Below are 86,686 nucleotides of genomic sequence, written 5' to 3' on the forward strand. Positions count from 1 at the left end.
ACGGTTCATTACGGTGACAAGAACCAAACTCCGCCATACGCAGAGGCAAGTCACGGTAAGATTTCAGACCTTGGTTAAAGATCTGTACGTGACCTGGGCAGTTCATTGGTTTGATGGCGTATTCACGGTTTTCTGACGACGTGGTAAACATCGCATCGGCGTATTTATCCCAGTGACCTGAACGCTCCCAAAGCACGCGATCCATCATCAACGGACCTTTCACTTCTTGGTAGTCGTACTCTGTCAGTTTTTCACGAACAAACACTTCCAAATCACGGAAAATAGACCAACCATTGTGGTGCCAGAACACCATACCCGGTGCTTCTTGCTGCATGTGGAACAAGTCCAGCTGCTTACCGATTTTACGGTGGTCACGCTTGGCGGCTTCTTCTAAGCGTGTAAGATGCGCTTTCAGCGCTTTCTTGTCGTGGAAAGCCGTACCATAAATACGCTGCAACATTTTGTTGTCGCTGTTACCACGCCAGTAAGCACCCGCCACATTCAGTAGCGTAAAGTGCTGACAAAAACCCATATGTGGTACGTGAGGACCACGACACATATCGATGTATTCTTCATGATGGTAAAGGCCTGGACGGTCATCGCGTGCGACGTTCTCATCCAAGATTTCCATCTTGTAAGTTTCACCACGTGATTCAAACGCATCACGTGCTTCCTGCCAACTGACTTTCTTCTTAATGACTGGGTACTTGGTTTTCGCCAGTTCTTTCATGCGCTTTTCGATCTTTTCAAGATCTTCTTGCGTCAATGACTCTTCTAAGTCGATGTCGTAGTAGAAGCCACTATCGATGGTCGGACCGATCGCCATCTTCGCGTTCGGATAAAGCTGCTTAATCGCGTGACCTAACAAGTGCGCACATGAGTGGCGCACTATTTCAAGACCATCCACTTCATCTTTTACTGTGATGATTTCAAGGCTTGCATCCGCTTCGATGAGATCACAAGCATCGACACGTTGACCATCAACACGACCCGCAATAGTAGCTTTCGCCAGACCAGGGCCGATAGATTGCGCGACATCAAGAGTAGAAACAGGGTTGTCAAATTGACGCTGACTGCCGTCAGGAAGAGTAATAATAGGCATTTAACTGTCCTTTACAGTGGTGTTGCACACCAAGCAACACTTGCAATTCATACGTATCTTTCACGGCCGGGATAATGGCCGTCAAAGGCGAGAATTCAGCTCCTTTTATATGCAAATACGGATGCACAACTCAGGAGCGAACGAGCATTCTAACGTAACTGACTCAAATAACAATCAATGTCACAAAAAAGTGATGATTTGGCTTATTGATTGAGCTGGTAACGCACCTCAGTAATAAGATCACTGGCGAGCAAACCAACCTGCCCTTCGCGCCGTGCTAACTCATCCGCCGCAAGACTGTGAAGATAGACGCCAAGCTTTGCCGCGTTGCTGAGTGATAATCCTTGAGCCAATAACGCCGCGATAATTCCGGTCAATACGTCGCCCATACCACCACTCGCCATGCCCGGGTTGCCCGCAAGACACACAGAGGTCACCTCGCCATCATAAATGAGTGTCCCAGCTCCTTTGAGAACGACGGTGCCGCCGTATCGTTGTTGCAAAGCCTTGATTGCGGTAAAGCGATCCACTTCCACCTCTGCCACCGAGCAAGCCAGTAATCTAGCCGCTTCGCCGGGATGTGGGGTAATGACACGCCGTTCATCGTAGTTGGGTTGATTGGCAAGTAGATTTAAACCGTCGGCGTCGACGACTTTAACTTGTTCATATTGCGCGGCATGATCATACAATGCGTGAGACCAAGCGTCTTGACCCAAGCCAGGTCCAATAGCCAACACTTTTTGCCCTGCAAAACGGCGACTGATCATGGCTAAGTTTTCTCGCCATCCTTCACTCATCACTTCAGGACATGCGACTTGAAGCGCGGTGACATTCTGTGGGTGGCACAGAACGCGAACAAGACCAGCACCGCTTCGCGCCGCAGCCTGAGCGCACAGACGAATCGCACCGCCATAGCCTTGGTTGCCGCCCACACACAGCAATCGCCCGTGATCGCCTTTATGTGCTAAAGCATGCCGCTTTGGCTTAAGTGCTTGCATCTCAGATTCTGACAACCGCTCCGTGTTACTGCGGACCAGGGACGAAAAGGACTCATCTACCCCCAAACCATCGAAGTGGAGTTGACCCATCACGGCCCTCGCCTCCCCTGTCACCAGTCCGCGCTTAATACCAATAAAGGTTAAAGTGTGGTCGGCCGCTATGCATGGTGACTTGCCCTTAATTCCTAGTCGAGTGCCAGAGTCGGCGCATAGCCCAGACGGCACATCGGCACTGATGACTGGACAGGGAGTGTGAGAGAGACTCTCAGCGACCGTGTCGATAATGGCTTGCGTCGGCTGACGAACCGACCCTTTTAATCCGGTGCCAAGTAATGCATCGACAATCAGCGCTGAGCGCAAAAGATCCCGCTTGAGCAGTTCGGCATGATGCTCAGTTTTAAAATAACGGATCTCGCCTCCCGAGCGCACAAAGGCGAACTTCGCGGTCTCAGCGTCTCCTTGCAGTTTAGATTCATCGCCACTTAGCCACAGAGTAACGTCATACCCCGCTTGACGAGCAAGACGAGCGACCACAAATCCATCACCGCCATTATTGCCCGTTCCACACAATATCGTGATCGACTTGTCTTCAGGGTATAAGCGCTGAATAAGCGTCAAAATCGCGTGTCCTGCGCGCTCCATCAATTGATAAAGCGTGATATTGGCTCGCTTGGCAGCCAGCACTTCACCTTGTTTGACTTGATCGGCAGTGTAAAGCCACCGTGGTAGGGTTGTGGAATCCATAGGTCACTCACTGGCTAGAATCGTGCTCTCACTGTCGCACAATCCCAGCCTAGATCGCGACCTTATCGATCACTTTTTTGAGACAAGGGCTTCCGCCGTGGCGTCTTGAATCGAGAGAAACAGCGAGCGAATCTCACCGGTTGGCGTGCGCATTGGGTTTAGGGTGATATTCTGATACATGAAATCGGCTTGTTGCGTCACCGGACGCACGTTACGACACTTAAATAAATAAGGACGTTGCTGCCACGTAATAAAGCTGCGACAGCCTAAGTCGTAGACCGGCTTGGTTTTGAGTTTAAACCAGTCTTGAGGGATCTCAGGGAACAGCTCAAACAAAGACTTGCCGATCGCATCATGAGATTGCACGCCGCTGTGATGGGTCATAAAGCCATTCCACACTTGGACCTTATGCTCACGGTCGATGACGATTAAGCCCAAATCGACGTTTTGTACCATATCCACCATCCAGTGGAATTGCTCAAATTCAGCAGGAAGATTCAACATCAAAAGTCCTCCATCAAGTACGCCAGCTTATTGTCGAGTAGTGGCAGAGATTCATCGACAAACATAAACAGTAAATCACAACGAATCGATGTACCGTCGATGTTATAACTCACCTCAAAGGTCATGGTTTTGCTAAAAGATCCCGTCGTTGACTCAATAACGGAGTCAATCGAAATATGCTGCCCGAGTAACACCGGAGAGCTTTGGAAAAAGCGAACTTCAGCTTGTTGGCCCAAACCATTTAAAAACGACCCAACGAGGATGTTAGAGACGTCCATTAGGAGTTCGAGTTCTTCCAACTCCTCACTGTCCGCAGGCACTTTCATCAGTTTTTTCAAATCGGAGACACTGGAGTCACTGAGCAAGACCAGCGCTTCTCCGGCAATCCCCTCGCCACTGAAACCTTGACACACGCCGGAGACTTGGTCATTTTCCGCCAAGTCTCTGAGCGCCATGTGCAGCTCGCTCACTTCAAAAATATTGACGTTCGGCAGCGGCAAATGGACAAACACATCAAAGTGGCGCGCAAGCGCATCTGCGGCGCGACCAATCGACACGTTCGCCACTTCCATGTAGATGTCACGGCGGCGAAGAACCGGCAATTCCAGAGACACGGGAGTCACGATTTGTGGCTTGGCCTGAGGTTCCACCAGATCGCGTAGAACCGCTTTCAACGCGTCTTGATTGATAGGTTTTTGGATGAAGGCTTTCGCCCCCAAAGACATCACACGCTCTTTCGCTTTGGGCTGAATGTCCCCTGACACAACCACAACCGGAATGTCTATGTTGCGTTTTTGGATCTCATCTAAGGTGCCAAACCCGTCCAGCTCAGGCATGGTCAAATCGAGGAACATCAGTTTGAATGAGTTCTCTTCAAGCTGTTTTAATGCATCGAGGCCATGAACCGCAAAACTGATGTCGGCATTCAGCGAAGCAGGAAGTGAACGCGCCATTTGTTTGCGGGCTAAAGCAGAATCATCACAAATAAGAACAGGTAAAGACATTCATGCACCTACTGCTAGTTATTGGTTTAATACTTTCAGTGTAACAGATAGTTAGCAAAGCGAGCATTATGAAACACTAATATAGAGAGAATTCCTATGTCTCATCAGAGGATTGTTTGTCAATCAATGCTTCGCAGCTATCAAACTAATCGGAGACTACCGTTTCTAACTCGCAACAATAATAGTCGTAGAAACGATTCTACACGAGCGTCACTTCGCGTTTAACATACTAAAAAAGAAAAACCGCGCCCTGTCTTCACAGGGCGCGGTTTAAGATTTTTTCCGATTTGATGATTAAGCGGTCATGCTGACAAGGGATTTACCCATCAACCACTCGAGCTCTTTTGCACTCTCATCACCAAACTGAGTTTCTACGGTTTTGTATAGACGCTCAATTCCATTTGACGCAAATTCAGGGGCGTTGTGCGACGTCACCACATGGTGGAATAGCAGTCGTAAAATCGCTTTAAATTCTGGATTATCTAGCGCCGTTAACCAGCTGGCCGAAAACTCATTTAATGAGTGATCAAAATCCAAGTGTTCAACAAACATTTTGAAAATACGGCCATCCAAAGCGGCGGTAAAATCGGTTTTTTTCGGGAAGTGATGACTGATCCCAGTTCGCGACACGCCGGTTTGTTGGCTCAATGTGGTGTATGACATTTTGTCATATCCGAGGCGTAACAGTTGGTCTACGACGGCATCCATTATTTTCTGAATGGTGATTTCAGTATCTTCTTTACTACGCTTAGGCATGTTTAGGCTCTTCTCTTTGTATATCCATCTAAATCAAAGTGAATCAAACATGACACCTCTACGAGTTAGCTTTACGGTGCATAACACCCTGGCAATGAAAAGCGCGCGAGCGCATTTCGTGTCGTGGCTAATGCAGAGCAACGCAAAATCTAACGATCTGGCGTAAGCTAAGTTTTCACAAAAGGCCATAGGGCATTTTTATGAAATGCAAAGACATCATTACTTCTGTATATAATAAGACCGCCGATAATCTTATAAATCCCCCCGACTGACAACCGAGAGCGCACATTCGGCGTGAGTAATTATCATTAATTTTCTCAATTAATTGACAAAGATCACACTGATAATAGGATTCATTCACAATCAATCAAGCGCCCCACTGACATCTTACAGCGTAGCACAGTAAATGGTATGTCATGCTGCATCATGGGTTTTTGTGTGGATTCACTTCAAATAAACCGATAAAATGACCACAAACTTTGTAAGAGGATAGTGACTATGAGCACTGAACAAGAACAAGTATGCGAAGCGTGTGGCTGTGCAGGCGAAATGGGCTTCATCATCAAAGAAGGTGACGATGTTGCACAAGTGACCATCTTCGCTGAGAACAAAACGTTGCTTGAAGCTGAGTTGGCCAAATATCTTGAACTGGCGAAACAAGTGTCTGAGAACGTGGAGTATCAAGTATCTCCTATCGCCGATGACGCAAAAGAGCTGACCGCACACTTCAAATTTGAAGTGAGCGCTGAAAAACTGATTTTTGAACTCAAAACACGTTCACTGGCGCGCTAATCACACGTATAGAGTGTGTTGATGTGTTAAAAGCGGGGTCCATCCCCGTTTTTTATTGGCTTAAAATTGACCCTAAGCCCGCTCTCTCTGATACTAAACACACGTCTGTTCATCGTGAGTGTTCATGAAGTATCTCGTTAAACTTGTTGCGCTTTGGCTCAGTGCCGCCTCCAGTATCGCTGTCGGGGAGCCACTCGACACCTACCGTATTTTGAATCATCTTGATAATTACGGAAACTTGGATCTGCGCAACAAGCCCTACACCTCTTTGCCTGATGGCCTAGTGATCAAGGGCAATCTCAATATTGCCAAAACTCAAATGACACAAATTCCGAAAGGGATAGAGATTGAAGGCAGTTTGGATGCTTCAAACAGCGAGCTGAAAAAAATCGCCCCTGGGGTCAAAATACGCGGCTATGCCAACCTCCTCGGGTCACAAGTGACTCGTTGGCCTCCCGGTATTCAGGTGGGTGGTTTTCTCAATTTTACTGACACGCCTCTAGCAAGCTTGCCACCTAGATTTCGCGTTAAAGGCGATTTGAGTGTGATGCGCACACCACTGACCGAGCTGCCGGAAGGACTGACGGTTGATGGGAACCTCTATATTGGCGGCTCCGCCATCACCACCTTTCCAGACACCATGACTGTCAATGGCAATATCTTCCTTGGTGGAAATCGCATTAGCCGTTGGCCGACCAATCTGACCCTCGGCGGTGCGGTCGCTCCCTAGAGTGAGCACTAACCGACCGAAAAAAGGGCACAGTATTCAAACTACTGTGCCCTTATTAATTGAACCGCGAATACCGCTTACTGGTTTTTCACCGGATTGGCATAGCTAGCGATCAGGTGGCGCTGCGCGCCCTCTGGTAACGCTTGCAATTTGTCGGCTAAGCGCTGCTTAACCCCGTCTTCGACACTTTCATCGCCAGAGGCCAGCAAGTTAATTGGGAATAACTTGTAGTGACGGTGAATTTGCTCGTCGATAGTACTCGCCAACTCATCAGGACTATCACAACCCGATTGAATTACGTCGCCAAATGCCACATGGACGCGGCCTTTGTAGCCCACAATACCCTGAATGATACTTTCGATATCTTCAAACTCACCTTTTTGATAAACACCTTGAGTCTCTTTTTGATGCAGTTCCAGAGCCTTAGCACTATCACAGGGATCATATTCGTAAGAAATCGAGACCGGGACAATATTGAGTGAGCGGATGTAGTCCGCAAAATCGATTTTCTGTTTACGTCCTTCGACATGAAACATCTTTAAAATCGCAGGATCAGTAAAATCATTCCCATCTTTCGCTCGGCCCTCTTTTTGTGCAATCCAAATCGAGTGACCAGTGTCGAGAGAGTGTTTAATATACGCAGACAAGGTGCCCAACGCTTTCATCATCTCACGCGGACCTTTGGCTGAACGTTTAACAATAAAGCTCTTATTGAGCTTCATCAGCTCCGTTGCGCACGGTTTTTTCAACAAATTGTCGCCAATCGCAATGCGCACAGTTTTGTGATTATTCACGTGCAAACCATAGTTAACCAACGCCGGGTCCATGGCAATGTCACGGTGGTTAGAGACAAACAAATAGGCTTGATTAGGATCTAGCTGGTCTAAGCCGCTGTAGGTGACGCCGTCTGTTGTCGTGTTAAGTGTACGCTCAAGGTAGGATTTCACTTCCAACTGAATGGTTTCAACAGAGTTGAGCTTAGACCATTTCATTTTTAGCGCGATTTTCACCAATGGCGACATCAGCGCACTAAACCAGCGTCCACGGTGTGAGAAGCGATGTTTTATGATGGCGCTGATAAACTCTTCATCATTAATTAAGCGTTCAATCGCAGCAGGAATTTCGTCGTCGTTGTAAGGGCGGATGTCTACAAATGGGTCTGTGGTTGTGGTCATGGTCTACTACATCAAATTTAAAGCTGGCTTATTCTACGCGGAGTTTATGCGCTTAGCAGCTATCGTTGTCGCACAATTAGTAAGGTCAGACCAGAACGTCGGCCCGTTTTTGCGCAAACCGTCACCACTTGAGGCCGAAAAGCGTGATTTGATTGTGTAGGTCACCGGCAAGATTGGCATTTCAATTAGAAAACGGTACTCTTGTCGCCCCATAAAGAGTGAGTTTTTCCATGCATTACGCCATTTCCTATCAAGCGCAATCCCACGAGTATCTGACGACAACACCACGTCGTCACACCATCAAGCACGGTTTGCTGCGCGTCACTCAAGGATTCGTCTTTATCCGCTTGGGCAAAAAAGAGTACGTCGTCGAGCCTGGCGATACCTTTTGGCTGCCATTTGATACCCTAGCGGCCGTCACCTATACGCCGAACACTCAACTGGATCGCATCGAGGTATCGATACGCACCCAACTGCCACTCGTAAGGCAAGCGGGCTACATCCAGCCCACCCCTCTGCTAACCGCGCTGCTTGATCGCTTAAGCACGGTTGATGACAGACAAAAACAGCTTCCGCTACTGACGGTCGTCCGTGATGAATTGCCCTCGATTACGCCTAAGCTGAGCGAATCCACATTCACTAAACAGCTCAATCAGTGGTTAAGCGACAAAACCCTGCGAGCGCAAAGCCCGTTGCCAAGTGAAGTGCAACTTTTACTCAGAGTACGTGAAGCGCGTAAACAGATGCTGTCAGGTCAAGCGCGCAGCCAGGTAATCAAACGATGGTTTGATGGTAACGACGCCCTGTTCGACAATCTGGAACAAGCACTGGTTGGCTAGGTGATGCACGCCTAGCCAACCCGTCTATTTCAAACTCCCCGACTAAACATCTTTGGACCTACGGAGTTTCATTGGAGTGGTGTACCAACATCATGGCGCTTTTAGGGGCCACAGTCAGCGCGTTTTCTGAACCAAACACTGTCTTTCCTGTCAGCACATCCCTCATCGCCATTCCCTCTTTTCGCTCTATGGTTTGACTGCGTGTCGATTTGTTGACCACCACAAGGCCATTATTGCCACGAGCAAACACCAAGAGATCGTCACCGGCTTCAATGATGCGCATCGGCTTGCCATGCATTTGATTGTGAAAGGCAATGGCGGCGCACATTTTTTTATCCTTCCAAGAGGATTGCCAGCGAGGCTGCCCCGTACTGTCTTGAATGCCACTGGTATCGAGATCGGTATAGATCAGCGGTACACCGCCATCTCGGCCCAAAATGTAGCAGTAAGCCAACCACTCCAACGTCTCATCCATCACCAAATTGGCAAAGACATCATTATTGGGAATGTCATGGGTAATGGCGAACGTAATCGCTCGACTTTCCGATAGCGCTTGGCCAAAGCAATAAGGATCCACCAAGCTTTTCAAGCTTCCTTTCGGCTGTAGCGCGTCATACAGTGTTTGAAACAGGGGAAAGTCGTAGGCTCCGAGATCGGTTTGAGCAAGAAAGGGCTCTAAGAAGAGATCATACTCTGGCTTGGTCGCACCGCCACTGGTGATGATCTCACCAAAAATATGCACGTCGTGACAAATCTCATCCGTCCACACTTTTTGCAGATGCTCCAGCGTCATGTGTTTTGCGGCATCAATGCGAAACCCTTTGACCCCGAGTGCCTTTAGGGCTTTGAGGTATTGCTGCTGCATGCTCACCACATGCGCGTTATCACGCAGAGTAGGCAGCCCCGGATCGCTTGGCCCGCCAGTAATTCGGCCATTTTGCACTTGCCATTTGTCCTGCCAATCCGAGATGCCGAACGCTTCGACAAAGTCATCGTGATCGAACAGTGGCTCACTCAAATCACCAAACAAACGTTGGCGCTCGTAATACGCCTTGTCCTTCTGGTAGGTCTCTATGTCCGCAGCACTGGGGTAGTGTAAATCATCACGTAACGAGGATTCATTCGCCATATGGTTAAACACGACGTCCGCGTAGACCTCCACCTTGTGCGCTTTCAGCGTGGCAATCATCGCGGTAAATTGCTCGGTGTTACCCAATTGATTGTCTATCACTCGATAATCTTGCGGTTGATACCGCTGCCACCACTGTGTGCCTTGTTCGCGCTTAAGCGATTTCATCGGTGGCGACACCAACACGGATTTATAGCCCGCGTTAGCAATATCTGTTGCTCTCGCTTTGACCATCTCATAAGGCCAATCGAAAGCATGCAAAATGACGTCGGTTGCATTCGAGATTAACATCACGATTTCCTTTACCTTTTTGTCAAACGGCTACGTCGGTAGCCCGATTGTCTGCCATTTTACCAAAGCGAGATCCGCTTGCGATTCCCCCTTTATCCGCTTCTTGCCGTAGTAGGTGCGAGGCGTAGAGAGGTGTTGTTCGATGGTAAATGGGCGTCAACTCACATAAGCTTGCTCAATAATCGTCAGCCTGATTGATTCATTGACTAAGCCACATCGTCGTGAGAAGCGACGGATAAGGGTGCAGATATACAATGAGTATAGTCCGAATTGATATGGTTTCCGATGTGGTGTGTCTATGGTGCATTATCGGCTATCAGTGTTTACGAGCCGCACTAAATTCCAGCAGCCGCCCATCAATGATTGCCTCTTGCGCAAGCTATCACTATGCTGTGTGCCCATCACCAATGACAAGGGGTCACCAATGAATCAAACACACGCTTACCCTATCGGAACACGCGGGCAGAAATGGATGGACACAGAGCGAGCGGCTTGGCGAGCGAGCGTGACAAAACAGCGCGATTATCAGCAGCAAGTCGTGAGTAAGATTGAAGCACTTCGTGGTCAATTCGACGTTGAACAATACGGCTCACTTGACTACGACGAGCAGCATTACGCACTTTACTGCATCAGAAGCCGCCAATGGGACGCAAGTAAAAAAGTGGTGTTGATCACTGGCGGCGTACACGGTTATGAGACCAGTGGTGTCCACGGTGCGCTGGCGTTTGCCGCAGAAAAAATGGTCCATTACAGCCAATATTTCAATGTGATCGTCGCGCCGTGTGTCAGCCCTTGGGGCTATGAAACCATCAATCGCTGGAACCCCAGTGCCATTGACCCCAATCGCTCTTTTTACGCCAACTCCCCTGCCAAAGAATCCGCGCAATTGATGAGGCTAGTTGAAAGCATCAACGAAGAAATCTTGGTGCACATCGACCTGCATGAAACCACCGATACCGATGAAAGTGAGTTTCGCCCGGCACTGGCCGCTCGTGATGGCCTTGAGTACATAGAAGGCATGATTCCCGACGGATTTTACACTGTTGGCGATAGCGACAATCCGCAATTAGACTTTCAAGCCGCCGTGATTAACGCGGTGAGCGAAGTCACGCACATCGCCCCAGCGGACGAAAAAGGCGAAATCATTGGATCTCCTGTCGTAAGCCACGGCGTCATTCTCTATCCAATGAAAAAACTTGGCCTATGTGGTGGTGTCAGTACCTGCTTGTACGGCACCACAACTGAAGTGTATCCAGACAGCGCAAGCGTGACCGACGAGGAGTGCAATGCGGCTCAAGTTGCGGCGATTGTCGGTGGACTTGAGTACGTGCTCGGCCAGAATCAGTAACCGAAAAGCGTCATACCACAGACAATAGAACACAGGTAAAAGAAGAGGCAGCCAACAGGCTGCCTCTTTAATCGATGTGAGTGATTATTTGTCTAACGACAACCCCACCTGACTGATTTTACTTTTGAATTCTTCGATGCTGTCTGCTTGATAAGTAGGACTGCCGTTAAAGTAACGTGGCTTTTCTGGCTTCATTGCCTCTTTTAGCGCTTTCTCTTGCTCAAGGTCATCATGATAAACCGTCACGCGGTGCGGGATGTCCTGCTTAAACGTAGCCATCATTGTCTCCTTTTTGACGTTGCTGTTGTGTCTTCTTACTTAAGCGTAGACGCGATGCCAGGCAAGGCCTGCCCCTTAATTTCGATTTGTGAGCATCACTACAAAAAATGAGCACATCGCTGTGCTCATTTTCATTCTTTCATTACCACTAAATCACTTACTGATAAGCGGGCAGCTCAGACTTCAAGCCTTTCAATAAGCTGACACACATCACCAGCAGCACCAGCGTGAAAGGAAGACCGGTCGCGACCACGCCCGACTGCAAGGCTTGCAGGGCCTCTTTGCCTCCGACCCAAAGCATCACCGCCGCGATCGAACCCTCAATACACGCCCAGAAAATGCGCTGAGGGACAGGTGCATCAATTTTACCCCCCGCCGTAATGCTGTCGATCACCAAAGAGCCCGAGTCCGACGACGTCACAAAGAACACCAAGATTAAGGCAATAGACAGTACAGAAATAATGGAGCTGTAAGGCAACTGTTCATAGACATGGAACAGCGTCAGTGAAATATCCGTTAAGCCATTGGTGCCCAGCTCTCCGACTTTATTGACCACTTGATCCAGTGCAATACCACCGAACACCGCCATCCAGATCAGCGTCACCACAGTTGGAATCACGATCACGGCAAAAATAAATTCACGAACGGTACGACCTTTCGAAACTCGAGCGATAAACATCCCTACAAACGGTGACCAAGATACCCACCATGCCCAGTAGAAGACTGTCCAACCATGCATCCAGTCGATGTCTTCACGGCCATGAGGGTTACTCAGCGGCAAGATGTTTTGTACGTAGGCAACCGTGGAGTCCCAGATTGAAGTGGTCGCGACATCAAAACTGACGAATAGCACAAACACCAACAGTGCAAACGCGACAATCATGTTGACGTTTGACAACACTTTCACGCCGCCATCGATACCACGAATGACAGAAATGACCGCAATAAAGGTTACGAAAGCGATAACCGCCATCTGTAAGCCGGTGCCACCATCAAGACCAAACACATGGTTAATCCCACTGGTCGCCTGCTGTGCCCCTAGACCCAGAGACGTTGCCAAGCCAAACAGCGTCGACAACACCGCAAGAATATCGACCACGTGACCTAACCAACCCCACGCTCTGTCACCAAAAATGGGATAAAACGCGGCGCGCAGCGACAAAGGTAGCCCCTTGTTATAGGCAAAAAACGCCAGAGAAAGCGCGACGATCGCATAAATCGCCCAGCCATGAATACCCCAGTGGAACAGCGTCGCCCCCATCGCCAGGGACTTCGCCTGATCGGAATACGGTTCAGCGTTTAACGGCATGCCCCACCAATCGGTGAAGTAGGCCGTAGGCTCAGCTACACTCCAAAAAAGAAGGCCGATACCCATGCCCGCGGCAAACAGCATAGAAAGCCAAGAGACAGTGGAATACTCTTTCTTCGCATCGATACCACCGATGCGAATTTTACCTAGGGGCGAGAAGAGGAGCGCTATCGCAAACACGACAAAGAAGTTTGTCGCCCACATGAAAAAGACATCAAAATCGGCAATGATACCGTTACGTAAACCATTTAGTGCGTCGCGCGCTGTTGCTGGTTCAACCACCAACAAAGAGACCAAACAGAGGATGACGAGTCCTGCGCTGATACCAAAAACGGGGTTGTGGATATCAAACCCCCACTTTTGAACGTTGTCTTGACCAACTTGATAATCCGTCGTGTCGATACTGTATTTTTTAAATTCATTATCCATAAATTAGTTTTTAGCTCGCGCAGTATTTGTTTTGGTTCAACAGCACAAAGCGCAAAGCCGTCTCCTGATAATTTGAACACTAATTATAACTTACCGAAAGAAATTGTATCATTTACTAAAAAAACGAGCAATGATCACATAAAACCTATCAATTCCGGCTCAATATATGCATGTTTTATTTAGACAGCGAATCATTTTTCTCCATCAAACTTAGCCCTCATTCAGTGTGGATATGTGACAAAACAATATGTCTCACAAATACACTCGCGCGCAATATATAGTGAGCTCACAGAAAAACATAGCAAGATCACAAAAAAACAGATCTACGCCCCTCATATTTTTACTTTGGATGAGGGATGGCCCAATTGACTGTTCTACACTTTGCCTTCATCCGATCAACATTCCATACCACAATTCGTGAAGCATGAACAAAATTACCCTTTACCAAGTCTTTACTCGCCTTTTTGGCAATATCTGTACCGCCAACGTTCCTTGGGGAACTCGCGAACAAAATGGTGTTGGCAAATTCAGCGATTTGACGCCTCGCGCACTAGAGGCCATTCGAGATCTCGGCATCTCCCATGTTTGGTATACCGGTGTGCCGCACCATGCGCGGGTCACCGACGATTCGCAATGTGGAATACGCAGTGATCATCCCAGTATCGTCAAGGGCAGAGCAGGGTCGCCCTATGCCGTGAAGGACTATTACAGCGTCAATCCCGACCTTGCTGACAATCCGGAACACAGAAATCAAGAGTTTGAGGCGCTGATTGCGCGCACTCATAAAGCGGGGCTTAAAGTGATCATCGACATAGTCCCGAACCATGTCGCGCGGGTTTACCAAGGACACAATAACCCACCTGGCGTGCGCGACTTTGGCGCCGACGATGACACCTCAGTAATCTATCATCGTGACAATAATTTCTATTACTTGCCCGGCGAACACTTCTCAGTGCCTGACGAATTGGCGACGAATCCCCCGCTCGGGGGAGAGGCTCATCCCGCATTAGAAGAAGCGTACGTTGAGTACCCAGCCAAATGGACCGGCAACGGTTCACGCTTGGCTCAGCCCAACGCCGACGACTGGTATGAAACGGTAAAAATCAATTATGGGGTAAGGCCCGACGGTAGCCACGATTTTGCCTCTCTGCCTGCGCACTATCGCCATTTAGATTGCGGCGAACACCTGCATTTTTGGCAATCGCAAAATGTGCCGGACTCTTGGACGAAATTTCGTGATATCGCGCTTTACTGGCTAGACAAAGGCGTCGACGGGTTTCGATTTGATATGGCCGAGATGGTACCGGTCGAGTTTTGGAGCTACCTCAACGCACACATTAAGCACACCAACTCCGACGCGATAGTGATTGCCGAGGTATACCAACCCGATCGTTATCGTGATTACATCCAACTGGGCAAGATGGACTACCTCTACGACAAGGTGGATCTGTATGATCACCTGATTAAGGTCACCCAAGGATGCGCTTCCACCAGCAAGATAGGCCGCATTGAATACCAACTGCGCGATATTGAGCATCATATGCTCAAATTTATGGAGAACCATGACGAGCAACGTCTCGCTTCACCCGCGTGTTGCGCTTCGGGTGAAAACGCCATACCGGCCATGTTAGTCTCGGCGTGCCTATCGAGCGCGCCGACCATGATCTATTTCGGCCAAGAAGTTGCAGAACCCGGCGCTGAAATGGCCGGCTATGGCCAGCCGTCTCGAACCTCTATTTTTGACTACATTGGTATCCCTCATCACCAACGCTGGATGAATAACGGCCAGTTTGATGGCGGCCAACTCACCGAGCAAGAACGCACACTGCGTCACTTCTACCAAAGGCTGCTTAACTTAACGTTAAACAGCCCTGCGCTGTGTGGCGACTACCATGATCTCTATGCCGACAACCACCAAGCCTTTGGTGATGGCGAAGATTACCTGTACGCCTTCGCGCGCTCTTGCTCGACGCAAACCTTGATCATCGCCACTAATTTTAGCCAAACGCAGTCTCATGAGGTGACGTTAACGTTAAACGAAGCGCTCATCGCCCAATGGCAACTCACTGAGGGGACCTACGTCTTGACCAACTGCCTGAGCGGCGACACACACCAACTGCAGGTCAAAAATGGGATTGGCCAAGCCACTCTGAATTTTACGCCACTGTGCGCTTTTTACTTGGAACTAGGGGAAACACTATGACGCTGCCATATCTTTTTCATGGCCAATCTCGCGATTGGGTCACGCTAGATGAGACCAAACCTATCCTCACCCTGCGTTTAGCGACGGAAAAAGGCATTCACTTTGATAAGGTTCTCGTGCGCCATGAACCCGACAACGAAGAGTATTTGGTGGCCATGACCCGCGTCGACGAGACGCCCTATTTGGATATCTGGTCGGCCAGTTTCCCACTCAATCAAGATCGCGCCATCACGCACTATGTCTTCAAGCTGCTGAGCAACCAGCGTCAGTACTGGCTCGATGGCCGGCAAGTGAGCACCCGCATGCCGGGTAAAGAGACGCACTTTAAGTACAATCGCGAACATCAGCCACCTAAGTGGGTCAGCCAACAAGTGTTTTACCAAATTTTCCCTGACCGCTTTTGCAACGGCAAGCCAGAGTTAAGCGTGAAAGAGGGCGAGTATCTGGTGTCTCGTGGTACTAAGCCAGTCATCCGTAAACGCTGGGGCGAACCCGTCGATTTGGAGGGCAATGGCGGCTGCGAATTTTATGGCGGCGATCTCTACGGCGTTGAAAGTAAACTCGATTACTTACAATCACTGGGTGTGACGGCGCTCTACCTCAATCCGATTTTTACCGCACCCAGCAACCATAAGTATGACACCGCGGATTATCGCAACGTCGACGACCACCTTGGCAGCAACGCCCATTTTGCTCAATTATGTGAGCAATTACGCGCGCGAAACATGCGCATCATGTTGGACGCCGTCTTCAATCATACCTCCACCGAGCACCCGTGGTTTAACTTGCAAGGCTGGCATGACACCCTAGGCGCGTATCAATCGGTGAACTCACCTTACCGTGATTACTACTTGTTTAAAGATGAGGGCCAAGATTACATCGGTTGGAAGGGCATACAATCCCTGCCTGTGCTCAATTTTGACAACCCAGAGGTAAGAGAATACCTCTATCAAGGGGACGATGCGGTGATCAAGCATTGGCTAAAACCGCCCTACTCCATTGATGCTTGGCGATTTGATGTGATTCATATGCTGGGCGAAGGGGAAGGGGCAAAGAACAACGCGCACTACGTCAAAGCTTTTCGTGACGCTGCCAAGCAAGTCAACCCGGATTGCTACGTACTGGGCGAGCACTTCTTTGAAGCGACTCAATGGCTGCAAGGCGATCAAGAAGATGGCGCAATGAACTACTATGGGTTTGCACATCCACTCAGAGCACTGCTGACAGGTTTAGACATCGCGTTTGATCCAATCGACATCAATGTGAGCGAGTTTTTGGATTGGCAAGCCGAGGCGAGAGCGAAACTGCCGTGGGCCAATCAATTAGCGCAGTTGAATCAGCTCGACAGCCACGATACTGCGCGCTTTGTTGAGCTAGTTAAAGAGGAACCCGAAAAATACGCCTTGGCTGCCACGCTGCTATTTAGCTATGTCGGCGTACCCTGCGTCTATTACGGCAGTGAATTGGCACTCGAAGGCAGTCATGACCCCGATAATCGCCGCTGCATGCCGTGGGATAAGGTGGATGCCAACCCCACTCTGGCTCTGTTTCAGGCATTGATCGCCGTGCGCAAACAACACCCAGCGCTGCAATACGGTGATTACGTCCCTCTGGTACACGACGGCAACAGCTTTGTGTTTGCGCGTACCCTAAGCGATGAAGTGATTGTTGCCGCCTTTAACGTCAGCAACCAAAACCAAATCGTCTCTATTCCACTGTGGAAGCTCACCAAACCGGTGTTTGTGTTGACCGACTTACTCGACAAACACGCCCTCCCCGTCGAAGGAGAATCTATGCAGATTACCCTACCAGCGATGGGCGCTCGGCTGCTTGGTGGCTAAACTGTAATTCAACCAGGCGCTGATAGAGCTCGCATGACTCGAGCAGCGCCGCATGGCTGCCTTGGTCAACTAACCGGCCCCCGTCGAGTACAGCAATACTGTCCGCGTGTTGAATGGTCGATAGACGATGCGCAATGATCAACGTCGTGCGACCTTGCATCAGTTGCTCAAGCGCCTGCTGAACGTGATGTTCACTTTCACTGTCGAGTGCACTGGTGGCCTCATCGAGCAGTAATATCGCGGGATCTTTCAGAATCGCTCGCGCAATCGCAATGCGCTGCCTTTGACCACCGGACAAACGCACACCGCGCTCGCCGAGAAAACTGTGGTAACCGTCAGGCAGCGCCATAATGAACTCGTGCGCATGGGCTTTTTTCGCCGCCAGCATCACCTCTTCATCACTCGCGTCTGGACGACCATAACGAATATTGTGCATCACATCTTGGCTAAACAGGGTCGGCTGTTGAGGAACCAGCGCCATATACTCGCGCAGTTGACTCGGTTCAAACTGCTTCACATCACGCCCTGCGATGCGCACCTGACCAGATTGCGGGTCATAAAAGCGTTGTAGCAGTTCAAATAGCGTGGTTTTTCCTGCGCCTGACGGACCAACAAGCGCCAGCACTTGACCATCTGCGACCTTAAGCGAGAGGTTATCGATTGCCGCCACATCTGGCCGCGATGGGTAGTGAAACGTCACCTGATCCAGTTGCACGCTCGCTCCTTGGATTGGGCTGTCGCTCATGGCCTCACTCGGCCCGACAATATCACTTTGCACTTGAAGAATGTCGACCAAACGCTCTGTTGCCCCCGCCGCGCGTTGCAGCTCGCCCATGACCTCAGACAATGTGCCTAACGAGGAAGCGACCATAATGGCGTAGAACACGAACGCGCCCAAATCGCCAGCCGACATGGTGCCATGAATCACATCTCTTCCGCCGACCCAAAGCATCCCTGCAATCGCAGTAAAGACGATCACAATCACTCCGGAAATCAATATGGCGCGCTGCTTCACTCGCTGACGGCCAACGTCGTAGGCCTTTTCAACTTCAGTGGCAAAGGCCGCACGCTCAAACGCCTCACGGGAATAACTTTGCACCGTTTTAATCTGTTCGACCGCTTCGCCGGCGTAACTGCCGACATCCGCCATTGAGTCTTGGCTACGTCGTGATAAAGCGCGAACTTTACGGCCATAAAAAAGAATCGGGACCAACACAAACGGCACGGACGCCAGCACCACCAAAGTTAATTTCACATTGGTGGCAAACAGCATCACTATCGCGCCTAAACACATGAGTGCGCTGCGCATCGCCATGGAGAAAGAGGATCCAATGATACTTTGCAACAAGGTGGTATCGGTGGTGAGGCGTGACATGATCTCGCCACTGCTGTTGGTTTCAAAGTAACTGGGATGCAAAGAAATCACATGATTAAACACCGCGAGGCGTATATCCGCACTGACGCGTTCCCCCACCGATGAGACCAGATAAAAGCGAAAGAAGGTGCCCACCGCAATCATGATGGTGACCGCCACGATATAGAGAATCGCTTGCTCAAGCTCCGCCAATGACTGCTGTGAAAAGCCATTGTCGATAAGCATGCGTACCCCTTGACCCACCGAAAGCGTCAACGAGGCAGTCACCACCAACGCAATCAACGCGCCGATGACCTGCCAGCGATAAGGACGCACAAAAGCCAGTAACTCGAATAAAATCGCTAAGCTTTTACGTGATTGGGCACTTGGTGTTGCCGAAGATGTCTGATTTTGCTGATTGGTGGATGCTCGTCCCATCAAATGGTCTCTTTTTCCGTCGTGATGACGCTAGGCTATTGAACAGCTTCGAGACTACCACCTCACACACTAGCATGCACCCATTGGCTTTATCAATAAAAGAGGAATGAACGCATCGACACCGCGCCCAGTTCAATGCCACCTGTGATAGAGAAAAGCCGATCTTGTTCATCCGACGCTCCCGCAACCGTTAGCGCAGGCACATAGTGCTCAAGCGTTGGATTCGCTTGATAAAGCAGAGAACCCAGCTCACGCGTATCCGCCAAGGATGAAAAGCGTCGCGTTTGCAGCGCCTGACCGACTTTATCATCGAACTCTAGCGCCCAATCATGAACATGACCGTCTAAATCCAGAGCGCGTAGGTTGTGCACCACGTTGCCAGAGCCGAGAATTAAGACGCCACTGTGGCGAAGTTCACGCAATGTTTTACCGAGATTGAGATGCCAGTCGAGCGGCTTCGTAACATCAATCGACATCTGGAACACAGGAACGTTGGCCTCTGGGTAAAGAGATTTCAGCAGCGCCCACGCGCCGTGATCAAGCCCCCACGTCTCATCTTCATGGGCGTTGATGTGGTCAAGCAACTGCACCACTTCTCGCGCGAGCCTTGGCGCCCCGAGGGCCGGATATTGCTCTTCATACAGGGCATTGGGAAAGCCGTAAAAATCATGAATGGTGCGAGGCTGCGCAGAAACATCGACCAGGGTCGAGCCTTGGCTCATCCAATGAGCAGACAGCACCAAGATCGCTTGAGGGGTGGGTAAACTGGCACCCAGTTCCATCCACGAACGACTGTAGCGGTTGTCTTCAATGATATTCATCGGTGAGCCATGACCCAGGAAGATCACTGGCATGCGTTCGGATGCGCTCAATGAGCGTTTTAGTTGTTGATAAGTCACGTTGGTCATTGTTGTGCCTCATAGTATTCGCTGGAGATGCTCCCTTGTAAGTAGGAGCGGATGAACTCAGTATGCGCAAAATAAATAATGAACACTATGTAGATTATGTGGAATAATTATCTATATTTTGTTCGTAATTTCGATTGATCTTAGGAGGATACCCGTGGATAAAATGGATGGACTTAGAGCCTTTGTCGCCACCGCGCAAACGGGATCGTTTACCGCAGCGGCGCAAAGGCTTGGCATCTCTAACCGACTCACCTCCAAATATGTGGCTCAATTGGAAGCGCAGGTCGGCGCCCGCCTGTTGCAACGCACGACACGCAATGTCAGTGTCACCAGTGCGGGGTTGCGCCTACTCGAGCAAGCGCCACGTCTTCTCGCCGAATTTGACGAACTGTTCGAGCAAGTCGGTCGCAGTCATCAACAACTCTCTGGGCCACTCAAAATCTCCGCCCCCATCACCTTTGGTGAACTCTACCTGCAAGATCTACTGCGCCGCTTTGCCTTGCTTCATCCAGAGATTGAACTCGACCTGCGCTTAACCGATGATTTCGTTGATCTAGCGATGGAGGGATTTGATCTTGCTTTTCGCATCGGCCTGCCCGACAACGCTTCCGTTCGTGGCCGTAAGTTAGGCATTATTCACAGCCAGTTAGTGGCCTCTGCGGAGTATTTGGCCGCCCACGGCACGCCGATTAGCATCGACGATTTAGCGCAACATCGGTTGATTATTGACACCAATCGGCAAGGTTACCAACGTTGGACATTTACGCGAGAGGGCGTCCAGAGTGACTTCAAACCGCGCAGCCAACTTAAAGTCAACAGTGCGCGCGTGGCACAAGAGTGGGCAGAGCAAGGGATGGGTATCGCTTTGTGCCCCGATTTTGTCACTCACGCTGGCATCAAAAGTGGGCGTTTGGTTCGGGTACTGGACGATTACGACCTCGGCACACGTTCGATGTACGCCATCTATCTAGCCGGGCATGAAATTCCACGTAAAGTCCGCGCGCTGATCGATTTTGCCCATCAAGAACTGTCATCCACAATCTAACCTATCTACCCAGCAAGGCTTGGCGTATGATGCGAGGCTATTGCGAATAATAATGAGAAGTCAGCTCAAGCTCCCCTTGAGCCATTTACTGCTATGAACGTCAATACGCCAACCTACCTTATCCCCGTTGGGGTTCGATTTATGCTCTTGTCTGCACTGGGCTTTGCTCTGATGTCGGCAAGCGTCAAGTACGTCAGTGAGCACGGTATTCCTGTGTTTGAGATTGTTGCATCGAGGGCATTGGTGTCACTCATCATCAGCTATCTGGATGTGAAGCGTAAGCGCCTCTCGGTATGGGGACACAATCGTAAATTGCTCCTCGTTCGCGGCGCCGTGGGCACCTTCGCGTTGATGTGTGTCTACTATTCGGTCACCACGCTTCCCCTTGCGGAAGCGACCATCTTGCAATACGTACACCCGGTGTTCACCGCGCTGCTTGGCGTGCTGTTTTTAAAGGAGCGCATTCAAAGCGCCACCGTAGTGTGCATCGCTCTCTGTTTAACCGGGCTTGCCGTGATGATGCAACCCAACTTCAGTGACAGTGTTCACCATGAACTGCCTCCACTTAGTGTGATGCTCGCGCTCGGCGGCGCGTTTGGCAGTTCGATTGCTTACGTCATCGTTCGTAAATTGAGCCAAACCGAAGACAGCTCAGTGATCATTTTCTATTTCCCATTGGTCGCCCTACCTACCTCTTTACTACTGATGGGCGATAACGTCGTTTGGCCAAGCTTGCCAATCCTGTGCATGTTGGTCCTGGTGGGCATTTTCACCCAAATTGGCCAATACGGTTTGACGAAAGCAATGCAAACCCAAGAAGCAGGCAAAGCCTCGGCGTACTCTTACGTGCAAATCGTCTTTTCTACCCTAATTGGTGTTTGGGTCTTTAATGAAGTGCCATCGCTATGGACCTACCTAGGCGGCACATTGATCATTACCGGCGCTTTGATCAATGTGTTTGGACGGAAAATGCTGCCACCTCTTCGTAAAAGAAATGGGGCAACACGGGCGAAATAGCCGATTCATCGAGGCGAACCTTAAGGTCAACGGTGACAGCGCCGTTGACCCAGCGCCCCACATCACGCGCTCGGCGCGTGACACTCGGGTTCTGCTTTGTGACTCATCATTTCAAACACCACCAGCAACAAGGCGGCAGTGATGGCCCCCGCCAAACAGAGATATAACGCGCTGTAATAGTTATACAGCTCGGCGACCACACCCACCGCGAGGCTCGAAACAAGGGTACTGATGTTCAGCATGTTGGAAAACAGCGTCGATGCGGTTCCGAGGCGATCCTTCATCATGTCTTGCAATGCCACCATACCTAAGGTCGCGCATATACCAATAAAGAAACCATTCAGCAATTGAGCAAACAGCATCACGCTAAATTGGGTTTCTACGAGCATCACCAAATAGAACAGCGCACCAGAGACAACCGCGGTCGTCATCACCCTTGTCGTACCAAATTTGTCCGCCATACGGCCGGCGGCCAGCATCACCGGAATCTCAAAGGCGGCCGCAGCCCCAAACAATAGCCCAAGCCAAGTGGCATCGACCACTAGTTCTTGAGAGAGGTAAAGCGGAATACTGATGATGTAGAGGTTATTCGCTGAAAAAGCGCACACCACGATCACGCAGTACAACAGCACACGTTTACCCAGAGGTTTATTGACGCGACTTGCTGAGCGCTCCTCTTGCGTCACCACATTCGAGGGGATCTGCTTGACGACCACCCAAATACCCAAGGCCACGATCACAGCCGAGACCGCAAACGAGGCGCTAAAGCCAAACTGAGCTTTGAGCATAAACGCTGCGGGTGGGCCGAACACCCACGCAATCGCTAGTCCTGCTCGCATAGTCGCAACAAAACGCGTGCTGTTGTCGACATGACGGTCACCATACTCACGCCCAAGAGCGAACAATTGACCAAACGAAGCGCCACTGACGCTGCCGAACAGTGTGACCACAGCAACCGCCAACCAGTAGTTACGAATCACAGTAAAGCTCGCCACGGTAATGAGGTAGCTGCTTAACGAGACGACTAAAATGGTTTTGCGATTCCAATGGCTGTCTGATCGTTTGGCGATCGCCGACGAGACCCATACCGAACTGCTGACCGCCACCACCATGTAGAGGCTCAACATCAATGGTGAAGCACCCAGTTCTTGCACAATGAAGAGACTCGATAATGGATAGAAAAACGCGCCGCACAAGCCGGTGACAAAAGTGGTAAATATAAAATAGAGTGCGGTTTTATCCCGGTACATGGCGGACTCCCCATCCAGACACATTGAGAACGAACACAGCGAATACGCCGCAAGCAATGTCCGTCAGTCTACGCCAATCCCCCGCCGATAATGGTAGTATTCGAGCCAGGTTTGATACTATTCCTTCAACTTTATACTACTCTTTGACAGAAAAGCGTCATGTAGCTAGGCTAGTGTCCAACCAAGGAGAACATTGTGAAGCCATTTAAAGAGCATGTACTGACAACCCCTAGCTTTGACTGGCTGGTGCGTGAATTTCGTTGCCGAGAGCACAACGATCAGTACGCCTGCTCATGGCACTATCACAGTGAGTATGAGTTGGTGCTCTATCTCGATCCGTACTCAGTGTTTCAGGGTAACTATTACGCCGGTGATGCGATTGGCGAGATTGTGGATCATACTCTGCTGCTTTATGGGCCTGGACTGCCCCACATGCTCGCAGGCAAAAGTGTTGCCTCAGAGAACAGTGAGCAACACACGGTGATCATTTGGTTCTCACAGCACTGGGTGGATCAACTGCAACACTTAGTGCCCGAAGGGAGACACCTCTCTCGCTTGCTGAGCCAAGCTTCGCACGGGCTGCATTTTAGCCCTGAGATTGCCCAGAAAGTGGCCAATATCATGGAAGGGTGTATCCATCTGCCGCGCCATCACCAAGTGGTCAAAGTCATTGACGTGCTGCTCACGCTTGCCGACGATCTTAAGGCGACCAAACTCTGCACTTCACCATATCGCATTCAGCCTTTGTCCTCCCAGCACGACACGGATCGCCGCATTGAACTGGCCACGCATTACATTGAGCAACACTACGCACAAAGCATCACAATGGCCGCGTTGTGTCAAACACTGCACATAAGTGAAAGCTCCGCCTATCGATTGTTTGAAAAACACTATGGGGTAAGTTTCTCTGAGCATCTCAAGCAGTATCGCGTGGGCAAAGCCTGCGAGCTGCTAGCCAGTACTCGTCTGCCGATCGCCCTTGTTGCAGAGCGTACCGGCTTTAAAAACCTCTCCAACTTTAACCGTCAATTCAAAGGGGTTAAGGCGATGACGCCGAGCGAATTTCGCCAACAGTTTATCTCTCCCTTAACGGTAAAATCCTCTCCCTAGCATGTTGTTGGCCTTAACCGCAGACGAAAAAGTATGAACACTCTCTCCTCCTTTTGCCTGCAACACGACACCTCTAACCGTCTCAGGGCTTAGAAGAGACACAACACAAACTTTCGTTCATAGCGGAGCCTCTCACCCTGTTCTATCTAATCAAGTACCTATGGATAGAAGAGGCTTACCCGATGTCCTTTCCCTTGACGAAATTCTCCCTAACAACCTTGACCCTACCCTGCTTAAGCGCATTGCTCTTGTCCAACACGACATTCGCGCAAGAAGAGGCGGCTAGACCGTTAACTGTGGGCGATGTGATCGCACGACCCGGCGTACTGACACCGAAAGGAAAACTCACTTTTGACGCCTCACTCAGTTACACGCAAAACTCATCCAATAAAGTCTCTGTGGTTGGGTATACCGTGTTACCGACGCTGATTGTTGGACGTATCGAGGTGAGTGATTCAGACAGAACCACCATTACCGCAGGGATGAGTGCGCGTTATGGACTCACCAACACAACAGAGTTGGAACTGCGCTTACCGTTTGTGTATCGAAACGATCAAATCTCTACCCGCCCAATCCAAGACGGTGCGCAAGACAACACGGTCAATATCACGCTAGATGGAGGGGGATTAGGCGATGTGGAGTTAGCGCTGCGCCATCAATTCAATGTTGACTCAACGCCTTACTGGATTGGCGGCCTAAGCGTCAAATCAGACAGCGGAAAGTCGCCCTATGACATCGAGATCGACGACACCACCAATACCTACAAAGAGGTCCCAACCGGATCCGGTTTTTGGAGCATTGAGCCCAGCCTTTCGATGATCTATCCGACCGACCCTGCCGTCCTCTTTACCAGTTTCAGCTACATTTACAATTTTGAAGATGACGTCAATGTAGGGGACAGCAGCAGTGCCGTAAAATTGGGTGATACCCTTTCATTAGGCGCGGGGATTGGCTTTTCAGTCAATCCTGATCTGTCGTTTTCGCTCGGCTTGAGCCACAAAACGATATTGAAAAGCACACTGGATGGCGAAGAGGCGGACGATGCAAAACTACTGCAACTGGATTCGATCAACTTTGGTGTCAACTACGCGTTTTCAAAGACATCGTCATTGAACGTCAACGCTCAGGCAGGCTTAACCGAAGACACCCCCGACTTCCAACTGACAGTGAGGGTGCCGTTCAGTTTCTAATATCCTCCGATCAATAAGGCATCTTGAAGCTTGGTGCGACTGCGAATCTGTTGCACTAAGCCGCTGACTTGAGCGTCAATATTGACAATCGTATCCACCCCCAGCACGCTGTGATCGAGTGTATTTTGAATCACATTAGTGATGCTTGCTGAGGTGATCGACGCCGATGTACTGTTGGTCACATCCAGTGAATTGACTAACGCTGCTGGGTTGACACTCACATCTCCTGCAATCTGATTGCCTTCGCCTACTTGAACAACATTCACCACATCGGTGACAGGCACCGCAGTCGTTGTAGTCGACGAGTCCGTTGGATTGGCTTGCCGGACTTTATAGTTCGCCGACTGCTTGAGCAGTTGACCGTTTTCAAACACCAAGTTGGCGATTTGCGTATTAAAGACCGATTGTCCATTAACACTGCTTCGTACACTCAAGCCTATATTGATGACGTAGTCTCTGTTGATTTGAAACCCTCCTCGATACAGAGCCAATCTCGATTGACTCATGGGTGTCAGTTGAACTTGCTGTATATCAATGGCATCAGCAAACACGGACATCGACGCCATGCTGGCTAATACTCCTATTACCACCTTTACCGTTTTCATAATGTCGCCCTAAAGGCTAGTATTCCCCGGCCTCTGGTAACGTGATCGAAAATACCCCGAGAGATTCTCGAGATACCCCTGTGCTTAATGGTGCGCTATGATAAACCGCGAAGTGATCATCGGTAATAAACGAGGCCCTCCCCACTTCCGCTTTATTGCGAATCAGCAGGACAACACCTTGATAGTACTGTTCAAACTCTTCAAAGCTCATCATCATGGTGCCACGAGAAGGATCGCCTAAGATCACAGAATGTTGGTTCATTCCCTTTATGACCACAAAGTGAAGATAACCGTCAAAGTTCACTAAGGTCACCCCAGGGACACCTACCTGTTTCATTTTCTCCAAACTGATCTGAAATCCATCTGCGCGCAGCCCTTGAGCGTCAAGATACTGCTTCATATCCAGCAACGAAAAGCCTTGTTGCTCAATGAGGGCTTGATCCCCATTTGAGAACATCACTTCAAATATCTCTTGTTCGGCGGAAGGGGTTTGGTAGTGGTAAGTCAGAAGGGAAGCCAGCGCCGCAGAGCCACAACTAAAATCGTATTGTTGACGATGCACGTCACCAAACTGCAACTCCTTGTAGCTTTTTACGGGCACGCTGTACATTCCGCGCTGGGGGAGAAAATTGAGAGCTTGAGCAGAAGAACAGAGCATCGCTCCTACCCAAGCTAAAATTACGCACCAAAGTTTCATGGTCATTTCAGTGTTAAATTGACAACTGTTGAGTTTTGTATCAACACATTATTGCCAGTGTTTTGGACCACGCTCGTGATACCTGAGCTGTGCATGAGCGCACTACTCGCGATCACGTTGTTCCCCGTGACACTGTTTGTCACCGCATTTCCTGCGTTGATACCATTTATCTCTGACGACGCAGTCACACTCTCGATGTCGATGTGATATTGGCCTCCACGGGAGCTGTCGAGTTGCTGCTCCGACAGCCCCGGTTGTTCCAATATCAACTCATCGGCATAAGCAGATAGCGTGCCCAACGTCATCAGGACGAATAGAGCTGTACGCATCGCTTTGCTCCTAGAGTGCGAACTTAATCGGTAAACACAGACGCGTTAGTGGATACAGACTGTTGGATCAATGAGTTTGAACCCGCATTCTGCGCCACAGTCACGATACCCGCTGCACTGCCAAAGCCATCCATACGATTGATGTTGTCTACGCTCACACGGCCTTTGTTTCCACCGGCACCGTAAACGACAGATACACCCGATACGCTACCGCCCAGTGTTGAGCTGGCCACAACCGTGTCGGAGTCGAGATCAATCTCATAGGTATTAGTGTAGGTATTGGCACTGTTGTTCCAAGTATTACTGTTATCACTGCCATCGTTGTAGCTGCCATTAGTACTGGAATTGGTGTTACCACTGGCGACCGTTGCAGTATTACCACTATCGTCAACACTGTTGTCGATATCAGTATTCGCCTCGGTATACGTAGCAGTGTTACCACTGTCGTCAACACTGTTATCCGTCATGGTGTTACCACTCGCTAAATTCGCCGTATTTCCACTATTGGCCACACTGTTGTCAGTATCGGTGTTCGCTTCGGTATACGTCGCTGTGTTACCACTATCGTCAACGCTGTTGTCCGTCATGGTGTTGCCGCTGGCTAAATTCGCCGTATTCCCACTGTTGGCCACACTGTTGTCGGTATCATTGTCATACACCGTTTGCGTTTGCGTCACGGTGTTGGCACTGTCGTCCCAGTTGTTACTTGAATCTGTATTGTGACTTAGAAAGTCGTCACTGTTATTGTTATCGGCCCACGCAATACCACTCACAAATAGCGCTGACATCGCGACAGCAATACCGGTTTTTTGAAGATTCATAATGTGCACTCCATTAAGTTGACTGATTGTTCCTCGCCCTAAGGCAAGCTCAGTATAGGGGGTGCGCAATTTGGAATTGTCTCACCGCTAAGACTGTCTAAAGCCAGACACCAGCAATTTAGGGAACACTTATCACTGCTTGTTTTTTTAATCTTTAAAAACAATATCTTATCAGACACTGCTGACTGAAGTATGAAAGAAGATGACTATTTTGGAGGGAAAAAGTATGACGTGTTTACGGCTAATTTCAGTCTTGCACGCTCATACAGTCATGATGAAAGATAAAGTCAGAGCAAAGTTAACCTACTGATTTAAAATCACAAAACAACGTCCCTACTAAGCGCTTAGTTTATATACCGCCGATCATGTTGAAACTAAAGGTCACCGTCCTAATCCGCTTCTAGTCTCTCTTTATGATTTTACGCAGTCATACTGGGCGCTGGCGTATACTTACCCCTATTGAAAGGACGATGTTTAGAGGCTTTCGACGTTCATTTTGTTGCCAGGATGGGAAACCCATGGATACCTATACACTGATGCTCCTGACGCAAAAAAATTTGCAAAGTAGCTTAATTCAACAACAGCTCTCAACCATTAAGAATGTCAGCGTTGAGAGTTGCGCGCCAGAGCAATTGGTCGAGCTTTCCGGTAAGCGCAAAGTGGATCTGGTCGTGGTGGATTACGCCTACTTAGACGATATGTTACGCGAAGACGCCCTGCCCGACTTCGAGCTGCTCGGATTTGGTTTGCTCGTTCATAATGTACCGGAAGAGGCACAAAATTTTACCTTTGTGCGTTGGAAGTTTTTGCGCGGCCTACTCCTTCAATCCGCTTCGGTCGACCACTTAACACAGAGTGTAAAATACATTTTGTCCGGTGGATTGTGGCTGCCCAGAAAATGCCTAGAACGCACCGTGCTCCACTATCGAGATCCGGACACCGTCCAACACGACTACTACGCCAACTTGACCTGCCGAGAGAAGCAGATTCTAGATTTAATCTATCATGGCAAATCTAACCAGCAGATCGCCAACCAACTCTATCTCGCTGAAAGTACGGTCAAAAGCCACATCTACAAACTGTATAAAAAGCTGCATGTACACAAGCGAAAAGAGGCGGCGCAGGTCGTCCGAGCGGTCCAAAACGCCACGGGGCTTTAATTCAATGTGTGTGATTGAGCTTGGAACTTAATCATTTTGCTTGATCGTTTTGAAAGAATCGCTCCAGATTCACGCCCACCGTCATACCGCCGATAAATCGCCCTGTTTGGCTGTCGCGGATAGGAACACTGATTTGGGTTTGAAACAGATTGGTCGAAGGATCGTACTGAATGTCGTCAATAAACATGTCGATGCCGTTCAAGAGCCTCAAATACTTGGGCTCATCGCCTTGCCACAAGTCTGATGTCACCACACTTTGCCCTACGTTATAGCCTTGAGCATCAAAAATCATGATCTCAGAGAAGATCTCTTGGCTCTGTTGCTGAACTTGAATCAGATGTTGTGAGAGCGTATTGCCCATTAAGGCATCAAAATTGTTTTTCATTTGCCTGTGTTGAGGATCTTTATTCGCTACCGCGACGGCATCACTGACCAACACGCTTTTCGCCAAAGGCACAATATCTTGCGTGGCGAACTGCTTAAGCACTTGCTCCTCCTTATCACTCAACGAGTAGGATACGCTCGAACAGACAGGAATATAGCTGTTGAACCTTGCCATGAAGCCTTCATTTTCGTTTACGAACTCATTATTAAAGTAAATACCCAATGCAGAGAATTTCAAAAACTGCGAGTTAAGCTGCGACACTCGGTCCATCGGGTAAGAGCCGGAGGCAATTTCACTGTTGAACGCATTCAGGTCAATGGCGATCACCTCGATGCGATTTTTCAGTAGCAGGTTGATCAACTGTGCCGAATCTTTGGCGCGGATGATGGGGGTGTACATGGTTTGGCCTGATAACCAAGCATCTTGAGCACTGCCATGCACTACGCCGAGTTTGTCAAAATTGACGGTGTCACCGCTGTAGACCCAATACCACTTTTCCAGTACTAAAGGGTGCGTCAAGGTCGCATTACCAGAGAGCTCTGAGTTGTAGGTTGAAGAGAAAAAGCCATCCACGCCGCCGGTTTTCAACGACTGACTGGCGCGCTTCCACGGTGAAAGTTGGATACGGTAATCCATGTCCATATTTTCTAAGATGCACTTGACCGTATCCACCACAGTGCCATGTAGCTCGCCATTATCAAAGCTTTGATAAGGTCTAGAAATTTCCGTATAAAGCTCAACAGGATTGGCCCATGTCTTTACCCAAGGCATCAAAAGAATCCACCACACTGCGACTAAACGCGCCATCATCACTCTCCTTGCTTAAGGGTTATCTCACCACAAACTGATTGACGTCACGGCTCAGCCCGCTCGATAGCTCCATGACATTTTGCGCGACTTGATGGATACGCTCCGACAAGGCTTTGCTGCTCTGATTCTGATCATTGAGGCTGACAAGGTTAGTGTTGATCTCTTCAGAGGTGGTGCTTTGCTCCTCCGTCGCGGCGGCAATTTGGGTCGCCATGTCACTGACATCAATGGTGGCTTGATGAATCTCGGTAAAGAGCGTTTGAATTTTCTCCGCCGCTTCGACTGAGCTGCGTACTTTATCATTCCCCACGCGAATCGATGACACGGCGTTTTGCACACCCACCTGCAAGGAGTCGATCATCTTCTGAATCTCCTCAGTAGATTGTTGGGTTTTGCTTGCCAATGAGCGAACTTCATCCGCTACCACGGCAAAGCCGCGTCCTTGCTCACCCGCTCGTGCTGCTTCGATGGCTGCGTTAAGCGCCAGCAGATTAGTCTGCTCTGCGATGTTACGAATCACATCCAATACTGAGACGATGTTTTGCGATTCGGTCGACAGGTTTTCGATAACATTATTGGCATCGGTAATCGCATCAGACAACTCATGCGTGCCACGTACCGACCCCTCAATCAAGGCTTGACCATCTTGCGTCACTTTCGCGGTCGATTCCGACATTCTTGCCGCTTTGTCCGAATACTCAGCTACCTCTTTTACGGAGACGCTGAACTGATTAACAGCGGTGGCGATCATATCGATACCACGACTGATCTCTTCGTTCACCACCTGCGCCTGTGAGTAGCTCTGGTTGAGTTCATCAGCCGTCTGATTAAGATTATTGGTGTTATCGTAAATACCAATAATGATGCCCTGCAGTTTGCTGACAAAGGTATCAAAGGTACCGGCCAGCAGCCCAAGTTCGTCTTTGCGTTTAGAGTCAATACGTTGTGTGAGATCCCCATCACCTTGCGAGATTTCACCCACACGTGAAGTCAATTGGCGCATACCGTCGACCAATAGTTTGGGGACAAAGAATGTCAGTACAGACGAGAGCACACCGACGAAAATGACGAAAAGAAGAAGATTGCGGTGATTCACATCCATGCGTGCATTGAGCACATCGACGGTTTGCTTTGCTTGTGCATCAAGCGCTTCACCGGCGACGTCATAGAAATCTCTTAACGTGGAAAAGTGCGCGCTGTTATCACCACTGAGCAATTCGGAAGCCCGTTGTATCTCCCCTTTGTCACGCAGCGCAATCACTTCAAGAGAGGAGCTTTTCCAGAGGTCAAAGGCTTGCTGATAGCCTTTAAGCTTCGCCAATATTGCCTGCTCCTCTTGCATATAACCGAGATAGTTGTTCATTCTATCCAGTGCTTGCTGTGCGTTTTCTTCAAAATCAGCAAGATCATCCTCAGTGCCATTGGCCGTGATGTAACTCATTTGCGCCACTCTGGCTTGGTATAAATCTCGGTCAGCGTTGAGGATATCGGACAGCGCAGGCATATAAGTTTGACCAAACAAACCTAGGCCATTATTGAGTGCGGAGGAAATGGTACTAAAGGTGACAAACACCACCACCAGTGAGACCACCAGCAAACCCAGTGCTGAAGATAGTTTTAAACGGATACTTTTTGACATGGCTGAGAGCATACTCCCTCCTAAGCTCGAATGAGTAGATAGCTACTCATTTGAAGTTAGTTCAGAATGTGACCCCCCTCAACCTAAGTGATAGGAAATAACGGGCAAACAACCCACAAGTTGTACCAGTTGCGTCAAGGCTACTTAGTTATTGAGACGCATACTCAATTGAGCGGCCACCTGCGCCAGTTCTTGACGGGTTTGCTCGATGTCTTCGATGTGATGATGAACAGTGCGCGAATTTAAGGTCATGTAAGGTACTGTCATCACTGCCATCAGTTCGCCTAAAGCACCAAAAATTGGATAGCTGATGTTGGTAACGCCAGAAATTTGCGGACTGGCGCCAACGAAGTAGCCGTCTCGCTGTGTTTTCTCGATGTTCGCTAACGCGTGTTCAATTTCAGCGGACGTCGCATCGGTTTGCGCAAGGATTTTGTCGCGCTGAGCTTGCTCGGTAAAACTGAGCAGCACGATGCCCGAGCCCGATGAGCAGATATCTAACGTTGCCCCTAAGCGTAAGCCAAAGCCCATTTTATAAGGGCTTTCCTGCACACTGATCACCACGAGCTCACCATGCTTGTATTGGCTTAAGTGGCAAGATTGGTTCACCTTCAAACACAGATCTTCCATCATAGGCACCGCACGCTTGAGCATCTGCGCAATGGGAGGATGTTGGTTGGACAGCACAAACATTCTTAAGCTGAGCGAATAGGCCGATTGTTCAGCGTCGAGCTCAATGTACTGCCGCTCCACTAGCACCGACAACATACGAAAAATTTCACTGACGCTGCGATCGAGTTTTTCCGCAATTTGCTTTTTACTCAGCGCCACCGGAGACGCGGCAAGAAGCTCCAAAATGTCGAGCCCTTTCTCAAGTGCGGGCGCGCGATATTCAGTTTTTTTAACGTTGCTCATGATCAATAGAGGCTGCCATAGAGAAGTCTCAGTATGACAGCCAATCTAGGTCCTTTAAAGTAGGTTAACGCCTTGATTAACGGATCAATCCCATCCACTGAGGAATCGTCAAGGAAATCGCAGGAATGTAGGTGACGAGCATCAACACACCAAAGATCATCACAAAGAATGGCAACAAGGTGCGAATCACGCTATCAATGCTGATGCCACTGACCTTACAACCGGTAAACAGAATCGGCCCTACCGGCGGCGTAATGGTGCCAAGCGATAAGTTAAACACCAACAAGATACCAAATTGCACCGGATCCATACCCAGAGAAGTACAGATAGGTAGGAAAATCGGTGTGAAGATAAGCACCGCAGGCGTCGGATCCATGAAGGTGCCGACAAACAGCAACACCAAGTTAATGATCAGCAAGATCATAAATGGGTTGTCAGTCAATGAGAGCAGCGAGTCTGCAATCATGCCGGGGATCTGGGTAAACGCCATGACCCAAGACATGATCGACGAGGTCGCCAACATGAAAATCACAATCGCTGACATTTTCGCCGTACTGAGGAAAATCTGCGGCAACTCACTGAATTTCAACGAACGATAGCACGACGTCAAAAAGAGTGAATAGACCACGGCAATCGCCGACGCTTCTGTTGCGGTAAATACGCCGCCAAGAATACCGCCAATCACCACCAGAACCAAGGTTAAGCTTGGCACCGCTTGAATCGTGACGGAGAAACACTCTTTCAACGTCATGGTGTGTTTGGCGATATAGCCACGGCGTTTTGCCATAAAGCCGGCGATGATCATTACGCTCAAGCCCCACAAAATACCGGGCACGTAACCACCGACAAACAGCGCCGAGACCGATACGCTACCGGCAACCGTCGCGTAGACAATCAAGGTGTTGCTGGGTGGAATCAACATTCCCGTCGGCGCGGAAGCAATATTCACCGCGGTACTAAAGGCTGGGTCGTAGCCCTCTTTTTTCTGAATCGGCGACATGATGCCACCAACCGCCGCCGCGGATGCCACGCCAGAGCCACTGATTGAACCAAACAGCATGTTGGAGACCACATTGGTCTGCGCCAGTGAACCAGGAAAGAAGCCACTGATGATTTTAGAAAAGTTAATTAGCCGTATTGCTATGCCACCATTGTTCATGATGTTACCGGCCAAAATGAAAAACGGAATCGCGAGCAACGCGAAGGAATCAAGCCCGACGAACATACGCTGCGCTGAGGTCGTCATTGCCCCTTGAAACGGAAGAATGACCGTCATCGCGGCAAAAGAGGCCGCGCCGACACTGATGGCAATCGGCGCACCGATAATCAGCAAGACGATCGCCCCAACAAACATCACCAGTGAGGCGGTAAGAGCCATATCCATATTACACCTCGCTTGAAGCTTTGCTGTGTTTGAGAGCTTTGAATTGATGGATTAGATTCAATTCGTTATAGAGGAAATAAAAGAGAATCAATCCTCCAGAAATCGGGATGGCCGCGTAGATGACACCCATCGGGATTTGCAGTGCCGAATCTAACTGCCACATTTGGCGTACTGCACTGTTGTAACCACCGATGATCATGATCGCGTAGGCAAAGCTGACCGTTACCAACTCGATGAACATCTCCACCAACACGCGCACTTTGTCATTGAATTTGTCACGGATAAAGGTGATGGCCATATGCTCACGTAGGCCAAAGACGTACGCACTGCCAAATAAAATCAGCCAAATGAAGAGATAGCGCGACAGCACTTCACTCACCGCACTTGGGCTATTGAATAGATAGCGTGAGGCAACCTGATAGGTGACCAAGGCGGTCATGGTGCCCACAATCAGAATCAAAAACAGTGACAGTACTTTGTCCACCCACTGTTTTAAGGTTGTCACGGCTGACAACAAGGTTTGAAATACGGTTTTTTGCATAATGAAGATCCGACAAGGAGCCAGCACCGCGCTGGCTCCTTGCTCTTGAACTTATTTTAAAGCGGCGATTTTTTCGAACAGCTTCTTCTGAGCAGGAGACTCAGTGAGCGCCTGCTGAAGCGGTTGACAGCTCTCTTGGAATGGCGTGATATCGACTTCATTGAAGGTCGCTCCGTGCGATTTCGCGGTCTCCATTGCCGTGCTGATACGATCATTCCAAAGCTTAAACTGCGCTGGCGTGCTCTCTTTCGCTAGACGGCGCAGTGTCGCTTGGTCTTCTTTCGACATCGTATCCACAAAGTAGCTGCTCACCACAACCAGATCGGGCACCATCAAATGACGGGTTGATGAGAAGTAAGGTGCCACTTCATACTGCTTAAGATCCGCATAAGTGATCTCGTTGTTTTCAGCGCCATCCAATACGCCTTGTTGAATCGCGGTGTACACTTCACCTTGACTCATAGGTACGCCCGTACCGCCCATGCACGACAGCATCTTAATCATGGTTTCAGACTGCATTACACGAATCTTGTTGCCTTTCATGTCCGAGACGTTTTCAACCGGCGCATTCTTGGTGTACATGCTGCGAGCGCCTGCGGTGTACGCCGTCAAGACTTCAAAACCAAAGCGTTTGGTGGACGCAAACAACTCATCCAACTCGCCCGACGTAAATACCGCCTCTTGGTGCGCTGGACCAGAGTAGACATACGGCATACCAATCACACGGTAGGTCGCGTCGTAGTTTTCAATCAGTGGGTTGGCGACAACCGCCATTTGAATCGCGCCATTTTGCACCAACTCAAGTGCGGCACGTTGGTCGCCAAGCAGTTCATTTGGATAAATAGACAGTTTGTAACGGCCGTCCGTTTGCTCGTTGAGTTTTTTGCCAAACTCTTGCAATGCGATGTATTGCGGATGATTGTCTGACTGGTTAAACGCCGCTTTGATTTCAGTTGCCGCTTGAGCCATAGAAACGGTGCCTAGGCCAACGCTGACCAAAGCAGATAGAGCCGTCATTTTCAGTACTTTTTTCATCACAGTAGTCCTTGTCAATGTGTAGGGTAATGTCGTTATTGGTTGTTATCGGATGGCGGTCATGTCCACGAAATCCATGTCATCAAAGGTCTGGTTTTCGCCCAACATGCCCCAGACAAAACTGTAGTTGCTGGTCCCACAACCTGAGTGAATTGACCAACTCGGAGATAGCACTAACTGTTTGTCACGTACGACGATGTGTCGTGTTTCTTGCGGCTCTCCCATGAAATGGAAAACCACTTGATTCGGTTGAACGTTGAAATAGAGGTAAGCCTCCATACGGCGTTCGTGAGTGTGCGCAGGCATAGTGTTCCATACACTGCCCGGTGCAAGATGCGTCACGCCCATGCACAGTTGGCAGGTCGGCAGCACATCTGGGTGCAAGTATTGATTGATCACTCGCAGGTTAGCGGTGTCGTTTGAGCCAAGCTCGACCACTTTCGCTTGTTCACGGGTGATCAAACGCGATGGGTAGCCATGATGCGCAGGCGCACTTAAGCAGTAAAGATACGGTTTGTGCGCACTCTCTTCAGAGTGGAAACGGATATTGCGTACCCCTTTGCCTAGGTAAAGGGCATCGAGCGGCTCAAGTCGGTAGATCTCTTCCGAGGTGTGGACTTCAATCGCCCCTTCTCCCAAGTTGACCATGCCCAGTTCGCGGCGCTGCAAGAAATAGTCGGTGCCGAATACGCCATTATCGATGTACTCATCCAAAGAAAGTGGTTGAGTCGTAGGGCACACACCCAGTGCGACCACACGATCGATATGGCTGTAAAGCAAGGTAATCGAGTCTTCAGCAAACAACTGTTCATTTAAGAATTCTGCGCGTAAGCGATCCGTATCGTAGTGCTTCGCATCGAGCGGATTGCTGTTGTAATTGGTAAACATCATTCTCTCCTTTGTGTTGGCAGTAAGTGTATCTTTAATTCATATATGATCAATATCGTTCAAATATAATCAAAAACGAATTGAGATCTTCACCCGCTACCTAACCTCTAAAGGGAAATTTTGTGTGATGTTGGCCATCATTTTTTGCCAAAAACACGCTAAAAATTAGACATTGAAACAATTTATCTCATTTTTATGAACCATTGTTTTAATATCAATCATTTATCATTCAAGACCGAACTTAGGCGCAATGCGCAGCCCAAAAGAGACAAGCGGATCGCACTGGGCAGCGGTTGTCGTTATACTACTTTGGTTGAGAATGATGCAGCTTGGAGAGAAGGGTTTTGAAGGGGTTACCACAGCGTACGCTGACGATTGCAGCGCTTTGTTTTATTACGAGTGTATGGGGAAGCCCTGAGAGCCTCGCCGCCGACTCTGATGCCTTTAGTCAACCCCGAGTGGATTTGATCCAAGTCGATAAATCAAAACGACGTATGTACCTACTGTCTAACAACGAAGTGGTTCGAGAGTTTCGCATCGCCCTGGGTAAAGCGCCCAAAGGACACAAAACACAAGAGGGTGATCAAAAAACGCCCGAAGGACGCTACTACTTGGATTTCGTTATGGAAGATTCTGAGTTCTACCGTTCCATCCACATCAGTTATCCGAACCAAGCGGATCTCGAATACGCCAGTGCGTTGAATGTGTCGCCGGGCGGAGACATTAAAATTCACGGTTTGAGAAATGGCGAGCAAAGGCCCGCCAACTATGTGCAGAGTTTCGATTGGACGAATGGATGCATCGCTCTCAGCAACCCTGAAATGGATGAATTACTCAGCCTAGTGGAAACGGGAACCCCAATCGACATCCACTGGTGAGCCGCTAAGAGTTGACCTCTTCCAGTGTCGGCGTTTTGCGCTTTTCTCGAGTCACCCACCAGCAAATCAACGAGCCAATGGTGACCATCGCCACTCCTTGAAGAAAACTGTGAGTGATCGCCACCCCCAGCAACCATGACGAGATAACGGTCGCGATGATGGGAGTAAAGTACGACAAGGTCGCCAGAAACACCATGTTGCCGCCAATAATCGCGTAATTCCACAGCGCATACCCCGCCCCCATCGTTACGCCGGCAAGTAACAAAATCGCGCCAGATTCCATCGTCAACACCTCACTCAAAGGCAGAGCGCTGTTCTCTGTGAACAGTGCCGCTTTGATCCATAAGGTGATCGCCGTGAGAATAAAAAACAACGTGATGGCGTTTTGGCCTCGCGCCAGGGTTTTGGTTAGGTTGCAATATAGTGCCCATAAAAAGGCTCCGATGAAGGCCATCGAATACGTCGCTGGGTTCGTGGCGACATTGGCTGCAATTTGGCTGACAGAAAGACCCGCATCGCCGGTGATACTCCACGCCACGCCAACAAACGCGAGTGCAATACTTGGGTACACCAGCCAACTGGCCCGTTTCGGGCTCAACAGCAGAGCCATCAGTACAGTGAGTGCTGGCCAAAGATAGTTTATCACCAACATTTCAATCGCTTGCATGCGCGAGTTGGCCATGCCCAGCGCTAAAGCGAGACAAATCTCATAAGCGACAAACAGCCCTCCGCCAATGAGCACATACCGCCAAGAGTACTGGCGCCACTTTGGCCGCCCCATCACCAGCAGCAAAAACAACGACGCCACGCTGTACATCGCCGCGGCCCCCGCCACCGGGCCAAAGGACTCCGCGACTAAGCGGGCTAATCCCGTCACGCTGCTCCAAAGAAGAATGGCCGCAATACCGGCCATTGTGTATCGATCGACGGACACGATTTAGACGATTTCCCAACTGTGGGTCATTTCAACGCCCTCACCGAGCATCAAGCAGACTGAGCAATATTTTGTCAGTGAATCGGCCGCCACTTGCGCCACGACTTGGGGATCAAGCGCCTCTCCAGACACCTCAAAATGGATATTCACTTTGGTAAAAATACGTGGCGCGCTGTCACGGCGCTCAGTGGTCAGCTTGGCGACACAAGTGCTCACCGCTTGGTTGGCTTGTTTGAGGCCATCGACCACGTCAACCGAGCTACATCCCCCCGCTGCCATCAACACCATCTCCATTGGGCTTGGCGCGCTCGCTCCCCCATTGCCATCCATCACGACAGAGTGGCCCGATTGGGAATGACCTAAAAACTTGAACTCATCGATCCACTTAACTTCTGCTTGCATGATTGTCTCTCTACTCATTTAAAAACTGCGAAAACGTCAGTGTGTAAAAAGCGCCAGTGAAAAACTCACTCGCGCTCTGTTGTCTGCTCATTGCTTCAGCGCATGCTGATACCGGCGATTAGCGATTATACGGTCAGCAAAACTCGCGCTGCGAGCAGTATCAATACACACCCTGATAGTCTATCAATCAATACGGCTTTAGAGCGAATTTTATCGATAAGCTTCGGACTGGAGAGCAAAAACGTAATTAAGGTATACCAGAGCCCATCCACCACAAACGGTGTAAGCACGATGATCGACTTCGCGGCAAAGGTGTCACCGACTGCGACAAATTGGCTAAACAGCGCGATGAAGAACAGCGCAATTTTCGGGCTGAGCAGAGAAATCAGCAGCCCTTCTCGCGCCGATTGAGCCACTGGTGTTGGCTCGCCCGACTCCAGCCTTGCTGCTACGCCACCTTTAGAACGCAGCGCATTGTAGCCAAGGTAGATAAGGTACGCGGCACCGGCGTAGCTAATCCCCTTGAATAGCAAGGGTGATTGCTGCAACACCACAGCTAAGCCAATTAAGGTAATAAACGCATAAACGCCAATACCAAAAGCGTGCGCCCATGCGGCGGCAAATCCATTGATGCGCCCACCCGCCAAACTGTGCTTTGCCACCATGGCCAAACTAGGCCCCGGAGACATAGCACCGAGTAGACAAATCGTGAAAAGTGAAAACCAAATCGTTAAGGTCATGAAAACGTGTCCTAATCCATGTGAATGGCGTAACGATAATGCTGATTAGCTATGATTTGAAATCAAACTTTTTCATAAGCATCATGATTTCATATCATACCTATCGAGTAAGGGGATGTGCGCATAGCGCTCAGCACAACCTCTCTCATCCATTGATGAGCGGGATCAAGATCGTACTTGGGATGCCAAATCAACCAATAGAGATGACTGGCCGTATCAAAAGGCAAAGGACGATAAAGAAGTAACGCATCCCGCGACAAGTTAATCGCTATGTGTTCTGGTACCACCATCAGGTAGTGGCTGCTTTGCAGAGCATTGACTGCGGCGGTAAAGAACGGCACTTTCAAGGCAACGCGTCGTGTGTGACCAAGCGAGTTCAGTACCACATCGGTGCTGGTGTCCTTGTCACCGCCCCCTGTGACTTTCAAATGTGGGTAAGCCAGCATATCTTCCATCGATACCGCACCTTTATCGGCAAGCGGATGCCCTTGACGCATCAACAAAACGGATTTGTCTTCACCGATCAGCACGGAACTGACGTACTCTGGCTGACGAGGGAGCATGGTTGACGCCAGATCAATACCGTTCGTATGGAGTTGGTCCAAATAATCTGGGTCCCACAGCTTGTACGTCAGATTCAAATTAGGGGCTTGATCGGTCAGCACCGAGACCACGCTAGGTACGATGTACTGCGCGACATAATCACTCGAGGAAAACACAAACTCTTGTCGCCAATTGTGCGGTTGAAACGGCGCATCGGCCAACAGATTATCCACCTCAGAGAACATCCGATCCAAGCGCTTCTTAATAACCAGCGCACGAGGGGTTGGAACCAATTGGTTACCGTCTCTCACCAGCAGTGGATCATCAAATAGCGTACGTAGCTGGGCTAACTGACGGCTTACCGCAGATTGAGTAATGTGCAAACGCTCTGCTGCGCGGCTGACATGGCACTCGTCCAGTAACACCGATAACGCCCGTAGCAAGTTTAAGTTGATATTATTGAGCATCATGAAGCGTGTTGAAGAACTCAGTTAAAACGGTATGCGTCACCAAATGGCGTAGCTCTGGGATGGTGTACAGCTCATCTCGAATCCGGTATAGCTGCGCCATACTCTCCACTTCGACAAACAGCATCATGTCCGTTTCACCACTGATGGCATGACACCACTTCACCCCTTCAATCTGATAAATACGCGGGGCGTAATGATCGCAATAGTGCCTGGTTTTCGTCGTATCAAATTTAAGTGCGAGATAGGCTTGGATTTTGGCGCTACTGGTGTCTGGCTGAGCAATTTCTGCGTGATAACCGAGGATCACTCGCTCCGCTTCTAAACGCTGAATACGCGCCGTTACAGCAGAGCGGGACAAGTTGACCTGACGGGCGAGTTCACTGACAGACAATCGAGCGTTGCCTCTGAGTAATGTAATGATTTTATTATCGAATTTATCCATTTCTTTTTCTCATACTTGCCCTTTGGTCAATTTGACACAAAACGAACAGGAAGAAAAGATGACAAAATGGCGGGCGATACGTGAAAAAACGTCAAAGTGACGGATAAGCGAGACACATTGATGGATGCCGAGATAGACACAATTGGTTAAGCTTGGCCAATCACCCCGCGCTAGGATGCGACATGAACCAACTCAAACAAGAAATCTCGTTATTATCAGGCATCGGCCAACTCTCGACCACATTACTCGGCACTGGGCTATTTATGGTGCCCGCCATCGCGGCTGGCATTGCCGCTGAAGCGTCGCTATGGGCTTGGTTGCTGCTGTTTATCGCCATCTGCCCCATTGCGCTCACGTTCGCCCAGTTAGGTAAACGCTACCCCAACGCTGGCGGAACCGCCTATTTTGTGCGAATGGCGTTTGGCCCCCGCCTTGAAAAAAGTGTCGCGTGGCTGTTTTTGAGTGTCATTCCTGTCGGTGTACCTGCCGCCATTGCGTTGGCTGCGGGCTTTCTTGAACAGATTCTTCCTACTAGCCTTCAAGACCCATTGCTTGCGCAAGTGATCACCGTGTTATTACTCGTGCTGGTTAACTTATCTGGGGCGAAATCTTCGGGCCGTCTACAAACGGTGATTGCGCTCGCGATCTTTGCCCTCGTCGTCGCGTTTTGGTGGCAAAGTGATCTAAAGATCGATGACATCACGCTCCCCACCTTGAGCCAACAAGATTGGCTGCCGATTGGCGCGGCGCTCGGCGTGATGTTTTGGTGCTTTGTCGGTATCGAAGCGTTCGCCCACATGGGGGAAGAGTTTAAAAACCCAGAGCGCGATTTTCCCATCGCAATTGTGATTGGCTGTTTAGTCGCAGGCCTTACCTATTGGGCTTGCTCGGTCGTAATTTTAAAATTGGGCGCGTATGGCTCTGCGCAATTTGAAAGCACCTCTATTCCGTGGATGGCAGCTCAGCTGTTTGGTCCGAGCGTCAAGTGGCTCATCAGCATCATTGGCTTTGCGGCCTGTTTTGCAAGCGTCAATCTCTATACTCAAAGTCTCTCGCGTATGGTTTGGTCGCAAGCGCGCGATTACACGCCACACAGTGCGCTCGCTAGATTATCAGTGCGTGGCGTGCCCGCAAACGCAACGATTGCCGTTGGCGCTGTGCTGCTGCTTTCTTGCGTCGTGGGTGAAATTTCCGGCCTTAACTTGGAGTTTTTCCTTAAGCTCGCCAACGGGATTTTTGTTTTGGTTTATCTACTGGCGATGCTGGCGGCCTACAAACTGCTGCGCGGCGTGGATAAAGTCTTAGCGAGCGTCGCGCTACTGCTGTGTAGCCTTGTGTTTCTCTGTTTAGGCTGGTCGATGTTTTACGCCGTGACCATTTTTGCCGTGCTCACACTCCCTTGGCACAAATGGCGTAAACTGCCGCCGCAAGCCACCTAAAACCAGGACAAGAGAGAGATTGACCGACGTTATTGGTGCAAAACTAATCATTCAACCCAACATGTCCCGTTTTGTTGGGTTTGTGTGCTAGGTTTTTCAAGATAGAGTATTGTTTTTCTGCCGTTTTCGAGTACTTTGAACACAGCGTTTAAACGGACAATAACGGCTGGAGTGCTCTGTGAGCCAATTTCAAGATCTCTCTATTTTGATCGCCGAACTGCTTCGCAGTGAAGACAGTGAGCAGGTCACAACTCTTAACGAATCTATCGAACACGGACTTGAGCCCGGCGCTGTAGCGCTGATTCTCGAGGCCTTTCCCATTGATGACCGTGTGCGACTTTGGCGCAGCCTGCCCCTTGAACTGCATATTGAAGTACTCACCGAAGCGCGTGCGGAAGTTCGCCACTCCATCATCAAAGAGCTGTCTGAGGTTGAACTCAAATTAACCCTCGCCAAACTGGATAACTTATCTCTGATTGAATGGTCTGACTCACTCCCTGAGGAGATCATCAATGAAGCGCTACGCCTGATCGAAAAAGATGAACTTGAGCTTTACGATCAAGCGAATGCCTATGAAGATGATCAGATTGGTCGTTGGGCCGAACGAAAAGTGGTCACGCTCCCCTTCACCATTTCCGTTGAGAAAGCGAAAGGTTTGATGGAGCGCTACAGCTATGACGCCCCTGAGCACATCTATCTGATCAACAAGAAGAAACAGTTTCGAGGCATAGTGCGCTATATCGATTTGCTGCGCGCCGAGCCGGGCGACAGGCTTAAATCATTGGCGCTAGAGCACCCTGTCACCTTAAACGCCAAGCTAGAACTTTCTGAAAGTATCGAGGCGTTGGAGCACTCTTCACTCTCAACCATGCCAGTGACCGATGACAATGACACCTTGATTGGTGAAGTGAATTGGCATTTTGCCCTCAGTACTCAACGTGAAATTTACGAAGCGCGCCTAATGGCGGGTACCGGTATGGATGAAGGGGACGACCTGTTTGCGCCCATCATTCGCAGCTCGAAAAAGCGTGGGGTTTGGCTTGGCATCAATCTCATGACGGCAATCCTTGCCTCAGTCACTATCGGCTTGTTTGAAGATGTGATTGCTCAAGTGGTTGCGCTGGCGGTCTTAATGCCTATCGTCGCCTCGATGGGTGGCATCGCAGGTAGCCAGACGTTAACGCTGATGGTCCGCGCGATGGCGCTCAACCAGATCACAGCGGGGAACCGCTGGGCGCTAATGAAAAATGAAGTGGGCATTGGCTCTATCAACGGATTGCTGTGGGCAGTCATCATTGGTGGACTCGCCGGACTGTGGTTTCAGTCTGTCATATTAGGTGCCACCATCGCGCTGGCGATCGTCGTCAACATTATTACCGCCGCTCTATTTGGTGTGCTGATCCCAATTGTTCTCGACAAACTCAAACTTGACCCTGCACTGGCAGGCTCCGTCATCCTCACAACTGTGACTGACGTGGTGGGTTTTTTCGCCTTTCTCGGCACAGCGAGTCTCGTCATGCTCTAAGCGCTAGCGGCACATAAGATGACCTCAGATCGCGCGCACCTACAAGGTGCGCAATCTGATCCTCTGTTCGCAATATGCTGGTGTATTTGCAATATGCAATGCCAATATGCAACCAACCACTCTTTCTTAGTCTCAATCTCAACGTAAAGCCTGATACAGCGGGCATATTAAAGTTGGCACATAACCTGCTATCTATACAGTGACCCTAGCGTTAGGGTCACCTAGCCAACTGACGTTGTTAGTGAACCCAATTTGTTCACACCCAATACCAGCCAGAATCCTCACGGTTTCTGGCTCTTTTTTTATTTCACGCCAATCCATACAAAATACAAATAACGCCCACCCAATTATTAGCAATACAAATCCTGGAATAATCAATATTCCAATAGAAAACATAAAATAATAAAAACGCAATGCACTGTTTTCATTGATCAAATCAATCAAAAACATCCAAGCAACCGTTTTACAAGTCGCAACTTGCATTGACAGCGCAAAATACACCCCCATAATACGCGCCGCAATCGAATACATTCTGGTAAAGACAGTCTCATTCTGCGGAGGTAATACAATGGCTGATGACAACAACTACAGCTTAGGACCGGTCCCGAGCAACGCACGCAAAGGGGTTGCGTCTCTCACTATGGTTATGCTTGGTTTAACCTTTTTCTCCGCCAGTATGTGGACAGGTGGCGCTTTGGGTACGGGCTTAACGTTCAACGATTTCTTTCTTGCCGTGTTAGCCGGTAATTTGATCCTCGGTGTCTACACCTCGATTCTTGGCTATATTGGTGCCTCTACCGGCCTCTCTACTCACCTCCTCGCTCGCTATTCCTTTGGTACACAAGGCTCTTGGCTACCTTCTGCGCTATTGGGCGGTACGCAAGTCGGTTGGTTTGGCGTGGGTGTGGCGATGTTTGCTATTCCAGTCCAAAAAGCGACGGGGTTAGACGTCAACTTGCTGATCCTCGCATCGGGCTTATTGATGACGGCAACGGTTTACTTTGGCATCAAAGCGCTGATGGTGCTCTCTGCCATCGCCGTCCCTGCGATTGCTATTCTTGGTAGCTACTCGGTTTCACTGGCGGTGGACAGCGTGGGCGGCGTGGATGCCTTAATGCAGGTTTCACCCAAAGAGCCGATGGATTTCTCTATCGCACTGGCAATGGTGGTCGGTTCTTTCATCAGCGCGGGGACGTTGACGGCTGATTTCGTTCGCTTTGGTAAAAAACCCGCTGGCGCTGTTCTTGTCACCATGATTGCGTTCTTTATCGGAAACTCACTGATGTTCATCTTCGGTGCTGCTGGCGCTGCAGCGACCGGCCACGCGGATATTTCTGACGTGATGATCGCGCAAGGACTGTTACTGCCTGCCATCATCGTTTTAGGTCTCAACATCTGGACCACCAACGAAAACGCCCTTTACGCTTCGGGCCTAGGTTTTGCCAACATTACCGGCCGCTCAAGTACCTTAATGTCGATCGTCAATGGCGTCGTCGGCACCATTTTTGCGCTGTGGCTATACAACAACTTTGTCGGTTGGTTGACCTTCCTATCAACGGCGATTCCTCCTATCGGCGGCGTGTTGATTGCTGACTACCTCATCAATCGAAAACGCTACAAAGACTTTGCCAATGCAACCTTCAAACGTGTTAACTGGGCCGGCATTATTGCCGTAGCCGTTGGTGTGCTAGCGGGTAAATTCATTCCGGGCGTCGTGCCGATCAACGCAGTATTGGGCGGTGCGTTATGCTATGTCATACTCAACCCATTATTGAATAAATCTTCGCTGACCACGCAAACTGCGTAAGGAGATCGCATGCCATCGCTACTGATCAAAAACGTCACGCTTGAGGCGCAAAGCGGCCTTAAACAGATTCTTATTGAAGATGGACACATTTCGTCCATCACCGATGCGAACTCCCCTATCAACTTTGAGGGGGAAACGCTGGATGGACAAGGGGCGATGGCCGTCGAACCCTTTTGCGAACCACACATTCACCTAGACACAACTCAAACGGCTGGTGAACCGAACTGGAATATCTCGGGCACGCTATTTGAGGGCATCGAGCGCTGGGCAGAACGCAAGCAGCTGCTCTCTATTGAGGATGTAAAGCAGCGCGCCAAACAGACGTTAAAGTGGCAGATTGCAAACGGTGTGCAGCATGTGCGTACTCACGTGGATGTCTCTGATCCGACTCTGGTTGCGCTAAAAGCAATGATTGAAGTGCGTGAAGAGATGCGACCTTGGGTAGATATCCAAATCGTCGCCTTTCCACAAGAAGGCATCCTCTCCTACCCTAATGGTAAAGCATTGCTTGAAGAAGCAGTCAAACTAGGCGCCGATGTGATTGGTGCTATCCCGCACTTTGAGTTTACGCGCGAGTATGGTGTCGAATCGCTGCATTACGTCTTCGAGCTAGCACAACAATACGACCGTCTGATTGATGTGCACTGTGACGAAATTGATGATGAGCAATCACGCTTCGTCGAAACCGTAGCCGCATTGGCTCACAAGTTCGATATGGGGCACAAGGTCACCGCAAGCCACACGACGGCAATGGGTTCATACAATGGCGCTTACGCGTCACGACTGTTCCGACTGCTACGCATGTCGGGCATCAATTTTGTCGCTAACCCGCTGGTCAACATTCACCTTCAAGGTCGATTTGACGACTACCCTAAACGCCGTGGCGTCACACGCGTGAAAGAGATGTTAGCCGCAAACATTAATGTCTGTTTTGGCCACGATGATGTGTTTGACCCTTGGTATCCACTCGGCACCGCCAACATGTTGCAAGTGCTCCATATGGGGCTGCATGTGTGCCAAGTGATGGGTTACGATCAAATCAACCAGTCACTGGCGCTGATTAGCCACCACTCCGCGCGTACCCTCAACATCACAGAGCGTTACGGCATTGAAGTGGGCAAACCGGGTAACCTGCTGCTGCTTGAAGCCGAAAACGGCTTCGATGCGGTCAGACGTCAAGTTCCAGTGCGTTATTCGATTCGTGGCGGCAAAGTGATCGCTGAGACTCAACCCGCAACCACGCATATTCACCTCGAGGAGCGTGAAGCGGTCGATTTCACCCGTTAACGATAGGATTGGCTAGGTGGGGCTGGACTAATGGCGTCGAAACAAGGATATTAGTCAGCAACCCTATCCATCTAATTTGTTTGAGGAAGCTTTGATGATATCTAAGTGGGCGCAACGTTTTTACCAAATGGCAGAATTGGTTGGCTCTTGGAGTAAAGATCCTTCGACTCAAGTCGGCGCCGTCATTACAAAACAGAACCGCATCGTTTCTGTCGGCTTTAATGGCTATCCACATGGCATTTCCGACAGTGCCAATACGGATGACAGAGACATGAAGTATCTAAAGACGCTGCATGCCGAAGAAAATGCCATTTTGTTTGCTAAGCGAGATTTAGATGGCTGCGAGATCTGGGTGACTCACTTTCCGTGCCCAAACTGTGCAGCGAAGATCATTCAGACTGGCATCTCCTCGGTGCACTGCCCAGAGCAAACTGAGGATTTTCTCTCTCGCTGGGGTGACAAGATCAAAGTCAGCCAAGACATGTTCTTACAAGCGGGTGTGAAAGTGAACTGGTTGCCGCTCGATGATCTGATCCCAAGACCATAGACTTTTCTCGACCCATTTATCCCCAAAACGGAGCCCACAGCGCTCCGTTTTTTTCATTCTTACTCATCGACACTTAAAGACATCACGCCCCCACTCACGTTCGACCTTGGTTTACCGCTTTAAGATCGCGTTTTGTTTACCAAATCTGTAGATTCCATGAGTTAAAACGCATTCCTTGTGTACCTTGCCGGTAAGATTGCATCAACGACGTGTCACAAGTATTTTTTGTCGCGAATTAACTGCGCTCTTCATTTTTTGTCAATAGGCACTTCTACTGATTCTTAACGTGATCAACCTCTGCAATGTCGACGTTATCTAGTGATAACCACCGACATTATTTTTACTAGCAGAATAAGATATTAGCCATTACAATCCTGCCGCATAAAAATTACAAAATAGTTACAACCCTATCGCTGTATTGAGCCCCCAACTTAATACAGCATCAGCCCTAAAACGTGAAAGGTCCCCTAAACCATGAGTCCAGAACATCACCTTCTAGACTGGCAGAAAAGCCAAACGATTGCTGAAACGATCTCCCCTTTACTCAGCCAACTTTACCGACAAAAAGGTGTTGAAGTGCTGCTGTTTGGCAAAACACTGGTCAACGCCGCCACCATCGACATCATCAAAGCGCATCGGCTCGCTCGTCACTACACCGGAAAGCCGCTGAGCACAGAACAAACCCTGCCTCTGATTCAAGCGCTCTCAACCATGGCTCTGTCACCATGTCGTATTGATGTCGGCCAACTCGCCCACCAATTTTGGCAAGGTCGCGATGATGCCCACGGCGTCAGTGACTTTCTGCACACGGCGCTGGTCGGCGCGATGAATGGCAACACGGTGCCGACACCTCGCGATGTGGTGTTGTATGGTTTTGGTCGAATTGGGCGACTTCTAAGCCGCTTGTTGGTCGAAAAATCCGGCCCGGGTTATCCATTACGTTTGCGTGCAGTGGTCGTACGAGGCGGAAAGCAGGGTGATTTAGCCAAGCGTGCGAGTCTACTACGACGTGACTCTGTTCATGGCCAATTTAATGGCAGCATCATTGTCGATGAAGAGCGCAAAGCGCTGATTGTGAACGGCAACTACATTCAATTCATCTATGCCAACCAACCTCAAGACGTCGATTACAGCGCTTACGGTATTCAAAATGCGTTAGTGGTCGACAATACGGGCGTGTGGCGTGACGCCGAAGGCTTGAGTCAACATTTGGCCTGCCCGGGTGCGAGTAAGGTGCTGCTGACCGCTCCAGGCAAAGGTGAAATCAAAAACATCGTCTTTGGTGTGAATCACGATGAAATCGAAGCGGATGACACCATAGTCTCCGCAGCCAGTTGCACGACCAATGCGATTACGCCGGTGCTCAAAGCGGTCAATGACCAGTACGGCATTCTCTCTGGCCATATCGAAACCGTGCATTCTTTTACCAATGACCAAAACTTGATTGACAATTTCCACTCAGGCGAACGTCGTGGTCGCAGCGCGTCGCTAAATATGGTTCTAACGTCAACCGGCGCGGCTAAAGCGGTCGCTAAAGCCCTACCTGAATTGGCGGGCCAGCTCACGGGCAATGCCATTCGCGTTCCGACTCCGAACGTCTCGATGGCAGTCGCGAACCTCAACTTGGCCCAAGGCACCGACAAAGCCTCACTCAACGCGTATCTTCGTGATGCCGCGTTGAACTCAAGCCTGTCTGCCCAGATGGACTATACGGATTCCACCGAAGTCGTCTCGAGTGATTTGGTCGGTTCTCGTTTTGCTGGCGTCGTCGATGGCGCAGCTACCATAGCGCAAGACAACCGCTGCGTGCTTTACATTTGGTATGACAATGAGTTTGGCTATAGCTGCCAGGTTGTCCACTGTATGGAACAAATGATGGGCGTTCGCTATCCCACGTTCCCACAAAGCCGCGCTTAATCTCAATTCAACTCCACAACAATAATAATCCCCCCCGAATTGCCGCTGCATCAATGCAGCGGCCTTTTTCATTCATCTTTCATTCATACCGCCTTCAGTACGATAGCCTCTCACATTAAGAGGAGTCCTATATGGCACGCGCAATGACCACTATCTTCGCCCTGTTTGTTGGCATGTTTACTTTGATAATGAGCCTTATCCTTGCTATTCCGTTGACCATCGCTGCGATTTTCGCTGGCAAACGACTTCAGCATTCAGCTGCATTTTCACGCACTGAACCATCCGCCAATAAAAGCGGCAACACGATTGAAGGTGACTATGAAGAGGTCCAGCGCTAGTTAAGTTTGCACCTCGACCAAAAAGTGTGCTAACTCTATACCCTGCTTGCTCAAGATAATAAAAAGGAAGAGTATATGAGCCATGGGAAAAGGGACATTACACTGCGTTTTCTGGCCGAGCCGAGTGACGTCAATTTTGGCGGTAAGGTCCACGGCGGCGCAGTCATGAAGTGGATAGATTTAGCGGCCTACGCCAATGCCGCCGCATGGAGCGGTAAGTACTGCATTACTGCCTACGCGGGCGGAATTCGTTTTGTAGCGCCAATCCATGTTGGCAACTTGGTCGAAGTAAGTGCCAAAGTGATCTACACCGGCACCTCATCGATGCACATCGCCATTGACGTGCAAGCCAGCGACCCTAAAGAGATGAAAAATCGCCTCACCACACACTGCATTGTCATCATGGTCGCGGTAGACGAGCATGGAAAGCCATCACCTGTCCCTGAGTGGATTCCCGAGACTGCCGATGATATTAAACTGCGCGACTCAGCGATCCGCTTAATGAACATGCGTAAAGAAATCGGCGAAGAGATGGAAGCGCACGTCAAATACCTCAAATAGACATCAACAGGGGGCACTTGCAGTTCCCCCTCTCATTCTATCGATTAGCCATCAAGATTAGCCAACTTTCTCAGTTCCGTTCTATGATTTGTTAACCACTGTTCGAACGTTTGCGGTTGAGAGCCTGTCAGGGCAACAAACTCATCACTGCTGCCATCCGAAAAGAGACCTCGATTGTGCTGGTCCATCGTAACACACAGCTCAATAACAGGCTCTGGTAGTTGGAATGACGTCAGTTGAGAACGAAATTCATCGTCACTCAAGTGCACCATATTGATTGACGTACCCAAGATGCGATCCATGATATGCGCCATTTCATCATTAGTCAGTGACTCGGGCCCATTCAGAGTCAATACTTGATGTCCTGAAGGGGCTTTCACCAACGCCGCCGCAGCCGCCATCGCGAGATCGCGACGAGAAAGTTGCGCTGTTTTGCCATTACCGGCAGACGTCAACCAATGGCCCGTTTGTAACGTACTGGCAAAGTACTCAGGTAGATTTTCAAAATACCAGTTGTTGCGAAGAATCACGGTATTGTCGATACCACTTTGAACGATCGCCGCTTCGGTCGCCTCATGTTCATGAGCAAACATAACCGGTGACTGGCTCGGCGCTGGCATAGACGTATAGATAAGATGGTCGACGCCCGCTTTTTTCGCAGCGTTAACTGCGTTGAGGTGCGGCTGGGTGCGAGCGCCCGCAGACAAATCAATGCTGACTAACAGTAGGCTATTCGCCCCGTCAAAGGCCTGCTCTAACGAGCTCGGATCAGAAAAATTTGCTTCTCTCACGTCCACACCCAACTCGACCAGCGAGCTCAACTTCGCTCTGTCACGGGTGGTGACGATCAATTGCTGCGCTGTTAACGCGCCTGAGCTAAGAAGTTGCTCTACTACTGCTGAACCTAACTTACCGGATGCGCCGGTCACCAAATATTTACGATCTGACATCATGATATTCTCCGTTTCTCTAACTGTTCCAAAACGACAGACTCCTTCAGCCTGTCATGGGATGAACTGACTATATAATTATTAATTTGATAAATAATTAGCCAATTATTAAACTTATTGTTTATTAATAATAAACAGTGAAAGTCATGATCTCCCTTGACGATATGTTGGTGTTTGCCATGGTGGCAGAGAAACAGTCCTTTACTCAGGCAGCCGAGGCGCTAGGTCTTGGTAAGGCAAGAGTGTCGCAGATTGTCACTCGCTTAGAACGTTCGTTGAACACACGCCTGCTTCACCGCACAACCCGTTCGCTATCTCTCACCGATGCCGGTCAGCGCTACTACGAAAAATGCCGAGCGATCAACGATATTGCCAAAGAAGCCAACAGTGAGACACTCACCGGGAACCAAACCCCAAGTGGCACCATTCGAATCTCCACCCCCAGCAATGCGATGGTCGAACTACTGAGCGAGTTCATTCGCCAATATCCCGATATTCGACTCGATATTATTGAAAGTGATAGCTACAGCAATCTGATTGAGTCGCGTTGTGACATTGCACTGCGAGCCTCTTCAGCGCTTGAGGACTCTCGTCTCTATGCCACCAAAATTGGCTTTTTCCGCGACATGATTTGCACCTCGCCGGATTACTTAAAACGCGTCGGGAAAATTGAAGATCTGAAGGACTTAGTCAATCTTGACTGGATAAGTCATCACATCGTCCACGGTGATAAGCACTTGGTTTTAACCAATCAACAAGGTGAAGTCACCCGACTGGCACATCAACCTAAGGTGCAAGTTCGCACCGCCAACGCAGTGAAGCAATTTGTGCTCAACGGGTTAGGATTTGCCATCATGCCCAGTTTTATGATTAAAGAAGAGCTAGATGCCGGTCAGCTTGTGCGGATTTTACCTCATCTTCATGACCGTGAAATTCCTATGTATGCGGTTTATCAGGAGAAAGCCCTGATGCCACTCCGTGTGAGAACCTTGATTAAATTTCTCAAACAAAAAGGCAATGCGTTTGATTAGAGAGGTAGCGCGAACTGAGGCCTGACATGCCCTTCACGGCAATGACATCATACTGTCATCATTCCTTCATCTAGTTTTGGTTAAATCCGCAAACGTTTTCATCGCTTGGATGGGAACCCACACGCCTATGGCTAGGCTTATGATGACAATCCGCCAAGATCGGAAGGAAACCCCATTGAACGTCAGTGAAACCACGCTCAGTGAATCGACCATTTCAGACCCACGCGCAGTAGAGTACCAATGGGTACGGACACTGTATGTGGAAGGGTATAACCCGCAAGAGATAAACCACTACATCCGCACCTGCTTTGGCGGTGATGACGTGTTTGCCGATCTGTTTCGCAAAGTCGCGCTCTCTCAAGAAAGCGTCTATGTGCTGTTGCAATACGTCGGCTGCGCCCCTTCAAACCGAGAGTTCTAGAGCCACTTCTCAGCTCCATGTAACTACTGGCGCACCTTTCAGATAAATATGCTCCGTTGCTCGCAGTGATTCTCAACACTACTATGCGGGATATTATCGGTCGCTATACTGCCTCTAACCTATTCATTTATCTTGAATTTGTCCTATAAAAAAACCCGAACAAGTTCGGGTTTTGGTTACAAAAACTGTTAGAAGTAAAAATAGTAAGGAATCTTGCTAACAGCCAGCTATGCGTAACGCCAGGACTGCTCTTCGCTTAACGGATCGGCGGCCAAACCAAGAATGTTAAGTGAAGAAACAAAATGGGCGACCTCGCGGTCGCCCTTATCGTTCTTATTAGCCTTTCACACCACCGGCGGTTAATCCTCCGACCAACCAGCGCTGCGCAAGTAAGAATACGATGGTTATTGGTAATGCGGACAACACTGCTGCCGCGGCAAAATCACCCCAGAGGTAGTTTTGCGGGTAGAGATATTGCTGCATACCAACCGCTAACGTGTAAGAGTTTACATCAGAAAGCAGTAACGACGCCACCGGAACTTCACCCACAACCATGATAAACGAGAGGATGAACACCACCGCAAGAATCGGCACAGACAATGGCAGTAGAACCAATCGGAACGCTTCCCATGGCGTTGCACCGTCAAGCGCTGCCGCTTCTTCTAGCGAGCCATCAATGGTTTCAAAGTAGCCTTTGATGGTCCAAACATGCAGTGCGATACCACCGAGGTAAGAGAAGATCAAACCACCGTGAGTATTCAAGCCCAAGAATGGGATGTACTGGCCGAGCTTATCAAACAGAGCGTAGAGTGCCACCAACGCCAAAACGGCTGGGAACATTTGGAAGATCATCATCGCTTTCAAGATGGTGTTCTTACCTTTGAACTTCATTCGGGCAAAGGCGTACGCCGAAGTAGTCGATAGACACACAATCAAAATAGATGAAATGCCCGCCACTTTGACCGAGTTCCACAGCCAGGTTAACACTGGGAACGGTGGTGGTGTCACGCTACCATCTGCGTTGGTGACCGAGAAACCCAGTGCGAGTTTCCAGTGCTCCAACGATGGATTATCTGGAATGATGCTACCCGTTGCGAAGTTACCTTCGCGGAATGAGATAGCGACGATCATCAACAGCGGGAAGATAATTAGCGATAGGAACGCCCACATTGCAATGTGTGTTGCCCAAACGCGGTATTTTAATGACTTACCTTGTACCATAGCCATAATGAGCCTCCTTAATCTTGAGCAACTTTCGTGACACGTAGGTTGAGTAGCGCAAGTGCACCCACCAATAGGAAAATAAGCGTCGCGATGGCACTCGCCAGACCGAAGTCTTGACCGCCTGCACCTTCAAACGCGATGCGGTACGTGTAGTTCACCAGTAGGTCGGTGTAGCCCGCCGGCTCGGAGGTACCAATCATGTTTGGACCACCTTGCGTCAACAGCTGAATCAATACAAAGTTATTGAAGTTAAACGCAAAACTTGCGATGAGCAGCGGTGTCAACGGCTTGATCATCAATGGCAAGGTAATCTTGGTAAAGTTCGAGACGAAATTGGAACCATCAATCGCAGACGCTTCGTAAAGATCGTCTGGAATCGCTTTCAATAGACCCATACACAAGATCATCATGTAAGGGAAACCAAGCCAGGTGTTGACAATAAGAATCATCATTTTCGCCATAATCGGATCTGAGAACCAAGATGGGCTGATACCGAAGAAGGCCTCAAGCACCATGTTCACTTCACCAAAGCTTTGGTTAAACAAACCTTTGAAAATCAGGATAGAGATAAACGCAGGCACCGCGTAAGGCAAGATAAGCAGCACACGGTAAATCGCGCGGCCTCGTAATGCTTCCCACTGAACAATGCTGGCGAGGATCAAGCCGATGATGACGGTTAAGCCCACGCTGACCGCTGAAAAGACAACCGTCCAGATGAAAATACTGATAAACGGTTCTTTGATGCCGTCGTCTTTCCAGACACGCTCAAAGTTGTCAGTCCCTATGGTGACGATAAAGCCCGGCGAGACAGTATTACCGACAAACTGCCCCTGCTCATCCACCGGCTGATAGAAGCCGACATCCATGTTCGGGCGTAGCATTTCACCAGTACGGTTGTTGTACAACGCCTCGCCATCCTCTTGCAGGGTGTATAGAGGAACCACGGCAGCAAACTTACGTAAACCGCTCATGCGGATGTCTTCACCGCTCGGTAAATGCAAGTCTAAGCCATTGAGCACCGGGCGGTTTTGAATAATGGTTTTGATCGCTTCAGGTTCGCCATCCACATTGGTGACAGGCGTGAGATCCATGTCCGTTGTGGTGACATTGGCCAAATCAAACTCTTGCGTCACGAGCAGCTGTTCGCCATCTTCAATCGCGATTTTATGCCCTGTTCCCGTGTTGTAGAGAGAGAAGGAGTAGCTCTGACCACTTTGGTAGGTTCGATCAAGCAGAACCGTTTGCGCACGGTCGAAGGACAATTGGTTTTTCGCACTGTAGTTTGTAAATGCAAGACCGATTGTGTACGCCAAAGGAAAAAGAATGAAAAGGATCATCCCCGCGATACCTGGATAGATATAGCGGTGGGCGTAGGTCTTTTTACTACCAAAGATAAACAGTGCGAGCGCGGTAAGAATAACTGTGAGCAGCGCAAACGCCATCTCACCACGAGAATACATTAGAATGGTTGCGTATCCGTTAACGATACCGACACTGCCTAGCAACGCCCATTTGATGAATACGTTTTTACTTGTAGGCAAGCTCGTTGTGGGTGATGCCATGGCATCTGTACCTTGAACTGACTGCATATGAGAACCTGCTAGCGATAAACAAAAAAGAGAAATGAAGGAGGGGTTACCCCCTCCTCAAAAGGTCGAACAATTACTTAGTCATTTGTTTCTCTGCGTCTGCAAGTGCTGCATCCACAGTTTGACGGCCATCAACGATGTTAATGATCGCATTTTTCGCGCTGCCCCAGAAAGCGTTCATCTGAGGGATGTTTGGCATGATTTCGCCGTTCATTGCGTTGTCCATTGTCGCTGCAATGCGTTGGTCAGAATCAAGCTCACGTTGGAACGAGTTCAACGCTACCGCGCCCAGTGGCTTGTCATCGTTCACTTTGCGTAGACCGTCGTTGGTCAGTAGGTAGTTTTCAATGAACTCAACCGCAAGGTCTTTGTTTGGTGACGCTGTGCTGATACCTGCAGTCAATACACCAACGAATGGCTTAGACGATTGACCTTGGAATTTAGGTAGTGTGGCTACGCCGTAGTTGATGCCTGACTTCTCAACGTTACCCCATGCCCAAGGACCGTTGATGGTCATCGCAACATTACCTTGGTTAAACGCAGACTCAGACACAGAGTAATCCATATCAGAAGAGATCACGCCTTTGTCGACTAGGCCTTTAACAAAGTTCATCGCGTCTTTTACGCCTTCGTTCGCGATACCCGCGTCTTTCACGTCGTAACCCGCTGAACCGTATTTGAATGCGTAACCGCCATCAGCCGCCATAAGTGGCCATGTGAAGTACGGTTCTTTTAGGTTCCACATGATCGCTTTCTTGCCGTTTTTCTTCAGCTCAGCGTCTAGTGCTTCCACTTCTTCCCACGTTTTTGGTGGGTTAGGAACCAAATCTTTGTTGTAGATAAGAGACAATGACTCAACGGCGATTGGGTAACCGATAAGTTTACCGTCGTACTTCACTGCATCCCACGCGAAATCAACGATGCCGTCTTTGATTGCTTGGGAAGGCTTGATTTCAGCAAGAAGACCCGCTTCTGCGTAACCACCAAAGCGGTCGTGCGCCCAAAACACAATATCAGGGCCATCGCCAGTAGAAGCCGTTTGAGGGAACTTGTCTTGCAGTGCATCTGGGTGAGCGACGGTCACCTTGATACCCGTATCCTCTTCAAACTTTTTACCAACTTCAGCAAGTCCGTTATAACCTTTATCGCCGTTGATCCAGATGGTAAGTTGACCTTCTTCGATAGCAGCACTTGCACCGAATGAGCCAAGAGCAACAAGAGTACCGAGTGCTACTGCGCTTAGGGCGTTTTTCATGTTCATATCCTTTTTATATTTGTGTTGTAGGGCGTCACCAGAGGATTCGCCGTATTTCGACATATATTTTTAGCCATCGTGACAAGTAACTCATCCTCCTGCTCCCTACGCCCTCCGTATTATGGCCTATTTTCGTGATCACCATCGACGAAGGTTGGCGACCCAAATCACAAAACCAGCCAGTAATGTGATCAGATTCATGCTTACCGCAAGCAATAATTTGAACTCGATCTCGCTACGCCTTTTCCTCCCCCCTAAGCCTCCTCCCCCTCTACTCCCCCTACAATTAATTGTGTCGGGAGGATGTCGGCGTGATCGGTTTCTCGCAAACTACAGACATCCAAGAGTGGATGGTAAGAACCCTTTCCAGCGACGTGTTTTTACGCAATAGCTGGTTGCAATGCCGCAGGGTTTGCTGTGATGGTGCAAGCACGTGATTGTTCAGGAAACTGATTTGATACGGGGGAGACGCTTGTTTCACACGGGGGAAGCAAACCTTAATTGGCTTGATGGGTGATGTGAGCGACTCCGTCACCCATTTTTTCTTACACTCAAGTTCACCTTACCTGAATTCCTACTATTATTGCTTGCCAGATAATTCATATAATGTTGAGCAGTAAAACAAAAATATTGATCGAGGACGAGCTAGATGGCGAGTGTCACGTTAAAAAATGTATGTAAAGCTTACGGTGACGTACTTATTTCAAAGAACGTTGATTTGGAAATCCAAGAGGGCGAGTTTGTTGTCTTCGTGGGTCCATCAGGTTGTGGTAAATCCACCTTATTGCGTTGTATCGCCGGTTTAGAAGACATCACCTCCGGTGATCTGTACATCGGTGATGAGCGAATGAACGAGGTTGAACCTTCTAAGCGCGGCGTGGGCATGGTATTCCAGTCTTACGCGCTCTACCCACACTTAAACCTTTACGACAACATGTCTTTTGGTCTCAAACTGGCAAAAGCGAACAAAGCAGAAATTGATAAGCGCGTCGAGCACGCAGCAGAAATCCTGCAATTGAGCCACCTGTTAGAGCGCCAACCGAAAGCGCTTTCCGGTGGTCAGCGCCAACGCGTGGCCATTGGTCGTACGCTGGTCTCTCAGCCTAACGTGTTCTTGCTTGATGAACCGCTGTCTAACCTTGATGCCGCGCTGCGTGTTCAGATGCGCTCTGAGATTACCAAGTTGCAACGTAAGCTTGGCTGCACCATGATCTATGTAACGCACGACCAAGTCGAAGCGATGACCATGGCCGACAAGATTGTGGTCCTCGATGGTGGTTATGTATCGCAAGTTGGTCAACCACTTGAGCTTTACCATTACCCACAAAACCGTTTTGTCGCTGGCTTTATCGGCTCACCAAAAATGAACTTCATGAGCGTCTTTATCGAAGAAGTGGAAAAAGAGCGCGTGATGGTTCAACTTGCTAACGGCACCACATTCTGGATTCCAGTCGATGGGACGACCGTCAATCGAGGTGAGCGTATGTCACTAGGGGTTCGCCCTGAGCACTTGTTGCCTGCCGGTGAGGGTGACGCCGTGATTGAAGGTGAAGTCAACATCGTTGAGAAACTGGGTAACGAAACCCAAGTCTACATGCACATCGACGCTGCGGATGCGGACATGATTTACCGTCAACCAGACACGTTGGATGTTGATCCGGGAGATACCATAGCGGTTGGCATCCCTGCGCATCGCTGCCATCTGTTCCACAGTGATGGCCGAGCCTGTCGCCGTCTTCACCAAGAAGCGGGTGTCGCGCTCCCTAGCGCTTAAAACCGAGATACCGTTTATTGTCCTTCTGCCCAGCCTTCATCGCTGGGCTTTTTTATGCCTGCCTCACATCTTCTAACCCATTAATCTACAATATTGCAAGTAATTTCATATATTCTTATTGTGGGTATTATACTTACTCAGTTGTATGACTATACTGTTCAATAGTTGGCTAGTGAGAAGAATAAAATGGAAAAGCAAGTTTCCGACATCCGTCGGACTCTGTTGTGTATCATCGCGATTGCAATGGGGCTCAACCTATTGTTGGTCGCGTATGTCACCACGCAGTACGGCGCACTCAAACGTGTTGAAGCGATGGTGGTCGAACAGACGCCTCAGCATTTCGATATGGCCCGTAAGCTCACCGAGATAGAAAGCAGCATTGGTTACCTTGGCTTCATCCACCACTTTAAAAACTACGTCCTCAGACGCGATGACAGCTACTATCACGCGGCCATTGCCAGTTACGAGCAATCACATCAGTTGCTCAGTGAACTGGCGAAGATGCAAACCAGCAACGACCTCTCAACCGAAATTCAGATCCTCTCCAACACCTTAAATGAATACAAAGCCAAACTCGATCTCGCCCGCTCGCTGCCCTATACCCTAACCAGTGCGGAAGTGGATGAGATCGTCGCGGTGAATGATATCGCAGCGGCGACCGCACTAAAATCAATGCAAGACTCACTGGAACCTCACTTAGCCAAAACTGCTGTCGAGGCAGAGAAGGATGTCTATCAATCCATTCGCTACACGTTAGCCTTCAACATGCTGATGATCCCCATCATATTGGGCGCAAGCTTGTATATCTTTAAGACTTCTCGACGCTCGTATCGTTTGGCTCATGAACTCAATGCGATCTTTGATGTGTCGCCTGATGGAATGCTCTACATTGAAGACAACGGCCAAATCCTCTACGCCAACAAGAAGGCTTGCCAGCTGTTTCAATACAGTTTTGAAGAGCTCACCCAGCGTAAAGTCGAAGATTTAGTTTCGCCCGAGCTAAGAGAGAAACACAAGCAATACCGTATCGACTTTATGAACAAAGCCAAACATCGCCGCATGGAGCAGCACCGATCAAACATTCAGGGGATGTCCAAGACGGGCAAGCAGTTGGATTTGGCAGTGGCGATTGCCTCTGGCAGTGACATTAACCAGAACCGAGCCGTGTGTATCGTCCGAGACTTGCAACCAACGCTCGACCTCAAGCAGCGCGCCGAAAAAGATCACCTCACTCAACTCTACAACCGCAGTGTGATGGACGATATGTTGCGCAAAGAGCTACAAAGAAGTCACCGCACTTGCGACCCTCTCTCCGTGTTTTTGATTGATTTGGATAATTTCAAAGCGGTCAACGACCACAAGGGGCACGGAGTGGGCGATCAAGTCCTCAGACAAACCGCGCAATTTCTTCTCAATCATACTCGCGCCTATGACCATGTAGGCCGCTGGGGTGGCGATGAGTTTATTGTCCTTTGCCCGAACTTAACGCCGGCAGACGGTAAGCACTACGCTGAGAGACTACGTGACGCGTTTACCCAGCTTGAGTTCAGTCAGCACCATGACATTACGCTGAGTATCGGTATTGTCACGTCCGATGAGCAGACCCATTACAACTCGAAAAACCTGTTTACCGCAGCGGACAACGCGCTCTACCGTTCCAAAAACGAGGGCAAAAATCGCGTCTACCACATAGAAGATGCCGCAGGTTGGCTGACCAAATGACAAACGAAAGGCGCCTATTGGCGCCTTTCATCTTATATCCCCTAGCTGCGTTTTACTCGCTATCACGCGGCTCTATCGGTTCTTGAGACTTATCCACTGCCACATAGCCGTACTCTTCAATGCGTTTTTTCGCCGCGCTGCTGGTGAGATAGTCGACAAAGGCTTGGCTCTCGTCATCAATCGATTCCGTCTTGTACAAAATGATGAAAGGACGAGCCAGCTCATATTGGCCACTGGCAATATTGTCGTTGTTGGATTCAGTGCCTTCAAACTGAATCGCTTTGACCGAGTTATCAATCGATCCCGTCGAAATAAAACCAATCGCCTGTTTATTGTGGTTAACGATGGTTTTCACCATGCTATTGCTGTTCACCACCAAGTTGTTCGGGCTGATATCAGACACCAAACGGCCTTTGATCACTCTTGTAAGGCCAAGGAGACTTTCAAAACTGTAACGCGAACCTGACGAATCTTCTCGGGTCACCACTGCAATGCGTTGATCCGGGCCACCGACATCTTTCCAGTTGGTGATCTTGCCTTTGTAGATATCAAACAACTGATCGCGCGTGACGTTTTTCACTGGGTTCGCTTGGTTGACTACGACCGCTAAGCCGTCATAGGCGATGGTTAATACAGACAACGACGCGTCGAGCTCACTTTCCGTCAAATAGCGCGAACTCATCCCCAAATCGGCCACGCCTTTTTTCACTAGCGTGATCCCAGCGGTCGAACCGACACCTTGCACCGCAATGTAAGTTTCGGGGTGGGCTTTGTTGTAATCCTCTGCCAAAACATCCATGACACGCGCGACAGAAGTCGAGCCAGAAATATTGACCTCAGCAGACCACGCAGAAAAGGCCACGACTGTTGACATCAAAGTGGTCAACGCAATGCGAAACATAACTTTCTCCAAACAATTAGGCAGATAACAGCCGCTATCATATTTCGATAAGATGACAATTTTGTGAAAATCGATTCAGGCGCACTGTATTCGTAATCGGTCTATGCTTAAGTACTTACTACACAGAGTGCGCATGCATGAGACTTCACGTCATGGAGTGAGAATGGGACTAGTCAGTTTGCTACAAAAACAAGCCCAAAGGCGCGCGGAAATGATCTGTAAGCATCGCAATCAAAGCTTACCCGCTGAATTTGGCAAAGCCAGCTATGAAATGGCTGGGCAAGGTGTGGTGTTCATCAAACAATTCTTTTTACTCGATTCCAACCACTGCGAATACATGTCACCGGTAGCGAAAGTGGATTGGAATGACGACCTCGGCGCTTGGCAGCTCTTTATGCTGTCACAGGAAGACTCTGACCAAGAGAGTTGGACTCCCTACCCCTATCTTCCCCCTAGCCTCGACCTCACCGCCATCATGCGAGAAGTCGATAAAGATCCTAAAGCCGTATTTTGGGACTAAAAAAGGGAGCCGAGGCTCCCTTAACAACACGTATCTTGCTCTTTGGGTTTACGACGCCGGGCTCTCTTGCGTTTCAGGCGCAGCGACCACATCCGCAAAGACTTGAGTCGGTTTGGCAACCAGGCTTCGCGTCTCCTGGTTCACCTCATTGAGCACCACTTCAAGCACATCGCCCAATCGATAAATCACCTCGTTGTCGATGCTCACTGTGCCTTGTTCGCCATCGCACGCGAGGCGCTCTTTGTTGGCGAGAATCAATGAGCCTGGAATAAACGCTGCTGCGCCATTTTCTAGTAGTCTCACGCGTAGCCCAGCGCGAGAAACATCGAAGATCTCTGCATGGAAAGGCGTCGCTTTTTCCACCTCTGACGCCAGTGTGCGCGCATACAACCAATCACCCACATTACGCTCAGCAATTTTATGATGCTTACGGTGCAGCGCAAGCTCTTCACCCACGGTTTCGTCTGCCATTTGTACCGGCGCTTTCCCTAAGATGTGAGCCTTAAGCATACGATGGTTAATCATGTCGCCGTACTTACGAATCGGTGAGGTCCACGTGGCGTATAAGTTTAAGCCCATCGCATAGTGCGGAAGAGGTTGATTGCCAATTTCGCTGTAAGCTTGGTATTTACGAATGCGGTTATCTAGGTAAGAGGTCTCTTGTGCCGCCAACCAGCGACGCAACTCAGCAAAACCTTCTAAGGTCGCAATAGACTCTGCCGTAAAGGGTAGCTCACCTTCTGGGTTAACCAAGTTTACCACGTCCGCGATCTTCTCTGGCTTGAAGCCGGCGTGGGTGTTGAATACACCTGAATCAAAACTCGCTTGCAGCGTTCGACCCGCACAAATATTGGCGGTGATCATCGCTTCTTCTACCAAACGGTTCGCGCAGCGGCGCATATCCGCATGAATGGCAACCACATCGTTGTCTTCACTCAATTCGAAGCGATAGTCAGGACGGTCGGGGAACACAACCGCGTGCGTCTCACGCCATTGCGCACGTGCCAATGAGAACTGGTAGAGATCTTGAACCACTTGCGCAATGGTCTCATCCGGTTGCCAATTGTTGCAGTGGCCGGTCTCTAACCAATCAGATAGCTGGTCATACACCAAACGCGCATGAGACTGAATGTGCGCGGCAAAGAACTGAATGTCATCACCGATCACGCCATCTTTACTTACCGTCACACGACAGCACAGCGCCGGGCGCTGCTCACCTTCAATCAAAGAGCAGAGATCATCGGCAAGATCACGCGGCAACATTGGGATGTTGCGCCCAGGCAAGTAAATGGTAAAACCACGCTCACGCGCGACTTTATCCATGTCACTATCTGGAGTGATGTACGCGGTAGGATCGGCAATCGCGATCGTCAGTTCAAAATCGCCCGATTCCGTTTTCTTCGCGTACAACGCATCGTCCATATCTTTGGTCGACGCGCCATCAATCGTCACAAACGGAACGTCAGTCATATCGACACGCTCAAGGTCAGCGTCGTCTTTGAGTTCCCAGTGGTCGATACCTGCTGGCTCACTGTTGGGCAAGTCATTTTGCGCTAACGTCACCCACCACGGCGCAATTTTGTCGTCTGCATCGGTGATTTTTTGTGAGATTTCAACAAAAAAGCCATTGTCACCCTTGAGCGGATGACGAATTAAGTGAGCAACAACCCAGTCGCCCTCTTTCAAATCATCGCTTTTAATGCCTTTACGCGTTTTCGCTTTCAGAGACAACTTTTTCAGCTGAGGATGATCCGGCGCAACGTTCAGTTTTCCTTTGAACCATTTCACACGGCCGATGAAGCGCGTTAAGCCCTGATCCAATAGCTCTTCCGGTTCAGCGACTTCGCGCTCTTTTTCAGTACGAATGATGGCTTTGACTTTATCCCCATGCAGACATTTTTTCATGTACGGTGGTGGAATAAAGAAGCTGGTCTTGCTGTCGACTTCGAGAAAGCCGAACCCTTTCTCGGTGGCTTTAATCGTGCCTTCTTTTTTCGGAAGGGTTTCTTGGATTTGCTGCTTGAGCTGAGCGAGTAGCGGATTGTCTTGGAACATGGATACATTTCTAAGCAAAAAAATTGCGCACACTATAACATTGCCGCCTCGACCAAACCACCTCACGCCGATGACAAGCGAGCAAAAGCCGCGCAAAGCGCTGAAAAAGGCAGCGAAGATGACGCTTTCATGAACACCCAGTTCAGTTTTGAGAATTTTTTGTGATGAAACTCAAGTTTTTCTGGCTTTTGTTATGTTTTTCAGGAATAATTCGCACCCTTGTTTACGTCCCTAGTGGCTTGATGCGATTTACGACTCATCCGCATCTGAACGGAATCAGCTCTTTCTGGATTGATATTGGAATTGGTAGAGCTCATGGGACCTTTAGTTGAATTAATATAGTAGGATCCCAATGACAGATTCTGTAATCAAGTTTAGTGACTTGTCACTGAACGACGCCATCCTATCCGCTCTAGACGGAATGGGCTTTGTATCTCCAACTCCTATCCAAGCAGCAGCAATCCCTCACCTGATGGAAGGCTCTGACGCACTAGGTAAAGCACAAACCGGTACCGGTAAAACAGCGGCTTTCTCTCTACCTTTGTTGAACAAACTTGACCTTGCTCAGCGCAAGCCTCAAGCGATCGTTCTTGCTCCTACCCGTGAACTGGCTATCCAGGTTGCAGCGGAAGTGAAAAACCTCGGTAAAAACATCCAAGGTCTAAAGGTATTGGAAATCTACGGTGGTACGTCCATCGTTGACCAAATGCGAGCGCTTAAAAATGGCGCGCACATCATCGTCGGTACTCCAGGTCGTGTTCAAGATCTGATTAACCGCGACCGTCTGCACCTCGATGAAGTACACACCTTTGTCCTTGATGAAGCAGATGAAATGCTCAACATGGGCTTTGTTGACGATGTAACAGCGATCATGGAGCACGCGCCTTCATCTGCACAGCGCGTTCTTTTCTCTGCGACTATGCCTCCAATGTTGAAAAACATCGTTGAGCGTTTCCTTCGTGAGCCTGTGATGATCGACGTCGCGGGTAAGAACCACACCGTTGATAAAGTAGAGCAGCAATTCTGGGTCGTGAAAGGCGTAGAAAAAGACGAAGCGATGTCTCGCATGCTTGAAACAGAAGAGACAGATGCCTCTATCGTGTTCGTTCGTACTCGTCAAGATACTGAGCGCTTGGCTGACTGGCTATCTGCACGTGGCTTTAAAGCGGCGGCACTGCACGGTGACATCCCTCAATCATTGCGTGAGCGCACGGTAGATCACATCAAACAAGGTGTGATTGATATTCTGGTTGCGACCGACGTTGTCGCTCGTGGTCTTGATGTACCACGTATCACACACGTATTTAACTACGACATCCCATTCGATGTTGAGTCCTACATCCACCGTATCGGCCGTACTGGCCGTGCTGGACGTAAAGGTAAAGCGATCCTGCTTGTGCGTACTAACCAAATGCGCATGCTACGCACCATCGAGCGCGTGACTAAATCTTCTATGGAAGAGATTCAACTGCCACTGCGTGACCAAGTTGCCCAAGCGCGCCTTGTAAAACTTGGTGAAGAACTTGCTGGTGAGAAAGAGCACAAGTCTCTAGACAAATTTGCGGAACTGGTTGAACAGCTTCAAACCACGCTAGAGATTGACGCAAGCACGCTAGCGGCTATCTTACTGAAACGTCAGCAAGGTAAACGCCCGCTATTCTACATTGGTGAAGACCCAATGGTTGAAGCGATTGAGCGTGACAAGCAACGTCGTAAAGAGCGCCGTGAAGGTGGCCGTGATGGTCGTCGCGAAGGTGGTCGTGAGCGCAACTTTAACACCCAAGATTGGGATACTTACCAATTGCAAGTGGGTCGCGAGCAAGGCGTACAAGTGAAAGACATCGTTGGCGCATTGGCGAACGAGTTGGGTCTAACTAAAGGCTCTATCGGTGCGATCAAGCTAGCTCAAGGCGAAACGTACGTTCAGTTGCCAAAAGCGATGTCTTCTGACACGGCAAGCAAACTTCGCAAGCTGCGTATTCGTCAGAAGCAAGTGGATGCAGTGGTCTGTGATTTTGACGACTTCCGCGAGCCTCGTGGACGTCGTGACGGTGGTCGCCGTGAAGGCGGACGTCGCGAAGGTGGCTTTGGTGGTCACCGTGGTCGTGATGGCAACCGCGAAGGTGGTTACCGTGGCAACCGTGAAGGTGGTCGTGGTCATCGCGAAGGTGGCCGTGATGGCGAGCGTCGCTTCGACCGTAACCGTGGTGGTGATCACCGTGGTAACTACCGTGGCGAACGCGGTCATGGTAAAGCACGTCACTCTGAAGCTTAATCTTCATTGGTTAAATAAGAAAAAGGTACGCATTGCGTACCTTTTTTTGTGTCTTTTGTTGTTGGGATTGGACCGTTTGAATCGGCAATCAGGCCGTTCGACCAAAAATATACTTATCCATCATGGCCACCATTTTGCCAATTTCTGGTTTCGTAATGGTGTCATTCGCGCCAAGTGCCAGTGCTTTTGCTCGGTTGTCCTCACTCATCAAAGAAGAGAACATCACGATGGGGATCGATTGATACGCTTCGCTCTCTCGAAGGCGTTTAACTAAGTGCATGCCATCCATACGAGGCATCTCTACATCCGTCACCACACCATCGATCAACTCGCTGACCGGTAAGTTTTCCTCTTTCGCCACTTCAATCAAATTCATCAGCTTGTCGTGTGCTTCACCACCATCTTTACAAGCAATGATGTTGTAGCCAGATGAACTCAAGGTATCTTGGATTAGAGAGCGGATAAAAGCAGAGTCATCGACCACCATGATGGTTTTGCCATTACGCTTGGTGATCATCCGTTGGTTCATATCGACGCTCTTATCTTCTTTCACGTCGTACTTATCCATGGACAATTCTGGGTTGATGTCGGCAATGATTTTTTCGAAGTCGAGGATCATGATGAGGTTGCCATCTTTACGGACCACCGCAACAACGCAGTCTTGTTCGCCCGCTTCTAAAAACTGGCTTGGTGACTCCACGTCATTCCACGAAATACGGTGAATGCGACTGATACTGTCAATCAAAAACCCATTGGTCATATTGTTGAAGTCAGTGACAATAACAAACTTTCGAGCGAGATCTGGGTTGGTCGGAACACCGAGCCAGCCAGCCAAATCCACCAGCGGGGTCAAAATATCACGTGATGAAAATACGCCCACCATATGCGGCTGTGCGTTGGGGTAATCGGTGGTTTCCGGCACCTGAATCACTTCGCGTACTTTGGCGACGTTGATACCGTAATAACACGTTTTGGTTTTACCATTTGGGAGCTGTTTTTCTAAATGAAATTCAATGATTTCCAGCTCATTGGTACCGCTCTCAGTGAGTATCGTACTGCTAGATACGCTCATAATGACTTATTGCCTGCTCTCAACTTGAAGATATACGCCTTTTTAACCGCTATTCACGCTTTTGTAAATTGCCACCCCGTAGGTTCGGTGTAGGAATAACCAAGTTTGCGTCGATTCCGTGACGAATAGCGAGGTCTGTGCGTTGTGGTACTTTTAGTGTAGACAGGATTGTCAGCATGATCACTGAAAAATCATCACGCTAATCAATCCGAATCTGCCCGATTAAAAAGTCGGCACTATGAGAGCGACAACTTTTTCACCGTGTGACGCTCGACCAAGGTCGGCTCTAGTTGCACGACTTGGCTCTCCTCGACGCTGTTTTCAAGACGCTGCAATAGTGCCTCGACCGCCGCTTTGCCGAGTCGATACTTAGGTTGATGGATGGTGGTTAAGGCGGGAGTCATAAAGCGCGCGATATGAATGTCGTCATACCCGATGATAGAGAGCTGATCCGGAATTTTGATCCCTAACTCGGCCGCAGCGTTGATCACGCCAAGTGCCATCATGTCATTGCAGACAAAAATCGCACTGGGCAGCGGCCCTTTCTCAACCATCTTATGCAGTGCGTTGTAACCGCCTTCACACTCAAAGTCCCCTTCGATGATCCAGTTCGCTTTGAACTCATTGCCCGCTTCGTTCATCGCGCGTTTATACCCTTCGTAGCGCATCTGCGCTTGGTGTTTTGCCAGTGGCCCGGTGATACACCCAACCTGAGTATGGCCACAATCAATCAAATATTTCGCCGCTAAATAGCCGCCGCGCAAAGAGTTGTCTTGAATCTTGTCGCTGGTAAACAGCATCGGGCCCCAATCCATAACGACAACGGGGATGTCTGGGTATTTGTCAAAGATATCGATGCGCTCGCCTTCAAGCGACGAGCACATCAAAATCAGCCCATCGACACGCTTTTGCAGCAGAGTATTGATGGATTGACGCATCCGCTCATGATCGCCTTCGGTGTTACACAAGATCAGGTTATAGCCTTGATGATAACAGCTGCGCTCTACGCCCTTGACCACCTCACCAAAAAATGGGTTCGTCGAGGTCGTCACCAGCATACCGATGGTGTTGGTACGATTGACTTTAAGACTGCGCGCAAGCGCCGATGGCGTGTAATTGAGCTGAGAAGCGGCTTGATTAACGCGCTCGGAGATCGCTTCACTCACAAAACGCGATTGGTTGATCACATGGCTAACCGTAGAGGTTGAGACCCCTGCCAGTTTGGCAATATCTTTCATGGTCGCCATATCATCGTCTCCTTACTACAGCGATATTATGGCTGCCGACCCGGCAGCCATCTAGACAAGCTAGACTCGCTCAGCAAGAAACGCTTCCACTTCTTGACGACTAGGAATAGACGTTTGCGCGCCAAACCGTGTCACGGAGAGCGCCGCCGCTGCATGAGCGAACCTAATCGAAGATTCTAGAGGCAAATCCTCTAATAAGCCAGTGACCAAGGCCCCATTAAAGGTATCCCCTGCGGCTGTGGTATCCACGGCCTCAATACGAAAACCTGGGATAAGTTCCCCCCGTCCATTTTGACTGAGCCATACGCCCTTAGCGCCCAGCGTAATTAACACGATCTCAATACCTTTCTGGTGCAAAGCATTCGCGGCTTGCTGCGCTGAGGCATCATCGGTCACCGTGATACCCGTCAGAACTTGCGCTTCGGTCTCATTTGGGGTGATGACATCCACACACGCCAGCAACTCATCGCTGAGCATCTGCGCAGGGGCTGGGTTTAAAATGACATTGGTACGCGCTTCTTTGGCAATGCGGGCGGCTTTCTCAATGCCGCACATCGGGGTTTCCAATTGCATTAATAGATAGTGAGCTTGACGAATCGCTTGGCAATCTTCGTTGTCTATCGCCTCCGCAATCAGCTTCGCATTCGCCTCCGCTGAGATGCAAATGCTGTTTTCACCGCTGTCAGCCACTTGGATCATTGCAATCCCAGTCGGACAGTTAGGTTGCATTTTTACGCCAGAGATGGTGATTTTATCCAACTTAAAACTCTCACGGATATTGATGCCAAACGCATCATCGCCGACACATGCGATAAATCCGACATCCGCATTGAGCCGAGCGGCCGCTACCGCTTGGTTGGCGCCCTTGCCACCAGGAATGACTTGATAATGTCGACCGTGCAGCGTCTCACCTGGACGCGGGAAAGAAGGCACCTGAAGAACATGGTCAGCGTTAACACTACCCAATACCACTAACTTATTCATAGAAAATTCCTCGGTTCGAGTGAACCTTGTTTCGAGTTACGCTAAATACCTTTTCACTCACAAGGATGACTCTCGCTCGGTTTTATCAAGACTAAGCCTTGTGAGTGCAAAGGTATTCGCCCTCCTACTCCCCTTCAGGCAAAGGAAGTAGGAAGGCACGCACGATCACCATGCGTTATTTCATGACGTGATTACTTAGTTACCACTTTCAACGGTACTGGGATGTAAGCTTCAACACTTTCACCTTTCAGCACTTTCGCTGCGGTCTCGATGCCCAATGCACCAATCAGATCCGGTTGCTGAGCAATGGTTGCCGCCAATTTGCCACGGTTAACCGCTGCAATACCGTCGTCTGTGCCATCAAAACCAACGATCATCACCTCTTTACCCGATGCTTCGACCGCGCGCAGTGCACCCAGTGCCATCTCATCGTTTTGGGCGAAGACGGCTTGCACATCTGGGTTTGCTGCCAGCAAGTTTTCCATTACGTTCAAACCTTTAGTACGGTCGAAATCCGCTGGCTGACTGGCCAACAGTTCCATTTCGCTGCCTTTCACCGCGTTCATGAAACCCTCACCACGCTCGCGCGCTGCAGAAGTACCTGCGATACCTTCAAGCTGAATCACTTTGGCTTTCATGCCCACTTTTTCGACGATGTAGTTACCCGCAAGCTCGCCCCCTACAACGTTATCTGACGCAATGTGACTGACAACTTCACCACGGCTTGCACCGCGGTCAAGCGTAAGCACAGGGATATTGCTGCGGTTGGCCATACGAATCGCGTTCGATACCGCATCAGAATCGGTTGGGTTGATTAAGATCGCTTTCACGCCACGTACTGTAAGATCTTCCACGTTGGAGAGCTCTTTACTTGGGTCATTTTGCGAGTCCAGAACGATCAGTTCATAACCCAACTCTTTTGCCTTCGCTTGTGCACCATCTTTCATGGTGACAAAAAATGGGTTATTCAACGTTGAGAGGACAATCGCCATTGTGTCTTGCGCATGAGCGGCAACAGACACAGTGGATGACAGCAGAGCAGCAGAGATAAGAGTTGCTAGTTTTTTCATTGTTTTAGTCCTTTATGTAGGGGGAGACTCGAAGTGTGACCACGACGAGTCAGAGTTAACCTAATTACTTGTTTTTGTTATCGACCAGTACCGCAAGTAGAATCACTACGGCCTTGGCGATCATTTGGTAGTAAGAGGAGACATCGAGCAAGTTCAGCGCATTGTTCAAGAAACCAATGATCAGCGCGCCAATCAAGGTGCCCATGATTCGCCCTTTACCACCCATTAAGCTGGTACCACCTAATACCACCGCTGCGATGGCATCCAGCTCATAGCCCATACCTGCCGTCGGTTGCGCTGACGACAAGCGAGAAGTGATGATGATCCCTGCCAGTGCCGCCAACAGACCACAGATGGCGTACACTCCGATTTTCACTCGGTCGACGTTAATGCCCGATAAACGTGTGGCCGACTCATTACCGCCCAGCGCGTAGACGTAACGACCAAAACGAGTGTGATTGAGTAGATACCACGCCGCTGCAAATACCACGACCATCAACCAGACAGGAACAGGGATCCCTAAGGCGTAGCCGGTACCAAACCAAGCGAACGCATCGGCGGTATCGGTAAAGCCGGTTGAAATAGGGCGACCATCGGTGTACACCATAGTGACGCCACGCAAAAGAGTCATGGTGACCAAGGTTGCGATAAACGCCTGCACCTTACCTTTGGCAATGATGATCCCACTGATCGCGCCCAGCGCCGCCCCCGCCAGCAGTGCGGTTGGCACGGCGACAAGGACCGGAACTTCCAGTGCAATCATGCTCGCGGCAAAAGCACCACATAAGGCCAGCACAGAGCCGACGCTCAAATCGATGCCCGCGGTTAAAATCACCAGCGTCATCCCCACCGCAATGATCGCATTGACCGAGGTTTGGCGAAGAATATTTAAAATGTTATCAAGGGTGAAAAAGTTCGGGTTTAAGAACGACACCACGACAATCAAAAACAGCAGGGCAATCAAAGATTTCTGTTCGATTAACCACTCTTTGCTCAGCAGCTTTTTGCTGTGGCTTGGGTTCGCTTTAGTTAGGGTTTTGCTGCTCATGCTGCATCCTCAATACGCTTTTTACCGACGGCACACGCCAGTAGTGTTTCCTGGTCTGCCTCTTTGGCATCAAATTCGCCGCTAATTCGGCCCTCGTGCATCACTAAAATGCGATCACTCATTCCGAGCACTTCTGGCATTTCCGACGACACTAAGATGATGCTCATCCCATCGGCTTTAAATTTATTAATCAGTTGGTAGATCTCTTTCTTGGCGCCGACATCCACGCCGCGTGTTGGCTCATCGAGAATCAGCACTTTAGGCTTGGTCATCAAGCCTTTCGCAATCGCTACTTTTTGCTGATTGCCCCCCGATAAGTTGCCAATGATCTGCTCTCGACTTGGCGTCTTGATGTTAAACAGACGAATAAAATCATCGACGGCAATCACTTCATCGCTATGCTGAATACGCCCGCCCTTGGTGAGCTTATCCAGTGAACAGAGCGACATGTTCTCTTTGACAGAAAGCCCAAGCACCAGTCCATCGCCTTTACGATCTTCAGAGATATAGGCAATACCATTCGCCAGCGCATCTTGTGGGTTTTCTGGATTGACCGTTTTGCCATTGAGATTGATCACACCGCGCTCACTTGGCAGCGCACCGTAGATCACTTTCATCAGCTCGGTACGTCCAGCGCCCATCAGGCCAGAAACGCCCAAGATTTCACCTTGGTTTAAGGTAAAGCTGACATCTGAAACGCCCGATCCGGTCAGGCCAATCACTTCCAAACAGACCTTGCCATGCGTGACCGCGATGCGTGGGTACTGCTCGTCCAATTTGCGTCCGACCATCATCTCAATCAGGCCATCTTCATCGGTATCAGACACCGGACATTCACCAATGAACTTGCCATCACGCAGCACGGTAATGTCATCACAAATCTGGAAAATTTCCTTGAGGCGATGGGAGATATAGACAATGCCGCAACCCTGATCGCGCAGTTCATTGATCACCGCAAACAGCGATTCCGTTTCGGTATCGGTCAAGGCATCGGTCGGTTCATCCATAATGATGACTTTGGATTCGAATGAGAGCGCCTTGGCGATTTCCACCATTTGCTGCTCACCCAAACTCAACTCACCCAACAACTGCTTCGAGCTGTGTTGCACGTTCAAGCGGCGCAACAATTTATCCGCTTCCGCGTACATGGTGTCCCACTGAATACGCCCCAACGCAGAGGTAAATTCGCGACCTAAGAAGATGTTTTCCGCAATCGTCAACTCAGGGATCAGGTTCAGCTCTTGGTGAATAATGCTGATGCCTGCTTGTTGTGAGTCCCTTGGTCCTTTAAAAGCCGCGGGTTGGCCCTGATAGTGGATGGTTCCGCTATCTTTGGTGTAGATGCCGGTCAGGACTTTCATCAAGGTTGATTTGCCTGCTCCGTTCTCCCCCATCAGCGCCATCACTCGGCCTGGGTACACATTGAGACTGGCGCTATCTAGGGCTTTGACCCCAGGAAACGCTTTGTCGATGTCACTCAGTTGTAAGATAGCTTGAGACATAATTGTTCCTGTCTTTATGCAGCGTCACCGCGTAACACGATGTCGCCAACGTCATGATGGTTAAAACACGACGCCCGATTGGAAGATAACATTGGCATACGGTGTACATTCGCCCGTACGCACAATCGCACGACTGCGCTCGCTACGCTGTTTAAACGCTTCATGAGAGAGGGTGTGCACTTCGATTGTCTTACCTGACGTGCGACGCTCCTCATCGATCAACGCCATCAATGCTTGATGATGCTCAGGGCTGACTTCGGCAAACTCTTGCGCCACGATCACTCCTTCAATCTGCGCTTCACTTAGCCAGACACGCACCGTATCTAAAAAGCTGGGCACGCCATAAGTCAGCGCCAAATCGATGCGCTGCACCGACTCTGGAATAGGCAAACCGGCATCACACACGGTGATTTCATCGGTATGGCCGAGTGTCGCCGCTAGGTGGGACAACTCCGCATTCAGTAGGGAACTTTTTTTCATGTAGGGAACCTTTTTCTCGTTCATCGTTTCGCTGGCCGTGGGCTTCTCTTACCGGAAACAGCGCGATCACATCGCGTTAATACCCCCTGCCGCTGATTGAAGCGCTGTTTAAAACACCTTGCTTTAATCAACCTTGTAAACGCCATCGAAACGTTTCGATGAGATAATAGAACGCTCAGTGATGAATGCGATACCTCTGCGTTGAGAGTGTGAGAATGATCGATAGAAACAAGCAACACGCCAACAAAAAAGTGATCGCATTCACTTTCAAGACTGTCGGATCAGACACGTTTTATCGATGCGGTGAATAGATAAGTATAAAAAGTGACCCAGAATAAAAGAGAAAAGGCGCGACCCATCGTTGACTCACATCAATGACTGGCCGCGCCCTAATGAGAGGGGAATACGTTTAAACGCGCTCCTCAAGTGCAATGTTGTTGTTTGCCCAAAGTAACGCTTGCAAACGGTTTTTTGCGTTGATTTTCTTGAAGATATTGTGCAAGTGGGTCTTCACTGTGTTCTCACTGACGAACAGTTCATCGGCGATCTGTAAGTTAGACGCCCCATGCCCAAGCAGACGCATGATCTCTTTTTCTCGCTTGGTCAAACTGGCGTAGGATTGCGACGTGGTCACGGTGTTAGCACAGCGAAAGTGTTCGATGTAATCCTGGGCCAGTTTACGAGACAGCCACATCTCATCTTGCATGATCTTTTCCATGCCTTTGAGAAGCAGCGATAAATCGTCATCGTTATAAAACACGCCCACCAAGTTGCGCCACTTGAAGAGTTGCGTAGAAGGCACCTCTTGTGGGCAGTTAATCACGATCTCACGCGAAACATGGTCATTGTTCGTTTTTGCTTGGCTGTACAGTTCAAACTTTTCTTCGTCGATGTACTGAAAATCGAAGAGTACAAAATCACCTAACAAGCTGCTATCGAAGTGTCCCGACTGCAAATCTTCCATGGTGACAATGTTCACTTTGAGGTGTAATCCCTGCTCAAGAGAATCTCGAAACAGTTTTGATTGCATACTTACGTCTGATAAAAGCGTAATTTGGTAGTGATGTCCATTTGTCATAGCAATAGTCCTAGCTCAACCCATTCACAATTTAAAACTATCGTTTAGCTCAGATTAGTCAACGTGGTTGATTGAGACATCCCTCAAGTTTTATACGCAATTACTCGAATATTCAGATGTTTATATTGATTATCTCATTTTTAAGAATCGAAACAGATCGATTTTAACCTTGTGATCCGTCTCTCAACTGCCATTTCAGCGTGCCAGAAAGTAGCAATAAGACAAAAAAGAGTAGACCTGAGCTCCCTCCACCACCGCCACTTGATGGAGAGGACGTCGTTTCAGTGCTGTAGACCAAACGGCGCTGGCCATTGCTTGTCACCACATAGGTTTTTGGCGTTTCTTGCCCGTTAATGACCCGCTCGATCCAATCCTGATAATCGTACACATCGGTAAAAACCGAAGTCACACTCACCGATTGATCACCACACTGAGAAGGACCAAAACTGGTGATCCCTACCTGGATAAACTCAACGCCGTTGTCCCAATAGACAGGGCCACCGGAATCGCCACTGCACGTCGAGTTTCGATAGCCGGCTGAGGTCTCACCACTGAAACAGAGCTGTTTGCTGGTGATATTACTGCCAAACTCGCTACGGCAAGTGGCGGTGGAGACGTAGTCCAGCGTCGTATCTCGCGCTTGCGTGCCGCCATCTGCACCGCCTTCGATCAAGCCATGCCCGACGGCTTTAAAGGTATCGCTTTCACCAAAGCTATTGTTGACTGTTGAATTGATAAGATAGGTGTAGTCGCTCGCACTGACCGCCGTTTCGAGCTTGATGATGGCAATGTCATTTGGCCAAAGCGCCGCTTCACTGTTTTGGTAATTATCGGGGTAATAGAACTCGCTTGCGCGCGCTTGTTCTGCGTTGAGAAAATCATCCTCATCATCAAGGCCCGGCGCGACGACGGTGTAGAGCATTAAGTCATCATCACCATAAATGCAGTGCGCCGCCGTTAACACGTAACGACTGTTGATGAGCGTCGCGCCGCAAAATGAGGAAGGCTGATAGACGCTGTCCGTTTTATAAAACAAGCTGGCAAAGGTGGGGTAATCCGTTAAATCGGTCGTCGTGCCATTGACAATATACGGCGAGATTTCTGCGGCACTTACACAGGCGGTGGACGCCATCATCGCCCACCCTGCCATTTTCCATCGACCCATCATGCTCATCCCTCGCGACACTCTACTCAATAAGTTTAGTTTACGAGTGTCGCTTGTGAGAAGATCGACGCCGTTTATGCGTGACGACGTTGACCAAACAGAACAAGTGCCAATAAGGAGAAGAGGCCAAGGCTACCGCCGCCACCAGAAGAAGAGGTGGTTGTTGTATCTGACACGACATCTGCGCTATCAATCACCGTACCGCTGCTCGTTTGGTATAAAGTCCGTGTACCATTTGATGTGGTGACATAGTACTTGGCGGTCTCACCGCCACTGATCACCGACTGAATCCAACTATCGTAGTCATACACTTCCGTAAATACGGAAGAGTAGTCATAAGCCTTCGCTCCACACGTTTTGAATCCCCAACTGGTGATCCCAATTTGCACGTAGGCGGCCCCATTGTACCAAAACACTGGTCCACCGGAGTCCCCTTCGCATGTGGAGTTTTTGTAGTTACCGGACACTTCCCCATCAAAACAGAGCTGTTTGTCGGAAATGCTCGAATCGCAGGTCGAACTTGGTGAGATGATATCGAGAGAGGTAGCTTGGAGGTAGCCACTGCTGGATTTATTCCCCTCAATTAAACCGTGACCGATAGCGATAAAATTATCGCTCGATTTCGATTCAACATACGTATCGTTGGCTATGCTGTTGAGCGAAGCACTGTAGTCTGGATTACCACTGATGGTTGATTCAAGTTTTAAGATCGCGATGTCGTCTGGCCAAGGCGCGGAATCAACATAAGTGTCCGGATAATAGTACTCTTTCACTCGGTATTTATTGGACGTGCTCAAATAGTCGGCCGTATCTTGGAGTTGGGGAACCACCCAGTAGTGAAGCATCTCACTCTCGGCACCGTACACACAATGCGCAGCTGTCAGCACGTACTCAGCGTTGATGACCGTCGCGCCGCAGCGATAACCATAGTAGCTGTCATCATCAAAATATAAACTCGAAAATGAGGGATAGCTGCTGACTGAAACATCATCACCATTCACTATATAAGTAGACACATCGGCGGCATAGAGCGGGGTCGCGAGCGTGACACCCAATAAGAGAAATACGTTTTTCATTCAATACATCCTTGAAACAGCAGCCTTGATTCTACCCAATTATTGATACAAAAAAACCTCTCCGCAGAGAGGTTTATTCACAATGTCTATCATTTAACCATGATCATCCGCGATAGTATCTCTGCGGGACAAACGGCATTTTTTCTACTGTCATGGGCAGTTTTTTACCACGAACCTCGGCAAACAGAGCGGTGCCGATGCTGGCTAGATCGGCGCGGACATACGCCATAGAGACGGGCTTGCCGGCATTCGGGCCTGCGGTTCCGCTGGTGACGATGCCGATTTTGTTGTCTGATTCATCAAATAACTCAGTGCCTTCACGAACCGGCGCTTTGGTTTGACCCACAAGACCGACGCGCTTGCGCGAGACATCTTTCGATTCAATTTGACCAAGAATAATGTCGGCTCCTGGGAAGCCCCCTTCTCGCTCGCCGCCGATGCGTCGCACTTTCTGGATGCCCCAAAGCAAACTAGCCTCAACCGGTGTCGTGGTCGGGTCAAGATCATGGCCGTATAGGCATAGACCACACTCTAAGCGCAAAGAATCGCGCGCGCCTAGGCCAATCCATTCTACCTCCTCTTCCGCCGTTAAACGGGTCGCCAACTCCTGCGCGTGTGAGTTCGGCACCGAGATTTCAAATCCGTCTTCGCCAGTGTAGCCGCTTCGGCTGATCACGCACTCCACACCCAATAAGTTGAGGCGTTTGACATCCATAAAGACCATATTCGCTACATCAGGGTTGAATCTTGCCAATACGTCCACCGCTTGCGGGCCTTGAATCGCAAGTAAGGCGCGATCTTCAATCACCTCCAGCTCCACACCCGATGGCAGATGGGCTTGCAAGTGATCGATGTCTTGCTGTTTGCATGCTGCATTAACTACGACAAACAAGTGATCGCCTAAATTGGCCACCATTAAGTCATCCATAATGCCGCCGTTGTCGTTGGTAAAAAACGCGTAGCGCTGATTGCCTACAGGCAAATCAATGATATCGACAGGAACCAAAGACTCAAGGAAGGCCGCAGCCCCTTCACCATGCAATCGCAATTGTCCCATGTGGGACACATCAAAAAGTCCGGCAGCGTCTCGGGTATGAAGATGCTCTTTCTTAACGCCGAGTTTGTATTGCACAGGCATATCATAGCCAGCGAACGGCACCATCTTTGCGCCCGCTTCAACATGCAGAGTATGAAGAGGGGTTTTCAGTAATTCTTGAGTCATTGTTGTCTCCATGTGATCCGGTCCGTTTTCCTTGAGAGGAAACCTTGTTTCCAATAATAAACACGACGATGGCGAGAATGCACCCTAAATAAGAGCGGGAGAAGTGAAAGTGTGACATTTAACATTAAATTCACAACAAGGCATCATCAATAAAAACGCCGCCTTGAGCAAGATTCGATCAAAGCGGCGTTATTCTACGCATAAATAACACAAAAGCAAACGTTTGCTTTCACTATAAGAAATTTACATTTGATTCACGTTATTTGGCTGTCACCCACAAAATATGCGCGTCTTGCTCACTGGTTGAGATCAACATGTGGCCCATATTGGCGTCATAATAGACGCTGTCACCTACCGTCAACTCAATCGGTTCATAAAACTCTGAGTAGAACCGAACCGTGCCCGATAAGATCAATAGAAACTCTTCACCATCATGACGAACCCAGTCACTGTACTCTTCAAAACGCCTCGCATGGACACGGCTTTTGAAAGGCATCATCTTTTTATTGGACAATTGAGTAGCCAGCAATTCGTGTTCATACGTCTGCGTGGGGTGCGGTTTTCCGTGCCCAACTCGCGTGACATCTCTTCGCCCTGTTGCGACCTTTTTTCTAGGTGGTTCAAAGAGTTGTGGCATATCTATCGCCAACCCCGATGCCAATTTTTGCATCGCTTGAAAAGTCGGTGATATTTGCTCGTTCTCAATTTTACTGAGCGTTGAACGCGCGAGCCCAGTGCGTTGACTGGCTTCCTCAAGCGTGATGCCTAACTTACTACGAATCTCTTTGATGCGCTCGCCTAACTTAAGCGGCTCTATGTTTTGATCACCCGCTTCCTTCGCTAGGGTGATGGACGGGTACTCATCGTAGATATCTTCTGACATGTTTCCCTCAGTCATACTTTCTTCACTTCCTATTTGGATTTCATTGTGCCCCAAGGTCGTACAACTGGAAAGGTGAGGATAGGAAATATAGTGTGCACTCGTTAACAAAAACCGCAAGCGTGTTTCCAATAGGAAATTTTTGGTTGATTGTTGATGCAACTCCCGCTATGTTACCAACTTGTTAGTTGTCGAGATGCATTTTTACCCCAGTGTTTCGCGCCATTTTTGCGACCAAGTTGGGTTTTCCCCTCTCTTTTCGGGGCATGGATTTACACAAAATTTAGTCAGCACGCTGACGACTCAATTGGAAGGTCATCGACTATGAACAACACCTATCACAATCATCGCTTAGAGAATTTTTTCTCAACTCAACTCAGTGCCACCGACGATGCCGTCTTTGCAGGCATCCAAGCAGAGCTGTCTCGACAAAACGAACAAATCGAGTTGATCGCTTCAGAAAACATTGTGTCAAAAGCGGTGATGCAGGCTCAAGGCACCTGCCTAACCAACAAATACGCAGAAGGTTACCCAGGTCGCCGCTACTACGGTGGCTGTGAGCATGTCGATACGGTCGAGGCCATCGCTATCGAACGCGCTAAAAAGCTTTTTCAGTGTGAATACGCAAACGTTCAACCTCACTCTGGCGCACAAGCAAACGGCGCCGTCATGCTCGCACTGCTGCAACCGGGCGACACCATTTTAGGCATGTCTCTTGATGCCGGCGGCCATCTCACACACGGCGCAAAACCTGCGCTATCGGGTAAATGGTTCAACGCTGTGCAATATGGGGTGGATCGCGACACGCTCGAAATCAATTACGACGATGTCCGAGCACTGGCAAAAGCGCATCAACCGAAGCTTATCATCGCCGGTGGCAGCGCCATTCCTCGTACGATTGATTTTGCCCAGTTTCGCGCGATTGCTGACGAAGTCGGCGCTTTGCTGATGGTAGACATGGCGCACATCGCCGGCCTTATCGCCACTGGCGCGCACCCAAGCCCTCTTCCCTATGCTGATGTCGTCACCACAACGACGCACAAAACCCTGCGCGGCCCACGTGGTGGCATGATTTTGACCAATGATGAAACCATCATCAAAAAGATTAACTCTGCCGTGTTCCCAGGGCTGCAAGGCGGACCATTGATGCATGTTATTGCAGCGAAAGCGGTGGCGTTTGGTGAAGCACTCGGGCCAGAGTTTAAGACTTATATCAATTCGGTGATCAGCAACGCAAAAGTTCTTGCTGAGGTGTTGCAAACTCGCGGGTGTGACATTGTGACAGGCGGAACCGACACGCATTTGATGCTCGTCGACCTAAGGCCAAAAGGGTTAAAGGGTAACAAAGCAGAAGAAGCGCTTGAGCGTGCCGGGATCACATGTAACAAAAATGGCATCCCATTCGATTCTGAGAAGCCTATGATTACATCGGGCATTCGATTGGGAACGCCTGCGGGAACCAGCCGCGGCTTTGGCGCTGAAGAATTCAAACTTATCGGACAATGGATTGGTGATGTTCTGGACGGGTTAGTCGATAACCCTGAAGGAAATACAGAAGTAGAGCAACGCGTTCGCAAAGAAGTGAAAGCCTTGTGTCATCGCTTCCCACTGTACCAATAATCAATTTTATCTTAGTTATTTTGGAGATTAAGCAATGGACAAAACACTGAAGTTTGCAGATAGCCATGAGTGGGTACGTGACAACGGTGATGGCACTGTAACTATCGGTATTTCTGAGCACGCTCAAGAAATGCTTGGTGACGTGGTCTTCGTCGACCTACCGGAAGTAGAAGACGAGATTGAAGCCGGCGACAGCTTCTCGTTGGTTGAATCGGTTAAGGCCGCTTCTGATATTTACGCGCCGATCACCGGTGAAATCATCGAAATCAACGAAGAGCTCGAAGACAGCCCAGAGCTAATCAACGAAGAACCGTATGAAGGCGGCTGGATCGTCAAAGTGAAGATGTCTGATCCTTCTGAGCTTAGTGACCTAAAAGACGCCGAAGAATACCTAAACTCAATCGAAGACGAGTAATAAGCACAACAGCAAAGCTGCCCCCATCTAGGAGGCAGCTTTTTTTCACGGTTCGCTCAGCGAACTTTGGAGCAGGTAAAGGACAATGACTGAATTACTTCAAAGCCTCAGCACACAAAATGAGTTCGTTGCTCGCCACAACGGCCCAAACACACAAGATCAACAAACCATGTTGGCGGCCATCAATACCACCAGTTTAGATGCTCTGATTGAGGAAACGGTGCCGCCGCAGATTCGTCTTGAGCAGCCACTGAGCTTGGCTCCGGCGAAGAGCGAAGCGGATATGCTGAGCGCCATGCGCCAGTTCGCCGATCAAAACCAAGTCAAACGTACCTTCATTGGTCAAGGCTACTACAACACCTTCACGCCCAACGTGATTCTGCGTAACGTGATGGAAAACCCGGGTTGGTACACGGCCTACACGCCCTATCAGCCGGAAATCTCACAAGGCCGTTTGGAATCTCTGCTCAACTTCCAACAGATGGTGATGGATTTAACCGCGATGGACATCGCGAACGCCTCCCTTCTTGATGAAGCGACCGCAGCAGCAGAAGCGATGACGCTGTGTAAACGCGCCGGCAAGAGCAAGAGCAACGTCTTTTTTGTTGCCGATGATGTGCACCCTCAAACGATTGAAGTCGTCAAAACGCGTGCAAAATACATCGGCTTTGATGTCACCATAGGGTCACTGGACTCTCTCCCAGAACAAGACGTATTCGGTGCCTTGGTTCAATACCCGGGAACAACTGGCGAAGTGCGCGATTTGAGCGACGTGATCGCCAAAGCGCAAGCCAACAAAACACTGGTCGCGGTTGCGACTGACCTACTCGCGTGCGCGCTGCTTAAGCCCGCGGGCGAAATGGGCGCAGATGTGGTGATTGGTTCAGCGCAACGTTTTGGCGTACCTATGGGTTACGGCGGTCCACACGCAGCGTTTATGGCGACGCGTGACAAACACAAGCGCACCATGCCAGGGCGCGTGATTGGCGTATCGATTGATGCCAACGGCAACCAAGCCCTGCGTATGGCGATGCAAACCCGTGAGCAACATATCCGCCGCGAAAAAGCGACATCGAACATCTGTACCGCGCAAGCACTGCTGGCCAATATGGCGTCGTTCTACGCGGTTTACCACGGTGCGGAAGGTCTACGTACCATCGCACGCCGCACGCATCACATGACAGCGATTTTAGCCGCTGGCCTGACCAAATCTGGCTTCGAACTGGCGCACAACAGCTTCTTCGATACCATCACCATCAACTCAGGTAGCCAAACAGAGGCCCTGTACGCTAAAGCACAAGCGGCAGACATCAACCTGCGCCTGATCGCAGATAAAGCGCAACTGGGCGTGAGTTTTGATGAAACCACCACCACTGATGACATCGCCGCACTATTTGACGTGTTTGGTGTGAAAGAAGAGATCAACGGACTGTCGTCAGAAATCAGTGGCAATGAGTACGCCGCGATTCCTGAAACGCTGCGCCGCACGTCAGCGTACCTAACGCACCCCGTCTTCAACACGCATCACAGCGAAACGCAGATGATGCGTTACCTCAAGCAGCTTGAGAACAAAGACTTCTCACTGACACACGGCATGATCCCGCTCGGCAGCTGTACCATGAAGCTTAACGCCGCAGCCGAGATGATTCCTGTCACTTGGCCTGAGTTCGGCGCTCTTCACCCGTTCGCGCCACTAGAGCAAGCCGCTGGCTACGCGGCACTGGCGAAAGATCTGAAAGAGAAGCTGTGTGAGATCACAGGTTATGATGATTTTTCATTGCAGCCTAACTCTGGTGCATCGGGTGAGTACGCGGGTCTGATTGCTATCCAGCGTTACCATGAGAGCCGTGGCGAAGGTCACCGCAATGTGTGTCTCATCCCAAGCTCAGCGCACGGCACCAACCCAGCGACGGCCTCAATGGTGTCGATGAAAGTTGTGGTGGTGAAATGTGATGAAGACGGCAACATCGATTTGACCGATCTGGCGGACAAAATTGAAAAGCACGCTGACAACCTCTCTAGCATCATGATCACCTACCCGTCCACACACGGCGTGTACGAAGAGCAAGTGAAGCAGGTGTGTGAAATGGTCCACGCGGCGGGCGGCCAAGTCTACCTAGACGGTGCCAACATGAACGCGCAGGTAGGTTTGACCTCACCGGGCTTGATTGGCTCTGATGTCTCTCACCTCAACCTACACAAAACCTTCTGTATCCCGCATGGCGGCGGTGGCCCGGGTATGGGCCCAATTGGTGTGAAATCGCATCTCGCGCCTTTCTTGCCGGGCCACATTGAAAATGGTGTCGAAGGTAAAGAGTTTGCCGTCTCTGCGGCGGATCTTGGCAGTGCATCAATCCTGCCTATCTCTTGGGCCTACATCGCAATGATGGGCGAAGCTGGCCTCACTGAAGCGACCAAGGTGGCGATTTTGAACGCCAACTATGTGATGGAGCGCCTGCGCCCTCACTACCCTGTGCTTTATCGCGGTAAGAACGGCCGAGTAGCGCATGAGTGCATCATCGACATCCGTCCGCTAAAAGAAGAAATCGGCATCAGTGAAGAAGACATCGCGAAGCGTTTGATGGACTACGGTTTCCACGCGCCAACTATGTCGTTCCCCGTTGCCGGTACCTTGATGGTTGAACCAACTGAGTCTGAAGATCTGGCTGAGTTGGATCGTTTCTGCGATGCGATGATCGCCATCCGCGAAGAGATGAACGCCGTTAAAGAAGGCGCTTGGCCACTCGACAACAACCCACTGGTCAACGCACCGCACACACAAGTGGATTTGGCGAGCGAACACTGGGATCGCCCTTACTCACGCGAAGTGGGCTGCTTCCCATCCAGCGCGACTAAGCAATGGAAATACTGGCCAACCGTCAACCGTGTCGACAACGTCTACGGTGACCGCAACTTGATCTGCTCTTGCCCGAGTATTGAGAGTTATGAAGGGTAAGTGAGGTAGGTCGAACAATCCGACTTTTGGTAAGTTGTTTAATGTAAATCAAAAGCGAACCGAGTAAGGTTCGCTTTTTTGTTGGCTGACAACCCGTAAACCCATGATAAAAAATTATTTTCTCTAGATTTAACAAACACTGCACATAAATATTTTAGATATATTGCGCTAAACTATTTAGATAAGATTGGAAAAGTACCTTGAAACTTTAATCTTTCGTTAGGTACGTTTAGGTAGTGCATATTTTAATTCTACTGGTTTAGTTTCGACCTCTCGAACCCCTTGAGTTCGATCATGGAAATACCAAATATTGAATTTCCTCTCATGTGGCTTAGTATCATAACCCAAAGAGTCCCATCCCAAATATTGAGCGACTTTTTTTGCTACTTTTAATTTCGCTGGAGAAGATGCTGTACCTTGAAAAGCACTCATAACGGCGCCTAATAGAAAGTCAGAAATCTGTATATTCTCAGATTTCTTCGAGTCCTTTTCTACAACAGACTTAATTGGGTTAGTACCGTTAAAACTCCGTCGAAGAATGCGGTTAGCGATGATATGAAAAGCTTCATCAGCTTTATCGTAGCGAGAGGCGATAGGATCTACTTCTATTCTAAACTCGCATTGTCGGCTAGGATGTGCCTTTTTAACAGCAGAGATCTTTGTAGTAATCAATTTAGTAAAATGTTTCCGCATAGCAAGATCATAGTCGCCATCATGAAATTGCTTATTTACCATGCCTTTTCTAATTACTATACAATGGAAAGCCAACCATTGATGCTTAAAGAACATGTCTATCAATTCTGAATAGAAATCAGCATAGTGTTTCTTGTGCGCTTTTTGCCACTTAATTTCATCATGGTAGCGATGTTTATCACGTAGCTCGCGAACCTTTTGAGCAAAGTCACCACGCCTTTGGTATTTCATCCACAAAGACCCAAATCCATAATATTTCTGGCCGCCCGTCCCAGACTCGTCACAAGCGACATGCCAGATCAGCTTTCCTTGTTGCACTCATACCTCCACTGTATGAATGTTCGTAAAATTAAGTACATAGCGCTTTATAAAGGGACTTTTTCCGTCTTTGCATTCAGTCTATGCTGCTGCCACTCATTATGCAACCAAACATATATTAGCTTGTCATTTTATTAGATATAGAGTTACGGGGCGAGCTACAGAAAAAATCTGTAGAAGAGACCAAAGTACGGCTTAGATTAAATTGGTCTATTGGTCCGCTTACCAAGTGCTCTTCTTACTGGCTCAGAGATGCTTTAGGGAAAATCCTAACTAACCACACAAAATATGCGTTAACCAACAATCGCAACTACCCAACAAAAACCAGGAGCCCATCCGCTCCTCGTTCTTCCCATCCATCACCCTACAGCAAATTAAACGCCAGTGTCCCAACAATGGCACAGGGCACAGACACGTAGGCGATTTCAACGATATACTTCTCGAACCATCTCATCGGTTTATTGGCCTCTTTTTCAGTAATGGCAGGTCTGCGTTTATCATGAAGTTACTTTTACCCATTCTTCTGGCGCCACTGTTGGTGGCGTGTGCTGAGCAATCGGTCGCTCACTTGAGCTGCCCTGATATCAAACCCGATGACACAGCGCATCAATGGCACAGTAAGTTTGATGATTTACAGGGTTGGGGAAGACATTTTGGCTACCCGCACTCTGCGATGATAGTCCAAGATCCGATGGACTCAAGCAATAATGTACTGCGATTAGAATTGCGAGACGGCGATCAATTTCGTACGCGCTCTGGGTACGCCTATCGCGCGGAAGTGTACGAGCGCTATAAAGCACCGTTCAATCAGCCAATACACTATCGATTTAAAGTACTGATCACTGACCAATGGCAATACGATGATGTGCGCGCTTTAATTGCGCAGTGGCATGCCACGCCAGATCGTCATTTGAATGAAATCAGCCGTAGCCCAAACCTCGGGATTGAACTGCGTAATGACCGCTTTTTGATTCGCTCCCAAACCAGTCAGCTAGCGGTGAACACCGACAACAAACACGGCATGACGAGAACTCAGCACTACCTCAGCGCGCCTATCGAGAAGAATCGCTGGTATCAGTTTGATGTCAAGGTGAAATGGACGCCTAACTCTGACGGCTACCTTGCCATTACCATCAATGACCAACCCGTCGTGAACCACCACGGGCCAACCAGTTATGTCGATTGTCTCGGCCCCTATTTTAAAGCAGGTATTTACCGCGACCACAGCGTCAACACCTTTGCTCTGCTGTTGGATGACTACTCTCGAACCTTGATTGAGGAATCAAACACGGATTTGGAATAAGCCATATTCCAAATCT

General features: G+C 49.4%; 78 protein-coding genes. 30 read left to right on the forward strand and 48 right to left on the reverse strand.

Annotation, left to right across the window (positions count from 1 at the left end; translation table 11 throughout):
• From thrS to AC6R1A_RS15990, 5 genes are all read right to left on the reverse strand, one after another.
• Positions 1–1,102: threonine--tRNA ligase (gene thrS, locus AC6R1A_RS15970; RefSeq protein ID WP_500646200.1), on the reverse strand; the 1,102-nt coding region annotated here is incomplete at its 3' end.
• A 203-nt stretch (positions 1,103–1,305) separates the two neighbouring features.
• Positions 1,306–2,844, reverse strand: a complete 1,539-nt coding sequence (locus tag AC6R1A_RS15975; protein WP_500632967.1) for an NAD(P)H-hydrate dehydratase — start codon at positions 2,842–2,844, stop codon at positions 1,306–1,308.
• A 69-nt stretch (positions 2,845–2,913) separates the two neighbouring features.
• Entirely contained in the window at positions 2,914–3,348 is a 435-nt protein-coding gene (locus tag AC6R1A_RS15980) for a PAS domain-containing protein (protein WP_334551613.1), read from the reverse strand.
• The gene (locus AC6R1A_RS15985) at positions 3,348–4,352 is read right to left on the reverse strand and encodes a response regulator (RefSeq protein WP_500629999.1); all 1,005 of its coding nucleotides are present in this window, start codon (positions 4,350–4,352) and stop codon (positions 3,348–3,350) included. The genes AC6R1A_RS15980 and AC6R1A_RS15985 overlap by 1 nt, the downstream gene beginning before the upstream one ends.
• A 294-nt stretch (positions 4,353–4,646) precedes the next feature.
• Complete coding sequence (locus AC6R1A_RS15990; protein ID WP_500629993.1) at positions 4,647–5,108, reverse strand: TetR/AcrR family transcriptional regulator; 462 nt, start codon at positions 5,106–5,108, stop codon at positions 4,647–4,649.
• A gap of 498 nt (positions 5,109–5,606) precedes the next feature.
• Between AC6R1A_RS15990 and AC6R1A_RS15995 the strand changes: the two genes are divergently transcribed.
• Together AC6R1A_RS15995 and AC6R1A_RS16000 are read left to right on the forward strand one after the other, a co-directional pair.
• A complete protein-coding gene (locus AC6R1A_RS15995; RefSeq protein WP_487901602.1) occupies positions 5,607–5,900 on the forward strand; it encodes a YfcZ/YiiS family protein in 294 nt (97 codons plus the stop codon).
• Between the two features lie 124 nt (positions 5,901–6,024).
• Positions 6,025–6,630: a hypothetical protein gene (locus AC6R1A_RS16000; RefSeq protein WP_487901603.1), complete on the forward strand. Its 606-nt coding sequence runs from the start codon at positions 6,025–6,027 to the stop codon at positions 6,628–6,630.
• Between the two features lie 77 nt (positions 6,631–6,707).
• On the opposite strand, the gene AC6R1A_RS16005 is transcribed toward AC6R1A_RS16000, so the two are convergent.
• Positions 6,708–7,805, reverse strand: coding sequence for a 1-acyl-sn-glycerol-3-phosphate acyltransferase (locus tag AC6R1A_RS16005; protein ID WP_487901604.1), 1,098 nt, complete (start codon positions 7,803–7,805; stop codon positions 6,708–6,710).
• Between the two features lie 230 nt (positions 7,806–8,035).
• Between AC6R1A_RS16005 and AC6R1A_RS16010 the strand changes: the two genes are divergently transcribed.
• A complete protein-coding gene (locus tag AC6R1A_RS16010) occupies positions 8,036–8,644 on the forward strand; it encodes an AraC family transcriptional regulator (protein ID WP_500632966.1) in 609 nt (202 codons plus the stop codon).
• A gap of 58 nt (positions 8,645–8,702) precedes the next feature.
• On the opposite strand, the gene AC6R1A_RS16015 is transcribed toward AC6R1A_RS16010, so the two are convergent.
• The gene (locus tag AC6R1A_RS16015) at positions 8,703–10,064 is read right to left on the reverse strand and encodes an alpha-amylase family glycosyl hydrolase (protein WP_500632965.1); all 1,362 of its coding nucleotides are present in this window, start codon (positions 10,062–10,064) and stop codon (positions 8,703–8,705) included.
• A 424-nt stretch (positions 10,065–10,488) separates the two neighbouring features.
• Between AC6R1A_RS16015 and AC6R1A_RS16020 the strand changes: the two genes are divergently transcribed.
• On the forward strand, positions 10,489–11,412 hold the full coding sequence (locus AC6R1A_RS16020) for a M14 family metallopeptidase (protein WP_500632964.1): 924 nt from the start codon (positions 10,489–10,491) through the stop codon (positions 11,410–11,412).
• Positions 11,413–11,496: 84 nt separating this feature from the next.
• On the opposite strand, the gene AC6R1A_RS16025 is transcribed toward AC6R1A_RS16020, so the two are convergent.
• Complete coding sequence (locus AC6R1A_RS16025) at positions 11,497–11,691, reverse strand: hypothetical protein (RefSeq protein WP_334551586.1); 195 nt, start codon at positions 11,689–11,691, stop codon at positions 11,497–11,499.
• Between the two features lie 157 nt (positions 11,692–11,848).
• A complete protein-coding gene (locus tag AC6R1A_RS16030; protein WP_500632963.1) occupies positions 11,849–13,429 on the reverse strand; it encodes a BCCT family transporter in 1,581 nt (526 codons plus the stop codon).
• A 424-nt stretch (positions 13,430–13,853) separates the two neighbouring features.
• Here AC6R1A_RS16030 and AC6R1A_RS16035 point away from each other — a divergent pair, with 424 nt between their 5' ends.
• Both AC6R1A_RS16035 and malZ read left to right on the forward strand, forming a co-directional pair.
• Positions 13,854–15,632, forward strand: a complete 1,779-nt coding sequence (locus AC6R1A_RS16035) for an alpha-amylase family protein (RefSeq protein WP_500632962.1) — start codon at positions 13,854–13,856, stop codon at positions 15,630–15,632.
• A complete protein-coding gene (gene malZ, locus AC6R1A_RS16040) occupies positions 15,629–17,473 on the forward strand; it encodes a maltodextrin glucosidase (RefSeq protein WP_500632961.1) in 1,845 nt (614 codons plus the stop codon). Before AC6R1A_RS16035 ends, malZ begins: the two co-directional genes overlap by 4 nt.
• Here the strand turns inward: malZ and AC6R1A_RS16045 are convergent.
• Together AC6R1A_RS16045 and ygiD are read right to left on the reverse strand one after the other, a co-directional pair.
• The gene (locus AC6R1A_RS16045; RefSeq protein ID WP_500632960.1) at positions 17,433–19,265 is read right to left on the reverse strand and encodes an ABC transporter ATP-binding protein/permease; all 1,833 of its coding nucleotides are present in this window, start codon (positions 19,263–19,265) and stop codon (positions 17,433–17,435) included. The two genes, malZ and AC6R1A_RS16045, sit on opposite strands and share 41 nt — an antisense overlap.
• 92 nt (positions 19,266–19,357) lie before the next feature.
• Entirely contained in the window at positions 19,358–20,173 is an 816-nt protein-coding gene (gene ygiD, locus AC6R1A_RS16050; RefSeq protein ID WP_500632959.1) for a 4,5-DOPA-extradiol-dioxygenase, read from the reverse strand.
• Between the two features lie 163 nt (positions 20,174–20,336).
• Here ygiD and AC6R1A_RS16055 point away from each other — a divergent pair, with 163 nt between their 5' ends.
• Positions 20,337–21,218 carry a LysR family transcriptional regulator gene (locus AC6R1A_RS16055; RefSeq protein WP_487901659.1) on the forward strand — a complete coding sequence of 294 codons (882 nt, stop codon included), beginning with the start codon at positions 20,337–20,339 and terminating at the stop codon, positions 21,216–21,218.
• A 93-nt stretch (positions 21,219–21,311) separates the two neighbouring features.
• Positions 21,312–22,235 (forward strand): DMT family transporter, encoded by a 924-nt coding sequence (locus tag AC6R1A_RS16060; RefSeq protein WP_500632958.1) that lies wholly within the window; start codon positions 21,312–21,314, stop codon positions 22,233–22,235.
• A gap of 62 nt (positions 22,236–22,297) precedes the next feature.
• Here the strand turns inward: AC6R1A_RS16060 and AC6R1A_RS16065 are convergent, their stop codons facing one another.
• Entirely contained in the window at positions 22,298–23,485 is a 1,188-nt protein-coding gene (locus AC6R1A_RS16065; protein ID WP_500632957.1) for a sugar efflux transporter, read from the reverse strand.
• 195 nt (positions 23,486–23,680) lie between these two features.
• On the opposite strand from AC6R1A_RS16065, the gene AC6R1A_RS16070 reads away from it, so the two are divergent.
• Positions 23,681–24,595 (forward strand): helix-turn-helix domain-containing protein, encoded by a 915-nt coding sequence (locus AC6R1A_RS16070; RefSeq protein WP_500632956.1) that lies wholly within the window; start codon positions 23,681–23,683, stop codon positions 24,593–24,595.
• A 182-nt stretch (positions 24,596–24,777) separates the two neighbouring features.
• Positions 24,778–25,785 (forward strand): transporter, encoded by a 1,008-nt coding sequence (locus tag AC6R1A_RS16075; RefSeq protein WP_487901615.1) that lies wholly within the window; start codon positions 24,778–24,780, stop codon positions 25,783–25,785.
• Here AC6R1A_RS16075 and AC6R1A_RS16080 read toward each other — a convergent pair.
• From AC6R1A_RS16080 to AC6R1A_RS16095, 4 genes are read right to left on the reverse strand one after another with little or no spacing between them, the layout of a single operon-like run.
• On the reverse strand, positions 25,782–26,390 hold the full coding sequence (locus tag AC6R1A_RS16080) for a hypothetical protein (protein ID WP_500632044.1): 609 nt from the start codon (positions 26,388–26,390) through the stop codon (positions 25,782–25,784). The genes AC6R1A_RS16075 and AC6R1A_RS16080 overlap by 4 nt on opposite strands.
• A gap of 16 nt (positions 26,391–26,406) precedes the next feature.
• Positions 26,407–27,087: a C39 family peptidase gene (locus tag AC6R1A_RS16085; protein WP_500629981.1), complete on the reverse strand. Its 681-nt coding sequence runs from the start codon at positions 27,085–27,087 to the stop codon at positions 26,407–26,409.
• Positions 27,088–27,089: 2 nt separating this feature from the next.
• On the reverse strand, positions 27,090–27,416 hold the full coding sequence (locus AC6R1A_RS16090; protein ID WP_334551568.1) for a carbon storage regulator: 327 nt from the start codon (positions 27,414–27,416) through the stop codon (positions 27,090–27,092).
• Between the two features lie 23 nt (positions 27,417–27,439).
• A complete protein-coding gene (locus AC6R1A_RS16095) occupies positions 27,440–28,237 on the reverse strand; it encodes a hypothetical protein (protein ID WP_487901618.1) in 798 nt (265 codons plus the stop codon).
• A gap of 518 nt (positions 28,238–28,755) precedes the next feature.
• On the opposite strand from AC6R1A_RS16095, the gene AC6R1A_RS16100 reads away from it, so the two are divergent.
• Complete coding sequence (locus tag AC6R1A_RS16100; RefSeq protein ID WP_487901619.1) at positions 28,756–29,397, forward strand: helix-turn-helix transcriptional regulator; 642 nt, start codon at positions 28,756–28,758, stop codon at positions 29,395–29,397.
• A 31-nt stretch (positions 29,398–29,428) separates the two neighbouring features.
• On the opposite strand, the gene AC6R1A_RS16105 is transcribed toward AC6R1A_RS16100, so the two are convergent.
• From AC6R1A_RS16105 to kduI, 7 genes are all read right to left on the reverse strand, one after another.
• Entirely contained in the window at positions 29,429–30,592 is a 1,164-nt protein-coding gene (locus tag AC6R1A_RS16105; RefSeq protein WP_500632650.1) for a transporter substrate-binding domain-containing protein, read from the reverse strand.
• A gap of 19 nt (positions 30,593–30,611) precedes the next feature.
• Positions 30,612–32,243 carry a methyl-accepting chemotaxis protein gene (locus AC6R1A_RS16110; RefSeq protein ID WP_500632649.1) on the reverse strand — a complete coding sequence of 544 codons (1,632 nt, stop codon included), beginning with the start codon at positions 32,241–32,243 and terminating at the stop codon, positions 30,612–30,614.
• A 132-nt stretch (positions 32,244–32,375) separates the two neighbouring features.
• Positions 32,376–33,146 (reverse strand): IclR family transcriptional regulator, encoded by a 771-nt coding sequence (locus tag AC6R1A_RS16115; protein ID WP_500632648.1) that lies wholly within the window; start codon positions 33,144–33,146, stop codon positions 32,376–32,378.
• Positions 33,147–33,222: 76 nt separating this feature from the next.
• Complete coding sequence (locus AC6R1A_RS16120) at positions 33,223–34,530, reverse strand: TRAP transporter large permease (protein WP_334551560.1); 1,308 nt, start codon at positions 34,528–34,530, stop codon at positions 33,223–33,225.
• A gap of 1 nt (position 34,531) precedes the next feature.
• On the reverse strand, positions 34,532–35,071 hold the full coding sequence (locus AC6R1A_RS16125) for a TRAP transporter small permease (RefSeq protein ID WP_500632647.1): 540 nt from the start codon (positions 35,069–35,071) through the stop codon (positions 34,532–34,534).
• 51 nt (positions 35,072–35,122) lie between these two features.
• Positions 35,123–36,106, reverse strand: coding sequence for a TRAP transporter substrate-binding protein (locus tag AC6R1A_RS16130; protein ID WP_334551556.1), 984 nt, complete (start codon positions 36,104–36,106; stop codon positions 35,123–35,125).
• Between the two features lie 45 nt (positions 36,107–36,151).
• Complete coding sequence (kduI, locus tag AC6R1A_RS16135) at positions 36,152–36,994, reverse strand: 5-dehydro-4-deoxy-D-glucuronate isomerase (protein WP_500630009.1); 843 nt, start codon at positions 36,992–36,994, stop codon at positions 36,152–36,154.
• Between the two features lie 458 nt (positions 36,995–37,452).
• Between kduI and AC6R1A_RS16140 the strand changes: the two genes are divergently transcribed.
• A complete protein-coding gene (locus tag AC6R1A_RS16140) occupies positions 37,453–37,872 on the forward strand; it encodes a L,D-transpeptidase family protein (RefSeq protein WP_334552188.1) in 420 nt (139 codons plus the stop codon).
• A 4-nt stretch (positions 37,873–37,876) separates the two neighbouring features.
• Here AC6R1A_RS16140 and yddG read toward each other — a convergent pair whose 3' ends face one another.
• The 5 genes from yddG to AC6R1A_RS16165 form a co-directional block, all read right to left on the reverse strand.
• On the reverse strand, positions 37,877–38,785 hold the full coding sequence (gene yddG / locus AC6R1A_RS16145; protein WP_500632652.1) for an aromatic amino acid DMT transporter YddG: 909 nt from the start codon (positions 38,783–38,785) through the stop codon (positions 37,877–37,879).
• A gap of 24 nt (positions 38,786–38,809) precedes the next feature.
• Positions 38,810–39,208: an OsmC family protein gene (locus AC6R1A_RS16150; RefSeq protein WP_334551554.1), complete on the reverse strand. Its 399-nt coding sequence runs from the start codon at positions 39,206–39,208 to the stop codon at positions 38,810–38,812.
• Between the two features lie 125 nt (positions 39,209–39,333).
• Positions 39,334–39,948, reverse strand: coding sequence for a LysE family translocator (locus tag AC6R1A_RS16155; RefSeq protein ID WP_334551552.1), 615 nt, complete (start codon positions 39,946–39,948; stop codon positions 39,334–39,336).
• Between the two features lie 89 nt (positions 39,949–40,037).
• On the reverse strand, positions 40,038–40,958 hold the full coding sequence (locus tag AC6R1A_RS16160; protein WP_500632651.1) for a LysR family transcriptional regulator: 921 nt from the start codon (positions 40,956–40,958) through the stop codon (positions 40,038–40,040).
• Positions 40,948–41,403, reverse strand: a complete 456-nt coding sequence (locus AC6R1A_RS16165; protein WP_334551550.1) for an Lrp/AsnC family transcriptional regulator — start codon at positions 41,401–41,403, stop codon at positions 40,948–40,950. The genes AC6R1A_RS16160 and AC6R1A_RS16165 overlap by 11 nt, the downstream gene beginning before the upstream one ends.
• A 182-nt stretch (positions 41,404–41,585) precedes the next feature.
• On the opposite strand from AC6R1A_RS16165, the gene yjeH reads away from it, so the two are divergent.
• A complete protein-coding gene (gene yjeH, locus AC6R1A_RS16170; protein WP_500632646.1) occupies positions 41,586–42,842 on the forward strand; it encodes an L-methionine/branched-chain amino acid transporter in 1,257 nt (418 codons plus the stop codon).
• Positions 42,843–43,020: 178 nt separating this feature from the next.
• Positions 43,021–44,367: a magnesium transporter gene (locus AC6R1A_RS16175; protein ID WP_500632645.1), complete on the forward strand. Its 1,347-nt coding sequence runs from the start codon at positions 43,021–43,023 to the stop codon at positions 44,365–44,367.
• A 192-nt stretch (positions 44,368–44,559) separates the two neighbouring features.
• On the opposite strand, the gene AC6R1A_RS16180 is transcribed toward AC6R1A_RS16175, so the two are convergent.
• Complete coding sequence (locus tag AC6R1A_RS16180; protein ID WP_500632644.1) at positions 44,560–44,949, reverse strand: hypothetical protein; 390 nt, start codon at positions 44,947–44,949, stop codon at positions 44,560–44,562.
• On the opposite strand from AC6R1A_RS16180, the gene codB reads away from it, so the two are divergent.
• The 6 genes from codB (at position 44,936) to AC6R1A_RS16210 (ending at position 50,824) form a co-directional block, all read left to right on the forward strand.
• Positions 44,936–46,174: a cytosine permease gene (gene codB, locus AC6R1A_RS16185; protein WP_334551544.1), complete on the forward strand. Its 1,239-nt coding sequence runs from the start codon at positions 44,936–44,938 to the stop codon at positions 46,172–46,174. The genes AC6R1A_RS16180 and codB overlap by 14 nt on opposite strands.
• Before the next feature lie 9 nt (positions 46,175–46,183).
• Entirely contained in the window at positions 46,184–47,461 is a 1,278-nt protein-coding gene (locus tag AC6R1A_RS16190) for a cytosine deaminase (protein ID WP_500632643.1), read from the forward strand.
• Between the two features lie 94 nt (positions 47,462–47,555).
• A complete protein-coding gene (locus AC6R1A_RS16195) occupies positions 47,556–48,008 on the forward strand; it encodes a dCMP deaminase family protein (protein ID WP_334551540.1) in 453 nt (150 codons plus the stop codon).
• 474 nt (positions 48,009–48,482) lie between these two features.
• On the forward strand, positions 48,483–49,925 hold the full coding sequence (locus AC6R1A_RS16200) for a glyceraldehyde-3-phosphate dehydrogenase (RefSeq protein ID WP_500632642.1): 1,443 nt from the start codon (positions 48,483–48,485) through the stop codon (positions 49,923–49,925).
• Between the two features lie 131 nt (positions 49,926–50,056).
• On the forward strand, positions 50,057–50,263 hold the full coding sequence (locus tag AC6R1A_RS16205) for a hypothetical protein (RefSeq protein WP_500632641.1): 207 nt from the start codon (positions 50,057–50,059) through the stop codon (positions 50,261–50,263).
• A gap of 75 nt (positions 50,264–50,338) precedes the next feature.
• Positions 50,339–50,824, forward strand: a complete 486-nt coding sequence (locus AC6R1A_RS16210) for an acyl-CoA thioesterase (RefSeq protein WP_500632640.1) — start codon at positions 50,339–50,341, stop codon at positions 50,822–50,824.
• 44 nt (positions 50,825–50,868) lie between these two features.
• Here the strand turns inward: AC6R1A_RS16210 and AC6R1A_RS16215 are convergent, their stop codons facing one another.
• A complete protein-coding gene (locus tag AC6R1A_RS16215) occupies positions 50,869–51,777 on the reverse strand; it encodes an NmrA family NAD(P)-binding protein (RefSeq protein WP_500632639.1) in 909 nt (302 codons plus the stop codon).
• 143 nt (positions 51,778–51,920) lie between these two features.
• Between AC6R1A_RS16215 and AC6R1A_RS16220 the strand changes: the two genes are divergently transcribed.
• Both AC6R1A_RS16220 and AC6R1A_RS16225 read left to right on the forward strand, forming a co-directional pair.
• Entirely contained in the window at positions 51,921–52,805 is an 885-nt protein-coding gene (locus AC6R1A_RS16220; protein ID WP_500632638.1) for a LysR family transcriptional regulator, read from the forward strand.
• Positions 52,806–52,947: 142 nt separating this feature from the next.
• Complete coding sequence (locus tag AC6R1A_RS16225; protein ID WP_500625569.1) at positions 52,948–53,226, forward strand: hypothetical protein; 279 nt, start codon at positions 52,948–52,950, stop codon at positions 53,224–53,226.
• 336 nt (positions 53,227–53,562) lie between these two features.
• Here the strand turns inward: AC6R1A_RS16225 and malG are convergent, their stop codons facing one another.
• From malG to malE, 3 genes are all read right to left on the reverse strand, one after another.
• The gene (gene malG / locus AC6R1A_RS16230) at positions 53,563–54,453 is read right to left on the reverse strand and encodes a maltose ABC transporter permease MalG (protein WP_500632637.1); all 891 of its coding nucleotides are present in this window, start codon (positions 54,451–54,453) and stop codon (positions 53,563–53,565) included.
• A gap of 11 nt (positions 54,454–54,464) precedes the next feature.
• Positions 54,465–56,039 carry a maltose ABC transporter permease MalF gene (malF, locus tag AC6R1A_RS16235; protein ID WP_500632636.1) on the reverse strand — a complete coding sequence of 525 codons (1,575 nt, stop codon included), beginning with the start codon at positions 56,037–56,039 and terminating at the stop codon, positions 54,465–54,467.
• Between the two features lie 73 nt (positions 56,040–56,112).
• Entirely contained in the window at positions 56,113–57,294 is a 1,182-nt protein-coding gene (malE, locus tag AC6R1A_RS16240) for a maltose/maltodextrin ABC transporter substrate-binding protein MalE (protein ID WP_334551527.1), read from the reverse strand.
• A gap of 649 nt (positions 57,295–57,943) precedes the next feature.
• On the opposite strand from malE, the gene malK reads away from it, so the two are divergent.
• Both malK and AC6R1A_RS16250 read left to right on the forward strand, forming a co-directional pair.
• Positions 57,944–59,068 carry a maltose/maltodextrin ABC transporter ATP-binding protein MalK gene (gene malK, locus AC6R1A_RS16245; RefSeq protein WP_500629966.1) on the forward strand — a complete coding sequence of 375 codons (1,125 nt, stop codon included), beginning with the start codon at positions 57,944–57,946 and terminating at the stop codon, positions 59,066–59,068.
• 186 nt (positions 59,069–59,254) lie between these two features.
• The gene (locus AC6R1A_RS16250) at positions 59,255–60,790 is read left to right on the forward strand and encodes a GGDEF domain-containing protein (RefSeq protein ID WP_500646201.1); all 1,536 of its coding nucleotides are present in this window, start codon (positions 59,255–59,257) and stop codon (positions 60,788–60,790) included.
• 52 nt (positions 60,791–60,842) lie between these two features.
• On the opposite strand, the gene AC6R1A_RS16255 is transcribed toward AC6R1A_RS16250, so the two are convergent.
• Positions 60,843–61,691 carry a phosphate ABC transporter substrate-binding protein gene (locus AC6R1A_RS16255; RefSeq protein WP_500630826.1) on the reverse strand — a complete coding sequence of 283 codons (849 nt, stop codon included), beginning with the start codon at positions 61,689–61,691 and terminating at the stop codon, positions 60,843–60,845.
• A 163-nt stretch (positions 61,692–61,854) separates the two neighbouring features.
• On the opposite strand from AC6R1A_RS16255, the gene AC6R1A_RS16260 reads away from it, so the two are divergent.
• Positions 61,855–62,211 carry a DUF3024 domain-containing protein gene (locus tag AC6R1A_RS16260; protein ID WP_500625543.1) on the forward strand — a complete coding sequence of 119 codons (357 nt, stop codon included), beginning with the start codon at positions 61,855–61,857 and terminating at the stop codon, positions 62,209–62,211.
• A gap of 48 nt (positions 62,212–62,259) precedes the next feature.
• On the opposite strand, the gene rnb is transcribed toward AC6R1A_RS16260, so the two are convergent.
• Positions 62,260–64,266: an exoribonuclease II gene (gene rnb / locus AC6R1A_RS16265; protein WP_500632368.1), complete on the reverse strand. Its 2,007-nt coding sequence runs from the start codon at positions 64,264–64,266 to the stop codon at positions 62,260–62,262.
• A 352-nt stretch (positions 64,267–64,618) separates the two neighbouring features.
• On the opposite strand from rnb, the gene AC6R1A_RS16270 reads away from it, so the two are divergent.
• Complete coding sequence (locus AC6R1A_RS16270) at positions 64,619–66,541, forward strand: DEAD/DEAH box helicase (RefSeq protein WP_487901641.1); 1,923 nt, start codon at positions 64,619–64,621, stop codon at positions 66,539–66,541.
• Between the two features lie 88 nt (positions 66,542–66,629).
• Here AC6R1A_RS16270 and AC6R1A_RS16275 read toward each other — a convergent pair whose 3' ends face one another.
• The 12 genes from AC6R1A_RS16275 to AC6R1A_RS16330 form a co-directional block, all read right to left on the reverse strand.
• Positions 66,630–67,613, reverse strand: a complete 984-nt coding sequence (locus AC6R1A_RS16275; RefSeq protein WP_500632367.1) for a chemotaxis protein — start codon at positions 67,611–67,613, stop codon at positions 66,630–66,632.
• A gap of 236 nt (positions 67,614–67,849) precedes the next feature.
• Positions 67,850–68,860, reverse strand: a complete 1,011-nt coding sequence (locus tag AC6R1A_RS16280) for a substrate-binding domain-containing protein (protein WP_334551515.1) — start codon at positions 68,858–68,860, stop codon at positions 67,850–67,852.
• 60 nt (positions 68,861–68,920) lie between these two features.
• Entirely contained in the window at positions 68,921–69,844 is a 924-nt protein-coding gene (gene rbsK / locus AC6R1A_RS16285; protein ID WP_500632366.1) for a ribokinase, read from the reverse strand.
• A 191-nt stretch (positions 69,845–70,035) separates the two neighbouring features.
• Positions 70,036–70,914, reverse strand: a complete 879-nt coding sequence (gene rbsB / locus AC6R1A_RS16290; RefSeq protein WP_487901645.1) for a ribose ABC transporter substrate-binding protein RbsB — start codon at positions 70,912–70,914, stop codon at positions 70,036–70,038.
• 64 nt (positions 70,915–70,978) lie between these two features.
• On the reverse strand, positions 70,979–71,962 hold the full coding sequence (gene rbsC, locus AC6R1A_RS16295; protein ID WP_500625538.1) for a ribose ABC transporter permease: 984 nt from the start codon (positions 71,960–71,962) through the stop codon (positions 70,979–70,981).
• Positions 71,959–73,464: a ribose ABC transporter ATP-binding protein RbsA gene (rbsA, locus tag AC6R1A_RS16300; protein ID WP_500632365.1), complete on the reverse strand. Its 1,506-nt coding sequence runs from the start codon at positions 73,462–73,464 to the stop codon at positions 71,959–71,961. Before rbsA ends, rbsC begins: the two co-directional genes overlap by 4 nt.
• 60 nt (positions 73,465–73,524) lie before the next feature.
• Complete coding sequence (gene rbsD / locus AC6R1A_RS16305) at positions 73,525–73,944, reverse strand: D-ribose pyranase (RefSeq protein ID WP_334551508.1); 420 nt, start codon at positions 73,942–73,944, stop codon at positions 73,525–73,527.
• Between the two features lie 409 nt (positions 73,945–74,353).
• Entirely contained in the window at positions 74,354–75,022 is a 669-nt protein-coding gene (locus AC6R1A_RS16310; protein WP_500625536.1) for a LuxR C-terminal-related transcriptional regulator, read from the reverse strand.
• Positions 75,023–75,185: 163 nt separating this feature from the next.
• Entirely contained in the window at positions 75,186–76,187 is a 1,002-nt protein-coding gene (locus tag AC6R1A_RS16315) for a S1 family peptidase (RefSeq protein ID WP_500632370.1), read from the reverse strand.
• Positions 76,188–76,261: 74 nt separating this feature from the next.
• Positions 76,262–77,263 carry a S1 family peptidase gene (locus AC6R1A_RS16320; RefSeq protein ID WP_500632364.1) on the reverse strand — a complete coding sequence of 334 codons (1,002 nt, stop codon included), beginning with the start codon at positions 77,261–77,263 and terminating at the stop codon, positions 76,262–76,264.
• Between the two features lie 103 nt (positions 77,264–77,366).
• Positions 77,367–78,485 (reverse strand): glycine cleavage system aminomethyltransferase GcvT, encoded by a 1,119-nt coding sequence (gene gcvT, locus AC6R1A_RS16325; protein ID WP_500632363.1) that lies wholly within the window; start codon positions 78,483–78,485, stop codon positions 77,367–77,369.
• A 259-nt stretch (positions 78,486–78,744) separates the two neighbouring features.
• Positions 78,745–79,368 carry a helix-turn-helix domain-containing protein gene (locus AC6R1A_RS16330; RefSeq protein WP_334551502.1) on the reverse strand — a complete coding sequence of 208 codons (624 nt, stop codon included), beginning with the start codon at positions 79,366–79,368 and terminating at the stop codon, positions 78,745–78,747.
• Positions 79,369–79,689: 321 nt separating this feature from the next.
• Between AC6R1A_RS16330 and AC6R1A_RS16335 the strand changes: the two genes are divergently transcribed.
• The 3 genes from AC6R1A_RS16335 to gcvP all read left to right on the forward strand — a co-directional run bounded on the left by AC6R1A_RS16335 (position 79,690) and on the right by gcvP (position 84,356).
• The gene (locus AC6R1A_RS16335; RefSeq protein ID WP_500625532.1) at positions 79,690–80,985 is read left to right on the forward strand and encodes a serine hydroxymethyltransferase; all 1,296 of its coding nucleotides are present in this window, start codon (positions 79,690–79,692) and stop codon (positions 80,983–80,985) included.
• A gap of 34 nt (positions 80,986–81,019) precedes the next feature.
• Complete coding sequence (gene gcvH, locus AC6R1A_RS16340) at positions 81,020–81,400, forward strand: glycine cleavage system protein GcvH (protein WP_500632362.1); 381 nt, start codon at positions 81,020–81,022, stop codon at positions 81,398–81,400.
• An 85-nt stretch (positions 81,401–81,485) separates the two neighbouring features.
• The gene (gcvP, locus tag AC6R1A_RS16345; protein ID WP_500632361.1) at positions 81,486–84,356 is read left to right on the forward strand and encodes an aminomethyl-transferring glycine dehydrogenase; all 2,871 of its coding nucleotides are present in this window, start codon (positions 81,486–81,488) and stop codon (positions 84,354–84,356) included.
• A 219-nt stretch (positions 84,357–84,575) separates the two neighbouring features.
• Here gcvP and AC6R1A_RS16350 read toward each other — a convergent pair whose 3' ends face one another.
• On the reverse strand, positions 84,576–85,367 hold the full coding sequence (locus tag AC6R1A_RS16350) for a DUF3800 domain-containing protein (protein WP_500632360.1): 792 nt from the start codon (positions 85,365–85,367) through the stop codon (positions 84,576–84,578).
• 499 nt (positions 85,368–85,866) lie between these two features.
• Here AC6R1A_RS16350 and AC6R1A_RS16355 point away from each other — a divergent pair, with 499 nt between their 5' ends.
• A complete protein-coding gene (locus AC6R1A_RS16355; RefSeq protein ID WP_500632359.1) occupies positions 85,867–86,670 on the forward strand; it encodes a polysaccharide lyase family 20 protein in 804 nt (267 codons plus the stop codon).
• Positions 86,671–86,686 lie beyond the last annotated feature (16 nt).

The sequence above is a fragment of the Vibrio sp. R10-SG3-ISO3 genome (assembly GCF_059834225.1).

Bases quoted from the DNA above. Each gene is read 5' to 3' on its own strand.
- AC6R1A_RS15980 (WP_334551613.1), bottom strand. From the start codon at position 3,348: ATGTTGAATCTTCCTGCTGAATTTGAGCAATTCCACTGGATGGTGGAT.
- gcvT (WP_500632363.1), bottom strand. From the start codon at position 78,485: ATGACTCAAGAATTACTGAAAACCCCTCTTCATACTCTGCATGTTGAA.
- AC6R1A_RS16025 (WP_334551586.1), bottom strand. From the start codon at position 11,691: ATGGCTACGTTTAAGCAGGACATCCCGCACCGCGTGACGGTTTATCAT.
- AC6R1A_RS16120 (WP_334551560.1), bottom strand. From the start codon at position 34,530: ATGGATATGGCTCTTACCGCCTCACTGGTGATGTTTGTTGGGGCGATC.
- AC6R1A_RS16195 (WP_334551540.1), top strand. From the start codon at position 47,556: ATGATATCTAAGTGGGCGCAACGTTTTTACCAAATGGCAGAATTGGTT.
- AC6R1A_RS16115 (WP_500632648.1), bottom strand. From the start codon at position 33,146: ATGAGCAACGTTAAAAAAACTGAATATCGCGCGCCCGCACTTGAGAAA.
- malG (WP_500632637.1), bottom strand. From the start codon at position 54,453: ATGGCTATGGTACAAGGTAAGTCATTAAAATACCGCGTTTGGGCAACA.
- yddG (WP_500632652.1), bottom strand. From the start codon at position 38,785: ATGGCCGGTATTGCGGCCATTCTTCTTTGGAGCAGCGTGACGGGATTA.
- gcvH (WP_500632362.1), top strand. From the start codon at position 81,020: ATGGACAAAACACTGAAGTTTGCAGATAGCCATGAGTGGGTACGTGAC.
- AC6R1A_RS16100 (WP_487901619.1), top strand. From the start codon at position 28,756: ATGGATACCTATACACTGATGCTCCTGACGCAAAAAAATTTGCAAAGT.
- AC6R1A_RS16110 (WP_500632649.1), bottom strand. From the start codon at position 32,243: ATGCTCTCAGCCATGTCAAAAAGTATCCGTTTAAAACTATCTTCAGCA.
- AC6R1A_RS16090 (WP_334551568.1), bottom strand. From the start codon at position 27,416: ATGCGTACAGCTCTATTCGTCCTGATGACGTTGGGCACGCTATCTGCT.
- AC6R1A_RS16165 (WP_334551550.1), bottom strand. From the start codon at position 41,403: ATGGATAAATTCGATAATAAAATCATTACATTACTCAGAGGCAACGCT.
- AC6R1A_RS16055 (WP_487901659.1), top strand. From the start codon at position 20,337: ATGGATGGACTTAGAGCCTTTGTCGCCACCGCGCAAACGGGATCGTTT.
- AC6R1A_RS16005 (WP_487901604.1), bottom strand. From the start codon at position 7,805: ATGACCACAACCACAGACCCATTTGTAGACATCCGCCCTTACAACGAC.
- rbsB (WP_487901645.1), bottom strand. From the start codon at position 70,914: ATGAAAAAACTAGCAACTCTTATCTCTGCTGCTCTGCTGTCATCCACT.
- AC6R1A_RS16270 (WP_487901641.1), top strand. From the start codon at position 64,619: ATGACAGATTCTGTAATCAAGTTTAGTGACTTGTCACTGAACGACGCC.
- AC6R1A_RS15985 (WP_500629999.1), bottom strand. From the start codon at position 4,352: ATGTCTTTACCTGTTCTTATTTGTGATGATTCTGCTTTAGCCCGCAAA.
- AC6R1A_RS16225 (WP_500625569.1), top strand. From the start codon at position 52,948: ATGACAATCCGCCAAGATCGGAAGGAAACCCCATTGAACGTCAGTGAA.
- AC6R1A_RS16080 (WP_500632044.1), bottom strand. From the start codon at position 26,390: ATGAAAACGGTAAAGGTGGTAATAGGAGTATTAGCCAGCATGGCGTCG.
- AC6R1A_RS15995 (WP_487901602.1), top strand. From the start codon at position 5,607: ATGAGCACTGAACAAGAACAAGTATGCGAAGCGTGTGGCTGTGCAGGC.
- AC6R1A_RS16260 (WP_500625543.1), top strand. From the start codon at position 61,855: ATGGGACTAGTCAGTTTGCTACAAAAACAAGCCCAAAGGCGCGCGGAA.
- AC6R1A_RS16015 (WP_500632965.1), bottom strand. From the start codon at position 10,064: ATGTTAATCTCGAATGCAACCGACGTCATTTTGCATGCTTTCGATTGG.
- AC6R1A_RS16215 (WP_500632639.1), bottom strand. From the start codon at position 51,777: ATGATGTCAGATCGTAAATATTTGGTGACCGGCGCATCCGGTAAGTTA.
- AC6R1A_RS16150 (WP_334551554.1), bottom strand. From the start codon at position 39,208: ATGCAAGCAGAAGTTAAGTGGATCGATGAGTTCAAGTTTTTAGGTCAT.
- AC6R1A_RS16000 (WP_487901603.1), top strand. From the start codon at position 6,025: ATGAAGTATCTCGTTAAACTTGTTGCGCTTTGGCTCAGTGCCGCCTCC.
- AC6R1A_RS16160 (WP_500632651.1), bottom strand. From the start codon at position 40,958: ATGCTCAATAATATCAACTTAAACTTGCTACGGGCGTTATCGGTGTTA.
- AC6R1A_RS16075 (WP_487901615.1), top strand. From the start codon at position 24,778: ATGTCCTTTCCCTTGACGAAATTCTCCCTAACAACCTTGACCCTACCC.
- ygiD (WP_500632959.1), bottom strand. From the start codon at position 20,173: ATGACCAACGTGACTTATCAACAACTAAAACGCTCATTGAGCGCATCC.
- yjeH (WP_500632646.1), top strand. From the start codon at position 41,586: ATGAACCAACTCAAACAAGAAATCTCGTTATTATCAGGCATCGGCCAA.
- AC6R1A_RS16335 (WP_500625532.1), top strand. From the start codon at position 79,690: ATGAACAACACCTATCACAATCATCGCTTAGAGAATTTTTTCTCAACT.
- AC6R1A_RS16200 (WP_500632642.1), top strand. From the start codon at position 48,483: ATGAGTCCAGAACATCACCTTCTAGACTGGCAGAAAAGCCAAACGATT.
- malK (WP_500629966.1), top strand. From the start codon at position 57,944: ATGGCGAGTGTCACGTTAAAAAATGTATGTAAAGCTTACGGTGACGTA.
- AC6R1A_RS16315 (WP_500632370.1), bottom strand. From the start codon at position 76,187: ATGGGTCGATGGAAAATGGCAGGGTGGGCGATGATGGCGTCCACCGCC.
- AC6R1A_RS16355 (WP_500632359.1), top strand. From the start codon at position 85,867: ATGAAGTTACTTTTACCCATTCTTCTGGCGCCACTGTTGGTGGCGTGT.
- codB (WP_334551544.1), top strand. From the start codon at position 44,936: ATGGCTGATGACAACAACTACAGCTTAGGACCGGTCCCGAGCAACGCA.
- AC6R1A_RS16105 (WP_500632650.1), bottom strand. From the start codon at position 30,592: ATGATGGCGCGTTTAGTCGCAGTGTGGTGGATTCTTTTGATGCCTTGG.
- AC6R1A_RS16280 (WP_334551515.1), bottom strand. From the start codon at position 68,860: ATGGCGACCATGAAAGATATTGCCAAACTGGCAGGGGTCTCAACCTCT.
- kduI (WP_500630009.1), bottom strand. From the start codon at position 36,994: ATGTTTACCAATTACAACAGCAATCCGCTCGATGCGAAGCACTACGAT.
- AC6R1A_RS16205 (WP_500632641.1), top strand. From the start codon at position 50,057: ATGGCACGCGCAATGACCACTATCTTCGCCCTGTTTGTTGGCATGTTT.
- rbsC (WP_500625538.1), bottom strand. From the start codon at position 71,962: ATGAGCAGCAAAACCCTAACTAAAGCGAACCCAAGCCACAGCAAAAAG.
- AC6R1A_RS16275 (WP_500632367.1), bottom strand. From the start codon at position 67,613: ATGAGCGTATCTAGCAGTACGATACTCACTGAGAGCGGTACCAATGAG.
- AC6R1A_RS16045 (WP_500632960.1), bottom strand. From the start codon at position 19,265: ATGGGACGAGCATCCACCAATCAGCAAAATCAGACATCTTCGGCAACA.
- AC6R1A_RS16065 (WP_500632957.1), bottom strand. From the start codon at position 23,485: ATGTACCGGGATAAAACCGCACTCTATTTTATATTTACCACTTTTGTC.
- rnb (WP_500632368.1), bottom strand. From the start codon at position 64,266: ATGTTCCAAGACAATCCGCTACTCGCTCAGCTCAAGCAGCAAATCCAA.
- rbsK (WP_500632366.1), bottom strand. From the start codon at position 69,844: ATGAATAAGTTAGTGGTATTGGGTAGTGTTAACGCTGACCATGTTCTT.
- AC6R1A_RS16255 (WP_500630826.1), bottom strand. From the start codon at position 61,691: ATGTTTCGCATTGCGTTGACCACTTTGATGTCAACAGTCGTGGCCTTT.
- AC6R1A_RS16220 (WP_500632638.1), top strand. From the start codon at position 51,921: ATGATCTCCCTTGACGATATGTTGGTGTTTGCCATGGTGGCAGAGAAA.
- AC6R1A_RS16250 (WP_500646201.1), top strand. From the start codon at position 59,255: ATGGAAAAGCAAGTTTCCGACATCCGTCGGACTCTGTTGTGTATCATC.
- AC6R1A_RS16125 (WP_500632647.1), bottom strand. From the start codon at position 35,071: ATGCAAAAAACCGTATTTCAAACCTTGTTGTCAGCCGTGACAACCTTA.
- gcvP (WP_500632361.1), top strand. From the start codon at position 81,486: ATGACTGAATTACTTCAAAGCCTCAGCACACAAAATGAGTTCGTTGCT.
- malE (WP_334551527.1), bottom strand. From the start codon at position 57,294: ATGAAAAACGCCCTAAGCGCAGTAGCACTCGGTACTCTTGTTGCTCTT.
- AC6R1A_RS16060 (WP_500632958.1), top strand. From the start codon at position 21,312: ATGAACGTCAATACGCCAACCTACCTTATCCCCGTTGGGGTTCGATTT.
- AC6R1A_RS16020 (WP_500632964.1), top strand. From the start codon at position 10,489: ATGAATCAAACACACGCTTACCCTATCGGAACACGCGGGCAGAAATGG.
- AC6R1A_RS16155 (WP_334551552.1), bottom strand. From the start codon at position 39,948: ATGACCTTAACGATTTGGTTTTCACTTTTCACGATTTGTCTACTCGGT.
- AC6R1A_RS16330 (WP_334551502.1), bottom strand. From the start codon at position 79,368: ATGTCAGAAGATATCTACGATGAGTACCCGTCCATCACCCTAGCGAAG.
- malF (WP_500632636.1), bottom strand. From the start codon at position 56,039: ATGCAGTCAGTTCAAGGTACAGATGCCATGGCATCACCCACAACGAGC.
- AC6R1A_RS16310 (WP_500625536.1), bottom strand. From the start codon at position 75,022: ATGACAAATGGACATCACTACCAAATTACGCTTTTATCAGACGTAAGT.
- malZ (WP_500632961.1), top strand. From the start codon at position 15,629: ATGACGCTGCCATATCTTTTTCATGGCCAATCTCGCGATTGGGTCACG.
- AC6R1A_RS15975 (WP_500632967.1), bottom strand. From the start codon at position 2,844: ATGGATTCCACAACCCTACCACGGTGGCTTTACACTGCCGATCAAGTC.
- AC6R1A_RS16320 (WP_500632364.1), bottom strand. From the start codon at position 77,263: ATGAAAAACGTATTTCTCTTATTGGGTGTCACGCTCGCGACCCCGCTC.
- rbsD (WP_334551508.1), bottom strand. From the start codon at position 73,944: ATGAAAAAAAGTTCCCTACTGAATGCGGAGTTGTCCCACCTAGCGGCG.
- AC6R1A_RS16130 (WP_334551556.1), bottom strand. From the start codon at position 36,106: ATGAAAAAAGTACTGAAAATGACGGCTCTATCTGCTTTGGTCAGCGTT.
- AC6R1A_RS16085 (WP_500629981.1), bottom strand. From the start codon at position 27,087: ATGAAACTTTGGTGCGTAATTTTAGCTTGGGTAGGAGCGATGCTCTGT.
- AC6R1A_RS16030 (WP_500632963.1), bottom strand. From the start codon at position 13,429: ATGGATAATGAATTTAAAAAATACAGTATCGACACGACGGATTATCAA.
- AC6R1A_RS16210 (WP_500632640.1), top strand. From the start codon at position 50,339: ATGAGCCATGGGAAAAGGGACATTACACTGCGTTTTCTGGCCGAGCCG.
- AC6R1A_RS16190 (WP_500632643.1), top strand. From the start codon at position 46,184: ATGCCATCGCTACTGATCAAAAACGTCACGCTTGAGGCGCAAAGCGGC.
- AC6R1A_RS15990 (WP_500629993.1), bottom strand. From the start codon at position 5,108: ATGCCTAAGCGTAGTAAAGAAGATACTGAAATCACCATTCAGAAAATA.
- rbsA (WP_500632365.1), bottom strand. From the start codon at position 73,464: ATGTCTCAAGCTATCTTACAACTGAGTGACATCGACAAAGCGTTTCCT.
- AC6R1A_RS16035 (WP_500632962.1), top strand. From the start codon at position 13,854: ATGAACAAAATTACCCTTTACCAAGTCTTTACTCGCCTTTTTGGCAAT.
- AC6R1A_RS16010 (WP_500632966.1), top strand. From the start codon at position 8,036: ATGCATTACGCCATTTCCTATCAAGCGCAATCCCACGAGTATCTGACG.
- AC6R1A_RS16095 (WP_487901618.1), bottom strand. From the start codon at position 28,237: ATGAATCTTCAAAAAACCGGTATTGCTGTCGCGATGTCAGCGCTATTT.